At 70.1% G+C, this 115343-nt stretch carries 99 protein-coding genes (2 of these 99 cut by a window edge); 51 read left to right on the top strand and 48 right to left on the bottom strand.

From position 1 onward, the window contains the following. Nucleotides 1-973, bottom strand: the 5' portion of a protein-coding gene (locus ACWIGI_RS08970) for a DUF4185 domain-containing protein (RefSeq protein ID WP_454201787.1). 563 nt of this gene lie to the left of the window's left edge; 973 of the gene's 1536 nt are visible here — the first part of the coding sequence; it begins with the start codon at nt 971-973; the stop codon falls past the left edge of the window. 169 nt (nt 974-1142) lie between these two features. Between ACWIGI_RS08970 and ACWIGI_RS08965 the strand changes: the two genes are divergently transcribed. Further along, complete coding sequence (locus ACWIGI_RS08965; RefSeq protein ID WP_454201786.1) at nt 1143-1814, top strand: DNA alkylation repair protein; 672 nt, start codon at nt 1143-1145, stop codon at nt 1812-1814. A gap of 55 nt (nt 1815-1869) precedes the next feature. On the opposite strand, the gene ACWIGI_RS08960 is transcribed toward ACWIGI_RS08965, so the two are convergent. Beyond that, nucleotides 1870-2586, bottom strand: a complete 717-nt coding sequence (locus ACWIGI_RS08960) for a hypothetical protein (protein ID WP_454201785.1) — start codon at nt 2584-2586, stop codon at nt 1870-1872. A gap of 231 nt (nt 2587-2817) precedes the next feature. Here ACWIGI_RS08960 and ACWIGI_RS08955 point away from each other — a divergent pair, with 231 nt between their 5' ends. Continuing rightward, nucleotides 2818-4002: a 4-hydroxybenzoate 3-monooxygenase gene (locus ACWIGI_RS08955; protein ID WP_454201784.1), complete on the top strand. Its 1185-nt coding sequence runs from the start codon at nt 2818-2820 to the stop codon at nt 4000-4002. Nucleotides 4003-4045: 43 nt separating this feature from the next. After that, entirely contained in the window at nt 4046-5698 is a 1653-nt protein-coding gene (locus tag ACWIGI_RS08950) for a methyltransferase (RefSeq protein WP_454201783.1), read from the top strand. A 141-nt stretch (nt 5699-5839) separates the two neighbouring features. On the opposite strand, the gene ACWIGI_RS08945 is transcribed toward ACWIGI_RS08950, so the two are convergent. After that, nucleotides 5840-6484: a nitroreductase family protein gene (locus ACWIGI_RS08945; protein ID WP_454201782.1), complete on the bottom strand. Its 645-nt coding sequence runs from the start codon at nt 6482-6484 to the stop codon at nt 5840-5842. A 119-nt stretch (nt 6485-6603) separates the two neighbouring features. Here ACWIGI_RS08945 and ACWIGI_RS08940 point away from each other — a divergent pair, with 119 nt between their 5' ends. Next, complete coding sequence (locus ACWIGI_RS08940) at nt 6604-7062, top strand: MarR family winged helix-turn-helix transcriptional regulator (RefSeq protein ID WP_454201781.1); 459 nt, start codon at nt 6604-6606, stop codon at nt 7060-7062. A gap of 50 nt (nt 7063-7112) precedes the next feature. Here ACWIGI_RS08940 and ACWIGI_RS08935 read toward each other — a convergent pair whose 3' ends face one another. Further along, entirely contained in the window at nt 7113-7577 is a 465-nt protein-coding gene (locus ACWIGI_RS08935; protein WP_454201780.1) for a MarR family transcriptional regulator, read from the bottom strand. A gap of 120 nt (nt 7578-7697) precedes the next feature. Between ACWIGI_RS08935 and ACWIGI_RS08930 the strand changes: the two genes are divergently transcribed. Then, on the top strand, nt 7698-8066 hold the full coding sequence (locus tag ACWIGI_RS08930) for a nuclear transport factor 2 family protein (RefSeq protein WP_454201779.1): 369 nt from the start codon (nt 7698-7700) through the stop codon (nt 8064-8066). Nucleotides 8067-8113: 47 nt separating this feature from the next. After that, on the top strand, nt 8114-8764 hold the full coding sequence (locus tag ACWIGI_RS08925) for a class I SAM-dependent methyltransferase (RefSeq protein ID WP_454201778.1): 651 nt from the start codon (nt 8114-8116) through the stop codon (nt 8762-8764). 81 nt (nt 8765-8845) lie between these two features. Here the strand turns inward: ACWIGI_RS08925 and ACWIGI_RS08920 are convergent, their stop codons facing one another. The 3 genes from ACWIGI_RS08920 to ACWIGI_RS08910 form a co-directional block, all read right to left on the bottom strand. Next, nucleotides 8846-9331 carry an FKBP-type peptidyl-prolyl cis-trans isomerase gene (locus ACWIGI_RS08920; RefSeq protein WP_454201777.1) on the bottom strand — a complete coding sequence of 162 codons (486 nt, stop codon included), beginning with the start codon at nt 9329-9331 and terminating at the stop codon, nt 8846-8848. An 82-nt stretch (nt 9332-9413) separates the two neighbouring features. After that, complete coding sequence (locus ACWIGI_RS08915) at nt 9414-10580, bottom strand: NADH:flavin oxidoreductase (protein ID WP_454201776.1); 1167 nt, start codon at nt 10578-10580, stop codon at nt 9414-9416. Further along, nucleotides 10580-11167 (bottom strand): TetR/AcrR family transcriptional regulator, encoded by a 588-nt coding sequence (locus tag ACWIGI_RS08910; protein ID WP_454201775.1) that lies wholly within the window; start codon nt 11165-11167, stop codon nt 10580-10582. Before ACWIGI_RS08910 ends, ACWIGI_RS08915 begins: the two co-directional genes overlap by 1 nt. A 144-nt stretch (nt 11168-11311) precedes the next feature. Here ACWIGI_RS08910 and ACWIGI_RS08905 point away from each other — a divergent pair, with 144 nt between their 5' ends. Further along, on the top strand, nt 11312-12187 hold the full coding sequence (locus ACWIGI_RS08905; protein ID WP_454201774.1) for an alpha/beta fold hydrolase: 876 nt from the start codon (nt 11312-11314) through the stop codon (nt 12185-12187). 10 nt (nt 12188-12197) lie between these two features. Here the strand turns inward: ACWIGI_RS08905 and ACWIGI_RS08900 are convergent, their stop codons facing one another. The 4 genes from ACWIGI_RS08900 to ACWIGI_RS08885 all read right to left on the bottom strand — a co-directional run bounded on the left by ACWIGI_RS08900 (nt 12198) and on the right by ACWIGI_RS08885 (nt 15765). Continuing rightward, nucleotides 12198-12797: a TetR/AcrR family transcriptional regulator gene (locus tag ACWIGI_RS08900; RefSeq protein ID WP_454201773.1), complete on the bottom strand. Its 600-nt coding sequence runs from the start codon at nt 12795-12797 to the stop codon at nt 12198-12200. Then, nucleotides 12784-13650: an alpha/beta fold hydrolase gene (locus ACWIGI_RS08895; protein WP_454201772.1), complete on the bottom strand. Its 867-nt coding sequence runs from the start codon at nt 13648-13650 to the stop codon at nt 12784-12786. Before ACWIGI_RS08895 ends, ACWIGI_RS08900 begins: the two co-directional genes overlap by 14 nt. Nucleotides 13651-13809: 159 nt before the next feature. Continuing rightward, on the bottom strand, nt 13810-14520 hold the full coding sequence (locus ACWIGI_RS08890) for a helix-turn-helix domain-containing protein (RefSeq protein WP_454201771.1): 711 nt from the start codon (nt 14518-14520) through the stop codon (nt 13810-13812). Between the two features lie 300 nt (nt 14521-14820). Further along, complete coding sequence (locus tag ACWIGI_RS08885; RefSeq protein WP_454201770.1) at nt 14821-15765, bottom strand: SMP-30/gluconolactonase/LRE family protein; 945 nt, start codon at nt 15763-15765, stop codon at nt 14821-14823. A gap of 283 nt (nt 15766-16048) precedes the next feature. Between ACWIGI_RS08885 and ACWIGI_RS08880 the strand changes: the two genes are divergently transcribed. Together ACWIGI_RS08880 and ACWIGI_RS08875 are read left to right on the top strand one after the other, a co-directional pair. Beyond that, nucleotides 16049-16795 carry a ParA family protein gene (locus ACWIGI_RS08880; RefSeq protein ID WP_454201769.1) on the top strand — a complete coding sequence of 249 codons (747 nt, stop codon included), beginning with the start codon at nt 16049-16051 and terminating at the stop codon, nt 16793-16795. Next, entirely contained in the window at nt 16795-18027 is a 1233-nt protein-coding gene (locus ACWIGI_RS08875; protein WP_454201768.1) for a hypothetical protein, read from the top strand. Before ACWIGI_RS08880 ends, ACWIGI_RS08875 begins: the two co-directional genes overlap by 1 nt. Nucleotides 18028-18304: 277 nt before the next feature. Here the strand turns inward: ACWIGI_RS08875 and sepX are convergent, their stop codons facing one another. The 4 genes from sepX to ACWIGI_RS08855 form a co-directional block, all read right to left on the bottom strand. Further along, nucleotides 18305-19462, bottom strand: coding sequence for a divisome protein SepX/GlpR (gene sepX, locus ACWIGI_RS08870; RefSeq protein ID WP_454201767.1), 1158 nt, complete (start codon nt 19460-19462; stop codon nt 18305-18307). 184 nt (nt 19463-19646) lie between these two features. Next, entirely contained in the window at nt 19647-20297 is a 651-nt protein-coding gene (locus tag ACWIGI_RS08865; RefSeq protein WP_454201766.1) for a GNAT family N-acetyltransferase, read from the bottom strand. 9 nt (nt 20298-20306) lie between these two features. Next, the gene (gene glp / locus ACWIGI_RS08860) at nt 20307-21566 is read right to left on the bottom strand and encodes a molybdotransferase-like divisome protein Glp (protein WP_454201765.1); all 1260 of its coding nucleotides are present in this window, start codon (nt 21564-21566) and stop codon (nt 20307-20309) included. Between the two features lie 48 nt (nt 21567-21614). Beyond that, nucleotides 21615-22553 carry a UTP--glucose-1-phosphate uridylyltransferase gene (locus ACWIGI_RS08855; RefSeq protein WP_454201764.1) on the bottom strand — a complete coding sequence of 313 codons (939 nt, stop codon included), beginning with the start codon at nt 22551-22553 and terminating at the stop codon, nt 21615-21617. 746 nt (nt 22554-23299) lie between these two features. On the opposite strand from ACWIGI_RS08855, the gene ACWIGI_RS08850 reads away from it, so the two are divergent. The 4 genes from ACWIGI_RS08850 (at nt 23300) to mscL (ending at nt 25733) form a co-directional block, all read left to right on the top strand. After that, nucleotides 23300-23989, top strand: a complete 690-nt coding sequence (locus ACWIGI_RS08850) for a 5-formyltetrahydrofolate cyclo-ligase (RefSeq protein ID WP_454201763.1) — start codon at nt 23300-23302, stop codon at nt 23987-23989. A 70-nt stretch (nt 23990-24059) separates the two neighbouring features. Beyond that, the gene (locus tag ACWIGI_RS08845; protein WP_454201762.1) at nt 24060-24368 is read left to right on the top strand and encodes an FmdB family zinc ribbon protein; all 309 of its coding nucleotides are present in this window, start codon (nt 24060-24062) and stop codon (nt 24366-24368) included. Nucleotides 24369-24511: 143 nt separating this feature from the next. Beyond that, a complete protein-coding gene (locus ACWIGI_RS08840; RefSeq protein WP_454201761.1) occupies nt 24512-25171 on the top strand; it encodes an SAF domain-containing protein in 660 nt (219 codons plus the stop codon). Between the two features lie 151 nt (nt 25172-25322). Further along, the gene (gene mscL / locus ACWIGI_RS08835; protein ID WP_454201760.1) at nt 25323-25733 is read left to right on the top strand and encodes a large conductance mechanosensitive channel protein MscL; all 411 of its coding nucleotides are present in this window, start codon (nt 25323-25325) and stop codon (nt 25731-25733) included. A gap of 101 nt (nt 25734-25834) precedes the next feature. Here the strand turns inward: mscL and ACWIGI_RS08830 are convergent, their stop codons facing one another. The 7 genes from ACWIGI_RS08830 to ACWIGI_RS08800 all read right to left on the bottom strand — a co-directional run bounded on the left by ACWIGI_RS08830 (nt 25835) and on the right by ACWIGI_RS08800 (nt 32946). Then, entirely contained in the window at nt 25835-26506 is a 672-nt protein-coding gene (locus ACWIGI_RS08830) for an MspA family porin (RefSeq protein WP_454201759.1), read from the bottom strand. A gap of 64 nt (nt 26507-26570) precedes the next feature. Beyond that, entirely contained in the window at nt 26571-27251 is a 681-nt protein-coding gene (locus ACWIGI_RS08825; RefSeq protein ID WP_454201758.1) for an MspA family porin, read from the bottom strand. Between the two features lie 778 nt (nt 27252-28029). Next, nucleotides 28030-28245, bottom strand: coding sequence for a hypothetical protein (locus tag ACWIGI_RS08820; RefSeq protein WP_454201757.1), 216 nt, complete (start codon nt 28243-28245; stop codon nt 28030-28032). Beyond that, nucleotides 28242-28784 (bottom strand): MogA/MoaB family molybdenum cofactor biosynthesis protein, encoded by a 543-nt coding sequence (locus tag ACWIGI_RS08815; RefSeq protein ID WP_454201845.1) that lies wholly within the window; start codon nt 28782-28784, stop codon nt 28242-28244. Before ACWIGI_RS08815 ends, ACWIGI_RS08820 begins: the two co-directional genes overlap by 4 nt. A 146-nt stretch (nt 28785-28930) precedes the next feature. Then, nucleotides 28931-30673, bottom strand: coding sequence for a trypsin-like peptidase domain-containing protein (locus tag ACWIGI_RS08810; protein WP_454201756.1), 1743 nt, complete (start codon nt 30671-30673; stop codon nt 28931-28933). Nucleotides 30674-30793: 120 nt separating this feature from the next. After that, nucleotides 30794-32185, bottom strand: a complete 1392-nt coding sequence (locus ACWIGI_RS08805; RefSeq protein ID WP_454201844.1) for an ATP-binding protein — start codon at nt 32183-32185, stop codon at nt 30794-30796. Between the two features lie 74 nt (nt 32186-32259). Next, nucleotides 32260-32946, bottom strand: a complete 687-nt coding sequence (locus ACWIGI_RS08800; protein ID WP_454201755.1) for a response regulator transcription factor — start codon at nt 32944-32946, stop codon at nt 32260-32262. Nucleotides 32947-33276: 330 nt separating this feature from the next. Here ACWIGI_RS08800 and ACWIGI_RS08795 point away from each other — a divergent pair, with 330 nt between their 5' ends. From ACWIGI_RS08795 to ACWIGI_RS08770, 6 genes are all read left to right on the top strand, one after another. After that, entirely contained in the window at nt 33277-36363 is a 3087-nt protein-coding gene (locus ACWIGI_RS08795; RefSeq protein WP_454201754.1) for an ATP-binding protein, read from the top strand. Further along, the gene (locus tag ACWIGI_RS08790) at nt 36360-36767 is read left to right on the top strand and encodes a roadblock/LC7 domain-containing protein (protein WP_454201753.1); all 408 of its coding nucleotides are present in this window, start codon (nt 36360-36362) and stop codon (nt 36765-36767) included. The genes ACWIGI_RS08795 and ACWIGI_RS08790 overlap by 4 nt, the downstream gene beginning before the upstream one ends. Nucleotides 36768-36777: 10 nt before the next feature. Next, nucleotides 36778-37152, top strand: coding sequence for a DUF742 domain-containing protein (locus tag ACWIGI_RS08785; protein ID WP_354985268.1), 375 nt, complete (start codon nt 36778-36780; stop codon nt 37150-37152). After that, the gene (locus ACWIGI_RS08780) at nt 37133-37837 is read left to right on the top strand and encodes a GTP-binding protein (protein ID WP_454201752.1); all 705 of its coding nucleotides are present in this window, start codon (nt 37133-37135) and stop codon (nt 37835-37837) included. Before ACWIGI_RS08785 ends, ACWIGI_RS08780 begins: the two co-directional genes overlap by 20 nt. 39 nt (nt 37838-37876) lie before the next feature. Beyond that, nucleotides 37877-38695, top strand: coding sequence for an MHYT domain-containing protein (locus tag ACWIGI_RS08775; protein WP_454201751.1), 819 nt, complete (start codon nt 37877-37879; stop codon nt 38693-38695). A 126-nt stretch (nt 38696-38821) separates the two neighbouring features. Then, nucleotides 38822-39841 (top strand): DUF1906 domain-containing protein, encoded by a 1020-nt coding sequence (locus tag ACWIGI_RS08770; protein WP_454201750.1) that lies wholly within the window; start codon nt 38822-38824, stop codon nt 39839-39841. A gap of 235 nt (nt 39842-40076) precedes the next feature. Here the strand turns inward: ACWIGI_RS08770 and rpmF are convergent, their stop codons facing one another. From rpmF to mrf, 3 genes are read right to left on the bottom strand one after another with little or no spacing between them, the layout of a single operon-like run. Next, on the bottom strand, nt 40077-40250 hold the full coding sequence (rpmF, locus tag ACWIGI_RS08765; protein ID WP_454201749.1) for a 50S ribosomal protein L32: 174 nt from the start codon (nt 40248-40250) through the stop codon (nt 40077-40079). Between the two features lies 1 nt (nt 40251). Then, nucleotides 40252-40551: a type B 50S ribosomal protein L31 gene (locus tag ACWIGI_RS08760; protein WP_454201748.1), complete on the bottom strand. Its 300-nt coding sequence runs from the start codon at nt 40549-40551 to the stop codon at nt 40252-40254. Nucleotides 40552-40555: 4 nt separating this feature from the next. Continuing rightward, nucleotides 40556-41914: a ribosome hibernation factor-recruiting GTPase MRF gene (gene mrf, locus ACWIGI_RS08755; RefSeq protein WP_454201747.1), complete on the bottom strand. Its 1359-nt coding sequence runs from the start codon at nt 41912-41914 to the stop codon at nt 40556-40558. Between the two features lie 127 nt (nt 41915-42041). On the opposite strand from mrf, the gene rpmB reads away from it, so the two are divergent. Genes rpmB through rpsR form a run of 4 tightly spaced genes read left to right on the top strand, consistent with a single transcriptional unit; the run spans nt 42042 to nt 43052 of the window. Further along, nucleotides 42042-42278 (top strand): 50S ribosomal protein L28, encoded by a 237-nt coding sequence (rpmB, locus tag ACWIGI_RS08750; protein WP_454201746.1) that lies wholly within the window; start codon nt 42042-42044, stop codon nt 42276-42278. 10 nt (nt 42279-42288) lie between these two features. Continuing rightward, nucleotides 42289-42459 carry a 50S ribosomal protein L33 gene (rpmG, locus tag ACWIGI_RS08745; RefSeq protein WP_454201745.1) on the top strand — a complete coding sequence of 57 codons (171 nt, stop codon included), beginning with the start codon at nt 42289-42291 and terminating at the stop codon, nt 42457-42459. A 1-nt stretch (nt 42460) separates the two neighbouring features. After that, a complete protein-coding gene (gene rpsN, locus ACWIGI_RS08740; RefSeq protein ID WP_454201744.1) occupies nt 42461-42766 on the top strand; it encodes a 30S ribosomal protein S14 in 306 nt (101 codons plus the stop codon). Between the two features lie 31 nt (nt 42767-42797). Then, nucleotides 42798-43052 (top strand): 30S ribosomal protein S18, encoded by a 255-nt coding sequence (rpsR, locus tag ACWIGI_RS08735; RefSeq protein WP_454201743.1) that lies wholly within the window; start codon nt 42798-42800, stop codon nt 43050-43052. A gap of 154 nt (nt 43053-43206) precedes the next feature. Here rpsR and ACWIGI_RS08730 read toward each other — a convergent pair whose 3' ends face one another. Next, nucleotides 43207-43764: a LysM peptidoglycan-binding domain-containing protein gene (locus tag ACWIGI_RS08730; RefSeq protein WP_454201742.1), complete on the bottom strand. Its 558-nt coding sequence runs from the start codon at nt 43762-43764 to the stop codon at nt 43207-43209. A 205-nt stretch (nt 43765-43969) separates the two neighbouring features. On the opposite strand from ACWIGI_RS08730, the gene ACWIGI_RS08725 reads away from it, so the two are divergent. Beyond that, nucleotides 43970-44431, top strand: a complete 462-nt coding sequence (locus ACWIGI_RS08725; RefSeq protein ID WP_454201741.1) for a hypothetical protein — start codon at nt 43970-43972, stop codon at nt 44429-44431. Nucleotides 44432-44561: 130 nt separating this feature from the next. Here the strand turns inward: ACWIGI_RS08725 and purH are convergent, their stop codons facing one another. The 6 genes from purH to sucC form a co-directional block, all read right to left on the bottom strand. Beyond that, nucleotides 44562-46145 carry a bifunctional phosphoribosylaminoimidazolecarboxamide formyltransferase/IMP cyclohydrolase gene (purH, locus tag ACWIGI_RS08720; protein ID WP_454201740.1) on the bottom strand — a complete coding sequence of 528 codons (1584 nt, stop codon included), beginning with the start codon at nt 46143-46145 and terminating at the stop codon, nt 44562-44564. After that, nucleotides 46142-46825, bottom strand: a complete 684-nt coding sequence (purN, locus tag ACWIGI_RS08715) for a phosphoribosylglycinamide formyltransferase (protein WP_454201843.1) — start codon at nt 46823-46825, stop codon at nt 46142-46144. Before purN ends, purH begins: the two co-directional genes overlap by 4 nt. Nucleotides 46826-46874: 49 nt before the next feature. Next, nucleotides 46875-48440 carry a cell division protein PerM gene (locus ACWIGI_RS08710; protein WP_454201739.1) on the bottom strand — a complete coding sequence of 522 codons (1566 nt, stop codon included), beginning with the start codon at nt 48438-48440 and terminating at the stop codon, nt 46875-46877. 163 nt (nt 48441-48603) lie between these two features. Continuing rightward, nucleotides 48604-49605 (bottom strand): DUF5336 domain-containing protein, encoded by a 1002-nt coding sequence (locus ACWIGI_RS08705; protein WP_454201738.1) that lies wholly within the window; start codon nt 49603-49605, stop codon nt 48604-48606. Between the two features lie 196 nt (nt 49606-49801). Then, a complete protein-coding gene (sucD, locus tag ACWIGI_RS08700; RefSeq protein WP_454201737.1) occupies nt 49802-50716 on the bottom strand; it encodes a succinate--CoA ligase subunit alpha in 915 nt (304 codons plus the stop codon). Nucleotides 50717-50730: 14 nt separating this feature from the next. Further along, on the bottom strand, nt 50731-51897 hold the full coding sequence (gene sucC, locus ACWIGI_RS08695; protein ID WP_454201736.1) for an ADP-forming succinate--CoA ligase subunit beta: 1167 nt from the start codon (nt 51895-51897) through the stop codon (nt 50731-50733). Between the two features lie 540 nt (nt 51898-52437). On the opposite strand from sucC, the gene ACWIGI_RS08690 reads away from it, so the two are divergent. After that, complete coding sequence (locus tag ACWIGI_RS08690) at nt 52438-53805, top strand: peptidoglycan DD-metalloendopeptidase family protein (protein ID WP_454201735.1); 1368 nt, start codon at nt 52438-52440, stop codon at nt 53803-53805. 301 nt (nt 53806-54106) lie between these two features. On the opposite strand, the gene pcrA is transcribed toward ACWIGI_RS08690, so the two are convergent. Further along, complete coding sequence (pcrA, locus tag ACWIGI_RS08685; RefSeq protein WP_454201734.1) at nt 54107-56533, bottom strand: DNA helicase PcrA; 2427 nt, start codon at nt 56531-56533, stop codon at nt 54107-54109. A 330-nt stretch (nt 56534-56863) separates the two neighbouring features. Here pcrA and ACWIGI_RS08680 point away from each other — a divergent pair, with 330 nt between their 5' ends. Continuing rightward, on the top strand, nt 56864-57214 hold the full coding sequence (locus ACWIGI_RS08680) for a chorismate mutase (protein WP_454201733.1): 351 nt from the start codon (nt 56864-56866) through the stop codon (nt 57212-57214). A 347-nt stretch (nt 57215-57561) separates the two neighbouring features. Here the strand turns inward: ACWIGI_RS08680 and ACWIGI_RS08675 are convergent, their stop codons facing one another. After that, entirely contained in the window at nt 57562-59013 is a 1452-nt protein-coding gene (locus tag ACWIGI_RS08675) for an NAD-dependent succinate-semialdehyde dehydrogenase (protein ID WP_454201732.1), read from the bottom strand. A 183-nt stretch (nt 59014-59196) separates the two neighbouring features. On the opposite strand from ACWIGI_RS08675, the gene pgi reads away from it, so the two are divergent. The 3 genes from pgi (at nt 59197) to ACWIGI_RS08660 (ending at nt 67071) form a co-directional block, all read left to right on the top strand. After that, on the top strand, nt 59197-60840 hold the full coding sequence (pgi, locus tag ACWIGI_RS08670; protein ID WP_454201731.1) for a glucose-6-phosphate isomerase: 1644 nt from the start codon (nt 59197-59199) through the stop codon (nt 60838-60840). 181 nt (nt 60841-61021) lie between these two features. Beyond that, nucleotides 61022-63703 (top strand): AAA family ATPase, encoded by a 2682-nt coding sequence (locus ACWIGI_RS08665; RefSeq protein ID WP_454201730.1) that lies wholly within the window; start codon nt 61022-61024, stop codon nt 63701-63703. 572 nt (nt 63704-64275) lie between these two features. Further along, the gene (locus ACWIGI_RS08660) at nt 64276-67071 is read left to right on the top strand and encodes a LuxR C-terminal-related transcriptional regulator (protein ID WP_454201729.1); all 2796 of its coding nucleotides are present in this window, start codon (nt 64276-64278) and stop codon (nt 67069-67071) included. A gap of 48 nt (nt 67072-67119) precedes the next feature. Here ACWIGI_RS08660 and ACWIGI_RS08655 read toward each other — a convergent pair whose 3' ends face one another. Further along, complete coding sequence (locus ACWIGI_RS08655; RefSeq protein ID WP_454201728.1) at nt 67120-68511, bottom strand: DUF1731 domain-containing protein; 1392 nt, start codon at nt 68509-68511, stop codon at nt 67120-67122. A 79-nt stretch (nt 68512-68590) separates the two neighbouring features. Here ACWIGI_RS08655 and ACWIGI_RS08650 point away from each other — a divergent pair, with 79 nt between their 5' ends. Continuing rightward, the gene (locus tag ACWIGI_RS08650) at nt 68591-68785 is read left to right on the top strand and encodes a hypothetical protein (RefSeq protein WP_454201727.1); all 195 of its coding nucleotides are present in this window, start codon (nt 68591-68593) and stop codon (nt 68783-68785) included. 51 nt (nt 68786-68836) lie between these two features. Here the strand turns inward: ACWIGI_RS08650 and ACWIGI_RS08645 are convergent, their stop codons facing one another. Further along, nucleotides 68837-70459, bottom strand: a complete 1623-nt coding sequence (locus ACWIGI_RS08645) for an acyl-CoA dehydrogenase family protein (protein ID WP_454201726.1) — start codon at nt 70457-70459, stop codon at nt 68837-68839. A gap of 29 nt (nt 70460-70488) precedes the next feature. Then, a complete protein-coding gene (locus ACWIGI_RS08640; protein ID WP_454201725.1) occupies nt 70489-71115 on the bottom strand; it encodes a TetR/AcrR family transcriptional regulator in 627 nt (208 codons plus the stop codon). 65 nt (nt 71116-71180) lie between these two features. Here ACWIGI_RS08640 and ACWIGI_RS08635 point away from each other — a divergent pair, with 65 nt between their 5' ends. Both ACWIGI_RS08635 and ACWIGI_RS08630 read left to right on the top strand, forming a co-directional pair. Further along, a complete protein-coding gene (locus ACWIGI_RS08635) occupies nt 71181-71942 on the top strand; it encodes a crotonase/enoyl-CoA hydratase family protein (protein WP_454201724.1) in 762 nt (253 codons plus the stop codon). A 65-nt stretch (nt 71943-72007) separates the two neighbouring features. Next, the gene (locus tag ACWIGI_RS08630; RefSeq protein ID WP_454201723.1) at nt 72008-73246 is read left to right on the top strand and encodes a hypothetical protein; all 1239 of its coding nucleotides are present in this window, start codon (nt 72008-72010) and stop codon (nt 73244-73246) included. Nucleotides 73247-73257: 11 nt separating this feature from the next. On the opposite strand, the gene ACWIGI_RS08625 is transcribed toward ACWIGI_RS08630, so the two are convergent. Beyond that, nucleotides 73258-73950 (bottom strand): pyridoxamine 5'-phosphate oxidase family protein, encoded by a 693-nt coding sequence (locus ACWIGI_RS08625; protein ID WP_454201722.1) that lies wholly within the window; start codon nt 73948-73950, stop codon nt 73258-73260. A gap of 81 nt (nt 73951-74031) precedes the next feature. Here ACWIGI_RS08625 and ACWIGI_RS08620 point away from each other — a divergent pair, with 81 nt between their 5' ends. Further along, entirely contained in the window at nt 74032-74745 is a 714-nt protein-coding gene (locus ACWIGI_RS08620; RefSeq protein ID WP_454201721.1) for a DUF4184 family protein, read from the top strand. Nucleotides 74746-75166: 421 nt separating this feature from the next. Then, nucleotides 75167-76147: an AraC family transcriptional regulator gene (locus ACWIGI_RS08615; protein ID WP_454201720.1), complete on the top strand. Its 981-nt coding sequence runs from the start codon at nt 75167-75169 to the stop codon at nt 76145-76147. A gap of 30 nt (nt 76148-76177) precedes the next feature. Here ACWIGI_RS08615 and ACWIGI_RS08610 read toward each other — a convergent pair whose 3' ends face one another. After that, on the bottom strand, nt 76178-77425 hold the full coding sequence (locus tag ACWIGI_RS08610) for a PucR family transcriptional regulator (protein WP_454201719.1): 1248 nt from the start codon (nt 77423-77425) through the stop codon (nt 76178-76180). A gap of 991 nt (nt 77426-78416) precedes the next feature. Here ACWIGI_RS08610 and ACWIGI_RS08605 point away from each other — a divergent pair. Beyond that, entirely contained in the window at nt 78417-79283 is an 867-nt protein-coding gene (locus ACWIGI_RS08605; protein ID WP_354985947.1) for an Fpg/Nei family DNA glycosylase, read from the top strand. 90 nt (nt 79284-79373) lie between these two features. Here the strand turns inward: ACWIGI_RS08605 and ACWIGI_RS08600 are convergent, their stop codons facing one another. The 4 genes from ACWIGI_RS08600 to cobF form a co-directional block, all read right to left on the bottom strand. After that, the gene (locus ACWIGI_RS08600) at nt 79374-80879 is read right to left on the bottom strand and encodes a carboxylesterase/lipase family protein (RefSeq protein ID WP_454201718.1); all 1506 of its coding nucleotides are present in this window, start codon (nt 80877-80879) and stop codon (nt 79374-79376) included. A 133-nt stretch (nt 80880-81012) separates the two neighbouring features. Beyond that, nucleotides 81013-81258 (bottom strand): DUF2630 family protein, encoded by a 246-nt coding sequence (locus ACWIGI_RS08595; RefSeq protein WP_454201717.1) that lies wholly within the window; start codon nt 81256-81258, stop codon nt 81013-81015. Between the two features lie 43 nt (nt 81259-81301). After that, entirely contained in the window at nt 81302-82741 is a 1440-nt protein-coding gene (gene pdxR, locus ACWIGI_RS08590; protein ID WP_454201716.1) for a MocR-like pyridoxine biosynthesis transcription factor PdxR, read from the bottom strand. A 34-nt stretch (nt 82742-82775) separates the two neighbouring features. Continuing rightward, nucleotides 82776-83537, bottom strand: a complete 762-nt coding sequence (cobF, locus tag ACWIGI_RS08585) for a precorrin-6A synthase (deacetylating) (RefSeq protein WP_454201715.1) — start codon at nt 83535-83537, stop codon at nt 82776-82778. 20 nt (nt 83538-83557) lie between these two features. Between cobF and ACWIGI_RS08580 the strand changes: the two genes are divergently transcribed. From ACWIGI_RS08580 to ACWIGI_RS08535, 10 genes are all read left to right on the top strand, one after another. After that, nucleotides 83558-84391 carry a thymidylate synthase gene (locus ACWIGI_RS08580; protein WP_454201714.1) on the top strand — a complete coding sequence of 278 codons (834 nt, stop codon included), beginning with the start codon at nt 83558-83560 and terminating at the stop codon, nt 84389-84391. Nucleotides 84392-84396: 5 nt separating this feature from the next. Beyond that, nucleotides 84397-84894, top strand: a complete 498-nt coding sequence (locus tag ACWIGI_RS08575; protein ID WP_454201842.1) for a dihydrofolate reductase — start codon at nt 84397-84399, stop codon at nt 84892-84894. Nucleotides 84895-84998: 104 nt separating this feature from the next. Continuing rightward, on the top strand, nt 84999-85325 hold the full coding sequence (locus ACWIGI_RS08570) for a cupin domain-containing protein (protein ID WP_454201713.1): 327 nt from the start codon (nt 84999-85001) through the stop codon (nt 85323-85325). 57 nt (nt 85326-85382) lie between these two features. Continuing rightward, complete coding sequence (locus ACWIGI_RS08565; protein ID WP_454201712.1) at nt 85383-86423, top strand: Dyp-type peroxidase; 1041 nt, start codon at nt 85383-85385, stop codon at nt 86421-86423. A 3-nt stretch (nt 86424-86426) separates the two neighbouring features. Further along, nucleotides 86427-87224, top strand: coding sequence for a family 1 encapsulin nanocompartment shell protein (locus ACWIGI_RS08560; protein ID WP_454201711.1), 798 nt, complete (start codon nt 86427-86429; stop codon nt 87222-87224). 193 nt (nt 87225-87417) lie between these two features. Beyond that, a complete protein-coding gene (locus tag ACWIGI_RS08555; protein ID WP_454201710.1) occupies nt 87418-88293 on the top strand; it encodes a peptidoglycan recognition protein family protein in 876 nt (291 codons plus the stop codon). 168 nt (nt 88294-88461) lie between these two features. Then, nucleotides 88462-89031, top strand: coding sequence for an IS607 family transposase (locus tag ACWIGI_RS08550; RefSeq protein ID WP_454201709.1), 570 nt, complete (start codon nt 88462-88464; stop codon nt 89029-89031). Continuing rightward, the gene (tnpB, locus tag ACWIGI_RS08545; RefSeq protein WP_454201708.1) at nt 89031-90488 is read left to right on the top strand and encodes an IS607 family element RNA-guided endonuclease TnpB; all 1458 of its coding nucleotides are present in this window, start codon (nt 89031-89033) and stop codon (nt 90486-90488) included. Before ACWIGI_RS08550 ends, tnpB begins: the two co-directional genes overlap by 1 nt. Before the next feature lie 52 nt (nt 90489-90540). Beyond that, a complete protein-coding gene (locus ACWIGI_RS08540) occupies nt 90541-91074 on the top strand; it encodes a hypothetical protein (RefSeq protein WP_454201707.1) in 534 nt (177 codons plus the stop codon). A gap of 31 nt (nt 91075-91105) precedes the next feature. Beyond that, nucleotides 91106-91504: an NUDIX hydrolase gene (locus ACWIGI_RS08535; RefSeq protein WP_454201706.1), complete on the top strand. Its 399-nt coding sequence runs from the start codon at nt 91106-91108 to the stop codon at nt 91502-91504. A gap of 27 nt (nt 91505-91531) precedes the next feature. Here the strand turns inward: ACWIGI_RS08535 and ACWIGI_RS08530 are convergent, their stop codons facing one another. Then, a complete protein-coding gene (locus ACWIGI_RS08530; protein ID WP_454201705.1) occupies nt 91532-93205 on the bottom strand; it encodes an MFS transporter in 1674 nt (557 codons plus the stop codon). Nucleotides 93206-93545: 340 nt separating this feature from the next. Here ACWIGI_RS08530 and ACWIGI_RS08525 point away from each other — a divergent pair, with 340 nt between their 5' ends. Beyond that, on the top strand, nt 93546-94877 hold the full coding sequence (locus tag ACWIGI_RS08525; RefSeq protein WP_454201704.1) for a TerD family protein: 1332 nt from the start codon (nt 93546-93548) through the stop codon (nt 94875-94877). A 10-nt stretch (nt 94878-94887) separates the two neighbouring features. Here ACWIGI_RS08525 and ACWIGI_RS08520 read toward each other — a convergent pair whose 3' ends face one another. Further along, a complete protein-coding gene (locus ACWIGI_RS08520; protein ID WP_454201703.1) occupies nt 94888-95562 on the bottom strand; it encodes a TetR/AcrR family transcriptional regulator in 675 nt (224 codons plus the stop codon). 218 nt (nt 95563-95780) lie between these two features. On the opposite strand from ACWIGI_RS08520, the gene ACWIGI_RS08515 reads away from it, so the two are divergent. The 4 genes from ACWIGI_RS08515 (at nt 95781) to ACWIGI_RS08500 (ending at nt 100849) form a co-directional block, all read left to right on the top strand. Next, a complete protein-coding gene (locus tag ACWIGI_RS08515; RefSeq protein ID WP_454201702.1) occupies nt 95781-97373 on the top strand; it encodes an amino acid permease in 1593 nt (530 codons plus the stop codon). Between the two features lie 85 nt (nt 97374-97458). Beyond that, nucleotides 97459-98211, top strand: a complete 753-nt coding sequence (locus ACWIGI_RS08510; RefSeq protein WP_454201701.1) for a DUF1989 domain-containing protein — start codon at nt 97459-97461, stop codon at nt 98209-98211. Continuing rightward, nucleotides 98208-98825: an urea amidolyase associated protein UAAP2 gene (locus tag ACWIGI_RS08505; protein WP_454201700.1), complete on the top strand. Its 618-nt coding sequence runs from the start codon at nt 98208-98210 to the stop codon at nt 98823-98825. Before ACWIGI_RS08510 ends, ACWIGI_RS08505 begins: the two co-directional genes overlap by 4 nt. 5 nt (nt 98826-98830) lie before the next feature. After that, nucleotides 98831-100849, top strand: coding sequence for a 5-oxoprolinase/urea amidolyase family protein (locus tag ACWIGI_RS08500; RefSeq protein ID WP_454201841.1), 2019 nt, complete (start codon nt 98831-98833; stop codon nt 100847-100849). Nucleotides 100850-100873: 24 nt separating this feature from the next. On the opposite strand, the gene ACWIGI_RS08495 is transcribed toward ACWIGI_RS08500, so the two are convergent. Next, complete coding sequence (locus tag ACWIGI_RS08495; protein WP_454201699.1) at nt 100874-101347, bottom strand: MarR family winged helix-turn-helix transcriptional regulator; 474 nt, start codon at nt 101345-101347, stop codon at nt 100874-100876. A 111-nt stretch (nt 101348-101458) separates the two neighbouring features. Here ACWIGI_RS08495 and ACWIGI_RS08490 point away from each other — a divergent pair, with 111 nt between their 5' ends. Then, entirely contained in the window at nt 101459-102598 is a 1140-nt protein-coding gene (locus ACWIGI_RS08490; RefSeq protein WP_454201698.1) for a GDSL-type esterase/lipase family protein, read from the top strand. A 60-nt stretch (nt 102599-102658) separates the two neighbouring features. On the opposite strand, the gene ACWIGI_RS08485 is transcribed toward ACWIGI_RS08490, so the two are convergent. Both ACWIGI_RS08485 and ACWIGI_RS08480 read right to left on the bottom strand, forming a co-directional pair. After that, on the bottom strand, nt 102659-103258 hold the full coding sequence (locus ACWIGI_RS08485; protein WP_454201840.1) for a Uma2 family endonuclease: 600 nt from the start codon (nt 103256-103258) through the stop codon (nt 102659-102661). Between the two features lie 179 nt (nt 103259-103437). Continuing rightward, nucleotides 103438-115343, bottom strand: partial view of a non-ribosomal peptide synthase/polyketide synthase gene (locus tag ACWIGI_RS08480; RefSeq protein ID WP_454201697.1) — the end only. It continues 32194 nt past the right edge of the window; the window shows 11906 of its 44100 coding nt (coding positions 32195-44100); its start codon lies beyond the right edge, outside the window; its stop codon occupies nt 103438-103440.

Genomic DNA, 115343 nt, shown 5'->3' with positions numbered 1-115343 from the left:
TGGTCCACCACATGCCCGGAATCTTGCTCCAGCGACTGATCGACATGTACGTGAGGTACTGGCGATCGCCGACGGCGAAGCCCGAGGTGGGGATCGTGGTGTGCTCGAAGTTCTTGATCTTGCGACTGTCCAGGATCTCGGTCGCGTGGCAGCGGCTGTCCTGGACGAAATCGTCCAGGATCAGGCCGTTGGACAGGTCCGTATTGCTGCTGTAGCCGATGACGTTGCTGCGCCAGTCCTGCTGGTCGGTGCCCGCACCGGTCGGCTTCCAGCCCTCACCGAAGGTGTCGCCGAACACGACGGCGACCTGGCCGGGCCGGGTCTCCCACATCAGGCCGAGATCGGTGCCGTCCACCGACCAGCGCGTATCGGTGCGGTTGGGCGACCCGTGCCCGGTGACCTGGTTGACCAGCCGCACGGACTCCACCTGCGGCGCGGCCACCGGCGCCGCCGCGGGGGCGGGGGCGTCGGGCTGCCGGTCGGCGACGGGCGGGGCCTGCGGTTCGGGCCCCTCCCCGCCGGGAATCGGAATGGGGATGGGCTCGGGATCGGGCTGAATCTCCACGCGGGGCAGACTCGCCCCACTCCCGCTGCCGGGGTCGACGGCCGGGTTCGCGGGGGCATCGGATCGGACATCCGGACACGGGTCGGCGCACGGATCCGAGGGCAGCGCCACCGAATCGATGCGGGTGGCATCGGGTTTCGGGCCCGGAATCTGGACCGGGACCAGCTGCGGCACCGGGACCGGGATCTTGATGTCCGGCGCCGGCTGCACCGATCCGGGCTCCGGCTGCCGGGCGAGGGGGTCGAATCCGGTTTCGCCGCACTCGTTCACGGGCGGCGGGGCCCACGGCCGGGTCGGAGCGGCCGTCGCGGGCGGCACCAGGACCGCGCCCAGAGTGAGTACGCCGGAGAGCGACAGCGCCGCGATGATTTCAGGACGCGACAGCAATCGGCGGGGCCGGAATCCCATGGGCGCGCTTCTCCTAATCCAGATCAAACCGCATCACTGTATCGAGACGACCGCGAATCGTCAGCGCGGACAGGCCCCCATTCTCGGGGTCCCGGTGGGCGTGGGCCCGGGTCACCGGCGGTGGCTCGTAGGCTGAACCCGTCCGCGCACGACGAACAGGAGGCCCGTGATGCCCGAGGCGACGGTGGACGAGCTCATGGCCGAGTTGCGAGCGCTCGACGAACCCAAGGTCCGGGCGGTCAACGAACGCCACGGTGACGATCACGGCGTGAATCTGACCAAGCTCCGGGCGGTTGCCAAACGCCTGAAGACCCAGCCGGAGCTGGCCCGCGAGCTGTGGGCCACCGGCGACAGCGCGGCGCGGCTGCTGAGCATCCTGATCTCCCGGCCGAAGGCGTTCGACCGCGACGAACTGGACACCATGCTGCGCGCGGCGCGGACGCCCAAGGTCCACGGGTGGCTGGTGAGCTACGTGGTGCAGAAGAGCCCGCACGCGGAGGACCTGCGGGTGGCCTGGCTCGCCGATCCGGACCCGATCGTGGCGAGCGCGGGCTGGGCCCTCACGGTCGAGCGGGTGGCGAAACGGCCCGAGGGACTGGACCTCCCGGGGCTGCTCGACGTCATCGAGGCGGAGATGAAGGACGCGCCGGAGCGCCTGCAGTGGTCCATGAACCACTGCCTGGCGCAGATCGGGATCGAGTGCCCGGAGCTGCGAGCGCGCGCGATCGACATCGGTGAGCGACTCGAAGTGCTGAAGGACTACCCGACCCCGCCGAACTGCACCTCACCGTTCGCGCCCAGCTGGATCGCGGAGATGGTGCGGCGCAAGGACGGACAGTAAACGCGGACACGGCATTCTCGCGGGCCGGGGGTGATCCCCGGCCCGCACGGCACGGTCAGAAGTAGACGCCGGGGAAGCAGTAGCCGGTGACGAGCTGACGGTCGCCGTACCGCACGGCATCCGAATCCCATTGCGCGCCCAGGCTTTCGACCAGCGAGCGCGCCACCTCGAGATCGCCTCGATCCGCGACCAGGATGAGCGTGCCGTCCTCGGTGACGGAACCGCCGCCGAGTCGTTCGCGCGCCACCGGATCGGCGAGCAGCGCGTCGTGGAATCGCGCCGTGTCCACGCCCGGCACCCGGACCAGGAAGCCGTCCGCGCGTTCGTGATCGGCGGGCAGGAACTCGATGCCGAGCACCGCTTCCTGCCGGTAGCGCACCTTCAGGTCGTCGGCGATCCAGCACAGGTTGTCGCGCCCGGTGCACGCCAGCTCGAACCGGCGGGCGGGTTCGTAGGTGATGCCCCGCGATTCCTGCGACCAGAACACGCCGTCGACGGGCTCGGAATGCACTGTGAGGCCGAGTTCCATTGCGGCGGTGAGGTTCACCTCCACCTCGAACTGGGTGAGGGGGTCGTTCATCCGGGGATCGGCGGGGTCGGTGATGGTGTCGGTGTTCCAGGTGCCGAACAGTTCGGCGGTGGGCCGCAGCGGATCTCCCGGCGCGCACGAGGCCGGGCCGTACGCGGCGGCGGTTTCCGAGCCCGCGACGAGCAGACCCGCGGTGAGTGTGACGACGGCCGCGAACGTGGCGGCGAATCCGGTGGTGATCATTTCGGTCGTTACCCCTCTCGAGAGGGTCGAGACATGGCGCATGCCTGAACGAAACGAGAACATTCGAAGTGTATTGCGCCGCTGCCGACGCCGGTCCGGAACAGCCCCGCCGGTCAGCACCACGAACCGTGCGGTCGGGATTCTTCGCAGGTAGGCGGGCGGAATCACGCCGCGACACGCGGCACGACACAGCACGTCTCCACGGCACAAGTTGATCTAGGCTCCGATCCCATGTCTGTGGGGCGGAGCGATCACACGACCGAGGTCCTCATCCTCGGCGCCGGGCCGGCCGGTCTGGTTCTCGGCAATATCCTGCAGGCCGCCGGAGTCACCACCGTGATCCTGGAGCGGGGCAGCCGGACGCACATCGAGCAGCGGGCGCGGGCAGGGTTCCTGGCGCCCGCCAGTGTCGCGGTGCTGGGCGCCCACGGTCTGGACTCCGGCCTCCGGGCGCGCGGGCGCACCCATGAGACCTGCGAATTCCGCAGCCCGACCGACCGTTTCGAGCTGGCCTACGGGCAACTCGGACGACGGGAGGTGCACACGGTGTATCCGCAACAGCATCTTGTCACCGATCTGGTAGCAGAATATCTGCGACGCGGTGGAGAACTGCGTTGCGACACGACCGCCGAGGCGATTCTCGACCACGACGGGGATCGGCCGCGGGTGCGAGCGCGTTCGGCCGCCGACGGCGAACAGCACTTCGCCGCGCGGTATCTCGCGGGCTGCGACGGCGCGCGCGGCCTCGCCCGCGCCACCCTGACCACGCCGCGATCCACCTGCGAGTACGGCATCACCTGGCTCGCCCTGCTGGCCGAGGCGCCGCCCTCTTCGGACACCGTCATCTACGGCGTGCACCCCGACGGCTTCGCCGGCCACATGCCGCGCAGCCCCGAGGTCACCCGCTACTACCTGCAGTGCGCACCGGACGAGGAGCCGAATCAGTGGAGTGAGCAACGCATCTGGGAGTCGCTGTCCACCCGGCTGGGCGCACAGCGCTACGGGGCCCTGCGCGAAGGGCCGATCATCGAGCGGGGGCTGGTCCGGCTGCGCTCGGAGATCCTCGATCCCATCCAGCAGGGGCGACTGTTCCTGGTGGGCGACGCGGCCTCCTCGATCAGCCCGTCCGCCGCCAAGGGCGCCAATCTCGCGATCTTGGGCGCCCGGACTCTGGCGCGCGCCCTGATCTCGGCGTTGCGCGCGGCCGATGATTCGGCGCTGCAACGCTATTCGGACGACTGCGTGCCGCGGATCCGGCGGGCGCACGAGTTCTCGCACTGGATGATCGGACTGCTGCATCCGCCCACCGGGCCCAATCCCGGTTTCGAGCGCGAGCTGCAACGGGCCCGGCTGCACAGCCTGGCCGGCTCGAGAACACATCAGGATTTCTTCGCGGAGAACTACGTCGGCATGTGACACAGGAGGATGTGTGACCCGTTCGCTGGCAGTACCGTCCCGGATGGATTCGACCGACAGCGAACGCTTCGGCGCCGCTGTGCGATTCGTCAGAACCCATGACACCGCCGCGGTACTGGCCGAAATGCTTCCCGAACTCAGCGCGGCCGAACACGCTGCGGTGGCGGGACATTGCAGATTCGCCCATACGGCGGTTCTCGTTTTCCCCGGGGACGCGGCAGAACTCGACGAGCTGTTCGCCGCGCACGGGCTCGTCCCGATCGCGGACGGGCCCAGCACCGTGGTGCGGCGCAGACTAGCCGTGCGGCACGGCGTCCGGGACGCCCGGCTGCCGGTCCGCATCGTGCGGGCCGAGATCACCGCTGCCGACGGACATCCTTGCGAGATCGAGGTTTTCGTGCTCATGGGCGAGCACGATCAGGTGGCGGCGGCCGAGCGGGCCGAGGCCGCCGAATCGCACCTCGCACTGGCGACCGGCCGCATCGACGACATCACGCTCAACGGCCTGCGCGCCCTGCTGACCGGTCGCGGCAAGCTGCGCTCGGACGGCGGCGGTTACAACCCACACGAGGACGCGACCATTCTGTACTTCGCGGGTACGAGCGGGCGCGAACAGTCCTACCGGCGGCTCGAATTACATGTCGAGGGAGCACATCCGGAGGTGCTCGCCACCCACCTCGGCGAGACGGCCGAGTCGGGCCATCGACTGCTGCGCCTGCTGACCGGGGCGTGGACCACGCAGGCACTGGCGGTCACCGCCGAACTCGGCATCGCGGACCGGCTCGCCGCCGCCCCCGGGCTCCCCGTCCCCGAGTTGGCCGCCCTGACCGGCACCGACTCCGACGCGCTCGGCCGCCTCCTGCGATACCTGCGCGATCTCGAGGTCGTCGAGACCGCCGGGCCGGGGTTCGCGCTCACCGATACCGGTGCGCTGCTGGCGAATGAACGGGAACATTCGCTGCACGCGCTGGCGAGGTTGTACGGCGGGGCGTTCTACGAATCGTTCGGGGCGCTCGACTTCGCGGTGCGCACCGGGCGGACCGCGTTCGACGAGCATTTCGGGCTGCACCACTTCGAGTACTTCGCCGCCGACAGCGAGCGGGCGGCGCTGTTCGACGGCGCGATGGCCGCCAGTGCGGCGATCTTCGGCCGGGTCGGGCACCTGATCGACACCGAGGGCGCGCACACGGTGGTCGACGTGGGCGGCGGCAACGGCGAGCTGCTCGCGCGGGTGCTCACCGTGAATCCCGAACTGCGCGCGGTGCTTTTCGAACGCGAGAGCACGCTCGACCGTGCGCGCGTCACCTTCGAGCGGGCGGAGGTCGCCGACCGCTGCGATCTGGTCGCGGGTGATTTCTTCGGCACCGAGGTACCGCCGGGAGGCGACATCTACCTGCTCTCGCGGGTGCTGCACGATTGGGCCGACGCGCAGTGCCACGAGATCCTGCGCCGCTGCGCCGCGGCGATGTCCGCCGACGCGCAGCTGTACATCATCGAAAGGCTGCTGCCCGAGGATGATTCACGGTCGCTGGTGCCGGCCTGGGATCTGCACATGCTCTGCAATGTCGGCGGCCGCGAACGCACCACGACGCAGTTCCGGGAACTGCTGGGCGCGGCCGGATTGGAGATCACCGCCTGCGACGAGTTGCCACTGGGCTTCGCGCTGATGCGCGTAAGGCACACTCGCTCCGCCTGATCACCACGCTGCACCTCGAATTGCCGTGACAGCGATGCTCCCACCGGTTTCCGGTCGGGGGCATTGTTGCTTTCCGAGGCGGTTTCCGGGGACGCCGCAGTGGCGCAACGCGTTCGGCGGATGCCGCGGCGCCGCGGAGTGTCACCAGGTATTCCAGTGCAGGACCTCGGCCCGGGAAACGCGCTGCGCGGGACGGAAATCGGTGCCGACGGTGTAGGCCAGCGGGATGAAGGCCGCGAGCATGATCCGGTCGTGGTCGACGCCGAGCACTCGCGCGAGCTCCCGTTCCAGCGGCGCCTGCGCGGTGGTCCAGACGGTGCCGAGGCCGCGGGCGCGGGCGGCGAGCATGAAGCTCCAGACCGCGGGCAGGATGGATCCCCAGGTCCCGGCCTGCTCGGTCACCGACGCGCGGTCGGTGCGGCCTTCGACCGCGGGGATCACGATGGCGGGCACCCGATGGATGTTCCGATAGAGGTGGTCCACGCCCTCGGCGATCCGGGGCCACGAACCGTGCGCGTTCATGCGTTCCAGGTCGCGAGCGGTCAGCGGCGTTCCTTCGGCGACGCGCACCGCCCTGCGGTAGATGTCGGCCACCGCGGCCCGCTGCTCCCGGTCGGTGACCACCAGAAAGTGCCAGCGCTGGCGATTGCGCCCGGTCGGGGCCTGGGTCGCGATATCGACGCACTCCTCGATCACCGCGCGCGGAACGGGGCGGGTGAGGTCGAGCCGGCGACGCACCGCCCGGGTGGTGGACAGGACCTCATCGGCGGACAGGTGCAACGACATCGCATGCCTCATATTCATCTGCCAACAAATCATCTGCATCAAGACGATATGCACGATACGAGGGCAGATCGTCTGCCGTCAAATGATCTGCGCACAGATCATTCGGCTAGACTGCGACCATGGCCAGGACCGATACCCCCGCGCGCACCCCATACCTGCCCGAACTGGTGACGGAGCGGCCGGATATCGCACTGTGCCGCGCTTCCGCACTGGTCGCGCGGGCCGCCGAAACCGCCGCCGCGGACAACGAACTGGGGGTGGGCGGGCACCTGGTGCTCAAAATGCTCGCCGCCACCGGACCCGCCTCCCAGCAGGCCCTGAGTGCCGAGCTGCGGATAGACCGCAGCGTCATGGTCGGCATCGCCGACAGCCTGGAGCAGTCCGGTTACGTTCGGCGCGAACGCGATCCGTTCGATCGGCGCGCCTACGCCGTGACGATCACCGACCCGGGCCGCCGCGCCCTCGCCGTCGCCGAGCGGTCGGTTCCGGCCTTCCTGGACGAGACCTTCGCCGCGCTCTCCCCCGCCGAGCGCGCGACGCTGACCGGGCTGCTGGCCAAGATCCTGTTCCCCGCCTGAGCAATTCGCGCGGCCGCGCCGGCGACCGGGGTGCCGGCCGCCGGGGCGGATCAGACGGTGCCGCCGGCGTTGCGGATCATGCGGTGCAGGACCTTCAGCGCGGCAACGTAATCGGCGTCGTCGATGCCCTCGTGGATCGCCGCGCGGACGGCCGGGGCGTGGGCGCTGATGTCGGCCCGGGCCCGATCGCCGGACTCGGTTATCCAGAGGCGCCGATCCGCGTCGCGCGTCAGCAGGCCGCGGTCGAGCAGGACCGCTGAGTCGGCCTCGAGGTCGTCTTCGGCGCGGAGGTAGGCGCTCATCGCCCGGCGCAGTTCGGGGACGGTGCGGCCGGCGCCGTCCGGCCAGAGGTCGTGCTTCGAGAGGTTGCGCAGGAGCCAGTACTGGGGCTGGGTGAGGCCGCGTTCGGCCAGCCGGGCGCGGGTGAAGGCGATGAGGGCCTCGTAGGCGATGCCGGTCCAGTAGGCGGCGGGCTGGCCGGCCAGTTCGGCGTCGGTGAGTTGGGGCGTGGTCATGACACTCTCCTTCGGGTTCCGCAGGTGCTGATCACGAACCTAAAACCTGAATATATGTTCAGGTCAAGGCGCGAGTGGGACACTGGGAGGGGAACCGTCGAGTATCGTGAGGATGTCGAAATGAGCGAGCCCTCTTCAACTCTCGAACAGCTGGTGGACGACTACTGCACCGCGTGGAGCGACCCGGACCCGGCGCGGCGGCGCAAGATATTGGAGACGGTGTGGGCCGCGGGCGGCACCTACACCGACCCCCGGGTGCACGTCACCGGCATCGAAGAGCTGCTGGCCCATATCGATTCGATCCTGGCGCACCGGCCGGGCGCGATCGTCATCCGCACGAGCCGGGTCGACGAACACCACGGATTCGCCCGGTTCGCCTGGCGCGTGGTCGAAGCCGACGGCACGCGCCTGCCGAACAGCCTGGATCTCGTCGAGGTGGACGCCGAGGGACGCATCGCGCGGGTGATCGGCTTCTTCGGCCCGCTCTGACCCGCGGGGGTTGACCTCAACCGTGGTTCAGGGGCGATGGTGGAGCCATGACTCGTTCTGCCGAATTCTGGAACTCCGCGTACGACACCGACACCGCGCCGTGGATCATCGGCGAACCGCAGCCCGCGATCGTCGAGCTGGAGCGGACGGGGCTGATCAAGGGCAGGGTGCTCGACCCGGGGACCGGGGCCGGGGAGCACACCATCCTGCTGACCCGGCTCGGATACGACGCGCTCGGCATCGACCTCGCACCGAGCGCGGTGGAATGGGCCCGGCGCAACGCGGCCGAACAGGGCGTGCCCGGGGCGCGTTTCGAGGTCGCCGACGCGTTGCGCCTGGGCGGCGAGGCCGGGGAGGCAGGGGTGTTCGACACCGTCGTCGACAGCGCGCTGTTCCACGTGTTCGGCACCGAGCCCGAGGCGCGGGCGGAATACGTGGCCGCCCTGCACGCCGTGTGCCGACCGGGCGGGCTGGTGCACGTCCTCGCGCTCTCGGACGCCGAACCGGGCTTCGGCCCGCGCATCGGCGCGGCGGTCATCCGCGAATCCTTCGGCGCGGGCTGGGAATTGGAGGACCTCAGTCCCGCGCGTTATCGCGGCCGGGTCACGCCCGGGGTCGCCGAGGCCGCCGCACACCTGGAACAGCGCGACGGCCGGGTGGATCTGTCCGCGTGGCTGGCGCGCGCCCGCCGCCTCTGAGACGCGCCCGCCTTCGAGACGCGGGGCCCGCCGGAGGACGCGTTCGGCATCCCGGCCATCCCGCCGGGCTGCCCGGATCGATCAGTGGTGGTGGTCGTCGTCCCCGTGCGGGTGGCCGTGGGCGAGCTCGTCGGCGCTGGCGTCGCGGATGTCGACCACGCGGACCTGGAAGGTCAGGCGCTGGCCGGCCAGCGGGTGGTTCGCGTCGAGGGTCACCTCGTCACCGGACACCTCGCGCACGGTGAGTATCTCCATCTCCCCGTCCGGCGACTCGGCGGCGAGTTCCATGCCGACCTCGATCTCGTCCACGCCCTCGATGGCGCTACGGTCCACGGTGCTCACCAGCTCGGCCAGGTACTCCCCGTAGCCGTCCTCCGGCTCCACGACGACCTTCACCTCGTCCCCGCTGGCCTTGCCCTCGAGCGCGCGCTCGAGTCCGGGCACGATGTTCTCCGCGCCGTGCAGGTACTCCAGGGGCGCGTCCCCGACGGACGTGTCGATGACCTCGCCCTCGTCATCGGTCAGGGTGTACTCGATGGACACGACCTTGTTGGCGGCGATCGACATGGGAGTGACCCCTTTCGCGTAGGAAACCGGAACGAGCCAATCTATCGCCGTTCCCGATCCCCCGCCCGCCCGGCCGTCGCCATCAGGGCTGGGCCGCCAGAAAACAATGGGTGCCCGAATAGATGGTCGGCATGCATTTGTTGCAGTGGATGCACAGGGACGGGGTTCCCGGCTCGGCGCGCAGGCGGGCGGGGAGATCGGGCTCGCGCAGCAGGGCGCGGGCCATCGCCACGAACGAGAAGCCCTCGGCGAGAGCACTTTCCATCGTCTCGCGGCGCGTGATGCCGCCGAGCAGGATGAGCGGGAGCCGGGTCTCGGCCCGTACGCGGCGGGCGCGGTCCAGCAGGTACGCCTCCCGGAAGGGGTACTCGCGCAGGAACTGCCTGCCCGCCAGACGCAGACCCCAGCTCATCGGCGGCGGGAAGGCGGCCGCGAACTCCCGGCGCGGCGCCTCGCCGGTGAAGATGTACATGGGGTTGAGCAGGGAACTGCCCGCGGTCAGCTCCAGGGCGTCGACGCTGCCGTCCGCCTCGAGCCACTGCGCCACCTGCACGGCGTCGTCGAGGCCGAAGCCGCCGGGCACGCCGTCGTCCATCCCGAGCTTGGCGGTCACCGCGATGCGATCACCGACCGCGTCCCGCACCGCGCGGGCGATATCCAGCGCGAGCCGCGCCCGATTGGCGATGGACCCGCCGTACTCGTCGCGCCGGCGATTCAGGCGCGGACTCAGGAACGAGCTCACCAGGTAGTTGTGCCCGAAATGTATTTCCACCGCGTCGAATCCGGCCTCGATCGCCAGCAGCGCCGCGTCCGCGTGGGCCGCGACCACCCGCCGCAGGTCGGCGGCGTCGGCGCGGCGCATCAGGCGCATCCCGAGCGGACTCGGGATGCGGTGCGGCGCGTAGGCGGGCAGGCGATTCGAGGCGGCATTGGCGACCGGCCCGGCGTGACCGAGCTGCGCCGACACCGCGGCCCCCGCCTCGTGGACGGCGTCGGTCAATTCCCGCAGGCCCGCAACGGCTTCGGGCCGCATCCAGATCTGATGCCGGTCCGTGCGGCCCTCCGGGAGCACCGCGCAGTAGGCGACCGTGGTCATGCCGACGCCGCCGCGCGCGTGCCGGACGTGGAAGTCGATGAGTTCGGGGGTGACCAGCGCGTGCGGGGTGGCGCCCTCGAAGGTCGCGGCCTTGATGATGCGGTTGGGCAGCAGCACCGGGCCCAGCCGGGCGGGTGCGAAGAGCTCTGTCATCAGTGTGTAAGTCCTGCCACTACAAAGGATTTCAAGGTGTCCACGGGAACCTGGCGGGTGCGCGGCGCGACCGAGAGCGGATCGCCGAAGTACTCGAGGACCAGCGTGAAGGCCAGGCCCCAGCGCCCCGCGGCGGCGCGTTCGGAGAGTTCGGGGCGGACGGCGCAGAGCAGGTCGGCCCACGGTTCGAGCGCGAACCATTTGGCGCTCCACGCCTGTTCGCGACCGCCGAGCACCACCCGCGCCAGCAGATGCAGCCGCAGCCGCCCGACCGGATCGGTGGCGAGTTCGGCCAACGGGTCCACCACCACGTCCACCAGTTCCGCGATCGCGGGCATCCAGCCGCGCGCCCGGCGTTCGCTCACCGCGTCGAGCTGCTGCCGCCAGATCGGCGCGAGCCGGTCCTCGAGCAGGGCCGCGACCAGCGCCTCCTTGGAGCCGAAGTGGTAGTGCACCGAGGCCGGATTCATGCCCGCGGCGGCGTTCACCGCCCGCACGGACACCGCGTCGTAGCCGGATTCCAGCAGCAGCCGCTCGGCGACGGCCAGCAGTTTCTGCCGCGTGGACAGATCATCGTTCACTCGCACCACCCGGTTAGTAGAACACGTTTCAATCGACGGTTCAATCACTGATTGAAAGTGGGCGGCGGGCACCCGTGCTCTCGCGGTGCCGACCTCGCATCGGGCAGGATCGGGGCATTCGACACTTCGCAGTGCGGCAGGAGATCGCGTATGAGACCCGAACTCGTGGACTGGATCGAGCGCGGCGCGTATTTCGAGCACGACGGTCACCGGATCTTCTACATCCGGGAGGGCAGCGGTCCCACCCTGCTCCTGGTGCACGGCTACCCGTACAACTCCTACGACTGGCACCGCATCTGGCCGGAGCTGACCGCGCACTACGACGTCATCGCACCGGACATGCTGGGAATGGGTTTCTCGGACAAGCCGATTCGGCACGAGTACAGCGTCCTGGAACACGCCGACATGCACGACGCCCTGCTCGCGCACCTGGGCGTGGACCACACCCTGCTGCTGGCGCACGACCTGGGAGTCAGTGTGGCGCAGGAACTTCTGGCCCGGCGCACCGAGCAGGCCCCGGTACCGGCCCTCGACGCGGTGGTCTTCCTCAACGGCGGACTGTTCGTCGAGGTCTACCGCCCCCGATTGGTGCAGCGACTGCTCACCTCACCACTGGGTTACGTCCTCGGCCCGCTCATGACCGACTCCATCGTCACCGCGGCGACCCGCGAGATGTTCGGCCCGGACACCAAGCCCACCGACGACGACATGCGGACTCTGCTGCAGGTGCTGTACTACAACCGCGGGCGCTTCGTCTCGCACCTGGTCGGCCGATTCATCGCCGAGCGCAAGCGATTCCGCGATCGCTGGGTCTCGGCGCTGCTGGCGACCGAGGCCCCGCTGCGGCTGATCAACGGCCCGCTCGATCCCAATTCGGGGGCGCACATGGCCGCGCGCTACCGCGAGGTGATCCCGAATCCGGACGTGGTGAGTCTCGAGAACATCGGCCATTGGCCACAATTGGAAGCTCCGGCCGCGGTGTTCGACGCCGCGCACGAGTTCCTGAGCAAGCACGCGCGGAGCTGACCCGCCGCGGTCAGGTGCGCAGGATTCCCGCGATCAACAGCATGATCGAGTGCTGGGCCTGCGCCCGCGCGGTGTCCGGGTCGGCCGCGTGGGCGACGATCAGCGACGCCTCGCTCAGCGCGCTGAGCAGCAGTTGCGCCAGCACCTGCACGGGCACGTCGCCGACGAGCCCGGTCTCCCGGGCGCGTTCGAGCTGGGTGGTGATCAGCCCGAGCCCGTGCGCGTTCTCGAACTCGCGCCAGCCCTGCCAGCCGAGCACGGTCGGGGCGTCGATGAGCGCTATCCGCACCATGGCGGGCCGGGTGCAGATCTCCATGAACAGGCCGACGCCGACCGCCATGCCGCCCAGTACGTCCGCGGGATCGCCCGCCGCCATGGCGGTTTCGATCTCGGCCATGGCCTCGGTCTCGATCTGCTCCAGCACCGCCAGGAACAATCCGCGCTTGTCCCCGTAGTGATGGTGCAGCGCACCCCGGGTGACGCCGGCGGCCGCGACCAGATCCGCGCCCGAGGTATGCGCGAAGCCGCGCTCGGTGAAGAGCCGGCGACCGGCCTCCTCGAGCGCGGCCCGGGTGGCGCGCGAGCGATCCTCCTGGCTACGACGTGGCATGCAGCCGAGTGAACTCCAGAATCGACCTGGTGAGCAACTCGGGCTGGTCCTCGGGCAGGAAGGTGTAGGAGTCGTCGATCACCGTGAGGGTGGCATCGGGCAGGTCGCGGACCAGGCGTTCGGCGTCGGCGCGCGGGAAGAGCTTGTCCTCGCGTGCCCAGACCAGCAGCACCGGCAGCTTCACCTCCGCGAAGCGGGACGCCGCGGCCAGGGTGTAGCTCTTGTTCAGCGTTCGCAGCACCCGGCGCAGATCCCGGCGGATGCCCGCGGAACGCCGGCTGGGCAGCAGGTAGGAGTCGGCGATCTCCGGCGGCACGGGCCGTTTGGATACCCAGCCCAGCACCAGCGGCAGCCGATGCAGCGCCCGCCACCGCAGCGCCTCGGTGAGCGGGCGGATCGAGCCGGGCACCCGCGCCAGATACGGCAGCCCCTTGAACGGCTGCGGCGGGAAGTTGGCGTAGGTGTCCACCGCGGCCAGCACGACCCGGCCGATCCGTGAGCGATCACGCGTCAGCAGCACCTGGGTGATGGCGCCGCCGGTGTCGTTGGCCACGATCGTCACGTCGGTGAGGTCGAGCCGTTCGAGGAAGGCGGCGATCAGATCCGCGATCCCGGTGGGCGTGAGATCGGCATCGGGCAGCGGGATCTCGTGCGATCCGAAGGGCAGGTCCGGCGCCAGGCACCGGTGGCCGGCGGCCGCGACGGCGGGCACGACCTTGCGCCACAGATCGGCGTTGACGAGCAGGCCGTGCACGAATACGACCGGCGGCCCGTCGCCGGTGTCGTGGTAGCGGATCCGGCCGCCGGGCAGGTCGATCTCGCGGGCGGGTCCGAGGGATGTACTGGTTGCCATGGTTCGTCTCCAATGCGTCGGTACCCGACAACTTTTACATACATACCGTATGTATGTCTATGGCCGACGCGCGCGACTTGGAGCTCGGGCAGAAAAAATGGAGCGCCGGCCGAAAGGAAGGGGGTATCGGCCGACGCTCCACGAGGGCATACGCGTGATTCAGCGGGTGAGTTCGACCCGCCAGCGTTCGGCCGCGCGGGTGATGTCCAGCCCGACCTTCTCCAGGTACTCCCCCATACCGAGCAGCCTGGATCCGGCCGGCGTCTCCGCGCCCAGCGTCCCCGCCCCGGCCCGCGCGGTCGCGGCGAGCTGCTCGTTGGCCCGCACCGCGGCGAGAGTGGTTCGGTACCAGCCGGATTCGTCGATGACGTAGCGATCGCGACGGGAGCCGGGGTCACGTTCGCGGCGAATGAGTTCGCGGCCTTCGAGATCGCCGACCGCGGCGGAGATCGTCGCGGGGCTCACCCGGAGCCGGCGGACCAGCTCGGCGGCGGTGACGCTGCCCGAGTCCGCCGCGTAGAGGCAGGCCAGCACGGCGGCAGCCATTTTGGGAATTCCCGAGCGGACGAACAGCTCGGCGAAACGATCCCTGAAATCCGCGACCACGTCCGGATCGCGGCCGTATTCGTCGGCGCCGCCCGGCTTGTCGACCGGCTTGGGGCGGATCACGCGGCGGCGGGAACGCACGACGGTGGCGGCGTGCGCCAGATCGGCGCGATAGTGGCCCGGCCCGCCGTTGCGCGTCACCTCCCGGCTGACCGTGGAGGTGGGGCGGCCGAGCCGGCGCGCGATCTCCGCGTAGCCGAGCCCCTGCGTCAAACCCGTTGCGATACGCCGACGGTCGTCCGGGGTGAGTCGTCCTCCGGGCATCGGGACACCTCCTTCATCAGTTGCGGCCGCTGGCGGAGACGCTCGGCACCGCCGTACCGCACCCGGGGGGAGCCCGTCGGGAAAGCTCGTCGAAACCGCCCTTCCTATTGCAACACAAGCGCGGCCTCGTGCGTAGGGGGCTGAACCGGACCGTCACCTTACACTCGTATTACCCTCGTGTTATCCGCTTTTCGTGCGCATTACGCGATTGTCCCGGTTGCGAATGCAAAGTAGCGTTCGATCTCTCCTGAACATACGACGGGGCCGGGACGCGACGGTCCCGGCCCGAGGTCCGCTCCGCTACGGTGTCGCCGTCCGGGCGCCGGGATCGAACCCGCCGGGAATCTCGTAGATCACGCCCGTGAAGGTCGCGCCGAACAGCCGCCCGGCCGAGAACCCTCGGTCGCCACGGCCGTAGCTCACCACGCTGGTCAGCGCACCGCCCGTGCCCAGGACACAGAACTGACCGGGTGCATCGATCCGCACCACCTGACCCGCGGGATTGAGCGGCACCACCGGCCGATCGGCGGCGTCCAGGGTCAAACCGTCCGGCGCCGCGAAGTAGTCGGCTCCACCCAGATCCAGCAGCGACTGCGGGGCCCAGGGCGCCGCGACCGGAATGCGACTGACGCCGGGCGCCGCGAAAGTCCGCGAGACATAGAGGAACTGGTCATCGGCGCTCAGCACCGCGCCGTTGGCGCTGGGCAGCACGGCCCAATCCGGCTGCACCACGCCGTCCGGATAGACCCGGCCCACCAGGGTCGCGAAATCGTTGGTGGCGTACACGATTCCGTCCGCAGAGACGTCCATGCCGTTGGCCGCGCTCAGACCGGAGGCGTACGGGGCCGTGGCGCCGGTATCGGGATCGACCGTCACGATGCCCGCGTGCCGCAGGCTGTCACCGGCCACCACGCGGGCGTCCGCGCCGTAGCCGACGAGCAGCCGCCCGTCCGGGGTCCAGGCCAGCGCACCCGCGCCGCCGCTGGGCACCGTGGCGATCGGCACCGCGGGCGCGCCCGGGGCGTCGATGCGAAACACCCTGCCGGTCACCAGATCGGTGGTGAACGCCCGGCCGCGGGCATCGACCGTGAGCCCTTCGAGCGCACCACCCACGGTCGCCACGGTGAACGTGGGCTGTCCCGCACCCGGGCAGACCGGTGCGGCCTGGGCGGGCGCCGCGGCCACCGAAACACCCGCGCAGGCGAGCGTCGCGACCGCCATCGCCATTGATTGCCAATTGGTCATTTCGCACCTCGGAATCGTTCCGGACGGAGTGAGACAGGGAGTGGAATATCGGCTGACTCGGAACAGTCTGCCATCGCGCGGACACGGTGGGCGGATGCCGCTCTGCGGCCCGGGCCAATTCGTGGAATCGGAACTGTATCCAATTGGACACAGTCGTTTTTCGTGCCAATTCGGCGAACCCCGGGCGCGTCCGCTACTGGTGAAACACCAGCGTGTGAAACTGAAACACGCACGGTGCGACCGCTGTACACACATGCCCTCCCCATGGACCGGAGGATCTTTCATGACCGAATCCATTGTGCGGCCCGCCCTTCCCGAGCCCCTCGTGGTGACCCTGGGAAATCTCAAGGGTGGCGTCGGCAAAACCACCTCGGCCTTCTTTCTGGCCGCCTATTTCGCGACGGTATACGAACTGCGGGTGCTGGTGATCGACGCGGACCCGTTGAGTCAGACCGGATACTCCTGGTACCGGCGGCTGCGTAAGGAGAACATCACCGTTCCCTTCGAACTCATCGCTTTTCCGTCGCGGCACGTCGATGACTGCATTACCGACAACTCCTCGAAATACGACGTCATCATCGTGGACGCCGGCGGGGAATCCGCCGAGATCTTCAAGGCCGCGGTGCCCGAGACCGATGAACTGGTGCTGATCACCAGCGTGAGCCCCTCCGAGGTCAAGCGCGTGCCCAGCACCTACAAGGCCGCCGAGGAGGCGGCCGCAGGCAACGATCGCGCCATTCGGGTCCGGGTGCTCATGACCAAGGTCCCGGTGACCATGAAGAACGGCGTCAACGTCTCCACCGAATACCGCACGCAGCGGGGCAATCTCGAGGGCGCGGGGTACGACGTCTTCGAGTCCTGTGTGAGCGCGTGGAAGTGGTATCGCGAGGCCGCCGACGGTGAGGTCGGCGACGGCGCGGAGAACCCGCTCGCCGATCTCGGCGAGTACCGGCAGGTCGGCGACGAACTGATCGCGCCGTACCTGACCGACGACCTGAACAACCGGACCGCACTGGAGGTTTCCGCCTGATGCCACCCCAGCGACGCAAGAGCACCATCGGCGGCGGGATCGCCGTCCCAGCGCGCAACCCGCTCTCGGACGAGGCCGAGCACACCCCGCCGGTCTCCCCGCTGCGCGACGCGCAGTGGCGCGGGATGAGCGGCGCGACCCGGCCGATGGAACCCATTCCGGCGCGACCGGTGGAACCGGCCGCCGCGCAGCCGGCGAAAACGGTCGCACCGCAGCCGGCGAAAACCGCCGCACCGCACACGGGCAAGGTTGCCGCGGCGCAGCCGGCGAAAACCGCCGCGGCGCGCGGAACGGAACCGGGCGCGGCCGCCAAACCCGCCGCCGCCCGGGCGCATTCGCGACGGCCCGTACTCGAGGACCGGGTCGCCGCGTCGACGATCGCGTCGGACATCGTCGTCGGACCGCGTACCCGGCCGGCGCCGCGACCGGCGACGCCGCCGATCGAGACCCGGGACGCCGCGGCCGCCGAGGCGGCAGCCGACGCCGCGCCGGCCCCGGTTGCCGCACCCACCGGTGCCGCCGCCCGCGAGCCCGCGGACGCGAGCGTGCTCACCATGGAGCTACCCGAGGCCGGCGAGGGGCCGCTCAGCAGTGGCGAGCTCGCGCAGCTCGAGGTCTGCGAAAGCTCCATCGACGCGCTGCGGGTGGCGTTCTGGACAGCGGGACGCGCCCTGCAGATCGTGCGGGACGGGCGGCTCTACCGGGCCGCCCACGCCAACTTCGACGACTACGTGGAGAAGCGCTGGGACATGCAGCGCTCCTACGCGCACAAGCTGATTCGCGCGTGGCCGCTGGCGGCCCGGCTGCACCCGGTGGCGCCGTCCATCAACGAGGGCCAGATCCGCGAGCTGCTCCCGATCGCCGCCGCGCACGGCGAGGACGCGGCGGTCACGGTGTACACCACCCTCGCCGCGGATATGAAGGTCACCGCCAACAAGCTCCGCGAGGCCCTGACCGTGCTGCCCGCCCACTACGACGAGGCCGAGGCCGTCGAGCGCCTGCGGGCCTGGCTGCGCGGCGATCCGATCGGCCTGCCCCCGCGCAACGCGAACGTCTTCAGCACCGCCGAGTCCCGCCTCGCGGTCCTCACCCGCCGCCTGGTCAAGGGTTCGAGCCGGGATCCCCTGGCCGCCCGCGACTTCGCCGCCAAACTCCGCGGCCTGGCCGAGTTGATCGAGCAGCAGATCCCCGCGGCGGAGCGCGATGCCGCGGCCGCCGCGGAACAGAACTAGCGAATTACCCTGAAGCAAGGGCTCGGCTACGGCCGAGCCCTTGCTCATGTCACGGACGAGGTTGAGACGCCTGAATCAGCAGGCCGATGCCCCTATGCTTGGCCTAACTGAAATCTATTGTGCCACAACAGTTTTCATTGCTAACTTCTCAGACTACCTGACAGGTCCGCATACGTATCGACCCCGATCCGAATGCGGCCCGGAGGGTGTCCACACGACCCCCAACACAGCCCGGCCCCGGCTGGCTGGTGCCAACCGGGGCCGGGCCGGAGTTCGGTTACTCGCCTACGGCGGCGTGGCGGACGCGGTTGCCGGAGGCGCGGGCGCGGACCGCGCGGGCGGTGGCGGCGTCGAAGAGCTCGAGGTTCTCGAAGACGGGATCCTCGTCATCGGGTTCGACCAGGACCGCGCGGCGGAGCTGGGTGCGGGTCGTATCGCGGTCGGGGCGGGGGCGTTCGGGTTCGCGGTCGAACTCCTCCTCGTCGTCCTGGTCGCGGGAGCGGTCCAGGCGGGACATGCGGCGCCTGCGGATGTCCTCCTCGATCCGAACCTGGCGGCGCAGGTAGGCCAGGTAGGCCACCAGGACGGCGCCGGACAGACCGGCCAGGCCCCACAGGCTCGAGGAGACGGCCAGGCCGGCCGCCGCGAGCGCCAGGGTGGCGAGCAGCAGACCGAGGACCGCGCGCTGGCGGAAGGTGTAGCGCGCCGCGCGGGCGATCGCGTCGGCCTCGGGGTCGTAGCCGCCGCGCCCGCGCCGGGAGGGCACGAAATCCGGGTCGTCGGAATCGGATTCGTCCCGGTCGGGCTCGGGGTCGGGATCGCGGAGCGCGGGCACCCGGGACCGCGCGGTCTCGGCCCGGGTGCGCATGGTGTCGGCGCGACCACGCGGCCGGGGCTCCACGTCGTCGTACTCGGACTCGTCGCCCGCCTCGGGGGCGCGCTCGTCCGCGTACTCGTCCCGGTCGTCGAATTCGGCGGCCACGTCCTCGGATTCCGCTGTCTCGTGCTCGTTTTCGGCGCGCGGGTGCTCCTGCTCCGCGGCGTCGAGGTCATTGTCTGCCGGATCCTGCTCGGATGCGGGCTTTTCGACGGCATCGCCACTCGGCGCTGTCACCGCTGTCGCCGAGTCACGGTCGGTGTCGAAATCCTCGTCGTCCGATCCAGCTGTGGTGCTGTCGTCCGATCTGGTCATCCGATCCTCCGGATCATCGCTGTGGTGATGCTTCCTGCGAACCGGTACGTAGTCCGGATCGGTCTCGTGTCCGGTGGCCGGACCTTTTCTGGTGCGGGGCTTGGCATCCCCGCGATGCAGCACCCGCGTCGACAGCGCGGCGTCGGTGTGCTGGCGAATGCGCGGATGCCGGGAGGTCAGCATGGGGAAAACGACGAAAATCCAGAGCACGACCAGACCGATCCACAAGATCGAATTCGGCATGCGCTCACCTCCGTCCCCGCCTGGCCCATTGTCCCTTCGACGTGCACCGTGGCACTCATCGACGATGCGAGGGCGCACCACCGACGTCCGTAGGCTAATTCGACACCTCAGGAATGGCCCGCAGGCGCGCCGTCAACACCCGCCACAGTAGTCACACAAGTTAGGGGCCGTACGCAACCGCGAGCTACTGCTGAGCGACCCGCCCCGCGCGAATCAGCCTGTCCACCACGGTGCCCGAGACCTCCTCGACGGTCATCGCCACCAGCAGGTGATCACGCCAGCCGCCGTCCACGTCGAGGTAGCGCGTGAGCAGTCCCTCCTCGCGGAAGCCCACGTTGCGCAATACCGCCTGGCTGGCAAGGTTTTCCGGGCGCACGGTCGCCTCGACCCGATGCAGTCCCACCTCGCTGAAACAGTGATCGAGCCCCAGCGCCAGCGCGGCGGTCGCCACGCCCTGGCCGCTCAGATCCTTGGCGACCCAGTAGCCGATCCAGGCCGAACGCAGCGCGCCGCGCACGATATTGCCGATCGTCAACTGCCCCGCGAAGGTGCCGTTGACCTCGATGACCAGCGGAATCATCGCGCCCCGACGGGCTTCGGCCTTCAGGCTCGACCACAGCGACGGCCAGTTCCCGGCGTGATTGCGCGCCTCCCACGCCCCGCGGCCGGTCGGCTCCCACTGCTCCAGGTACTCGCGGTCACGGGTGCGGATGCGGGACCACGAAGCGGCATCGCGTAACCGGATGGGCCGCAGCGTCACCTGACCCGCGGCCACCCGCACCGGGCCCAGATGCGCGGGCCAGCCCGGATGCTGGGTGGCCCGGAAGACGTTCATGTCCACGCCTCAGCCTCGCTGCGCGAGGAAAGCGACCCGAACCTCGTCACCGGTGCGCACCTCGGTGACATCCGGATCGATCACGATCAGGCTGTTGGCCTCGGCCATGGTGGCCAGCAGATGCGAGGAGGCGCCGTTGGGACCGCCGAGCGGCTGCACCAGGTAGTCACCGGTCTGCTCGTCACGCATCAGCTGCGCGCGCAGATAGCCCCGGCGACCGGGAATGGAGGCGATCGGCAGGATCGTGCGCGCCCGGACCACCCGCCGCATGGGCTGGCGGCGGCCGAGCGCGATGCGGATCAGCGGCCGCACCATGACCTCGAAAACCACAAGCGCGCCAACGGGATTGGACGGCAGCAGGAAGGTGGGCACCTCGTCGCGGCCGAGCAGGCCGAAGCCCTGCACCGACCCCGGGTGCATGGCGACGCGGGTGATCTCCAGCTCGCCCAGGCCCTCCAGCGCCTCGCGCACCTGCTCCGAGGCCCAGCCGCCGACCGCACCCGCGATCACCACGACCTCCGAGCGAACGAGCTGCCCCTCCACCACATCGCGCAAACGCTTGGCGTCACCGCTGACGATGCCGACCCGGTTCACATCCGCGCCCGCGTCCCGCGCGGCGGCGGCCAGCGCGTAGGAGTTCACGTCGTAGACCTGACCCGGCCCCGGCGTGCGATCGATGTCGACCAGTTCGCCGCCGACCGAGAGCACGGACAGCCGCGGGCGCGGATGCACCAGCACCTTGTCGCGGCCGACCGCGGCGAGCAGCCCGACCTGGGCCGGGCCGATGATGGTGCCCGCGCGCACCGCGAGATCACCGGGCTGCACGTCGTCACCGATGCGGCGCACGTAATCACCCGAGCGCACCGGCTCGTACACCTTCACCTTGGCGCGGCCGCCGTCGGTGAAGTCCAGGGGCAGAACGGCATCGGCGAGGGTGGGCAGCGGGGCGCCGGTGTCCACGCGCACGGTCTGGCGCGGCTGCAACCGAATCGGCTGGCGCGAACCGGCGGCGACCTCACCGACCACGGGCAGCACCAGGTCGACGGGCTCGCCGTCCTCGCCGCGAATGTCCGCGCCGGCGGCGGCCACATCCACGCTGCGGACCGCGTAACCGTCGATGGCGGCCTGGTCGAATCCGGGCAGCGGACGCTCGGTGACCACGTCCTCGGCGCACAGCAGGCCCTGGGCCTCCGAGATCGCGACTCGGACGGGCCGGGGGGCGACGGCCGCGGCCGTCACCTTGATCTGCTGATCCTCAACCGAGCGCATGCCGCCCTTCCCTGGTCTCGCGCACTGCCCACACCGTCCCCGCCAATGTCACTCGTACGAGGTGAGCTGCGGATTCCAGCCCGGTCCGAGCCTATGCTCGAGCCACTCCCGCAGCGCCGGACCGTATTCCTCGCGTTCCAAAGCGAAATCGACCGCTGCACGAAGATAACCGCCCGGGTTGCCCAGATCGTGCCGCGACCCACGGTGCACCACGACGTGAACGGGATGGCCCTCCGAGATCAGCAACGCGATGGCATCGGTGAGCTGCAGTTCGCCGCCCGCGCCCGGGGTGATCCGGCGCAGCGCGTCGAAGATGGCCCGATCCAACAGGTATCGACCGGCCGCGGCATAGGTCGAGGGCGCCTCGTCCAGGGCGGGCTTCTCCACCATGCCGTTGACCTTGAGCACGTCGGCGGGCGCGCCGGGCAGCTGCTCCACGTCGAAGACGCCGTACGCGCTGACCTGATCCTTGGGTACGTCGATCGCGCACAGCACCGAGCCGCCGTAGGTCCGGCGCACGCGGGCCATGACCGTGAGCACGCCGCTGGGCAGCACCAGGTCGTCCGGGAGCAGGACCGCGACGGCGTCCTCGTCCGCGTCCAGCGCCGACTCCGCCTGCGCCACCGCGTGACCCAGCCCGAGCGGCTCCTCCTGCACCACCGAGGTCACGTCCAGCAGGCCGGGGGCCTTGCGCACCTTCTCCAGCAGATGGAACTTGCCGCGCTCCTCGAGCGTGCCCTCCAGCACCAGGTCCTCGACGAAATGCGCTACCACGCCGTCTTTTCCGGGCGAGGTCACGATCACCAGCCGGTTGGCGCCGGAATCGGCGGCCTCCGCGGCGACCAATTCGATGCCCGGGGTGTCCACCACGGGAAGCAGCTCCTTGGGCACCGTCTTGGTCGCCGGCAGGAATCGCGTACCGAGCCCCGCCGCGGGCACCACCGCGGTGCGGAAGCACGCCTGTGCCCCGCTGCCAATAGCCGTCATGAACTCACCCTATCCATCCGTCTCACCCATCGGGGCGGCCACGAACCGTCCCGATATCCACGAGAGCCTAAGGGTCCCGGAGCAACCGAGCCCACCGAACGCCTTTGTCATGCGATAACCGCTGGACGATGACACAAACCGTGCAAAATGACACAGTCGAGAAACGAGAAGTGCCTCTGTCGCCCACCGGACGACCGATTCGGCACGGCATCGCGACCCGGCCCGCCACCGCGGCCGAAAACCCCACCGAAACACACGAACACCCCACACGCGGCGCACGGAAAAAGCTCTCTCCCAGCCGATTTCATCCGCGGCCCATCGACAGGGATTCGGCACCATCCGCACCGTGGATGCCCGGCCGCCCGGAGCCGCGTCAAATGACCGAATGCCGAGGATCCCCGCCGCCGATCGGCGCCGGCCGCTACCGAACTCACGCCGACTCACGAACACTCGCCGCCACGACCGGCCCCGATGCCACCTCGGGATCGTGAAGGCGGCCGAGTTCCGAAGCAGTGGCGCAGGTCTCAGCACGTGGTCCGCCGGACACGGTACGACTCCCCTCGTGACATCCCGGAGTGTGAGTGCCCGGACGGTGTCCCCGCGGACACACGTCCGGCGGACCGTGGCGGCCGGCGGTGCGGTGCCGTCGCGCAACGGGAGCGGGGCGACGCCTTGTGCGCGGCCGAACACGCCTTCCGTGGCCGAGTCGTTGAGGACCGCCTCGGACACGCACCTATCGTGGGGGCGTGGATGCGCGGGCGTGGGGAAAGAAGGAGTGGCGGGCGAAGATCCTCGCGGGCCGCGACGAGGTGCCCGGGACGGTGCGCGCTCGGGAGGCGGCCGCGCTGACGGCCGCTGCGCCGGCGGTGCTCGAACTCGCACGGCGCGGACTCGGCGGAGCCGCCGGGCCGGGGGCGGCGGACGAACCGGTCGACGGCGAGCGGATCGGATCGGCCGCGGGCGGGTCCACCGCGGCGGACCTGTGGATCTGCGCCTACGTGCCGGTGGGGAGCGAACCGGGCGCGGTGGGGATGCTGGACGCGTTGCGGGCGGGCGGGGCCCGGGTGTTGTTGCCGGTCACCGGGGAGCCGGGGGCGTTGGAGTGGGCGGAATACACGGGGGAAGAGGCGTTGCGGCGGGGGCGGTTCGGACTGCGGGAGCCGAGCGGGGCGATCGTCGCCGACGGGATCGGGCGGGCGCGGGTGGTGCTCGTGCCCGCGGTGGCGGTGGACCGGCGCGGGGTGCGGCTGGGGCGGGGGGCCGGTTACTACGATCGGAGCCTCGGCGCGTGCCGGGCCGGCGTGCGACTCGTGGCCGTCGTGCGCGACGACGAGGTGGTCGCCGAACTCCCCGAAGAGGCGCACGACCACCGCATGGGCTGGGCGCTCACGCCGTCCGGCGGACTGCGGCGGCTGGGCGACACGAATGGGAATTGACACCCGATTGGCAGTGTTGGCACTGTCGTCTGTAGAGTGCTAGACCGACGGAGACCGTGGAGGATTTGCGATGCCTACTTACTCGTATGCGTGCACCGAGTGCGACAACAAGTTCGACATCGTGCAGTCCTTCTCCGATGACGCGCTGACCACCTGCGATCGCTGCAACGGCAAGCTGCGCAAGCTCTTCAACTCCGTCGGCATCGTCTTCAAGGGCAGCGGCTTCTACCGCACCGACAGCCGCAACGGCACCACCTCGAGCGAGCCGGCCAAGCCCTCGACCTCCGGTGACAGCGGCACGAGCGCGCCGAGCACCCCCAGCGCGCCGGCGAGCACCAGCACCGGCAGCACCACGCCGTCGAGCACCTCCGCGGCCTGATCCACACCACGTTCTCCCGAATCCCCGGCTCCAGACGGCCGGGGATTTCTGGTTCCGGGACAGGGTTTTCCACAGGCCCGCGGTTATCCACAGCGGGCCCTTCGCCGGTCCGCGACGGCGTCGGCCGCTCCTAGGCTCTCCCCATGCATCGATGGCGCGCGGGATGGGCCGACAATCTCTGGCTGCCGCTCTGGGCGGACGGGGTGCTGCTGCGCCGGATCGCCGCCGTGGCCCTGCTCACACTGGCCGCGGCGCTCGCTCTCCGGGCCGATCCCGGCGGGCGGTACACCGAGGTCGTGGTGGCCGCGCGCGAACTCCCGCCCGGTCACGTCCTCGCCGCGACCGACATCCGGCGGGCTCCGCGCGATCCGGGCGGGCTACCGGCGGGCGCGGTGCGCGACCCGGACGCCATCGTGGGATCCGCCCTCGGCGGCGGGGTCACGACGGGCGAGATCCTCACCGACCTCCGGGTGATCGGGCCCCGGCTGGCCGCGGTGGCCGCCCGCTCCCCCGATGCCCGCATCGTTCCGATTCGCCTGGCGGACAACGGTGTTGCCGCGGTGCTGCGCCCCGGCGACCGGGTCGACGTGGTGGCGGCGGAGGAGACCGGCGGCGCCGGGCGGCCCGCCCGGCTGCTGGCCTCGGACGCCGCGGTGGTGCTGGTGGCCGGCGGCGCCACCACCGTCGAATCGGCCCCGCGCGGGCGCGACGAGCCACTGGTGCTGGTGGCCCTGGACGCCCGGCACGCCACCGTCATCGCCGCGGCCTCGCTGCGTACCGCGCTCACCGTCGTCGTGCGCTGACCCGCCTGGTTCGTCGCCTCCGGTGCCCCGGACGCCCCGTGAACTAGCATTCCGATACCGCAATACCCCATCCGTATCACCCGGACCAGCCGTCCGACACTCGCTAACCGGGCCGCCGCAACGCGCCCATCACGCAGAGGAGTTATCGGCAATGCTCAAGGGTTTCAAGGAGTTTCTGCTTCGCGGCAATGTCGTCGACCTGGCGGTAGCGGTGGTGCTCGGCACCGCATTCGTCGCCATCGTCACCGCATTCAGCGAGGGCGTGATCAATCCGCTGCTGGCGGTGTTCGGCGGCACCAACCCGATCGGCCTCGGATTCCAATTGATCGCCGACAAACCGGCGACGTTCGTGGCCATCGGGCCCATCATCACCGCGGCGCTCAACTTCCTCATCATCGCGACGCTGTTGTACTTCGTGCTGGTCGTTCCGGCCACCCGGGCCAAGGCACGCTGGGGCAATACCGAAACCGCGCTCACCGAAATCGAACTGCTGCAGCAGATTCGGGATCTGCTCGCCGAGGATCGCGCGGGCGGACCGGGTCACGGCAAGCACGAAATCTGAGTATCGGCAAGCATTCTCGAATTCCCCCGAGACAGCGAACGGGCCCGGCGCGAATGCGCCGGGCCCGTTCAGCTGAAGAAACTCGGATCAGAGGAGACCGATCAGCCGAGGCTGAAGGGCTGGCCCCACAGGGTGATCCAGGTGACCACGTTCTCGGTCTCGATCTCGACGCTCACGAAGGCACGCGCCTGGGCGTAGCCACCGCAGCCGCTGAGGCCGATGGTCGAGTCGGCCCAGGTGACCGAACCGTTCGAACCGCTGAACTTGTTGCGGACCTTGTGCGACTCGGAACCGAAGTCGTCGGCCTCTTCGATGTCCAGGATGTAGAAGGACTTCGCCTGGCCGGGGCCCAGGGTCAGGTTGCCGCCGGTGTTACCGGCCGCGCTCGGGCTGCCGTCTTCCCAGGTCACACCGGCCGACGCGTCGCCGCTCACACCGCCGCCGGCGATGTTCACCTGGCAACCGACCTGGTAGCCGGGGAAGATCTTTCCGCCGACATCGGTGTTGTTACCGGAGATCTCGACCTGCGCCGACGCCGACACCCAGGCGTTGCGGTGCAGAGGGGTGGCGCCCATCGAACCGGAGATGTTGGCGGACTCGCCGACCAGCTTCACGGTGACGACGGTGCCGTCGGACAGGGTCTTGATGATTTCGCCGCCCGGCAGCGGCACAAAGGTATCGGCGTTGGCGGCGCCGGTGGAGAAAAGGCCCAGGGCGGCGGTCGCGACAGCGCCGGTCGCGGCCATCCGTGCCACGGTCTTACGGAGGTTCATGCTCTTTTTCCCTCAGGGTATGAGTTCGCTTGCGCGAGAAAGTATTTGGCGGGGAGGACCACTATCAGCCGAGGCTGAACGGCTGACCGTAGAGGGTGGTCTTCGAGTAGTGGTCGCCGATGATCTCGACGACGGTGTACGACCGCGCCTGGGCGTAACCCGCGCAACCCTCGATACCGATTTCGGCATCCTGGTACTCGACGGAGTAGGTGCCCGCCTTGAGGATGTCCTTGTAATCGATCTGGACGAACTTGACCTCGCCCGGGCCGAGGTTGATGCCGATGGACCCACCGAGGGAGCCGTCGCTCAGCGAGACGCCGGCGGACACGCCCGCGGAGATGGCGTCCTCGCCGATGCTGACCTGGCAGCCGACGATGTAGCCGGTGCTCAGCTGCGACGCACCGTGGGTGGAAGAGTTGTTCGACCCATTCCCGTTGGCGGGGCCATTGTTCGGGCCGACTTCACCCTCGGGCGTCTCGAGGACTTCGGCGGTCGCATTGCCGCTGACCCACACGACGCGGCCCGCGCCATTGGCGGACAGCGACGGCGAAATGATGGCGCGCTCGCCCGTACGGGTGATGGTGACAGCTCCACTCGGAGCGACCTTCTGACCGTCCGGCAACGGTACGAAGGTATCGGCATTTGCGGCGCCAGTGGAAAAAAGTCCCATGGCCACGGCCGCCGCCGCGCCTGCACCCGCAATACGGGCACCGCGACGAAGACCGTTGGTCCGGTTCTCGCTCATACTTCCCCTCATCAGGTTTCTAGCGTCAGCCTCGACCACCGAGGCTGAATTGGGTCCTCGCGAACCCAGGTAAGTTTGTCGCCACATTGTTGCCGCTGTGTTACTGCTAACAAATTCTTAATGTGATGCGACGCAGGGCACTTTACATCACCGGCGTGTCCTTTGAGGTGTGAGAGAAGAGGATCCGGTGCGACGTGCAGGACTTCCCGCTCATATGTCGAGAAGGCTATGAATAGCAAAAGCGGCCCGGCGCTAAACACGCCGGACCCCTTCGGGTTCCGCTTGCCGGGATGAATCAGCCGAGGCCGGAAGGGCTGTCCCCGGAGGGTGACCGCGGCGATCGCGTCGGTCATCACGGCGCCGACCGGCGCGGCCACGCCGACGCCTGCGCCGCCCCACCGGGCGGACAGCTCAGCCGGACCCTGCCCGGCCGACGTCGGGCAGAGTGTCGCGGAGACAGCGGCTCCGATGCCCGTCGTACGGACCGACCGGGGCCGAAAGGGGTTGCGTCACCCGCACACACGGCGAACCCAGCAAAAACCGAGCAGCCGCATAGGACCTGCTGGACAGGTGACTTTCTCAACCGTCGCGAGACGGTAGCCACAACAGCAACCGAATGGCAACAAGATTCGGACATGCGAATCCGGGAATGAATCACGGACACCGTGATTCGAGCCACCGAGCAGCGAAGACGGAATTACGAACACACTCCGTCGCGAGCGAACTCGATAGCGATGTGCTCTCGAACTCTAATGGCGAGAGTTATGCGAAAAATGAATTACCCGTGATGCGGGGGAACCTGCGCGCGCAGCCAATCGTCGCCGGAGGAACCGGATTCCGGTTCGGGCGTGCGTTCGTCGTTGGTGGTCGCGGGGAGTGCGTCACCGAAAACACGAGCCAGCTTCTCGCGATCGGCCGCCGTCAAACGGCGAGACCCCGCCGGGCGCGCGGCCGGGCGGGGTTCGTCGGTATTGCTGTCGGACGTCGAACTCATTCCGCCAAACCGGAGAGTTCGTCGATGACCCGGCTCGCGAGCGGGCCCAGGGTGGCCATGCCGTCGCGGATCGCGGCCCGCGAACCCGGCAGGTTCACCACCAGCGTGCTGCCCGAGACGCCGGCCAGCCCGCGCGAGAGACCCGCGTCCAGCGAGCCCGAGGCCAGGCCCGAGGCGCGCAGGGCCTCGCTGATACCGGGCAGAACCCGGTCCAGCACCTCCTCGGTGGCCTCGGGGGTCACATCGCGGGGCGACATGCCCGTGCCGCCGACCGAGATCACCAGATCGACGCCGCCGATGACGGCCGTGTTGAGCGCGTTGCGGATTTCGACCTCGTCGGCCTGCACCGAGACCGAGGCGTCGACCAGGAACCCGGCCTCGGTGAGTAGTTCGGTCACCAGCGGACCCAGCGAATCCACCCCGCCGTGTGCGGTTCGGTCGTCGACGACCACGACAAGAGCACGGCCCGCAACAGCGGCATCGATTTCCATGCTGCTCACCGTAGCGCCCCGGGCGGACATCGCCTCGGTCTTGTTCATCTCACCTTCGAGCAGCGCCGCGCCCTCGAAGCCCTCGAGCACCGTCACCCGATCGAGCACTGCGCCATTGGCGGACAACACCTCCCAATTGCCGTCCGGGGTGACCCGGATCGCCGGGGTGGATTTCCTGCCGCCTGTACGTCGCATCATCGGCCGCCCTCCGCAGCTGCTTCGCCGAGGGTGAGCTCGACTGTCTTCTGGTTGTTGCCCTGCTCGTCGGTGTAGGTCACCTCGACCTTGTCGCCGGGCCGGTGCGAGCGCACCGCCGCGATGAGCGCGTTGCCCGAATCGATCACCTGGTCATCGAGTTTGGTGACGATCGCGCCGTTGGGCAGGCCCGCCTTGGCCGCCGGGCCGTCCGGGGTCACTTCGAGCACCCGGGCGCCGTTGACGTCGTCCTGGCCGCGCACCTTCACGCCGATCTGCGCGTAGGTGGCCCGGCCGTTCTTGATCAGCTCGTCGGCCACCCGCCGGGCCTGATCGACCGGAATCGCGAAACCGAGTCCGATGGAACCACTTTGGCCGCCGGCCGACTCCGAGACGCCCAGGGTGGCGATCGCGGTGTTGATGCCGATCAGCTTGCCGTTCATGTCGACCAGCGCGCCGCCCGAGTTGCCGGGGTTGATGGCCGCGTCGGTCTGCACGGCGTTGATGACCGCGCCCTGCGAGCTGGCCTCGCCGCTGGTGGACACCGGGCGATTGAGCGCGGAGACGATACCGGTGGTCACCGTGCCCGCCAGGCCGAGCGGCGAACCGATCGCCACCACGGACTGACCGACCTGCAGGTTCGACGAGGCGCCCAGCTCGATGGGCACCAGGCCCTTCTTGTCGGTGACCTTGATGACCGCCAGATCCGAGACCGGATCCGCGCCGATCAGCGTCGCGGGCGCGGTGCTGCCGTCGCTGAAGGCGACCTCCATACGCGCGTTGGGACCCGCGCCGCTCACGACGTGGTTGTTGGTGAGGATCTTGCCGTCGGTGGAGAGCACGACACCCGAGCCCTCGCCCTCGGCCTGATTGCCCGCGACCCGGATCATGACGACGCTGGGCAGCACCTTCTGCGCGACCGCCTGCACCGAACCGGCCGGGGCGTTGGCCACCTCGTTCACCTGGCGCGGGGCGTCCAGCGCGTTGGTGATCGTGGTGCCGCCGTCGTCCGCACGGGTGGCGAGGGCGCCGACCGCGCCGCCGATGCCGCCGCTGAACAGCGCCAGCGCGACCGCGCCGGCGACCAGGCCGGTGCGCATCGACTTCTTCGGCGCCGGGCCGCCCGGATACCCGCCGGGCTGTCCGGGAGCACCGGGGCCGCCGGGGCCGATCGGGCCGCCGGGACCGCCGAAGAGCTGCTCGGTATGTGATCCGGCCGCGGCGTATCCGGCCCCCGACGCCGCATACGCCGGGCCGTATCCGCCCGCCGGAAGTTGTTCGGTCGCAGGCCCGTTCGCTGCGGCGGCGTAGCCGGCGCCGGTGTACTGCTGCCCGGTGTGCGGGCCGTTCGGAAAGGCCGCGAACGAACCCGTATGTCCCGCAACGGTTCCCGGGCCACCGGGCGCGCCGGGGAAGCCGGGAGCCGCACCGCCGTGGGCGCCGGGGCCGAAACCCGGCTGCGGACGGTCGTATCCGCCCTCGACGGGACGGGCGTAGGGATCGCGCGGCGGGGCGAAGCCACCGGGACCGGGCGCGGGGGCGCCGGGAACCGAGGACGCCTGCTCGCCGGCGCGATCGGCGTGCGACGCGGCGGGCCCGGCGGGATCGTGCGCGGCCGGAGCGCCGGGGTTCGGCACGGCCTGGCCGCCGGGGTTCGGCACAGCCTGGCCGCCGGGGGTGGACACGGCGTCGGCGCCGGGGGTGGGCTCGTTGCCCCGCGGGTCCTTCGAATCCTCGGTCATGTTTCTCGTTTCTCCTCGAGTCTCGTAGCCAAGCCTGGCGGTGACGACTGAGAGCGGACTGAGACCGTGCTTGCTTTTTCCGGAGCTTTCCGCCGGGCGTGACCCGGGCGCGGTGGCGAGCTAGGTTTCGGTACCCACGAACGGTGCGCTTTCTCCGGGTAGGACGATACGGATCAGGGCGCCGCCGCGCTCGGACGTGTCGATCGTGATGGTGCCGCCGTGCTTGGTGACCACCTGTTTCACGATGGCCAGGCCCAGGCCGGAGCCGGGCATCGACCGCGAGGCGGTGGTGCGGTAGAAGCGCTCGAAGACCAGTTCGCGCTCGTTCGGCGGAATGCCGGAGCCGGCGTCGTCGACGGTGAGCTCGAGCAGGCCGCGGCCGTTCTCGCGCATGGCCACCTGCACGCTGCTGCCCGCCGGGCTCCATTTGGCGGCGTTGTCGAGCACGTTGAGGATGGCGCGTTCGAGTCCGGCCTCGTGGCCGTAGACGAACCAGGGCCGCAGCTGGGCGTCGAATTCGATGCCGCTGCGCCGCCGCCGGGCCCGCTCCAGCGCGCGCTCCACCACCTCGCCGATGTCGACCTGTTCGTAGACGGTGTCGGGGGCGTCCTCGCGGGCCAGGTCGACGAGGTCGCCCACCAGGGTGGACAGCTCCTCGATCTGGGCCATCACGTCCGAGCGCAGTTCGGCCATGTCCTCGTCCGGAATGCGCGGTGCGCCCGGGCGGGAGGAGGCGATGAGCAGTTCCATATTGGTGCGCAGCGAGGTGAGCGGGGTCTTGAGCTCGTGGCCCGCGTCGGCCACCAGCCGCCGCTGGCGCTCCCGGGATTCGGCCAGCGCCCGCAGCATGGTGTTGAAACTCTCGGTGAGTCTGGCGAGTTCGTCGTCACCGGTCACCGGAATCGGGGTGAGGTCGTCGGTGCGGGCCACGCGTTCGGTGGCCGCGGTGAGCCGGGCGATGGGGCGCAATCCGGTGCGGCCCACCGCGGTTCCGGCCGCGGCCGCGAGCATGACCCCGCAGCCACCGACCACGAACAGCAGCCACGCCAGCCTGTCGAGCACCTCGCGGGTGGGCTGCAGGCGCTGCGACACGACCAGGGTGGAGCCGGAATGCGTGCGCCGGGCCAGCACCCGCTGATTGTCGACGGTGCGCAGCGAGAACCCGATCTCCCCGCGCGCGACCGCCAATTCCTGGCTGCCCACGGGCGGATTGGTGGTCTGCGGCGGCACGTAGGGCGAGAGGTCCGGGAAGATCAGGGCCACCCCGACGTCGCTGGAGTACAGCCCCGCCAGCACGATCGACTGGAAGCCGAGGCTGTCGAAGTTGTTGTCGATCATCAGCGACGCGCGGGCGCGCAACTGCGAATCCACATCGGCGTACAGCGAACGGGCCACCATCGCGTAGGCGGCGATGGAGGTGAAGGCGACGGCGACGGCCACCACGGACGCGGCCAGCAGCGTGACGCGCCAGCGCAGCGACACCGACCGCGTGAGCGGGGTCGGTGGGCGCATGTCGGCGTCCGGCCGCTGTGCGAGTCCGGCGACCACGGGCCGCCGCGGCACTGATCTAGCCACGGGTCCGGCTCCTACGGCGGGGTCTCGCGCAGCACGTACCCGACGCCGCGCACGGTGTGGATGAGTCGTGGCTCACCCTCGGCTTCGGTCTTGCGGCGCAGATACCCGATGTACACCTCGAGCGCGTTGCCGGAGGTCGGAAAGTCGTAGCCCCACACCTCTTCCAGAATGCGACTGCGGGTGAGCACCCGGCGCGGATTGGCCATCAGCATTTCCAGCAGCGAGAATTCGGTGCGCGTCAGGCTGATCTGCCGATCACCGCGCAACACTTCGCGGGTCACCGGATCCAGGGACAGATCCGCGAAGCTCATCATCTCCGAGGCCTCGGAATTGTCGACCGTGGTGCGGCGCAGCAGCGCGCGCAAACGCGCGAGCAATTCCTCGAGCGCGAACGGCTTGGGCAGATAGTCGTCGGCGCCGGCGTCCAGGCCCGCGACCCGTTCGGAAACCGAATCCCGTGCCGTGAGTACGAGAATCGGCAGATCGTCACCCGTGCTGCGAAGCCGGCGGCACACCTCGAGGCCGTCCATGCGGGGCATCATCACGTCCAGGACCAGAGCGTCGGGTCGCTGGCCGGCGGTCTTCTCGAGGGCGTCGAGACCGTCGACGGCGAGCTCGACGGTGTAGCCGTTGAAGGTCAATGAACGACGTAGCGATTCCCGGACCGCGCGGTCGTCGTCGACTACCAGAATGCGCATGGGGTCCAGTCTGCCCACAGCGACTGAGAGGCGACTGAGAAGGCCGCCTTCGACACGCCGGACGACCCGAGCGGGTGACCAGCGATTTTTAGAAACAGCTTACGCGCGGCCACCCTACCCGCTCATTTCGGAATGCGAAAGACGTTGCGCGCGGCTGCATTCGGAGGCATGTACAGCGAGTTGCTCGAATTGCCGATACCCAGCTCACGCGGTATGTTGCAGGCCGTACAAAAAGACCTCTAGTTGGTTCTGCGCGGGTTCAGGCCCCAACGCCGTACAACCGCATACGACCCGGGGTCAACTCTTGAAAGCGGAGGCGACGGAAGCGGGATGGAAGCGACACCCCGGTCCTGGCAATTCAGCCTGTCCAACTGGCCCGTCACACGCAAGGTCGGCATCGTATTGGTGCTCCCGGTGTTGCTCGCGTCGACCTTCGCGGTCCTGCGCATCAACTCGGAGCTGCAGACGATCAGCAACCTGGCCGCCGGTTCCGAGCAGGCTGCCGTCATGGGACCCACAGTCAAGTTCGAGAGCGCCACACAGGAGCTCGCGATTTCGGCCATCTCCGGTTGGGGTAACCCCGACCGCGACGCGGCACTGGACACCGCGACCGTGCGGTTCGATCAGACCGTCACCGACCTCGAGACGTTGCTGCGCTCCTCCAAGGTCGAGGCCGACGTCATCCAGGGACTCACCGAGTCCATCGCCATCGGCAAGACGATGCGCAACAGCCTGCGCAGCGGCTCGGTCGCCACGATCGCCGAACAGGCGGGCGCGGTCTCGGCCAAGGTGCAGACCGCGCTGACCAATTCGCAGTCGCTCAGCGATCTGCGCGTGCAGCAGCTGTTCCTGCAAATGGGTACGGTCATGACCTCGACCCGCCTGCTCACGCAGGAACGCACGCTGCTCATCGATCCCACCATCGACACCAACCCGGCGATGAAGATCCGGCTGCTCACCGCGATCGGCGCCGAGATCACCATGATCGAGGTGTACAAGGGCATCCTGCCCGCCGAGGCGCAGAACTACGCCACGCTCAAGGACGCCGCCGGCGCGCGCATCGGCATTCTCGCCTCCGGCGCACCGGATCCCGCCAGTCTCCCGCCCATGCAGGCCTCCATCGCCACGAGTATCGCGGCGTACGAGAAGGAGACCGACGCGATCGGCACGGCCCTGACCACCAAGCTCGCCGAGCTGACCACCGAAGCCCGCAACACCGTGTTGCGCGATACCTCGATCGTCATCGGCATGCTGCTCGCGGGTCTGGCCCTCGCCCTCGTGGTCGCGCGCACCCTGGTCGTCCCCGTGCGCCGCCTGCGCCGCGACGCCCTGCAGGTCGCGCACATCGACCTGCCCGCCGAGCTCGACGTGGTGCGCTCGGGCGGCGCGATCCCCGAGATCACCCCGGTCGACGTGCACACCACCGAGGAGATCGGCCAGCTCGCCCGAGCCGTCGACGACATCCACACCCAGGCGCTGCACCTGGCCGCCGAGCAGGCGCGACTGCGCCTGCAGATCGGCAACATGTTCGAAACCCTCTCGCGGCGCAGCCAATCGCTGGTCGAGCAGCAGCTCAGCCTGATCGAGGAACTCGAACGCGACGAGGACGACTCCGAACGGCTGCAGAGCCTGTTCCGCCTCGACCACCTCGCGACGCGCATGCGCCGCAACGGTGACAACCTGCTCGTGCTGGCCGGAACCGCGCTGCGCCGCGGTCATCTCGCGCCGGTTCCGCTCTCGGACATGCTGTGGTCCTCGGTCTCCCAGGTGGAGGACTACCAGCGCGTCGAGATCGGCACCGTGCCCGACGGCATCGTCGCGGGCGAACCCGCGGTCGACATCGAACATCTGCTCGCCGAGCTCATCGACAACGCACTGCGGTATTCGCCGCCGTCCACGCCCGTGGCGGTCTCGGTGGCACGCGCCGTGGACGGGGGCTACCTCATCGAGATCACCGACCGCGGCCTCGGAATGAACGCCGAAGACCTGCAGTCCATCAACGATCGCCTCGCCTCCGGCGGCGAGGTCAACGTCGAGACCGCACGCCGCATGGGCCTGTTCGTGGTGGGCCGCCTGGCCAAGCGCCACAACATCACCGTGAGCCTGCGCCGGACCTCGGCCATGGTGCAGCAGCCGGGCATCACCGCCAGCGTGCACCTGCCGGGCACCCTGGTCTCGCCCGCGCCCGAGCGCAACAACGGCACCGACACCGGGCAGTTCCCGGTGACCGCCGCGCTGCCGGTGGCGCCGCAGCACGGCGCGCCGCTGACCATGGCGCCGGCGGCGCTCACCCCGGTGCCCCCGCTGGCGCCGGCCACGCCGTTCGCGCCGATCTCGGGCCCGCAGCCGGTCATCACGCCGCCGCGGCTCACGCCGGTACCGAATCCGCCCGCCGATCCGCCCGCGCGGTTCGGGGTCACCAGTACCGGTCTGCCGCAACGCCGTACACCCGGCGTCGACACCGGTGAACAGCCGGTCTTCGGCGGCGGCTTCGCCGCCGACCAGTCCCGGGACGGCTTCTCCGACGCCTTCGCGGAACAGCGGCCCGAGCCGGTCGCGCCGCAGGCCCGCGGGGTCGATTTCTGGGGCGAAGCGCCCGCGACGCCCGAGGCGCCGCAGCGGCCCGAGCCCGTCGCGCCGGTCGCGCGGCCCGAACCGGTACCGCCGGTCTCGCGGGACGCCAACGGTTTCGGTGCGCCCGGCAACGGCTTCGGCGGCGGCAGCGGCGGTTTCGGCGGCGGTTCCGCGGCCGGTGACGGCAACTTCTTCACCAGCGACTACAGCGCGTTCGGCAACGCGCCCGAGCCCGCTCCCGCCGGGCCCGGCGGCAACGCCGGTGCAGTCGGCGGCAACGCCGCGGGCGCCAACGGCACGAACGGCAACAGCGGCGCGGGTATCGGCAACGGCGCCGGTACGAACGGCGCCAACGGAAAGAGCAACGGATCCAACGGCAATGGCGCGAACAGCGTCGGAGCAGGTGGCAATGGTGCGAACACGGTCACGAACCCGGGCGCGAGCAACCTCACCGCGGGTAACCCCGTCACGGACCGCAAACCCATCGGCAACGCCGGTGCGGGCAACGGCGGCGGCAGTCCGATCTACCAGCGCATGGTGTCGGAATGGCTGGTCGAGCCCGCGGCGGGTGGGCAGTCACCGGTGAGTACCGACTGGACGTCCAACGCCGACGCGGGCTGGGCCGCGGCCGAGGAAGCGGCCAATCCCACCAGCAGCTCCAAGACCCAGGGTGGTCTGCCGATCCGGCGGCCCGGCGCACAGCTCGTGCCCGGCGCCGCGGCGCAGGAGGACGAGGGCGGCGCGCGTAACCCCGACGAGATCCGCAACAGCCTGACCAGGCATCTCAGCGGCGTCCGCTCCGGGCGAGCCGACTCGCAGTACAACGACGGAGGGCATGCATGACCGACACCCAGCGCACCCAGACCGATGAGAATCTGAACTGGCTGGTCACCCGCTTCACCCGAGAGGTGCCGGGCGTCTCGCACGCCGTCCTGGTCTCGGCCGACGGTCTGCTGCAGGCCACCAGCCCGCATCTGCCCGCCGATCGCGGCGAGCAGCTCGCGGCCGTCACCGCCGGTCTGGCCAGCCTGTCCGCCGGTGCGGCACAGCTGTTCGACGGCGGCAAGGTCATGCAGTCCATCGTGGAGATGCAGCGCGGCTACCTGCTCGTCATGAGCGTCGGCAACGGCTCGCATCTCGCGGTACTGGCGAACAAGCAGCATGACATCGGCCGCATCGGCTACGAGATGGCACTGCTGGTGGACCGGGTCGGATCCGTGGTGCAGGCCACGGCCCGCACTGCGTGATGGGTCGACCATGACAATTTCAAACGGGGGCGGCGGCGCCCGGCCCACCAGCCGGGTCCGCCCGTACGCATTGACCTCCGGCCGCACCGAGCCGGCGGTTGATCTGCCGCTCGAGGCGGTCGTGGAAACACTGTCCTTCACCGCCCATTTCGATTGGCCCGCCGGTGACATCCGGACCGAGATCCTGCGGTTGGGCACGGCCCGGCTCTCGGTCGCCGAGATCGCGGCGCACCTGCAGCGGCCATTGGGCATGATCCGGGTCGTGATCGGCGATCTCGTCGTCGCCGGGACCCTTCGCGTGCATTCGACTCTGAGCGACCAGGCGACCTACGACGAGCGCCGATCTTTGATGGAGAGGACCCTGCATGGACTCCGCGCCCTTTGACGGCGGGAGCTACGGCGGTGCGCCCCAGTACCCCACTGGCGGACCACAGTTCCCGGGAGCGAACCAGGCTGTAGCGCAGCAGTATCCGCCCCGCCCGGGCGAGGAGTTCCGGACCGTCGCCTCGACCAAGATCGTGGTCGCGGGCGGTTTCGGAGCGGGCAAGACCACCTTCGTCGGCGCGGTCTCCGAGATCGTGCCGCTACGCACCGAGGCCATGGTGACCGCCGTGTCCGACGGCGTGGACGATCTCGCCGCCACGCCCGGCAAGGAAACCACCACGGTGGCCATGGATTTCGGGCGCATCATCCTGCCCGGCAACCTGGTGCTCTACCTGTTCGGCACGCCCGGGCAGCGCCGCTTCTGGTTCATGTGGGACGACCTCATCAAGGGCGCCATCGGCGCGGTGGTGCTGGTCGACACCCGCCGGATCGAGGACAGCTTCGCGGCGGTCGACTTCTTCGAGGCCAAATCGCTGCCGTTCCTCATCGCGGTGAACCGCTTCCCCGACGCCCCGCGTTTCCCGGTCGCCGAACTGCGCGAGGCGCTCAGCGTCCGCGAGGGCGTGCCGATCGTCGACATCGATGCCCGCGACCCGGGCGAGGTCCGGCGATCACTGGCCGCCGTCACCGAGTACGCCATCGAACGACTGATGGCGGCGCAACGCGAAACTGCTCGCCGCGGCTAGCGATCAGCGCGCGGAGAGACACGAAAGCAGGGGTTCAGGGTGATCTATTTCTCTATGGGCTACTGGGTGATCGGCCTGACACTGATCGTGTCGGTCGCCGGTGCCGCCTGTGGCCTGGCGTGTATTCGCCAGTCCACCAAATCGGTGACCGCGCGGTTCCGCCTGGTGTGGCTGTTCGTCGCGGCCAGCTCCATCGGCGGCGTCGGTGTGGCGCTGTCGGTCTTCGTCTCCATGCTCGGTTTCGAGGTCAAGGGTGGCCAGATCCGCTACGACACCACCCTGACGACGCTGTTCTCGGCGCTGTCCGGTTTCGTGGTGTTCGCGGCGCTGATCATCGCGGGCAAGACCCTGAGCTGGTGGCGCATCGCGGTCGGCGCGCTGGTCATGGCCGCCGGGCTCGGCACCGTGCACCTGCTGTTGCTGTCGGCGATCCGGATTCGCGGCACCATCGACCGCGGGCTGGTGTCGATCATCGCGGTGTACGTCATCGCGGCGCTGATGTCCGGACTGCTGCTGTGGTTCATGCTGTGGGCGCAGTCGGTGCCGGTGCTGCTGGCCGGATCGCTCGCCTACGCGATCATGGTGACCGGTATGCACTACGCCGGGCTGACCGGATTGACCGCGCATCTGGACGGGTCGGCCGTCATGCCCGACGGCGACGAGCTGTTCAACTTCTTCGTACCGTTCTTCATCATCGGCTCACTGTCACTGGCCATTCCGATCACCGCGATCCTGGTCGCGCCCGATCGGCGTGAGGCCAGGCAGCAGTCCGCTCCGGCGGATCAGGATCTCGCGCACAGCCCGTCGCTGGCGGTGGCCTCGCGCCAGTCGGGACCGCGCAGCGTGCTGCCGCACTGATCGCGTGCCGCACGAGCACTTCCGGGCCGGGTCGCCGACAGCGACCCGGCCCGACCCGTTTCCGGGTCCGGGACGGACTTCGGGATTGCCGTGCCCCGGTGCGACGCTCGAATTACGATGAGTGTCATGCGTTTCGGGCTGGATTACGCCGCGGGTCGGCCCGGGGCGAGCGCGATTCGCGCCGCCGGGTTCGATTTCGTCGTCCGCTATCTCTCCAGCGGCGGAGCCTCGCTGCCGGGCAAACTGCTCACCCCCGCCGAGGCCGAAGATCTACGCGCACACGGTGTCTCGATCGTCTCGAACTGGGAGACCACGGCCGCGCGCATGCTGGACGGCTACGGCGCCGGCGTCACCGACGCGCGGACCGCGCTCGCGCAGGTGCTGCGCTGCGGCGGGCGCACGGATCGGCCCATCTACTTCTCCGCCGATTTCGACGCGACACCGCAGCAGCAGGGGCAGATCAACGCCTACCTCGAGGGCGCGGCGACCGTGCTCGGCAGCACGAATGTCGGTATCTACGGCGGCTATTGGCCCGTGACCAGGGCCCTGGACGCCGGCGTCGCGGACTGGGCGTGGCAGACGGTGGCCTGGTCGGGCAGCAATCGCGAGCCGCGGGCGCAGCTGTTGCAGACCGGCGAGCAGGTCTACGTCAACGGCGTGCAGTGCGATGTGAACGAGACCGACCGAATCGACTTCGGCCAGTGGGACTTCGAACAGGAGGAACAGGACTTGACGCCCGAACAGGACCAAATTCTGCGCGACATCCAGACCCAGTTGCGCGGGCCCGGGCTGGCGGGCTGGCCGCAACTGGGTGACGACGCGCAGGGCAATCACCGCACACTGGTCGACGCGCTGGCCGCCGCGCTCACACTGATCGACGAATTACGCACCGAGATCAGCGAACTGGAAGCCACCACCGCCGACCTCTCCGAGGAGGTCGCGCGGATCTCCGGGCATCACTGGCCGTTCCCGTTCTCCCTGCTGGAGGGACCGGCGACCGCGGTTGCCGAACAGTTGGCCCGGCTCGAGCAATTGCTGCCGGATCTACCGCTGCCCGGATGGGGCGATAGCCCACAAAGCGGACAGAACAGACAAAGTGACGATTCGAAGGATCGAATTGCGGCCGGCCCCGGCCCGATCGACTGAGCGTGTGCCGGATGTCGGTAATTATCAGTCGAATTGGCTGGTTTGCCGGTAATTCTCCGGCGCGCAAGGGGTTCAACTGCCCCGAAAGTGGCGATGAGCGGGTTCTTCTGTCACCAGAAGAACCCGCCCTCGGCCATGAGAATACCGTCGCAACAGCACGGATTCACAACTTTGAGAAGACTTTTTAGATCCTCTCGCACAAAGTCCGGCCCGGGACACCGATACCGGCGCGGTGTCAGAGCTCGCGGGGATCCAGCAGCCCGAGCGTCACCGCTCGCACCAATCGGCGCGGAACCCGGTGCACCACACCGGCAACGGTGACCGGCACCAGATCCGGCGCGGTGGCCTTCCACTGCGAACGCCGGCTGCGGGTATTGGATCGCGACATCCGCCGCTTCGGAACCGCCATGTCAGCTCTCCTTTCCGGCGCCCGCGGCGGCCGGGTTCCCGGCGCCGCCGCCGCGCACCCGCTTACCGAACCGGCGCTCGAACTTCTCGACCCGGCCCGCGGTATCGAGCAGGCGCTGCGCGCCGGTCCAGAACGGATGCGAATCAGCGGTCACGTCGACCACGATCAGCGGGTAGGTCTGCCCGTCCTCCCACTCCACGGTGCGATCGGAGGTGGCGGTGGAACGCGTGATGAAACGCTTTCCGGTGCCCGAGTCCTCGAAGACCACCGGGTGGTAGTCGGGGTGGATTCCTGCTTTCATCACATCACCTTTCGTTCTGGCGGGAACCGCCGTCGCCGGAGACCGGCGTGGATCTGGTTGTGTCGCACGGCTCCTCGTGCTGATCACCGAACGGGTCCGCCCAGGCCGCGACCCGCTCGGGCGCGAAGCGCACCTGACGCAGCTCGTCCTCGTCGACCAGCGCCCAGTGCAAGGCGTGCCGGATCTCCTCGGCGTCCGCGTCGTGCACCAGGATCACCAGCGCGGTGTGCCGGTCGCCGAAGTGCTCGTGCCAGCGCATCGAGGCCATGATGCGGCGCTCCGGATCGACCTGTTCGATCTCCTCGGATGTCATGGCGGCCAGCCACTTTCCCGCGCCGCCGACCCGCAGGCCGCCGCCCGCGGACTCCAGCCAGACCACTTCCTCCGGCTGGGTCGCGAGCCAGACCCGGCCGCGCGCGCTCACCACGCCCTCCAGCAGGACGTCGATGGCCGTGTGCAGCCGTTCGGGGTGGAAGGGGCGGTCGGTGGCGAATTCGAGCAGCTCCACCCCGCAGTCCGGTTCCAGCGGCGGCTCACCGCGCAGCAGCGAGGCGTGCGGGTCGAAGCCGTGGCCGCGGCGCGCGGTGGCCGGAACACGGTCCAGCAGGCCGTAGAGGGCGTCGGCGCGCAGCATGCCCGAGGACGGGCCGGCGTCCAGCGCCGCGGGCTCGGGCAGCCAGCTCACCGGCGCCATCGGGGCCAGGCGGGCCAGTACCGCGGCGGTGCGCAGCCGGTCCACCGGATCCACTCCGCCGTCGAAAGCCAGCAGGGCGTCGGCGAATTCGACCTGACCGACGGCGAGCTGCGCGATGGTGCGATCGTCGTCGGCGGTGGCGTGCCCGCGTTCGGCCAGGGTCTCGTCGCCGGTGGCGTCGGCGAGCCAGTCCGCCGCGTCCAGGCAGGTGAGCACGGACTCGATGCGCACGTTGCGCCCGGCCGGGCCGTCGACCCGGCCCACCACGTCGCTGACCACGACGTGCCGGATGGCCTGGCACACCGCCTCGGCCTCGAAGGCCGGATCCAGCGCGAGCACGATGCGGCGGACCGAATCGCGGGTCGCGAGCTGACACAGGTACGGCAGCAGGTCCATGCGCAGCGTGCACGAGACGCAGCCGTGCGCGAGTTCGAGCACCGAGATGTCCTCGCGGCCGTTCAGGCGGACGATGCGGCGCACGACGCCCTCGTGCAGTTCGCTCAGGTCGTGGCGGACCACGATGGTGCCGGGCTCGGCGCCCAGCGCCCGGGCCGCGCGCTGAACCCCGTCCGCGGCGCGGCCGGGCAGTCCCGCGAGGACGAGCACGGGCGTGCGGCGGTCGCGCTCGGGCTGGGTGTGGTGGCCGCTGATGGCACCGGTGTCTGACACCGCCGTACCCCTTTCGACAACGATTTTCATTTACCGAGGGCTCAGCGTACATTGGAATAGATCCGTTGTCGAAAACGATTGTCATCTGCATGTAGAACCGGGGCAGTATGACGCGAAGGGAGCGACCATGTCGGCCATCTGCCAGGTCACCGGGCGTAAGCCGGGCTTCGGCAAGTCCGTCTCGCACTCACACGTGCGAACCAACCGGCGCTGGGATCCCAACATCCAGCGCAAGACCTACTTCCTGCCCAGCGAAGGCCGGCGCGTCACGCTGACCGTCTCGGCCAAGGGCATCAAGACCATCGACCGCGACGGCATCGAGGCGGTCGTGGCCCGGCTGCGCGCCGCGGGCCAGAAGATCTGAGAGGAACCAGATGGCATCGAAATCGACCGAACTCCGGCCCATCATCAAGCTCAAGTCCACGGCCGGGACCGGGTACACCTACGTCACCCGCAAGAACCGGCGCAACGACCCCGACCGCATGGTGCTGCGCAAGTACGACCCCGTCGTGCGCAGGCACGTCGACTTCCGCGAGGACCGCTGACATGGCCAAGAAGTCGAAGATCATGAAAAACGAAGTGCGCCGGGAGATCGTCGCGCGCTACGCCGAGCGCCGCGCGGAGCTCAAGGAGATCATCCGCAAGCCCTCCTTCTCGCCGGAGGAGAAGGCGGCGGCGCAGTCCGCCCTGGGCCGGCTGCCGCGCGATGCCAGTCCGGTACGCTTGCGCAATCGGGACGCCGCGGACGGACGCCCGCGTGGCCACCTTCGGAAGTTCGGTCTCTCGCGAATTCGAGTGCGAGAGATGGCTCACCGGGGTGAACTGCCCGGTGTACGCAAATCGAGCTGGTAAACCGAAGATCTCGTGAGAAGGAACCGCTGACATGGCAGTGAAGCGAGCACCCTCGAAGAAGGCCCGCGCAGAACAGGGCCGCAAGCCCAAGAAGAATCCCCTCATCGCCGCGGGCGTGGAATACGTCGACTACAAGGACGTGAACCTGCTCCGCACGTTCATCTCCGACCGCGGCAAGATCCGCAGCCGCCGCGTGACGGGGTTGACCCCGCAGCAGCAGCGGCAGGTCGCCATCGCGGTGAAGAACGCACGCGAAATGGCGTTGCTGCCGTTCACGAGCCGATAGGGCTCGTGCCCCTGGTAGGGGGGAAATACCAAGCGCCCCTGATGCATTCGCATCAGGGGCGCTGTGTATGAGGAAGAGGTGGGCCGGGTGCGACCGCACGATGGCCCCGGTGCGAGAGCACCGGGGCCATCGGGATATCCGTGGGGCGTGCGCCTTACGGGATGGTCAGGACCTGGCCGGGGTGGATGAGATCCGGGTTGTCGACGCCGCTGGCGGCGGCGATGTCGCCGTAGCGGTTGCCGTCGCCGTAGTACTGCTCGGCGATGGCCCACAGGGTCTCGCCGGGGGCGACGGTGTGGGTGCGAGCGGCGGGCGGGGCCTCGGCCGGCGGCGGGGCGTCGACCGCGGCGGCCACCGTCTCCTCTTCGACGACGATCGGGTTGTCGGTGTTGGTGCCGGTGGACCAGACGGCGCCCTCGGAGCCGTAGAGCACGACGTTGCGGTCGGGCTGCACCACCAGGCGGTCCACGGACTTGCCGTTGGTCTCGGTGGACCATTCGGCGCCGTCGTCCTTGTAGAGCACGAAGTTGCCGTCGTCCTGCAGCGCCGCGCGCTTGACGCCCTTGCCGTTGGTGCCCGCGGCCCAGACGACGTTGCCGTCCGGCTCGGTCAGCACCAGGTTGCCGTCTTCTTGCAGGGTCAGCGAGTAAGCGCCGCCTTTGAGCGACTGACCGAGACCAAGTTCTTCGCCAACTTTCAATGCGTCGCCCACGGCATGTCCTTTCGGGAGGGGGAGATCATGAGATAAGTCGATGGCGCGTAAGTGCATTCGCACATCTGCCATCGAGGCTACTGCTATCCCGACGAACCGCGCAGAGAATACGCGCCGAGTCATCGGATAATTTGGCTCACTGTCGCTGGATATTCGCCACCCCGTCACATCCGCCCCGACCGGTCGGACCGTTAGGCTGGCGCCCATGTACGGGAATTGGGGACGCCGCCTCCTCGCCTCCGCAGCCGCCGGGCTGCTCTGCCTCGGCGTCGCAGCCTGCGGGAACACCGAAAACGCCGACGACAGCCCACAGTCCGGCATCACGACCAGCGCCGGCCTGGCCACCCCGGCCGAGGCGTCACCGGGCCAGATCGGCCGGCCGTTCACCGCCGATCCGGCCATCGTGAACCCGCACCCCCTGGAGTTCGACAGCTGGACTCGACTGGACGGCAACAAGATCTCGGTGAACTTCCAGACCGGCGCGCCCGAGTGCTACGGCGTGGACGCCACCGTCACCGAAACCGACAAAACAGTCACTGTGGCTTTGCGTTCGGGCACCCGCCCCGACGCCGTCGGCAAGATGTGCACCATGATCATGGTCTTCGGCAGCCTGGAAGTCGAGCTGAAGTCCCCGGTGGGCGATCGAACGGTCCTCAGCGTCAAGTAGTTACACCGCCCGAGCTCGGGAGGGCACCGAAAAACGAAGAGCCGGTTGCGAATTCGTCAGGACGAACCGCAACCGGCCTCGAATGACCCCGGACCGCCACGCATACGCGCGGCCCGGGGCCGGAAACAACTCAGTGCGCGAAGTGCCGTGCACCCGTCAAGTACAGGGTCACGCCCGCCGCCTTGCACAGTTCGACGGTGTCGCTGTCGCGAATCGAACCACCCGGCTGCACGATGGCGCGCACGCCCGCGGCGACCAGGATCTCCGGGCCGTCGGAGAACGGGAAGAACGCGTCGGACGCGGCGACCGAGCCCGCGGCCCGCTCCCCCGCCCGGTCCACCGCCAGCTTGCAGGAGTCCACGCGGTTGACCTGCCCCATGCCCACGCCGACGGCCGCGCCGTCGTTCGCCAGCAGAATGGCGTTGGACTTCACCGATCGGCAAGCGCGCCAGGCGAATTCGAGATCGGCCAGGGTCGCGGCATCGGCGGGAGCGCCGGCCGCCAGGGTCCAGTTGGCCGGATCGTCACCCTCGGCGTCGAGCACGTCGCGCTCCTGCAGCAGCACACCGCCGCTGATCGGACGCAGCTCCGGGCCCTGCCGCTGCGGCGGGGTCGCGACCAGCACGCGCACGTTCTTCTTGCGCTGCAACACTTCCACCGCACCGGGCGCGTACGCCGGGGCGACGATGACCTCGGTGAAGATCTCGGCGACCTGCTCGGCCATCTCCACGCTCACCTCGCGGTTGGCCGCGATCACGCCGCCGTACGCGCTCACCGGGTCGGTGGCGTGCGCCCGGCGGTGCGCCTCGGCGATGTCCGCGCCGACCGCGATACCGCACGGGTTGGCGTGCTTGATGACCGCCACCGCGGGCGCCTCGAAATCGAAGGCGGCGCGCCAGGCGGCATCGGCGTCGGTGTAGTTGTTGAACGACATCTCCTTGCCGTGCAACTGCGTTGCCTGCGCCAGCCCTTCCGGGCCGGCCTCGGCGCTGTACGCCGCGGCGCCCTGATGCGGGTTCTCGCCGTAGCGCAGCACATCGTCACGCGTCCAGGTCGCGCCGATCCACTCCGGGAAGCGCTGCGGCGCTTCGGCTTCGGGATCCTCGGCGGCAGCGGACGGCGCGGCCACGCTGGTCATCCAGCTGGCGACGGCGACGTCGTAGGACGCGGTGTGCTGGAAAGCCTTGGCCGCCAGCGCGGTTCGCTCCGCGAAGGTGAAACCGCCGTCCTGCACCGCCTTCAGCACGTCGTCGTACGCGCCGGTGTCCACCACGACCGCGACCGACGGGTGATTCTTGGCCGCGGCGCGCACCATCGACGGCCCGCCGATATCGATCTGCTCGACGCTCTCGTCGATGCTCGCGCCCGAAGCCACGGTCTGGGTGAACGGGTACAGGTTCACCACGACGAGCTGGAACGCCTCGACACCGAGCTCGGCGAGCTGGTCGACGTGCTCGCTCTTGCGGGTGTCGGCCAGGATGCCCGCGTGCACGCGCGGGTGCAGGGTCTTGACCCGGCCGTCCAGGGTCTCCGGAAAGCCGGTCAGGTCCTCCACCTTGGTGACCGGGATACCGGCCTCGGCGATCCTGCCCGCGGTCGAACCGGTCGAGACCAGCTCCACGCCGGACTGATGCAGGCCGGTGGCCAGCTCGATCAGGCCGGTCTTGTCGTAGACGCTCACGAGAGCCCGCTTGATGGGCTTGCGCTCACTCACCGGAGAACCTCATCTGGGATAACTGCCTTTCGTCCATCGGAGACAATGCCTCGGTTCGCGACGGCGGCGACGACCTCCGCCAGCAGCCGCCGCTCCACGATCTTGATGCGTTCGTGCAGGGAACCCTCGTCGTCCGAGGGCAGCACCGGAACCGGCTCCTGCGCGAGAATCGGGCCGGTGTCGACACCGGCGTCGACCAGGTGCACGGTGGAACCGGTGACCCGGACCCCGTAGGCCAGCGCGTCCCGCACCCCGTGCGCGCCCGGGAACGCCGGCAGCAGCGCGGGGTGGGTGTTGATGACCCGGCCGCCGAAGCGCGCCAGGAACGCCGGGCCCAGGATCCGCATGAATCCGGCGGAGACCACCAGATCCGGCTGGAAGGCGTCCACGATCTCGGTCAGCGCCTGATCCCACTGCGCGCGATTCTCGAAATCGCCCGGCTCCACCATGAACGAGGAGACGTCGAACTCCTCGGCGTGCGCGGCGGCCGCGCATTCGCGATCCACGCCGACGGCGACGATCCGGGCCGGATACCCCGGCTCCCTGGTCGCTTCAAGCAGCGAACGCAATAGCGAGCCGGTGCCGGAGGCGAGCACGACGACGGTCGCGGGCGCGGACGGCGGTAGCAGCTGGGCGGGCGTGGAACTCAGCGCACTACTCCCTGTGTCGGGGGTGGAAATGGAGACGGCGGGGGCGTGACCGCCACCCCAGAGCCTAACGACCGCCCACCTACGACTTGTCCGGCAGGTCTCCCTCTACCACTTCCGCGTCGACGATGTCGGCGTTCTCCTCGGATTCGGCCGGCGATTCGACGTCGAGCGCGAGCGGTTCGTCGACGAGTTCGCCGTCGATCTCGTCGGTGTCGCGCGGGGTCTCGTAGTCGTCGTAGTACTCGTCGTCCGCGTACTCGTCGTCGTACCGATCGTCCTCGTACTCGGAGTCCTCGTAGTAGTCGTCCTCGTACTCGGCGTCGTCGTAGTCGTCGTCCGCGTAGTCGGTGTCCGCGTAGTCGTCGTCCGCGACCGGGTCGTACGCCGCACCGGCGGCCGCGACGCCCGCGGCGCCCGCCGCCGGAATCGCGAACCAGCGCGCGCCGAACAGACCCAGGAAACCGCCGGCCGCGAACCAGAGCGCGACCAGTACCGCCGACACCCCGGTACTCGGCCCGATCCAGCCGAAGGTGCCCAGCTCACCACCGGCGGGCAGGGCGACCAGGGTGAACAGCGCCGCCACCACGCCCGCCGCGGTGAGCGTCGCCCAGGGCGCGCCGGGCCGATCATCGCTGCTGCGAGCACAATCCAGGCCGCACAGCACGGCCACCGCCGCCGGGGCGAGCAACAGCGCGAACCACCAGCCCGCCGCCGGACCCGAAGGCACCGCCGCGGCCAGCGGCACCGCCGGAACCGGCGCGCCCTCGACGCCGAACAGGCTCAGCGAACCCGGGCCGACGCGCAACTCACCGCCGACCAGCACGCTCACCGTGTCGATGACCGCGTTGGGCAGATACGCCAGCGACAGCAGGCTCAAACCCAGTACGCCGACGAAGTTTCCGGCCGTCGCGTAGGTGTCGCCGATCGACGCGAAGTGCACCAGGAACGAAACCAGCACGGCCACACCGGCCACCGCCGCCAGCCGCCAGGCCGCGCGGAATCCCGCGCGGACGCCCGGAACCACCCAGTCCGGCACCGGAATCGGCGCGAGCTCCGCGAAGTCGCGCCAGTGCCGGGCGCCGACCCCGAACAGCACGGCCAGCAGGTGCAGGCCGATCACCCAGCCGAACGCGGACAGCGTGTTCGGCGGTTGCAGCGGCACCACGGCCGCCGCGTCATCGGCCACCGCCAGGCAGATCGCGGTGATCAGCAGCGGCCCGCCGACCGCGGCGCCCGCGATCCAGGCCAGATCGACCGGGGTGCAATGGTTCCCGTCGCGATCCTCCGAATCGGCGTACTGCGCGGCGGCCGCGGCACAGTCGCGCGCGGCCAACCACAGCAGGAATCCGGTCGGCAGCAGCGGCCACAGCCCGATCGCGGTCTTGCCGATCGTCAGCGGAACCTGATGCACCGCAAGCCAGCTCGCCGCGATGGCGCCCGAGGCCCCCGAATAGCCGCTCCCCGCGGCCGCCAGCGTCCCGAACACCAGCCCGAAAACGATCAGCAGCGTCACGCTCGAAGCCCGCGTGGCGACGATCAACAGCACCCTGGCCCGTTCCGGGGTCAGCGAGCCGAACCCGCCCCCGAAACCCCCACCCGGCCGGACCGAACCACGCGGCACAGCCCGCACATCCTCATCGGTCACCCGAGCCAGGGTAGTTCTCGGAGCACTCATGGAAAACCAGCGTGGCAGCTTCGGACACGCTGAAGACTCAGGCGCGCCGAGTGGTTCCGTCGGTCCATCGGCCGAAACGGCAACGGCCCCCGGGTTTCCCCGGGGGCCGTTGGTCGTTCGAATTACTACCGGACTACTTGTCGTCCTGGCCCGGGCGGAACGCGCGGGTGGCATCGGCGGCCGGATCGGCGTTCTGCTCGCCGCCGAACGGCTGCGCCGGACGCGGATTCGCGCCGCCGAAGTGCTGGGTCGCGTCGGCGCTGCCCGCGGGCTGGCCGAACTGCTGGCCCGGCTGGCCGTAGCTCTGCTGACCCGGCTGCTGGCCGTACGACGGCTGCTGGCCGTAGGTCGGCTGGGAGCCGGTGCCGTATCCGGCGGGCTGCTGGGAGTACCCCGGCTGCTGGTACTGCGGGCCGGTGCCGTAGCCCGGCTGCTGACCCTGCTGCTGCGCGGGCTGGCCGAACTGCTGGCCGGGCTGGCCGTAGCTCTGCTGGCCCGGCTGCTGACCCTGCTGCTGGCCGTAACCCTGCTGACCGTAGCCGCCCTGGCCGAAGCCGGGCTGCCCGCCGAAGCCCTGCGGCGCAGCCGGTTTCGGAGCCGGGGGCTTGACCACGCCCAGCTCGAACAGCAGCGCGAGCACGGCGACGACCGCCTGCACCAGGGACAGGAACAGCAGCGCCCAGGCGGCGCCGGCCGGATCCAGGAAGCTCGACAGCGTGAACACCTGGAACAGCAGCGTGATGAAACCGGCCACCGACGCCGCCGCGACGATGCCGGTCTGCTTGGTCTGCTTGGGCAGCAACGAGAAACCGGCGATCAGCGCGGCCAGCAGCAGCAGCGCCACCGGCGCCGAGCCGCCCGCGCTGAGCAGACCGCCGCCGAAGGCGTCGTTCTCACTGGAATCGGCGAGGGCGGACTTGTCCACCTTCGCGAAATCCAGCAGGCCGAGCAGGAAGTTGATGGCGCCGAGGGCGACAACGCCCACGGTCAGAAAGAAAGGCAGGCCCTTGGCCGAAGCCGCCGTCGTACTCGACCCTGCTGCGGGACCGCCCGTGGGCTGCGAGCCGTAGCCTGGTGCGTTGGAAGGCGTCGGCGCGGGCCCGTTGTATCCCGAGCCCCCGGTCGGGTATGACATGTCGTCGCTCCTATCGAGTCGTTCACGAACTCTTACCGACGCTACTGCACTCGACGTCGGGGGTCATCACGTAGTGCCGCGCGGCCCGCCGCGAATATCCCGATTCGGCATACCGATTCGGCGACGCCGCGAGCACGCGCGAACGGCGAAGGCCGCCTTCCCCCCCGGGGAAGGCGGCCTTCGTGCGATCCGGGGATCAGGCGGTGATGGACGCCTTCTCCAGGATTTCGCGCGCCAGGGCGGCGGTCTCGGACGGCGTCTTGCCGACCTTCACGCCGGCGGCCTCGAGGGCCTCCTTCTTGCCCTGCGCGGTGCCCGCGCCGTCGGAGACGATGGCGCCGGCGTGGCCCATGGTCTTGCCCTCGGGGGCGGTGAAGCCCGCGACGTAGCCGACGACCGGCTTGGTGACGTTGGCCTGGATGTAGGCCGCCGCGCGCTCCTCGGCGTCGCCGCCGATCTCGCCGATCATGACGATGAGCTTGGTCTCGGGATCCTTCTCGAACGCCTCGATGGCGTCGATGTGGGTGGTGCCGATGACCGGGTCGCCGCCGATGCCGATGGCGGTGGAGAAACCGAAGTCCCGCAGCTCGTACATCATCTGGTAGGTCAGGGTGCCGGACTTGGAGACCAGGCCGATCGGGCCCTTGCCCGCGATGGTGGCCGGGGTGATACCGACCAGCGCCTCACCCGGGGTGATGATGCCGGGGCAGTTCGGGCCGATGATCCGGGTCTTCTGACCCTTCTCGACGTTGTAGGCCCACGCGTAGGCGGAGTCCTGCACCGGGATGCCCTCGGTGATGACCACGAGCAGCGGGATCTCCGCGTCGATGGCCTCGATGATGGCGTCCTTTGAGAAGGCCGGCGGCACGAACGCGATCGAGGTGTCGGCCCCGGTCTTCTCGATGGCCTCGGCGACGCTCGCGAACACCGGCAGCTCGACGGTGTTGCCGTCGGCGTCGACGTGCGACACGGTGGTGCCGGCCTTACGGGCGTTGACGCCACCGACGACGTTGGTGCCCGCCTTCAGCATCAGCGCGGTGTGCTTGGTGCCCTCGCCGCCGGTGATGCCCTGGACGATGACCTTGTTGTCCTTGTTCAGGAAGATAGACATGTTGGTTCGTGTCCTTACTTGGCCGCAGCCAGCTCGGCGGCCTTGTCGGCGCCTTCGTCCATGGTCTGGGCGAGGGTGACCAGGGGGTGGTTGAAGTCGGCGAGGATCTTGCGGCCCTCTTCGACCTTGTTGCCGTCGAGACGGACGACCAGCGGCTTGTTGGCCTCGGCGCCCAGGGTCTCCAGCGCGCCCACGATGCCGTTCGCGACCGCGTCACAGGCGGTGATGCCGCCGAAGACGTTCACGAACACGGACTTGACCTGGGCGTCGCCCAGGATGACGTCGAGACCGGCGGCCATGACGGCGGCCGAGGCGCCGCCACCGATGTCGAGGAAGTTGGCGGGCTTCACGCCGTTGTGGTTCTCACCGGCGTAGGCGACGACGTCCAGGGTCGACATGACCAGACCGGCGCCGTTGCCGATGATGCCGACCTCACCGTCGAGCTTGACGTAGTTGAGGTCGTTCTCCTTGGCCTTGAGCTCGAGCGGGTCGGTGGCCTCGATGTCGGCGAAGGCCGCGTGGTCCGCGTGGCGGAACTCGGCGTTCGCGTCGAGGGTGACCTTGCCGTCCAGGGCCAGGATCTCGTTGTCGGGGGTGCGCACCAGCGGGTTGACCTCGACCAGGGTGGCGTCTTCACCGATGAAGACCTCCCACAGCTTCTGGATGGTCACGGCCGCGGCGTCGAGCACGTCGGCGGGCAGGTGGCCCTGCTCGGCGATCGAGCGCGCGAAGGCGAGGTCGACGCCCTTGACGGCGTCGACGGGCACCTTGGCCAGGCGCTCGGGGGTGTTCGCGGCGACCTCTTCGATCTCCATGCCGCCCTCGACCGAGCACATGGCCAGGTAGCTGCGGTTGGAACGATCGAGCAGGAAGGAGATGTAGTACTCCTCCGCGATGTCCTTGGCCTCGGCGACCAGGACCTTCTTGGTGACGTGACCCTTGATGTCCAGGCCCAGGATGTTGGTCGCGTGGGTGAACGCGTCGTCGGCGGTGGCGGCGTACTTCACGCCACCGGCCTTGCCGCGGCCGCCGACCTTGACCTGGGACTTGATCATGACCGGCTTGCCGATTTCTTCGGCGATCGCACGCGCTTCCTCGGCCGTGTCCGCGACGCGGCCCTCCGACGAAGGCACTCCGTGCTTCACGAAGAGTTCCTTCGCCTGATATTCGAAGAGATCCATGTACTCACCGTCTCGTCTGCGTTGTGGTGACAACGTCTGTGTTGGCGTCCCGCGGTCGGCCCTTGCGACTGCTTGCAGATCGCTCGAGGCCAGTGGGTCGGGTCGGACTCTAATCAGTCGAACGGAGCCGAAATCAGCCGCATACAGCCTAAGTGGCGCAGGTCACGGTGCTGTCTCCGCTCCCGTAAAACCGCACGAAATTGCTACTCGCCGGTAGCTTGTTGACGGTCCGCCAGGTAAGGCCCGCGAATCCCGGAGACCGGTATCGGCTACTACAAAATGTAGTGGCCGCGGCTCACTGGGTTACCCCGGGCACAGTGAGGAAATTCCGCCACCTAGAGTGATGAATGTCACACCGGTGCGTCGAACCATGTCCATCGCTTGCTGACCCGCAATCGTTTCGTTACCGTCGATGCGGTCGATGTCACAACCCGGTCACGACAGGAGGACGGCAGGCTTGACGCAGCACAGCGCTCCGCAGGTAGAGCTCCGCTCCGCAGGCACTCCGTCAGCATCGCGGCACATCCCGGACCAGCGCCGATGAGCGCGGATTCCTTCACCACGCGCCATCGGGCCAAACACGGCCATCGATACCGCGAGGACGCCGACAACGCTTACGAGGCGCCACAGCCCACCCCCACGCAGGTCTCGCACGGCGATTGGGGGTCCCGGGAGTCCTGGGCCGCCCCCGCCGGAGACTGGAATTCCGGTGCGAACGCCTGGAACTCCGGCGCCGACTCCTGGAACGCCGCCGAGAGTTGGGGTGAGCCCGCCGATCGGCAGCCGCAGCCCACCTGGCAGGCCGCCCAATCGGAGTGGAACGCCCAGCCCCGCTGGGAGAACGCCGCCGCCTGGGACGAACAGTCCGCCTGGAACTCCGGCGCCGCAGACCAATCCGCCTGGGACGAACCGCATTCCGACTGGCAGGGCGCGCCCGCCGACACCTGGAACGCGCCCGACGCGGGCGAATGGGCCCCGCAGCGGCAGTCCGCCTGGGACGACGCCGACCCGGCCCCCTCCGGTGAACACCGCCCGGTCTACAGCTTCCGCACCGCCTCCGGCGCCCGGCTCGAATTCTCCGGCGACGGCGCGCGCGTCGATCAGCAAGAGCCCGAAGACGATTCCGCCGCCGCCCGGCCCACCCGCTCCGGCGGCCGCCGCCGCGCCGCCGGCGCGCATCGACTGCCCGCACCGCCCGCCGCGCTCAAGGGCCGCGCCGCCGTGGTGGCCGTGGCCGCCGGCGCGGTCGTGGCGGCCGGCCAGGCCGGGATGGACTCGGTGTCCTCCCCCGCCGTGGAAACCGTGGATTACCAAGCGGCCGCGCAGGTCCGGGAGATCTCCTCGAACGAGACCCTGGACGGCGGTCTGGTCGAGGCGGCCAGCGGTTCCCCGCAGGTGCTCGCTTCGGGCGCCCCGGCCGGAATCGATCAGTTCAACGACATCCTCGCCAAGGGCGCGCAGTACGCCGCGGATCTGGCCGAGGCCGAGGCCGCGAAACTGCGCCCGATCTTCGCGAAGTTCTTCGCTGCGGGTAACTACACCTCCGGTTTCGGTCAGCGCTGGGGTGTGCAGCACACCGGCGTCGATATCGCCGCGCCGATCGGCACGCCGCTCTACGCGGTGGCGGACGGCACGGTCATCGAGGCCGGTCCCGCGTCGGGTTTCGGCATGTGGGTTCGCCTGCTGCACGACGACGGCACCGTGACCATCTACGGCCACATCGATACCGCCACCGTCTCGCAGGGCCAGCGCGTCATGGCGGGCGATCAGATCGCCACGATCGGCAACCGCGGCTTCTCCACCGGCCCGCACTGCCACTTCGAGGTCTGGCTCAACGGCTCCGACAAGATCGACCCCCTGCCGTGGCTCGCGTCCCGCGGCATCTCCCTGGGTGTCCAAAGAGACTAGCGGTCCCGCCTCTCCGGATATTCAGCGCACGGCTTAGAGCCGTGCGCTGTTCCATTCGCGTGGTGCGGTCAGGTGCACACCCGATTTCGGGCGTCCCCCGGGAGTTACCCCGACCCTCACGAAATCAGTTGTGCTGTCCCGCCTCCCCGAATACTCAGCGCACAGCCGAGAGCCGTGCGCTGTCCAATTCGCGTAGTGCGGTCGGGTGCGCACCCGATTTCGGGCGTACCCCGGGAGTTACCCCGATCCTCGCGAGATCAGTTGTACTGATTCGACTCCCGTGCGGGAGCGGATAACTCATTCAGAGCTTGGTGAGGGTGCGGCTGTACTGGGGGATCAGGCGGACCTTGCCGGAGGTGCCGAAGTCGATCGTCACGGTCGCCAGGGAGCCGAAGCCCTCGGCGGCGACGACCTTGCCCATGCCGTACTTGTCGTCGCTGACGCGGTCGCCGACCGCCAGGACCAGGCCGGTGTTGTTGCGCTTGCCCGCGGGGGTGCTCGACGGCGCGGGGCGGCGGTCGCCGCGGATGCCGGGGCGGGGCTCGTTCCAGCTCTCGCGGCTGGTCCAGTCGCGGTCGAAACCCGAGCTCTCCTCGCGGCGGCGCAGGCCGCGCTGGGACTGGGAGGGGGTGGGTTCGAGGCGCTGCCAGTCCAGCAGGTGCTGCGGAATCTCGTCCAGGAAGCGGGACTGCGGGTTCGATACGGGCTGGCCCCAGCCCGAGCGGATGACCGCGCGGGACAGGTACAGCCGCTGGCGGGCGCGGGTGATGCCGACGTACGCCAGCCGCCGCTCCTCGGCGAGTTCGGTCGGATCGCCCAGCGCGCGCATGTGCGGGAACTGGCCGTCCTCCCAGCCGGTGACGAAGACGACCGGGAACTCGAGCCCCTTGGCGGTGTGCAGGGTCATCATCGTGACCACGCCGGTGCCCTCGTCCGGGATCTGATCGCTGTCGGCGACCAGCGAGACCCGTTCCAGGAACGCGGCCAGTGAACCCGGCTCCGGCTCGCCCTCGGCGGGTTCGAGAATGATGCCCTCGGCGATGGACGCCTCGACGTTGTTGCGCGCCTCGGAGCTGAATTCGCGCGCGACGCTGACCAACTCGTTCAGGTTGTCCAGCCGCGCGCCGTCCTGCGGGTCGTCGGACGCCTCGAGTTCGGCGCGGTACCCCGTGCGGTCGAGCACGGCCTGGACCACGTTGCCGACATCGGGGAAGTCGAGGTTCTCCTGCACGCCCGCGGCGCGGATCTCGTCCAGCAGGTCCAGGAAGCCCGCGATGGCGCGCTGAGCGCGGGTGTTGAGCAGGGCCACCTTGTTGTCGGCGGCGTCGCGCAGGGCCTGGGCGAAACCGATGTTGCGCTGCTCGGCGTGCACGGCCACGCAGGCTTCGGCGCGATCGCCGATGCCGCGGCGGGGCGTGTTGAGCACCCGGCGCAGGCTCACCGCGTCGTCCGGGTTCTCCAGCACGCGCAGGTAGGCCACGATGTCGCGGACCTCCTTGCGCTCGTAGAACCGCACGCCGCCGACCACCTTGTAGGGCAGCCCCATGCGGATGAAGATCTCCTCCAGCGCGCGGGAGTTGTTGTTGGTGCGGTAGAAGACCGCGACGTCGTTGTAGTTGGCGTCACCCGAGTCGACCAGCCGGTCGATCTCGCGCGCCACGAACGAGGCCTCGTCGTGTTCGTTGTCCGCGACGTATCCGACGATCAGATCGCCGTCGCCCTGATCGGTCCACAGCTTCTTCTCGCGGCGGTTCTCGTTGCGCGCGATGACGGCATTGGCAGCGGTCAGGATGTGCTGGGTGGAGCGGTAGTTCTGTTCCAGCAGAATGGTTTCCGCGTCGGGGAAATCGCGCTCGAACTCCTCGATGTTGCGGATGGTCGCGCCGCGGAAGGCGTAGATGGACTGATCCGCGTCACCGACCACGACCAGCTCGCTGGGCGGCACGCGGTCCTCGGAGTCCTTCGGCAGGTGGTACCCGACCAGTTCGCGCACCAGCACGTACTGCGCGTGGTTCGTGTCCTGGTACTCGTCGACCATGATGTGCCGGAAGCGCCGCCGGTAGTACTCGGCCACCTGCGGGTGCCGCTGCAGCAGCGAGACCGTTTCGCCGATGAGGTCGTCGAAGTCCAGGGCGTTGGCCGCGCGCAGCCGGCGCTGGTACTCGCCGTAGACGCGGGCGACGAGTTTGGGGAGCTCGGTGTCGTCGGTCGCGGCGTCGGCCTCGGCCTTGTCCGGATCGATGAGCTCGTTCTTGAGGTTGGAGATGGCGGTGGCGAGCAGGCGCGGGGTGTACTTCTTGGCGTCGATCTCGAAGTCCCGGCTGACCATCGCGAGCAGCCGCCGCGAGTCGTCGGCGTCGTAGATCGAGAAGTTGGAGTTGAGCCCGCCGACCAGCCCGGCCTGGGTGCGCAGGATGCGGACGCAGCTGGAGTGGAAGGTGGACACCCACATCCCGGCCGCGCGCGGGCCGACGAGCCCGGTGACGCGTTCGCGCATCTCGGCGGCGGCCTTGTTGGTGAAGGTGATCGCCAGGATTTCGCCGGGTCGCGCGCCGCCGGCGAGAAGATAGGCGATGCGGCGGGTCAGAACGGCTGTTTTTCCGGATCCGGCGCCCGCCACGATCAGCAACGGGGAGCCGGTGTGGGTCACCGCGGCGCGCTGTTGTGGGTTCAGCCCTTCGAGCAACTGCTCGGTCTTCTGCTCGTCCTGTGCCACCGTCGTCTTCATCGCCCATCCACGCTACCGGCGGGCACCGACAGGTGAACAGTCCGGCGTCCGAGGTGTCCGATAAGTGCCGGTCCGCAGTCTTCGCACGGTGCGGTGGGCGGTCCCACAAACCCCACAAACACTCAGGAGATTCACAAATGAACCTGTTTTGGTTTGTACCTGGCACATGGCAGACTGACCCATGACCGGCGCCCAGGTGACAGCCCGCGACTGAGCCCGCCGCCGGGGGGACAATAGAGGCCCATAAGTCTGATTTTTTGGTTGTAGGACCGATCGGTAACGGGTCGGGGCCGCCCACCGATCGACGTTCTGGACCACGAGGAGTGAAGTATGAGCATCTCGACGACGGGACAATCCGAGCCTGCTACCGGGGCGGAGGCCGCCCTGCCCGCTGAGGCGTTGCCCGAGGACCTCGAGGCGACCGGGACCCTGCCCTCCGAGGCGGAGATCGACAAGCTGCGCAAGGAAATCGACAGACTCGACGCCGAGATCCTGGCCGCCATCAAACGCCGCACCGAAGTGTCGCGGATCATCGGCCGCACCCGCATGGCCAACGGCGGGCCCAAGCTCGTGCACTCGCGCGAGATGAAGGTGCTCGAGCGCTTCAGCGAGCTCGGCCAGGAAGGCCACACGCTGGCGATGCTCCTGCTCCGCCTCGGCCGCGGCCGCCTCGGCCACTGAGTTCTCTGCCTCCGCTCCGCTACGGCGGGTTCGCGGCCCCTTTGGCCCGGTTCTTCCCTCCCTCCGCTCCTCCGCTTCGCTCCCCCGCTCCACTCAGTCCAGAACCGGGCGGGCCGCGAACTGCGGGGCGGGGGCGAACGGACACGTGAAACAACCGTCGGCGACTTTTTTCGATGGGTGGTAACGCGCGGTAGGGCTCGACCCGATACAACGTGCGGTGCCGGACGACGGCCACCACACAGACCACGCGGCGCTCGTGCGAACGGGTAACGCTTTCCAGAGGCCGCCCCGGGTGTCTTACCCCGGGGCGGTTCTTCATTTCCCGGACCGCCCGCGCCTGATGTACGTCAGGGCAGGGCGATGTACTTGGTGTTCAGGTACTCCTCGATGCCCTCGAAACCACCCTCGCGGCCGAAGCCGGATTCCTTGACCCCGCCGAAGGGCGCGGCCGGATCGGAGATGACGCCGCGGTTCACCCCGACCATGCCGGTCTCGAGGCCCTCCGCGATCCGCAGCGCACGGTCCAGATTCTGGGTGAAAACGTATGCCACCAGGCCGAATTCGGTGTTGTTTGCAGCGGCCAGGCCCTCCTCCTCGGTGTCGAAACCGACGATCGGGGCGACCGGGCCGAAGACCTCCTCGCGCAGGATGCGCGCATTCGGGGGTAGGTCGGTGAGCACCGTCGCGGGGTAGAACCAGCCGGGGCCGCCGGGCGCCTTGCCGCCCAATTCGACTCGGGCGCCCGCAGCCACGGCGTCGTCGACCAGTTCGGAGACGGTGTCGAGCTGATCCTCGTTGATGAGCGGGCCGAGGGTGGTGTCCGGGTCGGTGCCGGGCCCGAGCTTGTATTCGGCCATGGCCGCCACCAGCTTTCGGGTGAACTCGGGGCGGACGGAGTTCTGCACGTGGAAGCGGTTGGCGGCGGTGCACGCCTCACCACCGTTGCGCAGTTTGGCCAGGACGGCGTTCTGGACCGCGGCGTCGATGTCGGCGTCGTCGAACACCACGAAGGGCGCGTTGCCGCCGAGTTCCATGGACGTGCGCAGCAGGCCGTGCGCGGACTGCTCAACGAGCTTCTTACCGACCGGGGTGGAGCCGGTGAAGGTGAGCTTGCGCAGGCGCGGATCGTTCAGCAGCGGCGCGGTGACGGCACTGGAACGACTGGTCGTGATGACCGACAGCACGCCGGCGGGCAGCCCGGCCTCGTGGCACAGCCGGGCCAGCAGCAGCATGGTGAGCGGGGTCTCCCCCGCCGGCTTCACGATCATCGTGCAGCCGGCCGCCAGCGCCGGGCCGATCTTGCGGGTGCCCATGGCCAGCGGGAAGTTCCACGGCGTGATGGCCAGGCACGGGCCCACCGGCTGCTTGTGCACGAGAATGCGGCCGGTGCCGCCGGGCGCGGACTGATACCGGCCGTGCACGCGGGTGGCCTCCTCGCTGAACCAGCGGAAGAACTCGGCGCCGTAGCGCACCTCGTTGCGGCTCTCGGGCAGCGCCTTGCCCATTTCCAAGGTCATGAGCAGGGCGAAATCCTCGGCCCGGGCGGTGATGGCCTCGAACACCGCGCGCAGGATCTCCCCGCGGGCGCGCGCCGGGGTGGCGGCCCAGTCGGCCTGCGCCGCGACGGCCGCGTCGAGCGCGCGGACCGCGTCTTCCGGGGTGGCGTCGGCGACCTCGAGCAGGGTCTCGCCGGTGGCCGGATCATGGACCGGGAACGTCGCACCGCCGGTGGCTTCGACCGATCCTCCTATCCAGAGCCCGGTCGGAATGGATTCGAGTAGTTCGCGCGTCGACACCATGCGAACCAGCCTAGGCGCGCCCGTACCGCCGACGGGAGGTCCGAATCGACTTCGCACCCCTCGGCGTGGCTTGTGCCCGGCGTGGTTCCGGGACGCGGCGCGCCCGGCGCGGGGCCGGGCCCGGCCCCGAGTTGGTCCGGGGTTACCTGCGCGTAGCGGTGGCGGGTTGTAATCTCGGCGGACGTGAGCAGCGACATCACCGCATCGGCGGCCTGGCGGAAACTGCACGATCATCATGCGTCCATCGCGGCCCGTCACCTCAGGGATATCTTCGCCGAGGACCCCGAGCGTGGTCGTGAGCTGACCGTGCAGGTCGCGGACCTGCGCATCGACTACTCCAAGCACCGCGTGACCCGCGAGACCCTCGATCTGCTGGTCGAATTGGCCGAGACGGCCGGGGTCGCCGCGCACCGGGACGCCATGTTCGCGGGCGAGCACATCAACGTCTCCGAGGACCGCGCGGTCGGCCACGTCGCGCTGCGCGTACCGGCCGGGCAGGTCATGGAGATCGACGGCGCGGACGCGGGCGCGCAGGTGCACGAAGTCCTCGGGCGCATGGGCGAATTCACCGACGCGGTGCGGTCGGGGCAGTGGCGCGGTGCGACCGGTGAGCGCATCACCACGGTGGTGAACATCGGCATCGGCGGCTCGGATCTGGGTCCGGCCATGGTGTACCTGGCGCTGCGGCACTACGCCGACGCGGGCATCTCGGCGCGCTTCGTCTCCAATGTCGATCCGGCGGACCTGGTTTCGAAGCTGGCGGGGCTGGATCCGGCGACCACGCTGTTCATCGTCGCGTCCAAGACCTTCTCCACCCTGGAGACGCTCACCAACGCCACCGCGGCCCGCCGCTGGCTGGTGGCGGCGCTCGGCGAGCAGGCGGTGGCGAAGCATTTCGTCGCGGTCTCCACCCACGCCCAGCGCGTCGCCGAGTTCGGTATCGATCCCGCGAACATGTTCGGCTTCTGGGACTGGGTCGGCGGCCGCTACTCGGTCGACTCGGCCATCGGGCTGTCGATCATGACGGTGATCGGCCGGGAGCGCTTCGCCGAGTTCCTCGACGGCATGCACCGGGTGGACGAGCATTTCGCGACCGCGCCCCTGGGCGAGAACGCGCCGGTGCTACTCGGCCTGCTCGGGGTCTGGTACACGAACTTCTTCGGCGCGCAGTCCCGCGCGGTGCTGCCCTATTCCAATGACCTGGCGCGCTTTCCGGCCTATCTGCAGCAGTTGACCATGGAGTCCAACGGCAAGTCCGTGCACCTGGACGGCTCACCGGTCACGACCCAGACCGGTGAGATCTTCTGGGGCGAACCGGGAACCAACGGCCAGCACGCGTTCTATCAACTGCTGCACCAGGGTACGCACCTGGTGCCCGCCGATTTCATCGGATTCGCCAGGCCCACCGACGATCTGCCCACCCTCGACGGCACCGGCAGCATGCACGACATTCTGTTCAGCAATCTCATCGCCCAGACCAAGGTGCTGGCGTTCGGCAAGACGGCCGAGGAGATCGCGGCCGAGGGCACGCCGCCGAACCTGGTGCCGCACAAGGTCATGCCCGGCAACCGGCCCTCGACCACGGTGCTGGCGCCCCAGCTCACGCCCTCGGTCCTGGGACAGCTCATCGCGCTGTACGAGCACCAGGTGTTCGTGGAGGGCGCCGTGTGGGGCATCGACAGCTTCGATCAGTGGGGCGTCGAGCTCGGCAAGGCGCAGGCCCTCGCGGTGGAGCCGCTGCTGACGAGCGCGCAAGAGCCCGAGCCGCAATCGGATTCCTCCACCGACGCGCTGATTCGCTGGTACCGCGCCGAACGCGCGAACTGACCCCGGCGCTCCGCCGCCGGCGACACGGGCCCGGCCGATCCCGCGCGATCGGCCGGGCCTGTGATGTTCGACGCCGTCGTCCCGGCAATCCCGAGTTCGGCGCACCGGCTCGCGAATTTTTGCGAATACCAATGTTCGCAAACGATTGCCGAATCTCGCCGCGGTGCATAGGTTGTCGCATGTGCTGTACGGTCGTGCCCCCGAAGTGCGGCAGATACGAACGCTGCTCGATGCCGCCGAGCAGGGTCACAGCGGTGCGCTGGCCATCACCGCCGACGCGGGCGCGGGCAAGTCCGCGCTGCTGGACCACGCCGCGGATCTCGCGGCCGGGCGGCGGGTGCTGCGCTGTTCCGGGGTGGAGAGCGAATCCGAATTGCCCTTCGCGGGTGTGCATCTGCTGCTCGGCTCCGCACTGGATCGCATCGACGGGCTGCCGGGACCGCAGCGCCGGGCGCTGGCGGGCGCCCTCGGGCTGGGCCCGGCCGACGGTGCGGACCGTTTCCTGATCGGCATCGCGACGCTGACGCTGCTGGCCGAGCTCTCGGCCGGGGAGCCGGTGTTGTGCCTGATCGACGACGCCCAGTGGCTGGATCGGCCCTCCGCGGACGTATTGCGTTTCGTGGCACGGCGACTCGGGTCCGAGGGCGTGGTCATGATCTTCGGGGCGCGCGGGGGTTTCGAGATCGGCGGGCTGCCCGAGGTCCGGCTCGGGCCGCTGGACGCGGCGGCGTCCGCCGAACTGCTTGCCGGGCACTGGCCGGGGCTCGCGATCGAACAGCGCGACCGGGTGCTGCGCGAGGCGGCCGGAAATCCGCTGGCGCTCTTGGAATTCCCGGCGATGGACGCGGAGGCCGCCGGGGCCGCGGGACCGCTGCCGCTGCCCGAGCGACTGCGGTCCGGGTATCAGCGGCAGATCGCCGAGCAGTCCGCCGACGCGCGGGCGGCGCTGCTGGTCGTGGCGGCGGAGGAAACCGGGGATCTGGGTGTGGCGCTGCGAGCGTTGGACGCCTTGGGATTCGGCGCGACGGCGCTGGCCGCGGCGGAGCGGTCGGGGATGGTCGCGATATCCGGGCGGTCCGTGTGCTTCCGGCATCCGCTGCGCCGCTCGGCGGCCTACCACGGCGCGAGTTTCACCGACCGGCTCGCCGTGCACGGCGCCCTCGCCGCGGCGCTGGCCGGCGATCCGGCGCGCGGCGCCTGGCACCTGGCCGCCGCGTGCACGGGTCAGGACGAAACCGTGGCCGCCGCACTCGAATTCGCCGCCGAACAGGCGCGGGAGCGGATCGGGCACGCGTCGGCGGCGGCCGCGCTGGAACGCGCCGCGCAGCTGACCCCGGATCCTGAGGTCCGGGCCCGCCGGTTGACGCTCGCGGTGGAGACCGCCGCGGAGGCCGGGTACACCGACCGCGCCCTGCGGCTGGCGCGCGCGGCCGAGCACGCGCCGCTGGATCCGGGGCAGCGGGCGCGGGTGCTCGCGGTCCGGGCGCTGATCGAGTTCGAGTTCGGTTCGCTGCGCCGGGCACACCGGCTGACCCTCGAGGCCGCGGATCAGGTGCTGACGCTCGATCCGCAGCGGGCGGCCTGGCACCTGGTGGAGGCGGGCCGCATCGCGTGGAACGCGGGCGACATCGCGGGCGTCCGCGCCGCGCACGAACTGCTGGCCACCGTTCCGGTCGACGCCGTGCGCATCCCGTACTCGGCGCTGCGCGGCGGTATCGCGCTGCTGGACGGTGAACTCCGCCTCGGCATCGGGCTGATCCGCGCGAACGTCGCGTTCGCGGACTCGGTGCCGCTCGACATGATCTCCCTGCGTATGGCTTTCGCGCTGCAGTCCGCGCTCGTCGGCGACATGGAGATCGCGCACGAGCAGGTGAGCGCGCTGGCCGAACTGGTCCGCGAGCGCGGCATGATCGGCTGGTACCCGGCCGTGGCCTGCACCCTGGCCACGGCCGAGCTGATCATGGGCCGGCTCTGCGACGCCGAAGTGACCGCGACGGCCGCGGTGCGGATCGCCACCGACATCGGTCAGCCGGCCCGGATCGCCGGGGCCGAGGCGGTGCTGGCGGTGCTCGCCGCGCGGCGCGGTGAGACCGAGCGCTGCCGGGAGCTGGCCGAGCGGAATCTGCGCCGGGCCACCGGCGATGTCAACGCGCTCGACGCCACGCACTGCGAATGGGCGCTGGCGCTGCTCGATCTCGGCCTGGGCCGCTACGACGAGTCGCTGGCGCGTTTCGAGGCGCTGTATCACGCGCCCGCGCAGGCTCGCGGGCACTGGATCGATCTGCTGTCCGATCTGATCGAGGCGGCGGTGCGTGCGCGCCGGCCCGAGCGCGCGGCTCGCGCGCTGGCCGAGATCGAGGACTGGGCGGCCGCGCTGGATACCCCGTGGGCCGAGGGCCTGCTGCTGCGGTGCCAGTCACTCGTCGCCGGTGACGGCGCGAGCTTCGATCGCGCCCTGAAGCTGCACGCCGAGGCCGATCGCCGGTACGACCACGCCCGCACCGCGCTGCTCTACGGCGAGTGGCTGCGCCGCGAGCGCCGCACGCAGGAGGCGCGCACGCACCTGGACGCCGCGCTGCGCACGTTCGATCGGCTGGGCGCGGTCCCGTGGGCCGAGCACGCCCGCGCGGAGTTGCGGGCCGCCGGTGCGGGCGCGCCGCCGGAGCCCGGCGACAACCTCGCCGCCCTGCTCACTCCCCAGGAACTGCAGGTGACCCGCCTGGCCGCCGCCGGCGCGACGAACAAGGAGATCGCGGCCCAGCTGCTCCTGAGCCCGAAAACCGTTGGCCACCACCTGTACCGGGCGTTCCCCAAGCTGGGGGTGAGCAACCGCGTGGAGCTCGCCCACCTGTCCCTGGGCTGAGTCCGGATGTGCTTCCACGGCGAGAGAACCGACCTCGCGGGTCGGCTCACGTTCGCCGAATCTCGCAGGCGCGCCGCAGCCGAACTCGGCGAAGGCCACCGCAGCTCCGGTGGGCATATCGAACGACCGGCTCGGACCGCAGCGCACAGGGCGGCGCGACCCCGTCACGACTCGTCCCGACCTCGGACCGCCGGGCCGGGGCCTCATCCCGGGCTGGCCCGAACATCGCAAGGCACAACACGATACGACCGGTGCGAGTACTGCCCTCGTGCACCTGGGCTGCGGCGGAAAACCCGGTGCGAGTACGCACCTCACGTCCCGAAACTCTGCGGTGGAGTTGGCTCACGCGGGGAGGCTGATGCGAATTCGCACGCGCACAGGGACAACGAATGTCCCGACGCGCCTGCCGAACTCACACTGCGCGGGGCGACGAAGGCGGAAGCAGCCAGCGATCCCGGGTGTTCGTCATTCCGAGTGCGGTTTCGCCGTGGGGTCACCACATCGAAACCGACGTCCACACGGGGGATCTCGGCCGGGCGCGAGGTCCCGGTTCACACCCGGAGGGTGAGTTGATGCTGTACGGCCGGAGTGACGCGGAACGGGTGATCGGGGAGTTGCTGGCGGCGGGCGCCGGGGGGCGGAGCGGGGCGGCGGCGGTGATCGCGGGGGCGGGTGAGGGGAAGTCGGCGCTGCTCGGCCAGGCGCGCGGCTGGGTCTCCCCCGGCGCATCGGGGTGGGCCGGAGGACGGGGTGGGGGCGCCGCCGAGACCGGCGTGCCCGCCGGGGAATGGCGAGTATTGCGGATCACCGGACTACAGAGTGGGGGCGAGATCGCGTTCTCCGGATTGCGGGGGCTGTTGCAGCCTGTGCTGGAACACATCTCGGCGCTGCCCGCGCCGCAGCGGGCGGCGCTGGGCGCGGCGCTGAGCTTGGCGGCGGCCGAGCCCCCGGAGCGCTTCCTGGTCGGGCTGGCGGTGCTGTCGCTGCTGGCCGAGACGTCCACGCGGGGGCCGGTGCTGTGCTCGATCGACGACGCGCAGTGGCTCGACCGGCCCTCGGTGGACGCGCTGCTGTTCACCGCGCGGCGGCTCGGAAACGAGGGCGTGGTCATGCTTTTCGCGGGGCGACCGGAGTTCGAGGCGGCGGGTCTGCCGGTGGTGACGCTGCCGCCGCTCGACGCCAACGCCGCGCGCGCTCTGCTCGCGGAGCGGATTCCAGGCCTGGCCATGGAAATTCGTGAACGCGTGGTCGCCGAGTCGGCGGGCAATCCATTGGCCCTGCTGGAATTGCCGGGCATGAACGCGGATTCACCGGTCGCCGGTCCGCTGGCGCTGCCCGAACGCCTGCGGGCGGGCTTCGGCGGACAGATCGCGCGACTGGCGGAGGGCACCCGGTTCGCACTGGTGGTCGCGGCCGCCGAGCACGGCGGCGACCCGGGGGTGATTCTGGGGGCGCTGCGCGAATTGGGTTCGGGCCCGGGCGCGCTGGCGGCGGCCGAGCGCACCGGCATGATCGTGGTGACCGCGCGCGCCGTGCGCTTCCGCCATCCGCTGATCCGGGCGGCGGCGTACCGAACGGCCACCGCCGACGAGCGGGTCGCGGTGCACGGCGCCCTCGCGCGAACCCTGGCCGCGGAGCCGGAGCGGGCGGTATGGCATCGCGCGGCGGCCGCGAGCGGGCCCGACGAAACCGTCGCCGCGGCCCTGGAAGTCACCGCCGAGAGCGCCCGCGGGCGTACCGGACACGGTGCGGCCGCCACCGCGTGGGAGCGGGCCGCGCGCCTGACCCCCGATCCGGTCCAGCGGGCGCGCCGGCTGGTGCACGCGGTCGAGAACGCCGCCGACGCCGGTCAATTCACCCGCGCGTGCGTGCTCGCCCGGCAGGCCCGGGAATCGACGCGCAGTCCGGCGCATCGCGCCCGCCTGGCGGGGGTGCTCGCGCATATCGAGTTCGAGCACGGTTCGCCGGCGACCGCGCACGGGCTGCTGTGCACCGGCGCGCAGGAGGCGGCCGCCGCGGATCCGGCGCTGGCGGCGGCCATGCTCTTCGACGCGGGCCGGATGGCCTGGGTCCTGGGCGATCTCGGCGCGTTCCGCGATTCGCGCGCGGCCCTGGCCGCGCTGCCGCCGAGCCCGGACAGCGAGCGGTTCCTGCTGTCGTACGACGGCATCCTCGCGCTCTACGGCCCCGATCCGGCGGCGGGCATCCGCCTGATCCGTGGCAATGCCACAGCGCCACAGGATATTCGGCACCACTCCCCCCAGGTTCAGTTCGTGCTCGCCACACAGAACCTGATCATCGGCGATCTCGAAACCACCCGCGAGATCCTCGCCGATCTCGCCGAGTCCTGCCGCTCGCGCGGCCTGCTCGGCTGGCTCGCCCTGGCCGAATTGTGGCAGGGCACGGTGGAGTTCCTGCTCGGCCACTTCCGCGAGGCGGAGCTCCTGACCGTAGAAGGCAGACGCCTCGCCGAGCACATAGATCAGCCGATCCGGATAGTGCACGCCGACTCCAACCTGGCCCTGCTGGCCGCGGTACGCGGTGCGGGCGTGGACGACCCGGTGTTCGGGCCGGTCGAAGACCGCCCGGCGGGCAGCGCGAATGTCAACCGACCAGGGCACGGTACAGGCGACGACAACCAGGCGGGACCGAGTCCCTTCCACCGCGCGCACTTCGACTGGGCCCGGGCATTGGCGGACATGGGCGCGGAACGGTACGGGGACGCGCTGGACCGCATGGAAGCGCTCGGCGAGATTCCGACCCGGCGGCACGCGCAGTGGCTGCCGATGCTAGCGGACCGGATCGAAGCCGCCGTGCGCCTGGGCCGGCGCGAACGCGCCGACCGGCCGCTCGCCGAGCTGCGGCTGTGGGCCGACGCCCTCGAAGCGCCGTGGGCGACGGCACTGCTGCTGCGCGCCACGGCACTGCTGGCGGACGATGCCGCCGCCTTCGTCCGCGCGCTGGAACTGCACGCCGCCCAGGGCCGCCATTTCGATCGCGCCCGCACCGGGCTGCTCTACGGCGAGTCGTTGCGCCGGGAACGCCGAACCACCGAGGCCCGGGCCGAATTGCGCGACGCGCTACGGACTTTCGAGCGCCTGGGCGCCGAGGTGTGGGCGCGCCGAGCCCGCGCCGAACTACGGGCGGCCGGGGTCGGCACGCTCCCCGAGCCGCAACCGGGCTTGACCGCCCGCCTCACCCCGCAGGAGCTCCAGGTGGTCCGGCTCGCGGCCACGGGCGCGACCAATCGCGAGATCGGCGCACGCCTGTTCGTGAGCCCGAAGACCGTCGGCCACCACCTGTCCCGCTCGTTCCGCAAGCTGGGCGTGGCCGGCCGCAGGGATCTCGCCCGACTCGAATTGCACTGACAGCACGCGATTTTCACCGCAGGCCACCCAATACCCCGGCCCCGGTCTCTACTTCGACCGAGTCGGCAGCAGATCGCTCAGCGCCTCGTCGAGAGTCGGGAAGTGGAAGCGGAACCCGGCCCGCCGCAACACCTCCGAGGTGGCGTGGCGGCCGGTGAGGCCGAGGGCGGGGTCGGTGCGCAGGAACACCGCGCCCACGGCCAGGACCGGCGCGGGCGTCGGGGGCGACCAGGGGCGGCGTACGTGGCGGCGCAGGGTGGCCATGAGATCGCGGTTGCGGACCGGGAAGTCGTTGGCGGCCACCACTATTCCGTTCGGGAGGGTGACCTCCGGGTCCAGCCCCAGGGCCGCGCGCACGATCGCGAGCCAGTCCCGGCGGTGGATCCAGCTGAACCACTGCCTGCCCGAGCCGACACTGCCGCCCAGGCCGAGGGTGGCCAGCCGGACGAGCATGCGCAGCGCGGGCGCGTCCGGATCCAGCACGATCGAGGTGCGCAGGACCGTCCGGTGCGCGGCGTTGGCGCCGTCGAACGCCCGCTCCCACGGTTCGGCGACGCCGGTCATCTGCGGCAGGCCGGGTACGGGCAGCGGAGTCGTTTCGGTGCACCGGGTTTCGCCCGCGTCGGACCAGATGGCTGTGGTGCTGGCCTGCACCCAGTAGTCGATCGGCCGGTCCAGCGCCGCGGCCGCGGTCACCAGCGCCCGCGTGGAATCGACTCGGCTGTCCCGGAGTTCGGCGATGTTGCGCGGTGTCGGCCGCACGTCGACGAGCTTGCCCGCCAGGTTGACCACGGCGACCGGGCCCGGATTCCGCAGCGCGGCAGTCCATTCGCCGTCGCCGCGCCCGTCCCATTCGTACTGCTCGTACGGCAGCTCCGGCACCCGGCGGCGGGTCAGGATGCGAACCCGCTGCCCCCGGCAGGTGAGGTCGGCGGCCAGCGCGCGGCCCAGCGCGCCGGTGCCGCCCGCGATGACGACGGTGAGCGCGTCAGCGGCGGGTTCGAGACCGGCCAGCAGTGCCAGGCGCGTGAAACCGGTGTGCGCGTCGGTCTGCAGCAGTGTGCCGACCACGGCCCGCGCGAGCGGGGCGGACACCCCGCCGAAGGTGAGCTGCTGGCGCAGTTCGGTGCCCCCGTCCCGCGGGGTCAGCGTCCACCGCATGCGCATGACGCCGGCGGGTTCGGGCTGCTCGATGGTGATTTCGCGCTCCGGAACGAAGGTCGCGAGCGTGAAGGGTTTCGCGAATTTGCCGTGTACGGCCTCGTTCGCCCGCCCGCGCGGCAGGTAGTCACCTGTCGCGCCGACGGCCGGTGCGGCGTGCATTCGCACCGCGGTGACGGCCGGGTTCCATTCGGGCCACCGGCCCGGGTCCCCGAGCACCGCCCAGAGCCGCTGCGGCCGGAGGGCGATCCACTGGCTGTACGTCGTTGTACGAGGCATACCGCAACGCTATTACCGCTGTCCCCGGGTGGGAAGCGTGTCCTGGATCGCACCGGGCGCACCGGGCTAGGCTGCGCTCATGACCGACTCGAATCTGCCGCGGGGCATCGGAAACCCGGCGACCAGGGCCTTCGCCCTGATCGGCTTCACCCGCCTGGAACAGTTCTCCGGCGCCTCCGAGGCCGAGCTGCTGGCCCTGCACGGGGTGGGGCCCAAGGCCATTCGCGTCCTGCGGGAAACCCTGGCCGAGGCCGGCCTGCCGCCCATGGCATGATCCGGCCACAGTGAACCCGCGCCGCTTCCGGGAACCGGCGCGGGTCCGGCGTCAGTCGACGAAGGCGCGCTCGAGAATCGCCGCGGTGTCCACCCCGGCGGGCAGGGTGCCGAACGCGATGCCCCAGTCGCCGCCGAAACGCGTGGCGCAGAAGGCATCCGCGACCGCGGGGTGGCCGTACCGCACCAGCTGCGCGCCCTGCAGCACCAGCGCCATCAACTCGACCACGCGCCGCGCCCGGTACTCGATGTCGGCCAGATCGGTGAGTTCCTTGCCGATCCGGTCGATGGCGTTGTCCAGGTGCGCGTTCGCGCCGCGCGCCTGCGACACCTCGGTGAAGTACGCCTCGACGGTCTCGGGCTGGCGCCCCATGGCGCGCAGCGCGTCCAGGGCCGCCACGTTGCCCGAGCCCTCCCAGATGGACATGAGCGGGGCCTCGCGGTACAGCCGCGGCATGCCGGATTCCTCGACGTATCCGTTGCCGCCCAGGCATTCCAGGGCTTCGGCGGCGTGCACGGGCGCGCGCTTGCACACCCAGTACTTGGTGACCGCCAGGGCGATGCGGCGCAGGTTCGCCTCCGCCGGATCGGTCGCGGCCCGGTCGGTGGCCCCGGCCAGGCGCATCATGACGGTCGTCGCGGCGTCGGATTCGATCACCAGGTCGGCCAGCACGTTGCGCATGGCGGGCTGGTCGATGAGGTTGGCCCCGAACGCCTTTCGATGCCGGGCGTGATGCACCGCGTGCACCAGGCCCGCGCGCATGCCGGTGGCGGAGCCTATGACGCAGTCCAGGCGGGTCATGTTGACCATCTCGATGATGGTCTTCACGCCCGCGCCCTCCGCGCCGACCAGCCAGCCCACCGCGTTCTCGTACTCGATCTCCGAGGAGGCGTTGGACTTGTTGCCCAGTTTGTCCTTGAGCCGTTGCAGGCGAAGGGCATTGAGCGATCCGTCCGGCAGCACGCGGGGCAGCAGGAAGCAGGACAGCCCGCCGGGCGCCTGGGCCAGGGTCAGGAACATGTCCGACATGGGCGCCGAGGTGAACCACTTGTGGCCGACCACCCGGTAGGTGCCGTCGGCCTGCGGCGTGGCGACGGTGGTGTTGGCCCGCACGTCGGAGCCGCCCTGCTTCTCGGTCATCGACATGCCCGCGATGAGACCGGCTTTGGACGCGGGGTCGCGCAGCCCGTAGTCGTACACGCGCGAGGCGAGCAGCGGTTCGAAGGTCGCGGACAGTTCGGGGTTGTGCCGCAGCGCGGGAATCACCGCGTAGGTCATGGAGATCGGGCACATGTGGCCGGCGTCGGCGATGCCCCAGGTGTAGAACTTGGCCGCGCGCGCCACGTGCGCGCCGGGGCGCGGATCCTGCCACGGCGAACCGTGCAGCCCGTGCTCCACCGCGACCCGCATCAGATCGTGCCAGTGCGGGTGGAAGTCGACCTCGTCGATCCGGTTGCCGTAGCGATCGTGGGTCCGCAGCACCGGCGGGTAGTCGTTGGCCAGGCGCCCCCACTCCTGCGCCCGCGCGCCGCCGGCCAGCGCGCCGAGGGTGCGCACCTCGTCCTCGGCCCAGCCGGCGCCCTCGCGGTGCAGGCCCTCCAGCAGCGCGGGATTGCGAGAGTTGTCGAAGGGCACCAGATTCGGGACCTGGTTGAACACTTCATGCGTCTGCATGCGGGACTCCTTGTTCGGTTTCCGTGCGTTCACCGGGCGGGGACACCGAGTGCGCGCAATGCGAAGGCGACGAGTTCGGGCACCACCGACTCGCTCTCGAGTTCTTCGGCCAGCGGCCCGACCAGCACTTCGCCGATCGCCCCGACCAGGGCGGTGGCGCTGGTCCGCGCGTCCTGGGGCGGAAGCTGACCGGTGGCGACGCCGTCGGCGATGGCGGATTCGAAGGTTTCGGCGAACGCCCGCCGGAAGCGCAGGCGTTCGGCGTCGACGGCGGCGTCCACCGGTTCGGCCAGCAGCACGTAGGCCAGCCTGGGGTTCTTGAGGGCGCGACCGGCGAAGGTCTCGACCGCGGCGGTGACCCGGTCACGGGCGAACCCGCCGGCCGCGGTGGGCTCGGCGGGTTCGGTGCCGCCCGCGACGGCGACCGCCGCGACCTCCCGGGTGACGACCTCGCGGAAGACCGCCGTCACCAGTTCGGCCTTGCCGCTGAAGCTCTTGTAGACCGTGCCGGTGGCGACCCCGGCCTCGGCGGCGACGGCCGCGACCGAGAGCCCGGCGTAGCCGTCGCGGGACAGGACGGTCATGGCGGCCCGCACGATCGATCCGGCCTGGGCATCGAGGCGGGCCTGGACTGCGGGTGTTCTGCGGTAGGCCACACAAGAAGTGAACCATTGATTCATTTCTTGACGCAAGGGCGGATTTACGGCGTATGGTCGGCCCGGTGAGCGTACGAGTCGAACGCAATGGCCCCGTGACCACCGTGATCCTGCATCGCCCCGAGGCCCGCAACGCGGTCGACGGTCCCACCGCCGAAGCCCTCGCCGCGGCCTTCCGCGAGTTCGACGCCGACCCGGACGCCGCGGTCGCCGTGCTCTGGGGCGACGGCGGCACCTTCTGCGCGGGCGCCGACCTCAAGGCGCTGGGCACCGAGCGTTCCAACCGGGCCGCCGACGACGGCGACGGCCCCATGGGCCCGACCCGCATGCGGCTGTCCAAACCCGTCATCGCCGCGGTCTCGGGCTACGCGGTGGCCGGCGGGCTCGAACTCGCGATCTGGTGCGATATGCGAATCGCGGAGCAGGACAGCACCTTCGGCGTCTTCTGCCGCCGCTGGGGCGTCCCGCTCATCGACGGCGGCACGGTGCGCCTGCCCCGCATCATCGGCGCCGGGCGCGCCATGGATCTGATCCTCACCGGCCGCGAGGTAGACGCCGCCGAGGCGCTGCAGATCGGGTTGGTCAACCGGATCGTACCGGTCGGCGAATCCCGTTCCGCGGCAGAGGAACTCGCCGCGCAGCTGGCCGCTCTCCCGCAGACCTGCCTGCGCTCGGATCGCATGTCCGCCTTGGAGCAGGAGGGGCTGGAGGAGCCGGCCGCCGTCGCGAACGAGTTCCGGCACGGCATGCGCGCGCTGCTGGACGGCGCGCTGGACGGCGCGGCCCGCTTCGCCGCCGGCGCGGGACGGCACGGACAGCCGAGCTGAATCGCACGGTTCGCGCCGATCCGGCGGCGCGAACGCGTCGGCGTGTCCCGGTACGCTGCGCAGCGATGAATCGGCTGAGCGTGGTGGACGAGATGTTCCTGCGGGCGCACCGGGGTATGGGCACCCCGATCGCCCTGCAGGGCCTGTGGCGTACCGCCGATCCGGTCGACACCGCCCTGCTGGCGCGGGTGCACGAGGCGCTGCGCACCGGCCCGCTCGGGCGGCGGGTGGTCCGCGGCCGCGTCCCGGGCGCGCGCCCGCGCTGGCAGCCGAACGCGCAGGCGCATCCGCTCGCCCTGCACGAGACCGCGATTCCCGCGGCCGCCCTGCTGGATTGGGCCGACACCCAGGGCGCGCACCTGGATCCCGAAGTCGAGCCCGGGTGGCGGCTGTCGAGCGTGAATCTGCTGGACGGCGGCAGCGTCGCCGCGCTGACGTGCTCGCACGCGCTGGCCGATGGGCGGGCGCTGACCCTGGCCATCGATCACGCGCTGACTGGCACGCCCCTGGCCGACCCGGCCGCGACCCACTCCGATTGGGCCGACGCCCGGCGGCAGTGGCGCACGGTCATCGGCGGAACCGCTCGCGCGCTGCGGCGCGGGCTGCCCGCGCGCCCGCCCGCGCCGATCTCACGGCCGGCGCCGCGCGGCTCCGGCCGCACCGTGACACACGCGGCGGCACTGCAGATTCCGGCCCGCGAATGGAATCGGGTCGCGGTGGCGCACGCCGGCACCGCCAACAGCCTGTTCGTGTACGTGGTCGCGAAAATACTGTGGGACAGCGGTTTCGGGTCGGACACCATCGCCGCCAGCCTGCCGGTGGACACCCGCGACGAACCCCGGGTCGACAACGACATGGCCATGACGGAGATCGCCGTCACGCCCGCCGACACCCCGGCCTCGATCCGGCACCGGGCCAGGGCCGCCTACGAACATCGGATGAGCAGTCCCGGCGGCATACCGGAAGAGCTGCTCCAGGTCGTTCCCGACCGCTGGGCGTACCGGCTCGCCAAGGGTGCGGGAGAGCGAGACATCCTGTGCTCCAACATCGGAACGCTGCCCGACTCGCTGCTGTTCCTCGGCCCGCACCCGTGCACCGGGGTGGCGGCCCGCGCCATCCACCCCGGTCTGCGCGCCGACGGCCTGCCGCGCACCCGGCTCTCGGGGTACCTCACCCGGATCGCGGACGGTTACACCCTGTCCCTGGTGAGCCTGGATCCCGATGCGGTGCCGGACAATTCGGCGCTGATCACACTCGCGACCGGGGTGCTGTCCGGCCTCGGACTCGACGCGACCGCCTGGTAACCGCGCCGCGCTCACGCCCCCGCCGGGCTCCGATCCCGCGTCACCCGGGCCAGCACGTGGCCGGGCACATCGACTCCCGGCTCCAGGTCGTCCGCGTCGAGCGGCGCGTCCCAGACCTGGCGCAGCGGCAGTACGCCCGCCCACACCCCGCCGTTCTCGATGTCCGCCGCGTCGTCGCGGGGACCGCCGGTGCGGACCTTCACCGACGCCTCGGTGAGATCCAGGGCCAGCACCATGGTCGCGGCCATCTCCTTCTTGCTGGGCGCGCGCACGCCGTCCCAGGCGCCGGGCGCGGCGTGCTCCACGATCACCCGCAGGGCCGCCATCCGCTCCGCCGGGTCGGTGACCTCGACCGGCCGGGCGTGAATGACCGCCGAGCGGTAGTTCATGGAGAAGTGCATGGCCGAGCGCGCGTAGACGAGCCCGTCCACCAGCGTCACCGAGACCGACACGGGTCCGGTCAGCGCGGCCCGCATGTTCCCGGCTCCGGTCGAGCCGTGCAGGTAGAGCGTGTCGCCCGACCGCCCGTAGATGGTCGGAATCACCACGGGACCGCCGCCGAGCAGCACACCGAGGTGGCAGAGCAGGCCCGCGTCCAGCACGGCGTCCAACTCCGCGCGGTCGGTCCGCCCGCGCTCCTTCGCGCGGGTGAGGCTGCTGCGCGGGGTGGACGACAATGGCGCTCGTGTCACGTGCTCGGTCATGGGACCAGCATCGCGCGAAGAATGGCTCGGCCGAATAGCCAATTCCGCGCCCGATTCGCAGACCACTAGGGGAGGAAACCCGTGCCGTTCACCCTTGCCCATCCTGCGGTGGTGTTGCCGCTGCGCCGTCGGCTGTGGCTGCCCGCCCTCGCCGCGGGCAGCCTCGCACCCGACACGGTGTACTACGCGCCGATCGGGATCGACGGCGGCCTCACGCACGATCCGCGCGGACTGCCGGTGATCCTGGTGCTCGGCGTGCTCCTGCTGGCGCTGGGGCGGGTCCTGGTCCCGCCCCTGCTCGCGCTGCTCGGCCGTGCCGTCACGTTCGGGGACCGGCCCGCGTGGTGGCGGGTGGCCGCGGCGCTGATCGCCGGTGCACTGACACATCTCGCCTGGGACGCCCTGACTCACACCGACGGCGCGGCGGTGCGCCACTGGGACCTGTTCCGCGAGTCGGTCGTCGGCCCGCACCGGGTCTACAACGTGATCGGCTACGTGTCCTCGCTGGCGGGTGTGCTGATCCTCGTGTGGTTCGCCGCGCGCCGGCTCCGGCGTGCGGAGCCGATACCGCCTGTGCCGCAGCGGAATCGGGTGCTGGTCGCGGCGGCGCTCGCCGTGATCGCCGGGGGCGTGCTCGGCGCCCTGGATCCGGCGGCCGCGGCCGGGCCCTACGACCTGGTGCGCTGTGTGCTCATCGGCGGGCTGCGCGGCGGGGGCGCGCTCCTGGTCGGCTACGCCGTGATCGTCACCGTCCGTACGAGATTCGCGAACCGCGGGCCCGTTCCGGCCAGCTAACTTGCGAGGTCGCCGGCAAACTCACGGAAACCCCGGACATTCAGTGTCATTCACCCTGACGTTGAGTCTCAGGCGCGACGAACCGGGCGATCTGACCTGGGCGGCGCGATTAGAGTTCGCGGCAGGCGTTCGACGGCGGATACGGATCGCTACCACCGCGCTCGTGCCCCGGTTACCTACCGGCACGGCGTCTCGAATGCCGGGCGGATTCACCTCCGCCCCGGGCCGTTTCGCCCAAGCGGCCCCGGTCCGGTCCCTTCACCTGCAAGAAGGGGCCGGACCGTCGCGCGCCGCACCCCGCGTGCGCGGTGTGCACGCGCTCATTTGTGACATTCGACAGCGGTGACACCCGAATTTGTCAGTGCCACAGAGACAATGGCGATCGCACTCTTGCGATCGACCGATATGCCAGGATCGCGGCATGCGGGGCGAGGCCGGGCGGAACGATGCCTCGGCACGGCACGTCACCGCGCGGGAATCGGCCGAGCTCTGGGAAACCCGGCTCGCCGCCGAGTTCGCCCCCGTGGCATTCGAACCGCTGCCCGGGACCCGATTCGTCGGATCCGCCGGCACCGTGCTCTCCGGCCCGGAATTGACCATCACCACCGCGACGGTGGGCGGGCAGACCACCTGGCGGACCGCACGGCACGTGGCGCGCGGGGAGTCGGAGATCATCACCGCCGTCATCACCACCGACGGGCAGAAGGTCCTCGAATACGACGGCGGCGCACTGACTCTGACGCCCGGCTCGATGGTGCTGGTGGACTCCGGAGTGCCGCTGCGCAGCATCGTGCGCGACACCACGACCTCGATCGTGGTGAGTGTGCCGCGCGCGGTCCTGCTGGCCCGGACCGGCCTGCCGGAGGACCATTTCCGCCGGGTACTGCGCGCGCCGGTTCCGGTGCACGGCGCTTCGGCGGCGGTCGCGGCGTTCTTCCGGGGGCTGTCGACGCCGGAGGCCGCCCCGCACGAGGTGGCGGCGCTCTCCGCGTACGGCGTGGATCTGCTGGCCGCCGTGCTCACCCTCGAGTCCGACCGCCATCCCCGCGGCGGCCCCGCGGCGACGCACACCCGCGAGCGCGTGCTGGCGTACCTGCGCGCCAACTTCACCGACGCCGCCCTGACCGCGGAGCGCATCGCGCTGTCCTGCAACATCTCCCGCAGCACCCTGTACCGGGTGCTCGAACCGGACGGCGGCGTCGGGGCGGTGCTGCGCCGACTGCGCGTCGCGTACGCGTGCCGCCTGCTGCTCGCCCGGCCGCACGCGGCCGTCGCCGCCATCGCGCTCGACTGCGGCTTCAGCGGCGAGCGCCGGCTCTATCGCGCCTTCCGGACCGAGATGCGCGCCACCCCGGGCGAATATCGTGCGGTGCACCTGGGCCATCGGCGCTGGACGGAGTAGGCCGGGCCGGACTTTCGCGGCGGGGGTCGGTTACCGTCGCCGTTCCACAGCCTCGGTCGCCCGCGGAGTACGGCGGAACGCGCTCGCCAGCATCGCCGAGGCCAGCACCCGCCCGTCGGCGGCGTCGGTGGCGTCCAGCCCGGTCATCTCCGCGATGCGGCGGAGCCGGTAGGAGTACGTGTTCGCGTGCAGGCCCAGCGCTTTCGCCGCCGCCTGCCGATCGAGACCGTAGCGCACGTTGACCCGCAGGGTGTCGAGCAGATGCGGGTGTTCGAGCAGCGGTCCCAGCACCGCCTCGAGTGCGTCGCGCGCGGGCCCGGGCCGGGTGATCTGGTACTCGACCATGAGATCGGACAGCCGGTACAGCCCGGCGGGACGTTCCAGCGCCCGCGCCAATTCGTAGATCTCCCCGGCCAATTCGAAGGCGTCCGGGATGCCCTCGACTTCGGCGGCGGGCGCGAGCGCCGCGGTCACGGGCAGCGCGAAGGCGGCCGCGAGGTCGCGAACCAGGGTGTCCGGCGGCACCGAATCCACCGCGGGCAGCAGCAGTACGCCGCTGTGACCGTCGAAGGCGACCAGCCGATGTTCACCGCCGTGCCGGCGCTCGACCAGATCGTGCGCCTGGCGCACCCGGCGCCGCGCGGACGCCAGTTCCCCGGTGTTGCCGGGCCTGCCCGGCACCCCGCCGACGGTCAGCGTCACCACCGCGTAGGAGCGCACCAGCGCGAATTCGGCCTGGGCGGCGAGGGTTCCGGCGTCCTGGCCCGCGAGCAGCGCCGTGCACAGCGCGTGCCGCGCATCGCGTTCGACGTTGGAGACGGTGGCGTGCACGCGGACGTAGGTGGCGGTGATGGCCACCGTCGTCCGGTGCAGGAACGCGAGCATGTGCGCCACGAAGGACTCGACGTCCTCCCGGTCGCCGGGCTCGGCCGCCGCGATGACGGTCTGCCACACCACCCGTGCTCCGGTCAGGTAGGCATCGAGCATGTCGGGCAGCGGGATTCGCTCCTCCGCGCGCCGTCCGGCCGACGCCGTGATGGCCGCCAGATCCTCCGGGCCCGCCTCCCGGCCCTGTTCGGCCACCGCGAGAAACGTCAGAAGATGGGACAGCGCAGTCGCATTCAGCTCCGGACCCGCCAACTCCGCGGACAGCTGCCGATACACCCCCACCTCGGTCACCGCGCCCCGCACCGCGTCCTGCGCCAGCCCGGCCAACTGCCCGACCACCCGCCGCAGCAGCGGTGAGTCCATCCGTAGCGGCGTCAAAGGCGAAGGCATACAACGAGTATCACCGCGCCGCACACGCGCCGAATCGGTTTCGGCCGCGACACCCGTTACGGGCGGGCAGCCCGCCCGGCACCCGCCGCGAGCACGCGCGGGGTGCTGATCGAGGTGCGAGCGGGCCGGAGACGGCAACTCGAGCGCACCGGGAGAAATTCGGTGTTCGAATAGAGACACTCTGTGCATTGTCAGATCATGTGGAGTGCCGTTTTCGCCGTCGTGTGGACGCGGGTTCATCTCATGGTCCACACCAACCTCTCCGCCGGGCGAGACTCGGAGCACAAGAACCGACAAGGCGGACAAACTGTGCACACGACCCAAATTCACTACCAAAGAGCAGCATTCAGCCGCACATCTTCTCCAGTGTCGATGCACGCACATCCCCAAGTTAACAATCAACAGTCCACTTAGAGGCAACCGAACGAATTCTTCACAGCTCTGACAGTCCACATTGTGTCGCTATGCGAATTGACACAACTTTGCAATCGCGTGATTCGTGGGCATTTCAGATATCATCATTCGGGCCCATTTCGACCCGTTTTGAGGGGTCGAAAACTGGGCACCCCCTCCCCCGAACCCGGGGGCACACCACCGCCCCTCCTGACACCCCGGCACCGGCGCTGATCGGCGAGTGCGCGGACTCCGAGATCCGTTGCACACGAGATCATTACGAGGCAACCGATACGTACGCTGAATTGCCCCTGCCGAATTCGAGCCGCACCGCTCCCGAAGTCCGCTCGAGCGACTCGGCGCACCCATTCCGAAATTCACCCGGCGGCTCGTCTCGGACGCCCCGACGGCACCCGAATTCCCGGCCGTTCGATCGAGCGCGCGCGATGCCCACGATTCTCCACGCGCCCGATTCGGCCGTGCGCCGGGGGCCGGCCCAGCCCTTCCGTCACGTGACCGGAATCCGCGCGAACACCGCGATAACCAGAACCCGGGCGTGTGCGACGCACCTGTCGGTACCGATCGGTAGGCTGCGGGAGTGCCTGAATTGCCGGAGATTGTGGCGCTCGAGCAGTTCTTGAGCGCCCATGCGACGGGAGCGGTGGTCGGGCGGGTGGATGTCGCGGCGCTGAGCGTGCTCAAGACATTCGACCCGCCGATCACCGCGTTGTCGGGGCGCGACGTCACCGGGGCGGGGCATTGGGGCAAGCACGTCGGGCTGGACTGCGACGGGATCTGGCTGATCACGCATCTGTCGCGGGGCGGGTGGCTGCGGTGGATCGACGAACCCAGCCAGACACCGCCCAAGCCCGGCAAGGGGCCGCTGGCCCTGCGCGTGCACCTGTTCACCCCCGAGGGCGCGACGCCCGCGTTCGATCTGACCGAGGCCGGGACCAAGAAGCGGCTGGCCGTGTGGGTGGTGCGCGATCCGCAGGAGGTGGCGGGCATCGCCCGGCTGGGGCCGGACGCCATGGCGGTGACCGAGCCCGAGTTCGCCGAACTGCTGCGGGGCACCTCGCAGCGGATCAAGAACGCGCTGACCGATCAGACCGTGCTGGCCGGGATCGGCAACGCCTACTCCGACGAGATCCTGCACACCGCCAAGCTCTCGCCGTTCGCCACCGCCTCCGGCCTCGACGCCGAGCAGGTGGCCCGGCTGTTCGCGGCCATGCGGGCGATCCTGACCGACGCCATCGCCCGGTCGGTCGGGCAGGACGCGGCCCGGCTCAAGGGCGAGAAGCGATCCGGTATGCAGGTGCACGGGCGAACCGGCCTGCCGTGCCCGGTGTGCGGCGACATCGTGCGCGAAGTGGCGTTCGCGGACAAGTCCTTTCAGTACTGCGCGACCTGCCAGACCGGCGGCAAGATCCTGGCCGACCGCCGGATGTCCCGGCTGCTCAAGTGATCTGCCCGGAACTGCAGACGGGCACCGCCCACGAAGCCGTGCTCCGCGGGCGGGTCTTCGGCCCGGGCCAGTGACCGCCGGAACCGGCGCTCAGGTCAGCGCGGGAACCCTGATACCTTGCCAGGCCAGGCGTTTGGCCCGTTCCGGGTCGAACTCCACCCGCTGCGGCGAGTCGATGATCATGGTCGCCCGCTCGTCCTCGGTGTAGGCGGGCCAGGCCGCCAGCGGAGCTCCGGTGCGCGCGAACGACAGCCAGTTCCGCTGAAACTGTTCGGACACCGAGTTGAACGCCCGCTGCCCGCCCGCCGCGGACAGCGCCCGCCCGAACGGCGTGGCCGTCGCGCCGAAGACGGGGATCAGATCCAGCGCGTGCGTCGCCCCGAAGCCCGCGAGTTGCAGTGCGCGCGGGGCGAAGTCGTAGCGGTAGGCGTAGGTGGGCGCGTACCGGCTGTGCCCGGACATGACCTCCAGCGACGGTCGCCAGAACGTGAAGTCGCCGCCGACGCGCACCGCCACCCTCGGCTTGGGAAAGCCCGGATAGGCGCCGAGCACCCGGGTCTCGGCGTCGCCGCCCACCTGTCGCAGCAGGCGGCGCATGCGCGCGGGCGTGGTGGGCAGGGTGTCGTCGAAGCGGGAGAACAGCGTGCCCTCGTCCCGATTCGTGCCGATGATGAGCGGCACCCGGTGCGCGCTCCCGCCGGCGAAGGCGTCGATGATCGGCAGCGGCAGGAAGTCGCCGTCCACCTGCGGCGCGACCGGGAACAGCCCGGGCTGATCACGCATGACCGCGCTGACGGCGTGATCCACCGCGCTGCGAATCCGGTTCGGGGTCGCGGTGAGCAGCGCCTGCGCGCCGTCGCCCGCGCCGAGCTGCTCGACGCAGCGGCGGGCGAAGAGTGTGGCGTCGGCCTGCGACGGCCCCCAGTCCGCGGGCGGGCTCTGGGAGATGGCGCGGTGGAACAGTCCGGCCGCCGCGGGGGTGGCCATGAGCGCGAGTACCGCGTGCGCACCGGCCGATTCGCCGAAGATGGTGACGTTGCCCGGGTCGCCCCCGAAGGCCGCGATGTTGTCGCGCACCCACTCCAGCGCCGCCACCTGATCGCGCAGGCCCAGGTTGTTGTCGAATCGGTGTGCGGGCGTGGAGTATTCGCTGAAGTCCACGTAGCCGAACGCACCGAGCCGGTAGTTGACCGACACCACGATCACGTCGCCGCGCAAGGCCAGCCGGCTGCCGGAGTAGAGCCGCAGCGCCGAGGTGCCCAGCAGGTACCCGCCGCCGTGGATGAACACCATCACCGGGCGCGGGGTGGCGGCGGGCGTGTTCGGGGCGGTGACGTTCAGGGTCAGGCAGTCCTCGCCGGTCGGCTGCTGCTGCCGCGGCCCGATCTGCGCGCCGCGCCGATGCTGCATGGCCGCGAACCCGAAGTGGGTCGCGTCGCGCACCCCGGTCCAGGGCTGCACCGGCTGTGGCGCGCGGAACCGCAGCTCGCCGACGGGCGGCGCGGCGAAGGGAATGGACCGCCAGCGTGAAACCCGCCGGCCCCGCAGGCCGCGGACGCCGCCGTCGGCGGTCGTGATGTCTGTCGTTGCCACCATGTGCCTACCCACTCGCTCCGCCGGCACCGCGTCGTGCCGGTCGCGACGGCTCGGCCGCGCGTGCGCGCACGGCCGCCGCCGTCCATCGATGGTAGCCACGCGCTCGGCCGGGCCGGCAGAGCGGAACGGCCATCTACTGCAGGTAGCCCTCGACCTGTCGCGCCGAGTTCGCCTGCGCCTCGTCGGGGTTGCGGCCCTGGTCGATGCGGGCGCGGCGCTGGCGCAGCAGATCCCAGCACTGGTCCAGCATGACCTCGAGTTCGGCGAGCTGACGGCGTTCGGTCTCCGGGTCGATCTCGCCCTGCCCGCTGGCGGCGCGCAGCTCGTGTTCCCTGTCGACGAGGCCCTTGATCCGCGCGAGGATGTCCTGTTCGCTCATGCTCTCGTACCCACTTCGGTAGTCGTAGGGTGGTCCGCCTGGCTTACCCGGACCACTGTACGACTTCGGCCAGCGCGGCCCCGGCCAGGCGGACCGCCACCGGCAGTTCCGCCCCGGACAGCGCCGCATAACCGAGCGCGATGCCGAAGGTGTGTCGCGGCCCGAGGTGGTGGCGGCCGAGTCCGTCGAGGTAGACCCCGCGCGCCCGGGCGGCTTCCAGCGCCCGGTCCTCCTGTTCCTGTGTGTCGAGCGGCACCACGAGATGGGACCCGGCGTCGTCGCCGCGCGCCGCCAGCCCGAAGGCCCGCAGTTCCTCGATGACCAGGGCCCGGCGCACCGGCATGTCCCGGCGCAGGCGGCGCAGGTGCCGGGCCAGATCGCCGTTGCGCGCCAGTTCGGCCACGACCTGCTGCCCGGCGGGCGCGGGACCGGTGCCGGTGGCCTCGCGGTGCGCCAGCACGGCCTCGGCCACGGCGGGCGCGGCGACCAGCCAGCCGATGCCCAGGGTCGGTGTCAGGATCTTGCTGGTGGTGCCCAGGTGCACGACCACGTCGGGGGCGAGCGTGGCCAGCAGTGGCAACGGCGTTGTGTCGTAACGGAGTTCGCCGTCGTAGTCGTCCTCGAGGACCAGTGCGCCCCGGCGGCGAGCGAAGTCGACGAGTTCGACGCGGCGCGCGGCGGGCATGCGCGCGCCGAGCGGAAACTGGTGCGCGGGTGTGCAATACACCGCCTTGGCGTCGTCCGGCAGCAGATCGACCCGCAGCCCCCGCTCGTCCACGGGCACCGGCACCGGCCGCATGCCCGCGGCCCGCAGGGCGCCGACGGCCCGCACGTAGCCGGGATCCTCGATCGCGACCACATCGCCCGGGCGCAGCCGGGCGGCGGCGATTTCCTGTACGGCGGAACTGGTTCCGGCGGTGGACAGCACCACCGAACCGCTGCCCGCGCCGAGTCCGCGATGGCGCAGCAGATGTTCGGCGACGGCCGCCCGGTACTCGGGCTCGCCCGCTCGATCGCGCCGGATCAGCGGTGTCCGGTCCGAGGCCGCGCGCCAGGCCCGCCGCCACGCGGCCCGGTCCAGGGTCTCGATGCTGGGCGCGCCCGCGCCCAGATCCAGCAGTCCCGCCAGCGGATTCGCCCGTTCGCCCGGCTCGGAGCGCTCCCCCACCGGTGCGGGCGCGGCGGTCAGATAGGTCCCGGACCCGTGCCGTCCGCCGATCCAGCCCTCGGCGTGCAGTTGGTCGTAGGCGGCGGTGACCACGGTCCGGCTCACGCCCAGGCGCGCCGCCAGCTCCCGCGACGAGGGCAGCCGGTCCCCGTCGCGCAGCGCGCCCGCCGCGGCGGCCCCGCGCAGCCCGTCGGCCACCTGCACCGCCAGCGGCGCGGCCGCCGCGCGATCGACGGTGAACGGCAGATCGTCCACCACCGCCCGCCCGCGCCGGCCCCGCGTGGTGCGCGCCGGCGGCTGTGCCCGCTCGCTCATGAAGTGGCCTCCGCGCAATCGGGAATTCGGACCGCTACTGGTAGCGCAGCAGGTAGGTGTCCATGATCCAGCCCTTGGCCTCGCGCAGGGCGGCCCGGCGGCGCACGATCCGCTGTTCCACGATGCGCAGCGGGCCCTCGATGATCACCTCGTCGGGCATGCCGAGGTACGCGCCCCACCAGATGTAGATGTCCTCGCCCGGAATCTGCGTGAACGAGCAGTCCGCGTCCAGCATGACCAGCGTGGACTGCCCGGCGGGCATCCCTTCTTCGCGCAGGCGGCGGCCGGTGGTCACGTGCATCGGCTCGCCGATCTCGTGCAGCACGATGCGATGCGCCGCGGCCAGGGCCTGCACGCTGGTGATGCCGGGAATGACCTCGAAGTCGAAATGCACGACCTCGCGCTCCAGCACGCGTTCCACGATGCGCAGGGTGCTGTCGTAGAGCGCGGGATCACCCCACACCAGGATGGCCCCGATCCCGTCCGCGTCGGCGAACGCGGCCTCGAGACGCTCCGCGCGCGCCTCGTGCCAGTCGGTGACCGCGCCCCGGTAGGCGTCGTCGGCGTGCGCCGCGGGCACGCTGCGATCGCGCGGCGGATCGGCGATCTCCACCACCCGATGCGGCTGTTCGGCGTATTCGGCGAGAATGCCGGCGCGCACGTCGACCAGTTCCTGTTTCTCCGCGCCCTTGCCGATGACGAAGAACGTGGTGGCCTGGCGTATGGCCTTGACGGCCTGCACCGTCACCTGGTCGGGATTACCGGCGCCGATTCCGATCACAAAGAGCTTCCGCACGGTGCGTAAGCTTGCCAGGCGTGAACAGTGCCTCTCGAGACCCCCGGAGCACGGCCGCCGGTGACACCCAGTACGAGGATCTGCTCAGGCTCGTTCTCGAGTCGGGCACTCCCAAGTCGGACCGGACCGGTACCGGCACCCGCAGTATTTTCGGGCACCAGCTGCGCTATGACCTGTCGCGCGGTTTCCCGCTGATCACCACCAAAAAGGTGCATCTGAAATCCATTGTCTACGAATTGCTCTGGTTCCTGCGCGGCGATTCGAACGTCACCTGGCTGCGGGAGCACGGGGTCAGCATCTGGGACGAGTGGGCCGACGCGAACGGCGACCTGGGCCCGGTCTACGGCGTGCAGTGGCGATCCTGGCCCACCCCGGACGGCGCCCACATCGACCAGATCAGCCAGGTGCTGCGGACCCTGCGCGAGGATCCGGATTCGCGGCGCATGATCGTCTCGGCCTGGAACGTGTCCGAACTCGATCGCATGGCGCTGGCCCCGTGCCACGCCTTCTTCCAGTTCTACGTCGCCGACGGCAAGCTCTCCTGCCAGCTGTACCAGCGCAGCGCGGACCTGTTCCTGGGCGTGCCGTTCAACATCGCGAGCTACGCGCTGCTGACCCACATGGTGGCGCAGCAGTGCGAGCTCGAGGTCGGCGATTTCGTGTGGACCGGCGGCGACGTGCACATCTACGACAATCACGTGGATCAGGTGCGCGAGCAGCTGACCCGGGAGCCGTACCCGTTCCCGCGCCTGGCCCTGCGGCGGGCGGCGTCGCTGTTCGACTACGCGTACGAGGACGTCGAAATCCTGGATTACCAGCATCATCCGGCGATCAAGGCGCCGGTGGCGGTGTGAGCACGGTGCGCACGCGGACCGTCGGGCTGATCTGGGCGCAGACCCCGGACGGGGTCATCGGCCTGGACAACGCCATTCCATGGCGGCTGCCCGAGGACATGGCGCACTTCAAGGAGGTCACCTGGGGGCACCCGGTCGTGATGGGCCGGCGCACCTGGGATTCGCTGCCCGAGCGGTTCCGCCCCCTGGCGGGCCGCCGCAACATCGTCGTGACGCGGCAGGCCGACTGGTCGGCCGCGGGCGCGGAACGGGCGGGCTCGGTGGAGCAGGCGCTCGAGCTGGCCGGCGACGACCCGGTGTGGGTGATGGGCGGCGGCGAGATCTACCGCGCGGCAATGCCTTTCGCGACAGAACTGGTGATCACCGAGGTCGACGCCGACATCGACGGCGACTGCTGGGCCCCCGCCATCGACCCGCACTGGCACGCCGATGACGACGTGTGGCGCGAGTCCGCGGCGGGTCTGCGCTATCGCATCCGCCGTTATGGGCGGGCCCTCGTATAACGCGGGTATCCCGCATGCACCAATTCCCGCAACGAACCCCCGAAACCGCCGATCGGCCGACACGTGTCCGGCATACTCACGGATACTCCGGCGAAAGGCAGTCCATGGACAAGAAATCGCTGACCGCGGTCGCCCGTCAGCAGCTCAAGCTGGCGGCGACGGCATCCAGCGGGCGCAGCTCGCAGACCATCTACGGGGGCCACGCCCACAGTCTGCGCCAGACCGTGATCGCCATGGCGGCGGGCCAGACCCTGGCCGAGCACGAGAACCCGGGCGAGGCCACGATGGTCGTCCTGAGCGGGGTGCTGGCGCTGATCAGCGGCACCAACGAATGGAAGGGGTCGGCCGGGGACCTGCTGGTCATCCCCGACGCGCGGCACAGCGTGAAGGCCGTGGAGGACGTGGCCTTCCTGCTCACGGTCGCGAAATAGCGGCCACACCGCTACCGGTTGGTAGCGGTGCTCCGTCCGGCCTCTAGGCTGGAGCGCATGGGTGAGCCGCAGCCGATCCTGAACCCGCTGTCGCCCGCCGCCATCTTTCTCGTCGTCACCATCGACGAGGGCGGCGAGGCGGTCGTGCGGGACCTGCTCGCAGATCTCCCCGGTCTGCGCCGATCCGTGGGATTCCGCATCCCCGGGGCCGACCTGGCCTGTATCACCAGCATCGGCTCGGCGGCCTGGGACCGCCTGTTCGCCGGGCCCAAACCCGCTGAACTACACGAATTCCCGGGATACGCGGGGGGCAAGCATTCGGCCCCGGCCACGCCCGGCGATCTGCTGTTCCACATCAAGGCCGAAACCCAGTACGCCTGTTTCGAATTGGCGATGGCGCTGGGCGATCGCCTGGCCGGCGCGGGCACCATCGTCGATCAGACCGTCGGCTTCCGCTACTTCGAGCAGCGGGACCTGCTCGGTTTCGTGGACGGCACCGAGAATCCCGAGGGGCAGCTGGCCGTCTCGGCCGCCCTCATCGGCGACGACGACCCCGAATTCGCCGGTGGCAGTTACGTGATCGTGCAGAAGTATCTGCACACCATGGGCGAGTGGAACGCGCTGAGCGTCGATGAGCAGGAGAAGGTCATCGGCCGGCACAAGATGTCGGACTTCGAGCTCTCCGACGACGAGAAGCCCGCCGATTCCCATGTGGCGGTGAACGATCAGGACGACGTCGGCACCATCGTGCGCGCGAACATGCCGTTCGGCAGCGTCAAGGACGGCGAGTTCGGGACGTACTACATCGCCTACGCGGCCTCCCCGAGCGTGACCGAGGAGATGCTGACCCGCATGTTCCTGGGGACCGAGGACGCGGCGTACGACCGCATCCTCGATTTCTCCGAGGCCGTGACCGGCACGAACTTCTTCACCCCGCCCGCGGGGTTCTTCGACGCCCTGCCGGACGCTCCCGGGTCCATGGAAGCGGGACGAGTGGGTAGTACAACCGTTGAGGAGATCCGGGAATCCTCGGCAACCGATGGTGTTGTTCCTTCGGGAAACGGATCCCTGGGCATCGGCACGTTGAAAAGGAGCTAAGGCATGAACAACCTCCACCGCGAACTCGCTCCGATCACCTCCGCCGCCTGGGCGGCGATCGAAGAGGAGGCGAGCCGAACCTTCAAGCGGCACATCGCCGGTCGGCGCGTGGTCGATCTGTCGGGACCGCACGGGGACGACTACTCCGCGGTCACGGTCGGGCGCACCGCCCCGATCGAGTCCCCCGGGGAGGGCATTCAGGCCCGGCAGCGCGTGGTGCTCCCGCTGGTGGAACTGCGGGTGCCGTTCGTGCTGAACCGCTCCGAGCTCGACAACGTCGAACGCGGCGCGAAGGACACCGACCTGGACGCGGTCAAGGAGGCGGCGAAGAAGATCGCCTTCGCCGAGGATCGCGCCATCTTCGAGGGCTTTCCGGCCGCGGGCATCACCGGCGTGCGGTCCTCGAGCGTCTGCGAACCGGTCAAGCTGCCGGTCGATGAGCGCCTGACCCCCGAGGCCGTCGCCCAGGCGCTGTCCAAGCTGCGGCTGGCCGGTGTGGACGGCCCGTACTCGGTGCTGCTGTCGGCCGATCTGTACACCGCGGTCAGTGAGACCTCGGACCACGGGCATCCGATTCGCACCCATATCGAACGCCTCATCGACGGCGACATCATCTGGGCCCCGGCCATCGACGGCGCGTTCGTGCTGTCCACCCGCGGCGGCGACTTCGATCTGCAGATCGGGCAGGACCTGTCCATCGGCTACCTGTCGCACGACGCCGACACGGTCCAGCTGTACTTCCAGGAGAGCCTGACGTTCCTGGTCTACACCGCGGAAGCGGCCGTGGCGCTGGAGTCCTGAGCCCCGGACCGCGCGGTGCGAGGCCGCCGACGCGCCCGGTCCGCACCCAGTCTGGGTGCGGACCGATCCGCGCCCGGCGGCGTGAACGAACTCCTGTCGATCGATACTCACCGCGATTCGCGGCCTCATCCGAGACCGCACCGGCTGTCCTGCCGCTGATTCCGCGCTGAGTCCGGACGAGCGGGGGGACATCATGGCGTGGAGCGGCGATCCGATCTGGCTTGCCGATGTATTGCGGGCCGCGGGCCTGCGCGTCCTGGAACACGACGGCTGGAAAGAGCGCGGGCACGGCGACTTCCGTGACATCCGCGGTGTCCTGTGCCATCACACGGCCGGCGGCGGCGCCAACGATTGGCGCATCGTGCAGGACGGCCGCCCCGATCTCCCGGGTCCGCTCGCCCAATTGGTGCTGGAGCGCGACGGGCTGTACCGGGTGATCGCGGCCGGTGTCTGCTGGCATGCCGGGCGCGGCCGGTGGCCGGGGTGGCCCACCGACAACGCCAACTGGCACACGATCGGCATCGAGGCCGTCTCCCGGGGCGACGGATCGGATTGGACGCCGGTGCAATTGGACGCCTACCGCCGCGGCTGCGCGGCGATCGTGCGCAGGCTCGGCGGGGGCGATGTGGTCGGGCACAAGGAGTACAGCAGCGAAGGCAAGATCGATCCGGCCGGCATCGACATGGACGTGTTCCGCCGGGAGGTTCGGACCATCATCGACGGAGGGGGCGGGGACATGTCCGATCGGCAGCTCAGCGAGATCCACAACCAGGTGGGTGTGCCGCACGCGGTGCGCACCGCGTTCCAGAAGGTCTTCTACAACGTCAAGGACGGTCAGTTCTGGACCAGGGCCGGCCTGGCCGACATCTGGAACGAGACGGTCTGGGACGGGTACGTGAATCCCGTCGACCTGCTCGACGGCAAGGACGATCCGGATCAGAAACCGGACTCGCCCAACCGGGCCCGGCGCGGAGCGCTGATCTCCTACGTCCTGGCCACCTACCGCGAGGCCACGCTGGCGCGGCGCAACACCGAGAAGATTCTGGAGTTGCTACGGCAGCAGAAGTGACAGCCCGCCCGCTCCGGGCTCACGACGCGGGGTGCGTTCGCTGGAGCGCGGTGGCTCGGCCGGGTACGGTGACGACCGATCGGTCGCGAAGGGCGAGCATGTCGAGGACTGGGAGCCAGTTCGACGATTTGTGAGTGAATGTGATCGAACATGTGTTTGCATGGGTGGGTGAATTTGGCTGAGTGTGCGCGTGCGAACGGTGTGCACCCGCAGACCGCGTACCGGTGGTTCCGGGAGGATCGGATGCCGGTGCCTGCTCGACGGCTGGAGTCGGGCACGCTCTGGGTGGATACCGTAGTGGTGGGCAAGGTCGGTCGGAGTGTGGTGTACGCGCGGATGTCTTCGCACGATCAGCGGGCCGATTTGGATCGGCAGGTGGCGCGGGTGACCGCGTGGGCGACCGGTAATGGGCATGTCGTCGGCGAGGTCGGGTCCGGGCTGAACGGGACGCGGCCGAAGTTGCGGCGGATCTTGTCGGATCTGTCCGTGTCGGTGGCGGTCGTGGAGCATCGAGACCGCTTGGCCCGCTTCGAGGTCGAACACCTCGAAGCGGCGCTTCGTGCGTCCGGTAGGCGGATCGTGGTCGCCGATCCGGGTGAGACGACCGATGATCTGGTACGAGACATGATCGAAGTCCTGCCCTCGATGTGTGATCGCCTGTATGGCCGTCGGGGCGTGCGTAACCGTGCGATGCGCGCGGTCACCGCCACGAAAGGCGAACCGGGCCAGGTGATCTGATGGCGCGGTTCGAGGTTCCGCCGGGGTGGGTGGTGCAGGCGTACCGGTTCGCGCTCGATCCGACTCCGGCGCAGGAGCGCGTGTTCCGTTCCCACGCCGGGGGTGCCCGCAAGGCCCACAATACGATGCTGGCTCTGGTGAAAGCGGTCATGGACCAGCGCACGGCCGAACGGTCCTACGACATCGGCGAAGCCGAGTTGACACCGTCGTTGAACTGGACGCTGCCCGGGCTGCGTAAGGAATGGAATGTCCGTAAGGGTGTGGTCGCGCCGTGGTGGGGTGAGAACTCGAAGGAGGTATACAACTCCGGCCTCGACGCCCTCGCGCGCGCCCTGGACGCGTGGAACAAGTCCCGCACCGGTAGGCGGGCTGGGAAACAGGTCGGGTTTCCCAAGTTCAAGAACGCGCGGTCCCGCCGGTCGGTGCGGTTCACCACCGGCACCATCGGGGTCGACGCCGACCGCCATCACGTGAGATTGCCGCGGGTCGGGCGGATCAAGACACACGAGTCGACCCGAAAGCTGCGCCGGCGCATCGAAACCGGAACCGCGCGAGTGCTGTCTGCCACCCTCGCTCAGGACGCGTCCGGTCGCTGGCACGTCGCGTTCCAGACTCTCGTCGCCCGCGCTGTCGAGGTTCCCGGTCGCGGCGGTTCGGGTGTGCCTGTGGTGGGTGTCGATGTCGGGGTGAAGGCCGACTCCCTGCTGGTCGTCGGCGCACCCGATGGCCGCGAGGTCGCTCGCGTTCGGGCCCCGAAATCCCTGACGAGTGCCCAGAACCGGCTGCGGGCCCTGCAACGCCGCGCGGCCCGCCGGATCGGGCCCTACGACCCGCACACCCAGGTCCGAAGGCGGCCGTCGAACCGCTGGCGGCGGACCCAGTCGCGGATCGGGCGCACGCACACCCATGCGGCGGCCGTGCGTCGTGATGTGCTGAACAAGGCGACCACCGACCTCGCTCGGCGTCACCGGGTCATCGTGGTGGAGACCTTGAACGCCTCGGGGATGCGCGTAGGCGGCGGTGCCCGTAAACGGGGGCTCAACCGGCCCCTCGCCGACGCCGCGTTGGCCGAGGTTCGGCGGATGCTCACCTACAAGACTCGTTGGTACGGTTCGGTTCTCCTCGAAGCCGATCGGTTCTTTCCTTCGTCCAAGACGTGTTCCGGCTGTGGCAGGCGAAAGCCAAACCTGACCCTGGCCGATCGGATATACGAGTGTGGACACTGCGGTGTGGTGATCGATCGTGATCTCAATGCCGCGATCAATCTTGCCCGCCTCGGCGGGACCGGTACCGGGAGTAGCCCGGCCGCCCACGCTTCGGTGGGAAACGGACGTGGAGCCAGGCGGGAGTCCGCGACCACGACAGTGGTCAACGCAGCAGGCGAAGAAACGTCAACCCGGCACAACCACATGGTTGATCAGACCGGGACTGCCACACCGCAAGGTGCGGCTGTCTGATGATACCGAGCATGCTTATATTTGCTCACCAGACGACAACGGTTGGGGCGCAATGACGACGATGGTGCGGGCGGGCGTCGTGCCCGGGCGGCGGGCCGCGGCCTACGGTGGCGCGGCGCTGGCGGTGACCATCGCCGTCACCCTGACCACGGTGGGCGTCTTCGGCTGGAATCGGGTGTTCACCGGGCTGCTGCTCGGGGTGGCCGCGGGACTCACGGTGCTGTTCCTGCTCTTCGGCCGGGACGGGCTGGTGCTCAGCGACGAGGCGATCGTGCAGCGCACCCCGTGGGGTGCGCTCGGCATCGAGTGGGACCGCGTGGTGGCGGGCCGGTTCGCCCTGGACGAGAAGGGCCGCTGGTCGCTGGCGCTGGATCTCAACGGCGGTTCCGAGCAGCACGGCGAACTGGTGCTGCTGTCGATTCCGCCGGTGGTGGGACCGGTCGCCAACGCCTACGACATGCGCAAGCGCGAGCAGGTCAACGAGATTCGGGAGCTGCTGCGGAACAAGCGGATTCCGGTGACGCTGCTGCCGGAGATCGCGGCGGCGCTGCAGCAGCACTGGCGGATCGCACCGCCGACCCGCTGACCCCGCGCGGCCGGTGGCTAGGGTGGACGCCGTGATTCGCACAGCGGCACTGGCGTATATCCGGGACCGTCGGCTGTTGCAGGCCAGGTCCACGGGCAAAGAAGTCTTCTACATGGCGGGCGGCAAGATCGACCCGGGCGAGACGCCCGAGTCGGCGCTGCACCGTGAGGTCCGCGAGGAGCTCGGGGTCGAGACCGTGTCGGTCCGTGAGCTCGGCGTCTTCGAAGCCGAGGCGTACGGGCACACGCCGGGCACCCGGCTGCACATGACGTGCTATCTCGGTGAGCTGAGCGCGGATCCGCGGGCGTCGGGCGAGATCGCCGAGCTGCGCTATTTCACGCTCGGCGAGTACGCCGCCATGGACCACGTGGCGCCGGGTTCGCTGCTGGTCTTCCAGCGCCTGCGCGGGCTGGACCTCATCGATCCCTGACCGAGCCGACGCCGCTCCCGTCCGCGGTCAGTCGGATTCGCCCGGCGCCGTGCGCTTTTCGAGGGCCGCCGGGGTAGCCGTCTCGGCGGCGGTCGCGCGGTGCGGGATCTTGGTCGCCGCGGCCAGGCCGAGCGCGAGGAAGATGGCCGCGGCCAGCAGGGTGGTGCGGGTGGCGTCGGCGAAGCCCTGTTCCAGCGCGTCCAGCACCGCGGGCGCGCCGCCGTGTTCGCGCACGCCGTCGATGGCGCCGCCGCCGGATTCGCGGGTGGCGGTCGCGACCGTGCCCGCGGCCGCGGCGGGCAGATCGGGCACCTCGTCCAGGCGGCGCGGCAGGTCGTGGCCCAGGGCCGCCGAGAGCAGCGCGCCCAGCACGGCGACGCCGAAGGCCGAGCCGAGTTGGCGCACCGTGCTCTGGGTCGCCGACCCCTGGCCCGAGTACTCCGGCGGCACGTCGCCCAGCACGGTCCCGGTGAGCTGCGCCGAGGCCATGCCGAGTCCGAGTCCGTAGCCGACCAGGATGACCGCCAGCCAGACCGGGGAGATGTGCGGCGTCACGCAGAGCGCGGCCACGGCGATGGACACCGCCTCGAGTGCCAGGCCGATCTGCACCACCCGCACCGCGCCGACCTTGCGGACCAGTCCCTCGGCGACGCCGGCCGACAGGAACGCGCCGACCGCCATCGCGGCGAGCACGTAACCCGCACCGAGCGTGGACAATCCGAGCACGTTCACCATGAACAGCGGCAGCACGAACAGCAGGCCGAATTCGCCGAGCGCGACCGCGAAGGCGGTGATGTTGCCCCAGCGGAAGCTGGGAATGCGGAACAGATGCGGGTCCAGCAGCGCCGAGCGCCCGATGAGATTGCGGTGCAGCTCCCATTTGATGAACAGGAACAGGGCCAGCGCGCCGAGCACGAACAGGATGGGCACCGGTGAGATGGGCGCGGTGGCCGACCAGGTGAACCCGGCGAGCGGGAATTCGCGCAGCGGCTTCCACCAGCCGTAGGTCTGCCCCTCGATGAGGGCGAAGACGATCAGGGCGAAACCGGCCGCGCTGAGAAGGAATCCGTCCACGTCCAGACCGGGAGCGCTGGTTTTCATCTTGGTCTCGGGCACGAACAGCACGAGGCCGACCAGCACGACCACGCCGAGCGGGATGTTGACCAGGAAGATCCAGGGCCAGGTGTAGTTGGTGGTCAGCCAGCCGCCGGCGAGCGGGCCGATGGCCGCGACGCCCGCGATAACCGCGCCCCAGACGGCGAAGGCGATGACCCGGTCGCGGCCCCGGAAGAGCGCGTTCATGGTGGCCAGGGTGCCGGGCATGACCGCCGCCGCGCCGATGCCCTGCACGATGCGGCCCAGGATGAGCGGCCAGGCCGCGGTCGCCGAGGCGGCGAGCACGCTGCCGGCGAGGAAGATCAGCACGCCGACGGCGAAGACCAGGCGGCGGCCGAAGCGGTCGCCGAGGCGGCCCGCGGTGATGAGCAGCGCGGCCAGCACGACCGCGTAGATGCTGGTGATCCATTGCGCCTGAGTGAAACTCAGATTCAGATCGGCGATGATGACCGGCAGCGAGACCGTGACGATGGTGCCGTCGAGCACCACCATGGACAGGCCCAGCGCCAGTACCGCGAGGGTGATCCATTTCCTGCCGGAGTTCGCCTCGAGCTCGTCGAGGTCGTCGCGCCGTGCTTCCGTCATCTGTCGCTCCCGCCGCGCAGTGTGGCCGCCGTCGAAGGGCCGATGTCCTGGGTAGCTATCGATATGCCGTATGACTGTCGCTCAGTGTAGTTGCCAGCGGCTGGACAATAGCCCAAGGTCACGGCAGCACAACGAGTTGCGCGCGATTCGGCTGTTCCGGCCCGATATCGATCTTGAACGAGATGTCGGACACAACCCCGAAGCAGCGGCCGAGGGGTTCGCAGCCGAGGGTTTGCCAGTCCGCGCATCCCCGCCGAAAAGCGGTCGTGACCCGGGCGATGGCGGCGCGTGCCGGCGGCTCCGCGCGGGGCGAAGCGGCCTGTAACGAGGGGGACAGCGAGTGTCCGAATCGGATACGTTGGTGCGCGTGTCGATGATGAAGGGTTCCAACGTGCCGGTCGGCGCGGCCGCGGTCCGAGTCGAACTGGGGTGGCAGGGGGGTCCCGGCGTTCCGGACGCCGACGCGTCGGCGCTGTTGCTGGCCGGGGGCCGGGTGCGCTCCGATGCCGACTTCGTGTTCTACAACCAGCCCGCGCACGCCTCGGGCGCGGTGCGCTACGAGGGCAAACAGCAGGGCCCGCAGATCACCGACGTGCTGTCGGTGAATCTGGCGCAGGTCGAACCGCAGATCGAGACCATCGTCATCGCCGCCTCCTCCGACGGGGGCACTTTCGCCCAATTGCGCGGTCTGCACGTGCGACTGGTCGACGCGAGCAGCGGCGCGGAACTGGCGCGCTTCGATTCCACCGACGCCTCCGCCGAGACCGCCTTCGTCCTGGGCGAGCTGTACCGCCGCCAGGGCGCGTGGAAGTTCCGTGCCGTCGGACAGGGCTACACGGCCGGATTGGCTGGACTGGCAACGGATTTCGGTATCACCGTCGACGAGCCGAGCCCGCAGCCCGCCCCGGTGCAGTCGGCGCACAGCGCCCCGACGCAGCCGGACTACGCTCCGCCGCAACCGCATCAGGCGCCGTCCGCACCGAATTTCCCGCCGCCGCAGCCGAATCAGCAGCCGCCCGCGCCCGCCGCGCCGGTGAATCTCGGCAAGATCTCGCTGACCAAGGAAGCCCCGGCCATCTCGCTGACCAAGTCGGGCGCGACCGGCGGCATCATGCGGGTCAACCTGAACTGGTCGGTGCCCGGCGCGAGCAGCGGGCTGTTCGGGCGCAAGCGCGGCGGCAACGGCGGGCTCGATCTGGATCTGTGCTGCTTCTGGGAGCTGACCGACGGGACCAAGGGCTGCATCAGCCCGCTGGACACCATGGGCAATCTGCACCGGGCCCCGTTCATCGAACTGGATCAGGACGATCGCAGCGGCGCGAGTGCGGGCGGGGAGAACCTGTCCATCAATCTCGATCACACGGCGCGGTTCCGCCGCATCCTGGTCTTCGCCTCGCTGTACGAGGGCGCGGAGGACTTCCGGGGCGTGCACGCGACCGCCACGCTCTACCCGCGCGATGCCCCGCCGATCGAGATGGAGGTCAGCGGCTGCGTCGACGACTCCCGCGAGATGGTGCTGGCGATCATCGAGAACGTGAACGGTGAACTGGTGGTGCGCCGCGAGGGTGTGTTCGTGCGCCCGCCGGACGGTCACCGCTTCTGGGGCAAGCTCGCGGTCGATCAGGCCTACCGCTGGGAGCTCAAGTGGGGCACCTCCAAGGGCAAGTCCTGAACAGCCTGCCCTAGGCGAGCAATTCGGCTGCGGCGGAACCGATCTCGGTCAGTTCCCCGCGCCACCCCAGCAGGCGCAGCACGGCATCGGGGATGAGCTTTTCGGCGTACTCGGGCGATTCCCCTTCGTCCGAGCGGATATTGATGACCGATTCGACGAGCCGGAAGGGCAGCAGCTCCGCGCCGGGCACGGCGGTGTTCCCGGCCACGGTGATGACCTCGGCGGCGAGGGTCTCGTAGTGGCGGCGCAGTTCGTCGCGGCGTTCGCGGAACGCGGCGAAGCGTTCGCTGCGCAGTTCCGGGAGCAGGTAGAGCGCACCGAGATTCCAGCGGGCGGAACACAATTGGCGGACATCGAACGCCGCCAGCGCGTAGAGCCGCACGGCGGCGGGCGCGAGTGCCGCATGCTCCGGGTCCGCTCCCCCGGCCAGGCGTTCGGCCAGTTCCAAAGGCCCGGCGATGGTTTCGGCCAGCAACGCGTCCAGGATGTCGTCCTTGGCGCCGAAGTGGTGGTACAGCGACGCCTGGCGGATGCCGACCGCGTCGGCGATGCCGCGGGTCGAGGTGCTGCCGTATCCGTTGGCGGTGAACAGTTCGGCGGCGGCGTCCAGGATCTCGGCGCGCGGCGTCTGTCCCGCGCGGCGGCGAGGTTCGAGACGGGGGCGTCCGGGTCCGACTTGGGTCACGCCCCCATTCTGTCCTACCCCGCGTCGCGGCCCGCCCGGCGCATACCCGCCTCGCGCCGCGTCCGGGCCCGTCGTGAGGTTCCTGTCACTCGATAGAAATACCGGCAATGCAGAAGTTACGGCGGGAGACCTGACGGATACATCGGCGTCATCGGATCAGCGATCGCGATAGGAAAACTTTCACTCGATAGATATTCATCGCTGCGAAAGATCCGCCCATGGTTGCCTCCGCCGAGTCCCGCACGCCCGACCACCCGCCGAGCACCCTGCCCGCATCGAGTACCGCCGGCGCCGACAGCGCCGATCTCGCAGGCTTCGGCTACGAACCCGTCCTGCACCGCAAACTCGGCCGCTTCGCCTCGTTCGCGGCCGGCTTCTCGTTCGTCTCCATCCTGACCACGATCTTCCAATTCTTCGGCCTCGGTTACTCGTTCGGCGGCGCCGCGTTCTTCTGGACCTGGCCGCTGGTGTTCCTGGGCCAACTGCTGGTCGCGCTGAACTTCGCCGAACTGGCGGCGCGGTACCCCATCTCGGGCGCGATCTACCAGTGGGCCCGGCGCCTGGGCGGGGAACTCGTCGGCTGGTTCGCGGGCTGGATGATGATCATCGCCCAGATCGTCACCGCCGCCGCGGCCGCCATCGCGCTGCAGGTGGTGCTGCCCTCGATCTGGGACGGCTTCCAGATCATCGGCACCGAGACGGCGCTGACCTCCTCGGACGGCGCGATGAACGCGGTGCTGCTGGGCAGCGTGCTGCTGGCCTTCACCACCACCATCAACGTCATCGGCATCGACCTCATGTCGAAGATCAATTCGATCGGCGTGACCATCGAGATCGTCGGTGTGGCCGCGGTGATCGCGCTGTTCTTCACCCACGCCGAACGCGGTCCGGCCGTGGTGCTGCAGACCGATACCGCCGCGCCGGGGCCGTACTGGGCCGCGTTCCTGGTCTCGGGCCTGATGGCCGCCTACGTGATGGTCGGATTCAATTCCGCCGGTGAGCTTTCCGAGGAGACCAAGAACCCGCGTCAGGTCGCCCCGCGCACCATCATCAGCGCGCTCACCGCCTCCGCCCTGGGCGGCGGCCTGATCCTGCTCGGCGCGCTCATGGCCGCGCCCAGCCTGACCGACGGCGCCCTGGGCTCGCAGGGACTCGGCTACGTCATCACCGCCAAGCTCGGCACCCCGGCGGGCAAGGTCGTGCTCGGCTGTGTCGCGGTGGCGGTCATCGTGTGCACCCTGGCGATTCAGACGGCCGGATCGCGGCTGCTGTTCTCCATGGCCCGCGACGGCAAGCTGCCCTTCGCCGCCAAGCTGGCCGCGGTGCATCCGCGCTACGGCACCCCGGTCCTGCCGGCGGTGGTGGTCGGCGTGCTCGGGATCGTGCTGCTGGTGATCAACCTCGGCAACCCGGCCATCTTCGCGACCCTGGCCAGCGTCTGCATCGTCATGATCTACCTGGCCTACGCGCTGGTGACCGTGCCGCTGCTGATCCGCCGGCTCCGGGGCACGCACGGGTTCGAACGCACCGACGCCGACGGCACCCCGCTGTTCAGCCTGGGGCGCTGGGGAATTCCGGTCAATATCGCGGCCGTCGCCTGGGGCCTGGCCATGGCGGTGAACCTGGCCTGGCCGCGACCGGAGATCTACACCCCGCAGGGCGGCGCCTGGTGGATGCTCTGGGCCGCACCGCTGTTCGTGCTGCTCTCGATCGCCGTCGGCGCGCTGGTGTACCGCACGGTGACGCCCCGGACGGCCGAATCCGCCGAAACCCTCTCCCCCACCGCGGAACCCGCCGTCGAACCGGCCTGATCCGGCGGCCCGAACCGCCGAGCACGACATCGCGCAGCACATCCACCCGCCGCTCGCCGACGAGCGGCGCACGGAAGGAGTTCTCATGACGACGACCACCGCGGATACCACGAGCGCCCGGGCGCACGCCCGGGCGCAGGCAGCGGCCGCGACCCGCAACGGCCCGGTCCTGCCCGAGGGCATCGAGCCGGCGAGAGTCACCTTCGCCCAGCGGATTCCGCCGGGCGGCTACGCGAATGTCGTGCTCGGCCGGGGCACTCGGCTCCGGCTGTCGGATCCGGCGGGCTCGGCGTGCGCGCACCTGCTGCTCCTGCGCGCCGAATCTCCCTGGGAGCGGCTCAATGTCGCCGATACCGTGAAAGTACCGTGGCAGGCGTATCTGGGGGCCGGACATCCCCTGCTGTCCGATCAGGGCCGGGTACTGGCCACCGTGCTGACCGACACCTCGGGTCACCACGACACCCTGTGCGGCCCCTCGGACGCCGCCCGGGCGCGCTTGCGGATGGCCGGGGTCAAGCAGGGCCTGGAACCCCGCGACATCGGCCCGACGGTGTCGTTCTTCCGGGGCGTGCGGGTCGAGGCGGACGGCTCGCTCGTCTCGACCGGCGGCGCGGGCGCGGGCGGCGCGGTCGAACTGCTGATCCACCTGCCGGTGACCCTGCTGCTCGCCAACGCCGAACACCCCCTCGATCCGGTCCCGCCGACCGACCTCGACGCGGTGGCCTGGTCCGCCCCCGCCGATCTGGCCCTGACCCCCAACACCGATCCGGAATACCTGCGCGCGGTGGAGAACACCGAACAGGATTGGCACGCCCGCACCCTGGAGGCCCTCGCATGATCACCGCAGCCCGCACCGTCGTCCTGGACGAGACCGTCCCCGCCAGCGCGCCCTGGTCCACCGTGGTCCGCGCCGGGGAGCAGCTGGAGATCATCGATCTGCACGGCAATCAGGCCGTGGACTGCCTGCTGTACTCGGCCGCCGACCACACCGAGCGCTACAGCGCCCAGGCCACGATCACCGCGCAGCGCAACATCTTCCTGAGCACGGGCAGCGTGCTGCGCACCGACTCCGGGACCGCGCTCATGACCGTTATCGCCGACGAGGTCGGCAATCACGACACCGTGGCCGGGGCCTGCTCGCAGGAGTCCAACACCCTGCGCTACGGCCACCACACCCGGCACCAGCACGCCTGCGTGGAGAACTTCCTGGCCGAGGCCATGAAATGGGGCCTGGGCAAACGGGATCTGGTCTCGAACATCAACTGGTTCATGAACGTGCCGGTGGAGGCCGACGGCACGCTCGGCATCGTGGACGGGCTGTCCGCGCCGGGCAAGACGATCACGCTGCGCGCGGAGATCGACACCCTGGTCCTGGTCTCGAACTGCCCGCAGATCAACAACCCCTGCAACGGTTTCGACCCGACGCCGGTGCGCATGGTGGTGACCCGATGACGACCATGCTGAGCACCCCCGCCGACGCCGCCGCGCCCGCGCCCGAACCCGTGCGCACCATGCACGTGGTTCGCCCCGGCGCGCAGACCACCGTGCAGGACTGGCCCGGCCGGGTCGGCTACTGGCACGTGGGCGTACCGCCGTCCGGGCCGATGGACGACCTGTCCTTCCGGCTCGGCAATCAGGCCCTGGGCAACGCCGCGAGCGCGGCCGGACTCGAATGTGTGCTCGGCGGACCGGCATTGCGCTTCGACGAGCCCACCTGGGTGTGCGTCACCGGCGCCTCGGTGCCCGTCACGGTGAACAGGCAGCCGGTGCGGCAGTGGCGCAGCACGCTGGTGCCCGCCGGCGGGGTGCTCGACGTCGGCACGGTGCGCGGGCCGGGCATGCGGTCCTACATCCTGGTGGCCGGCGGTATCGAGGTGCCCGAATACCTCGGCAGCCGTTCGACTTTCACCCTCGGCAAGTTCGGCGGCGGGAGCGGGCGGGCGCTGCTGGCGGCGGACGAGTTCGCCCTCGGGACGCCCGGCAGGGTCACCGCGGGGGTCACCGGCGACGATCAGCCGGTGCTGACCCGGCGCTGGGAACTGGCCGTCACCGAGGGGCCGCACGGCGCGCCGGAGTTCTTCACCCGCAACGACTTCGACACCATCATCGGCACCGACTACGAGGTGCACTTCAACTCCGATCGGACCGGTGTCCGGCTCATCGGGCCCAAGCCGCAGTGGGCGCGCCCGGACGGCGGCGAGGCGGGTATGCACCCGTCGAACATTCACGACACCGCGTATTCCATCGGCGCACTGGATTTCACCGGTGACACCCCGATCCTGCTCGGGCCGGACGGGCCGAGCCTGGGCGGTTTCGTCTGCCCGGTCACGGTGGTGGCGGCCGAGCGGTGGAAGCTGGGTCAGCTCTGTCCCGGTGACACGGTGCGTTTCGTGCCGGTGCGTGCCGATCGCGCGGCCTCGTTGCGCGAACTGGGCGCCGCACGACGCGCGTCCTGGCCGATCGTGCTGTCCTCGGGCGGCGACGGCGACGACGGGGTGCTGGCGCGGCGCGAGGGCTCGGACAGCGCCGAACCCGCCGTGACCTATCGCCGGGCCGGCAACGACGGCCTGCTCGTCGAATACGGTGACATGACACTGGATCTGGAGCTGCGCGCCCGCGTGCACGCCCTGCACCAGGCGATGCTGGCGCGACGTGAGCCGGGCGTCACCGAACTCACCCCGGGCATCCGGTCGCTGCAGGTGCGGACCGATCCGGACCGGTTGCCGACGGGCAAGCTGCTCGATCTGCTGGCGGAGGTGGAGTCCGAACTGCCCGCCGCGGACGAGCTGGTGGTGCCCAGCCGGACGGTGCGACTGCCGCTGTCCTGGGACGATCCCTCCACCCGCGAGGCCATCACCCGCTACATGCACGGGGTGCGCGCCGATGCGCCGTGGTGCCCGTGGAACATCGAATTCATCCGCCGCGCCAATGGATTGGCCACCGTGGACGAGGTCTTCGACACCGTGTTCGCGGCCGAGTACCTGGTGCTGGGGCTGGGCGATGTGTACCTGGGCGCTCCGGTCGCGACCCCGACCGATCCGCGTCATCGCCTGGTCACCACCAAGTACAACCCGGCCCGCACGTGGACCCCGGAGAACGCGGTCGGCATCGGCGGCGCGTACCTGTGCATCTACGGCATGGAGGGTCCCGGCGGGTACCAGTTCGTCGGGCGCACCACCCAGGTGTGGAATCACCGCTCCACCGGTGTCGGCGAAGATCCTTGGCTGCTGCGCTATTTCGACCGGATCAGCTGGTACCCGGTGAGCGCGGAGGAGCTGCTGGACCTGCGCGCGGACGTGGCGGCCGGGCGCGGTGAGCTGCTCGCGACGGACGGCGAGTTCCGGCTGGCCGACTACCGTCGTTTCCTGGCCGAGAACGCCGATTCCATCGCCGATTTCCGTGCAGGTCAGTCGAAAGCGTTCACCGCCGAGCGCAATTCGTGGCGCGAGGCGGGCGAGCTGACCGAAACGCCCTGACGAGCGGGCTTTTCCGGCGACGCGTCAGCCGGTGATCCGGGTGGCGTCGGGGTTGGCGGTGTCGCGGATGACGCGCAGCGCGGCGGTGACGGTCTCCAGCTGGGCGGGGTCGAGCAGGCCGGTGAACCACTGCTCGACCCCGGCCAGGTAGGCGGGCAGGACCTCGGCCACGCGGTCCGCGCCGGCGTCGGTGAGGACGGCGTAGGCGCTGCGGCGGTCGTGCGGATCCGGTTCGCGGTGGACGAAGCCGTTGCGTTCGAGCCGGTCCACCAGGCGGGTGACGCCGCTGGTGGACAGCCGCGTCTGCACGGCGAGATCGGTCATGCGGAGCCGGCGACCGGGAGAACGGGTCAGGCGCAGCAGCGCGTTGAGGTCCAGGCCCGAGAGCCCGGCCCGGCGGTAGGTGTCCTCCAGCCGGGCGACGAAACCGTCGTGCGCCTCGAACAGCAGACCGGCCATGGTCAGCCGGGGGTCGTCGAAGAGTTGCTCGATATCCACGGTGACCAGCGTAGACCATAAAATTGCTCTGCGGATAGTTGACATGAGGAACATTTCCCGTATGTTGTTGCTCAAGCAATATTCCGCACAGCAACTAAATGAGGTTTCGCAATGACTGCACAGGACTGGGTCGCCGCCTTCCGTACTCCGCTGGTGAATCCGGCCGAGGAGATTCGACTGGCGGAAGCGCGCGGGTTCGCCGGCGAGACGCTGCGGCAGGTGGTTCGGTTGGCCGGAGGCGGCACGCGACTGCGGGTGCGGCTCGGCAATCGGTATGCCGCACAGGATGTGGTGATCGGCGCGGCGCGCGTCGCGCCGCGGATCGGGGGTCACGAGGTGGACGGCACCGCGGGTCGGGTGGTGCGCTTCGCGGGTTCGGCCACGGCGCGGATCCCCGCGGGCGGTGAAATCGTCAGCGACCCCATCGATCTGGCGGTGACCGCCGGTATGGACATCGCGCTGAGCCTGTACTTCCCGGAGCCGACCGGCCTCGCCGCGTTCTCCCAGCTGCCCGGTGAATCGGGCTGGATCGCCCCCGGCGACCACACGGCCGCGCCCGCCCTGCCCGACGCCGAGGAGACCACCGGCCGCTACTTCCTCACGGGCGTGGACGTTTTCACCGACGCCGCCACCCCGGTCCTGGTCGCGTTCGGCGATTCCTGGTTCGAGGGCGTCGGTTCCACCCCCGGCGCGAATCGCCGCTCGGTGGACGTCCTCAATGCGCTACTGCCGCACGGGTGGACGGTGAACCAGGGCATCTCCGGCAACCGCCTGCTCAGTGATCAGATCGGCGAGAGCGGCCTGACCAGGTTCGATCGCGACGTCCTGGCCGTCCCCGGGGTGGCCGCCGTCTGGCTCAACTTCGGCATCAACGATCTGATCCTGGCCGGCGCCGCCGCACCGGAGGACCTGATCGCCGGCTTCACCGCCCTGGCCGAACGGGCCCGCGCCGCCGGTCTCCCCGTGTACGCCAACACCATCGGCCCGTTCGCCGGCGCGATCTACCCCGGCCTGACGGTCGCCGAGGGCGTCCCCGTGCGCCGGACGGTCAACGCCTGGCTCCGCACGACGCCGGTGTTCGACGCCGTCTTCGACGTGGCCGCCGCCGTCGAGGACCCGGCCCGCCCCGACCACATCCACCCCGACTACGACAGCGGCGACGGCATGCACCTGAACGACGCCGGCGCCCGCGTCATGGCCGAGACCGCAGATCTCTCCGCTCTGTCTCCCCGCCGTCCGGCCTCCGTCTGACGGTCGCGGTCACACCACCGCCCGACCGGTGTTCCTCACCGGCCGGGCGGTTTCGCATTGTCAGGGCAGCAGCGTCGCTGGGTCCAGGGTGAACTCGAAAGGGCTACTGAGGGTTTGCCCGCGTCCACCTGAAATGCGATGCGCTAGAACATATTCGTCGCCGTCTCCGAGCACATAGGCGAAAAGCACCGGCAGCACCTCCCCCGGCAACTGCCCTTTGAACCGATTGACTTCGAAGCGCCAATAGTTCGGGATGCCGGCCTCCGCGTAGATCACCGGCTTGGCCAAACGATCCTGCAGGGTGGTGGACGGCGAAACCACTTCGACGACCAATCTGACCTGATCGGCGGGTAGGCCGCGATCCGTCCAGGGAATGGGTTCCACACCGACGACGAGATCCGGAATCGGTTCGCCATCTCCCGCTAGCACTCCGACGCCGGGCAGCGCGAAGTATCCCTTCGGCAACGCGGGCTTGAGCGCATCGCGCAACTCACTGATCAGCCACTGATGAAGCGGCTTCGGGGCGGCGTTCACAACGAGCAATCCATTCAGGACCTCGTACCTGAGTCCGTTCTCGGGCAAATGATCGAGGTCGGCCGCGGTCCAGCGATCGGAATCGGGAACGTGCATACCCGAATTGTCGGCCTCATAGACCGGCATAGCCACCGCAACCACCTCCGACCTCGGACCGGCGGGGGCAAATCCGCCCCCTGAGCTGCCCCGAGCGTAACGAGATACGTTTCGCGACTCGCCGAAAACGCAGATTATCTGCGGATAGAACCGGCGGTGCGCCGCAGCGGGCGCGGTGGCGACCGGTCGACGGTCGCCACCGGCTCCGATCACGGGGTGTCGATCGTCCGGATCTCCTCGCCCGCTTCCGCCACCGGATCGCCGGGGCGGGTGAACCAGTGGGTCACCTCGCCCTCTTCCAGATCGGCGGCGAGGTCGCCGGTCGGCAGGACCGAGAGCGCGCCCGCGGTCGAGACGGCGAGGAACTCGGCTATCGCGGCGGGGCCCGCGGTCGCGGTCGTGTACGTCGTCGACTCGTAGTCGATGTCGTGCTCGGCGCGCAGGGTCGCCGCGCGGTCGAGGGACTCGGCCTGGGTGAGGGTGGCCCAGGTGTTGTCGGCGGCCCGGTGGACGAACGCCGGGTCGGACTCGCTCAGCGGGCGGATCCGGTCGGTGTAGGTGACCGGGTGGGCGGGGCGGGCCGCCAGATCCGACTGCACCTTGGGATCGGCGGGGACCAGCCAGCGGATGGAGCTGGCGGCCGGATCCTGGGCGATGCCGAAGCTGGCTCCGGCGGCGAGGATGTCGCCGAAGGACAGTCCGTCGGCGAACAGCGTTGCCGCACCGGCCTTCTGGATGGCCCAGACCGCGACCACGGCGTCGACCGAACGCGGCAGGGCGACCGCGACGATGTCGCCGGGACCCGCGCCGCGGTCGATGAGCAACCGCGCGAGCTGCGACGAACGCCGGTCCAGCACGTGGTAGGCCAGCTCCTGACCACCCGCGAGCAGCGCGGGCGCCTGCGGATCCTCCTCGACCACCTCGGCCAGCACGTTGGCCACCGTGCGCGCGCCCACGCGCGCCGGCTCCACGGCCGAATCGCCCGTGGTGACCGCGCTGTCGGCCAGGATCCGCGCCCGCTCGCCGGCATCGAGGATGTCGATGCCGCCGACCAGGGCGGTGGGATCGCCCAGCAGCGCGTCCAGCACCCGGTTCAGGCGCGCGGCGAGGATCGCGACCTCGTCGGCGCTGAATCGCGAATCCAGATAGCGCATCACGATCTCGATGGACTCGCCCGCCATGACGGCCAGGGTCATCGGGTAGTGGGTGTCGTCGTTCATGCCGACACCGGCCACCGTCATGCCGTCGATGGAGCTGGCCGCGGCGATGGCGTCCTTGTCCACCGGGTAGGACTCGAACACCACGAGGGTGTCGAACTCCGCTCCGGCCCCGGCCAGCCGCTGGATGTCGGTGAGGCCGATGTGGTGGTGTTCGAGCAGGTCGGCCTGTTCGCGCTGCACCCGCTCGAGCAGGCCCTCGATGGAGAGCCGGTCGTCGACGCGGATGCGCACGGGCACCGTGTTGATGAACAGACCGACGATGGACTCCACGCCCGGCAGCTCGGCGGGGCGGCCCGACACGGTGGCGCCGAACACGACGTCGCCGCGGCCGGTGAGCCTGCCCACCAGGATGGCCCACGCGGTCTGCACCAGCGTGTTCACCGTGACGCTGAGTTCACCGGCGCGCTTGGCGAGCTGACGCGTGCGTTCGGCGTCGATGTCGAGCACGTGCCGCCCGATCTCGTACTGCTCGTCGGCCTTGCCCGCGGGCGCGAGCTGGGTGGGCTCGGAGACCCCCGCCAGCGCACGGGTCCACGCCCGCAACGATTCCTGCCGATCCCGCCCGGCCAGCCAGGCCAGGTAGTTCCGGTAGGACACCACGCGCGGCAGCGCCGAGATGTCGCCGCGCACCGCGTACAGCATGAGCAGATCGCGCATGAGCAACGGCATGGACCAGCCGTCCACCAGGATGTGGTGGGTGGTGATGGCCAGGTGCCACGCCTCGGTTCCGGTGCGGTACAGCGTGAATCGCATGAGCGGCGGTGCGGACAGGTCGAAGTGGTTCGCCCGGTCCGCCGCCATCAGTTCCTTGACCCGCGGAATGCGTTCGGCCTCGGGCAGATCGGTGAGATCGACCTCGAACCACGGTGCGACCGCGCGTTCCAGCGCGACCTGATGCGCCTGACCGTCGGCGTCGGTGACGAACGCGGTCCGCAGGCTCGGGTACCGATCGACGATGCCCTGCGCGGCCGCGCGCAGCCGCTCGGTGTCGACGGCGCCGTTCAGATCGAGCATGGCCTGCATGGTGTAGACGTCCAGCACGCCGCGGCTCTGCGCGAGCATGGCCTGGAACAGCAGACCCGACTGCAGCGGCGAGAGCGGCCACACGTCGTTCAGCGCGGGGTAGGTACGCTCCCAGCCGGCGATATCGCCCTGGGTAACCCGGACCAGCGCCATGTCCGACGGCGTGTATCCGCCCGCGTCCGGCGATTTCACGTGTTCGGCCAGCGCGGTCAGCGCCGCCACGAACAGCTCGGCGAACTCCTCGACCCGTTCGCGGCTCAGCAGCCCGGTCGGGAAGGAGAAGGCCGCGCCCAGCTGCGGTCCGTCCTCGCCGTCGGTGACGATCGCGTTGATGTCGAGGGTGGCGTTGGCGGGCATGTCGAGATCCATGTCCGCGTCCAGCTGCCCGAGATCCCCGGACGGCGCCCAGCCCAGCTGCGCGAGCTGTTCGGGCACTTCACCACTGGACACACGGCCCAGGTAGTTGAAGCTGATCTGCCCGACGCTGCGCAGCCGCGGCGCGGTCTCGGCGTTCAGGTAGCGCAGCAGGCCGAAGCCGACGCCCTTGTCCGGCACCGCGAGCAACTGCTCCTTGACCGACTTGACGATGTCGCCCAGGGCTCGCCCGCCGGCGAAGGCGTCGTCGAGATCCGCACCGGCCAGATCCAGGCGCACAGGGTAGGCGCTGGTGAACCAGCCGACCGTGCGCGAGAGATCCGAGCCCGGAACGACCTCTTCCTCACGCCCGTGACCCTCGAGCTTGATCAGCGCCGCGGCCGTGCCGTCCGCCCGCCAGCGCGCGACCGCCATGGCCAGCGCCGAGAGCAGACCGTCGTTCACGCCGCCGCGGAAGCGACCCGGGATCGAGGTGAGCACCGCGTCGGTGACCGCCGCGGGCACGGTGACCTCGACGCGGTCGACCGTGGCGAAGGTGTCCACCGCCGGATCGAAGGCGCGCGCGCCCAGCGGCGGGTCGACGGTCTCGACCACGCCCTGCCAGAACGGCAGTTCCGCAACGCGTTCCGGCGCGACGGCCGCGTCGAGCAGCGCGTGCGCCCAGCGGCGCATGGAGGTGCCGTTGGCCGGGAGCGCGATCGGCTGCCCGAAGGCCAGCTGCGACCACGCCACCGCGAAGTCCGGAATCAGGATGCGCCAGGAGACGCCGTCCACCACGAAGTGGTGCGCGGCGATCAGCAGCACATCGGCCCGGCCGCCGCCGAAGGCGAACCACACGAACCGCATCATCGAGGCGTTCGCGGGGTCGAGCCGGCCCAGCGCGCCGTCGAGTTCGGCGCTCGCGACCCGCGACAGCTCCTCGTCGGAGATGTCGGCGGCGAGTTCGACGCGATGCACCAGGGCGTCCACGTTCACGCCGCCGCGCTCGAGCGCCTCGAATTCCCAGCCGTCCACCGCGTTTCCACGCAGGCGCGAGCGCAGCATGTCGTGGTGGTCGAAGACCGCGGCCAGGGTGCCGACCAGGGTCGCCCGGTCGATGCCGTCCGGCAGCCGCAGCGCCATGGACTGCGAGAAGCGCTGGTACGCAGAGCCACTCGACAGAATCGCGGTCATGATCGGCGTCAGCGGGACGTCGCCGACCCCGCCGCCGGGCAGTTCCGCCAGGCGTTCGGTCTTGCCGTCGCCGCCGAGTACGGCGATCTCGGCCAGTCCGGCGACGCTGCGCTTCTCGAAGACCTCGCGCGGGCTGAACAGGATCCCGCGCGCCTTGGCCCGCGAGACCAGCTGGATGGACAGGATCGAGTCGCCGCCGAGCGCGAAGAACGAATCGTCCACGCCGACCTGGTCCACGCCCAGCACCTCGGCGAAGACCTCGGCGATCACGGACTCGACATCGCTGACGGGAGCGCGGAATTCGCGCGGCGCCAGCACCGGCGCCGGGAGCGCGCGCCGGTCCAGCTTGCCCGCCGGGGTGAGCGGGATCCGATCCAGCACTGTGATCGCGGTCGGCACCATGTACTCGGGCAGTCGCGCCGCGGCGTGCTCGGTGAGCGCCGCGATGTCGATGACGGCGCCGGCGACCGGCAGCACGTAGGCCGCCAGGATCGTGGTGCCCACCTCGGTCTTGTGGCCGACGGTGACCGCGAAGTCCACGTTCTCGTGCGCGGCCAGCGCCGCGTCGATCTCGCCCAGCTCGATGCGGAAGCCGCGCACCTTGACCTGGAAGTCGTTGCGGCCCACGTACTCCACGACGAGGTCGCCCGCGGCGTCGCGCTGCCAGCGCACCACGTCACCGGTGCGGTAGAGCCGCTCGCCGGGTTCGCCGTACGGGTCGGCCACGAAACGCTCGGCGGTCAGTCCCGGACGGGCGTGATAGCCGCGCGCCAATTGCGGTCCGGCGACGTACAACTCGCCGGAGACGCCCTCGGGCACCGGGTGCAGGCGCGAGTCCAGCACCATGACCCGCATACCGCGCACCGGTCCGCCGATGACGACGGTGTCGCCGGGCGCGAGCGCACCGGAGATGTTGGTGGCGATCGTGGCCTCGGTGGGGCCGTACGCGTTGTGGAAGCGGCGGGGGCCCGCAGGGTTCACCGACCACTTGGCCACCAGATCCGCGGACACCGCCTCACCACCGGCGATGATGACCTCCATGCTCGCCAGCTGCGCCGGCTCGAGGGAGGCCAGCACGGACGGCGTGATGAGGCCGACGGTCACCCGCTCGCCGGAGATCAGCTCGCCCAGTTCGTCACCGCCGTAGGTGCCCGGGGGCACCACGACCAGCGTGCCGCCCGCACCGAGCGCCAGCAGCAGCTCGAGAATCGAGGCGTCGAACGACGGCGAGGCGAAATGCAGTGCGCGCGAGGAGCTGTCGAGGCGGTAGCGCTCGACCTGCTCGCGGCTGAAGTTCGCCAGACCCGCGTGGGTGACGACGACGCCCTTGGGCAGGCCGGTCGACCCCGAGGTGTAGATGACGTACGCCGCGGTCGCCGGGCGGATGGCGGACCACCGTTCGGCGTCCGATACCGCGGCGGGCGAATGCGATTCGATCTCGGCGATGGTCAGCGCGTCGTCGAGCGCGATCCAGCCGGCCAGGCTCGCGACCGGCGGCAGCGCGTCGATCTCGGCGTTGACGGTCAGGCCCAGCACCGCGCCGGAGTCCGAGACCATGTGCGCGATGCGGTCGGCCGGGTAGGCGGGGTCGACCGGCACGAAGGCCGCGCCGGACTTGGCCACGGCCCAGACCGCGAGCACCGATTCGAACGAGCGCGGAATGGCAACGGCCACGCGCACATCCGGTCCGGCGCCGCGCTCGATGAGCATGCGAGCAAGTCGCGAGGACGCCGCGTCCAGCTCGGAGTAGCCCAGCACCATGCCGTCGAAGACCACGGCCTCGCCGACCGGATTGGCCGCCACGGCGGCGGCCATGATCTCCGGCAGGGTCGCCGGCGCGAGCGCGGGCGCGCCGGTGCGGGTGAGCAGTTCGGTCCGCTCGGCGGCGGCCAGCAGACCCAGATCCCCGACCGGGGTCTGCGACTGCGCGGTGATCTGCTCGAGCAGCCTGGTGAAGCGCTGCGCGAACTTCTCGACCGTGCTCTCGTCGAACAGGTCACGGGCGTACGCGAATTCGGCGTACATGCCCGTGTCCGGCCCGGCCTCGGCGATGGTCAGCGACAGATCGAATTTCGCGGTGTCGTTCTCGAAATCGACGGCGGCGACCCGCAGTCCGGGCAGCTCGAAGGTGCTGTCGGGCAGGTTCTCGAACGAGAGCACCACCTGGAACAGCGGGTGCCGCGCGGTCGAGCGCTCCGGGTTGATGATCTCCACGAGACGTTCGAACGGAATGTCCGCGTGCGCGAAGGCGGCCAGGTCGGCGTCCTTGGCGCGCGACACGAGCTGACCGAAGGTCAGGTCCGCGTCCACCGCGGTGCGCAGCACCAGGGTGTTGACGAACATGCCGATCACATCGTCGAGTTCGGCCTCGCCGCGGCCCGCGATCGGGGTGCCGATGGCGATGTCCTCGGTCCCGGACAACCGGGCCAGGAACACCGCGAGCGCGGTGTGCACCACCATGAACATGGTCGCGTTCTGCTCGCGGGCGATGCGCTGCAGCCCGCGGTGCAGGGCGGTGCCGATCGGGAACCGCACCTTGCCGCCGTGGAAGGACTGCGCGGTGGGGCGCGGCCGATCCGACGGCAGGTTCAGCTCGTCGGGGAGTCCGGCCAGCGCGGTCCGCCAGTACTCGGCCTGGGCCGAGATGAGGCTGTCCGCGTCCTGTTCCGAGCCGAGCACCTGGCGCTGCCACAGCGAGTAGTCGGCGTACTGCACCGGCAGCGGCGCCCAGCCCGGCGTGACACCGGCCGCGCGCGCCGCGTAGGCGATCATCACGTCGCGGGTCAGCGGGCCCATGGACCAGCCGTCCGCGCTGATGTGATGCGCCACGATGACGAGCACGTGCTCGACCGGGGGCCGCTCGGGCACCCGGCTGCGCGCGCCCAGCACCGCCGCGGCGGCCTGTTCGCCGACCGCGCGCAGGGTCGCCATCTCGAAGGCGTCGGCCGCGTCCAGCACGGCCGCCTCATGGCCGCGCGGTTCCTCGACCGGCGCGGACGGGGTCTCGACGCGGAACAGCCGGGCGCGCACGGGCGCGGCGACGGTCACGTCGAAACCGGTGGAGATGATCTCGGCGATGCGATCGCGCACCTCGGCGGGATCCACCACGACCGGCGTCAGATCCGGGATCACCTGGGCGGCAGGCACGATCACCTGCGTGGCCGCGCCGTCGACCTGCGGGTACACCGTGCGCAGGGTCTCGTGGCGGGCGATCACGTCGGCGACGGCCTGCTGCAGCGCGTCCACGTCGAGCTCGCCGGTGAGGCGCACCGCGACGGGGATGTTGTAGGCCGCCGACGCGGTGTCGAACTGGTTCAGGAACCACATGCGCTGCTGCGCGAGCGAGAGCGGCACGGCGGCCGGGCGCGGCTGCGCGGTCAGCGCCTGCCGGTTGCCCGCCCCGGCGTACAGCTCGACCTTGGCGGCCAGCCCGGACACGGTCGAGGCCTCGAACAGGGTGCGCACCGGCACCCGCGTGTCCAGGGCCGCGCCGAGGCGGGCCGCGACCTGCGTCGCCAGCAGCGAGTTACCGCCGAGGGCGAAGAAGTCGTCGTCCGCGCCGACGTGCTCGGTGCCGAGTACCTCGGTGAACACCCCGGCCACGATCTCCTCGATCGGGGTGGCGGGCGCCCGGAAGGCGGTGGTCTCGAACTCGGGCTCGGGCAGGGCCTTGCGGTCCAGCTTGCCGTTCACGTTGAGCGGCAGGGCAGGAAGGACCACGAAGGCCGAGGGCACCATGTACGACGGCAGCGCGGCCGCGAGCACCGACTTCACCCGTGCGACATCGGTTCCCGCGTCCCGATCGGCGGGCACGAGGTAGGCGACCAGGCGGTCGCCGGTGCGCTGATCGGACTTGGCCAGCACCGCGACCTGCGCGATCTCCGGCAGGTCCAGCAGCGCGGACTCGATCTCGCCGAGCTCGATGCGGAAACCGCGGATCTTCACCTGGAAGTCGGTGCGGCCCCGGTATTCCAGCTCGCCGTTGCCCGCCCAGGCGACCAGGTCGCCGGTGCGGTACATGCGCTCGCCGTCCCCGAAGGGGTTGGCCACGAAGCGATCCGAGGTCAGATCGGGTCGCCCGAAGTACCCGCGCGCCAGCTGCGCGCCGGCCAGGTACAGCTCGCCCTCGACCCCGGCCGGAACCGGGCGCAGGCGCGCGTCCAGGACGTAGACCTCGCTGTTCCACTCCGGCAGGCCGATGGAGACCGAGCCGCGATCGGCGTCGGTGACCAGGTGGCTGGTGATGGACACCGCCGCCTCGGTCGGGCCGTAGAGGTTGAACAGCTGGGCCGCCGGGTTGGCGGCGCGGAACCGTTGCGCCACCGAGGCGGGCAGGGCTTCACCGATCGCCAGCACGCGGCGCAGCGAATTCGTCAGCGCGCCACCGTTGTCGGCGGCGGTGATCAGCGCGTCGAGCATGGACGGCACCACGTGCAGGGTGGTGATCTGCTCGCGGTCCATGAGCTCGGCCAGGTACACCGGGTCGCGGTGACCATCGGGCGCCGCGATGACGAGCCGACCGCCCGAGACCGCCGCGGACCAGAATTCCCAGACCGAGAGGTCGAAGGTGGCGGCGGTCTTGAGCAGCACCGCGTCGTCGGCGCCCAGGCCGAATTCCGCGGTCTTCCAGTGCAACTGGTTGACGATCGCGGCGTGCGGCAGCGCCACGCCCTTGGGGCGGCCGGTCGAGCCGGACGTGAAGATCACGTACGCGGTGTTGGCCGGGCTCAGCGGTGTGATCCGCTCGTGGTCGCCGATCGCCGCGCCCGCGAAGGGATCCAGCGACAGCTGATCCAGGCGCACCAGCGGTGCGGCCTCGGTGGTGAAACGCGCCTCGGCGTTGGTGAGCACGCACACCGGCGCCGCGGTCTCGAGGATGTAGTCGGTGCGCTCGGCGGGCTGGTCGGGATCGACCGGCACGTAGGCGCCGCCCGCGGCCGAGACCGCGTACATGGCCACGACCAGATCGACCGAACGCCGCAGCGCCAGCGCGACCCGGGCCTCCGGGCCCACGCCCATCGAGATCAGGTGCCGGGCAAGGCGATTGACCCGGCGGCCGAGTTCGGCGTAGGTGAGCACCGCGCCGTCGGGCCCTATCAGGGCGACGGCGGTGGGGATGGCGGCCACGGTGGCGTCGAGCATCGAGGCCAGCGTCGCGGAGCGGTCGGTGCGGTGCGCGGTGGCGTTGCGGCCGCCGAGCAGTTCGGCGCGCTCGTCCGCGGCGAGGAGTTCGATGTCGCCGACCGGGATGCGCGGTGCGGCGATGATCTCGCCGATGAGCCGGGTGAACCGGTCCACGAAGCCCTGCACGGTCTCGCGATCGAACAGATCGGTGGCGTAGGTGAAGAAGCCGGTGATCCCCGCCGCCGCGCCGCCGTCCGCGTACCGGTCGGTGGCGATGAGGTGCAGGTCGAACTGCGAGATGTCGGTGTCGATATCGAGCCCGGACACGGTCAGGCCGGGCAGTTCCAGGCTGGACTGGGCCAGGTTCTGGAAGGACAGGCCGACCTGGAACAGCGGGTGCCTGGCGGTGGAGCGCACCGGGTTGAGCACCTCGACCAGGCGCTCGAACGGCACGTCGGCGTTCGCGAACGCCTGGATGTCGGTCTCGCGCTGGCGGGCGAGCAGTCCGGCGAAGGGTTCGCCGGCGTCGACCCGGGTGCGGAACACCAGGGTGTTGACGAACATGCCGATCATGTCGTCCAGCGCGGCCTCGCCGCGACCGGCCATCGGGGTGCCGATGGCGATGTCGTCGGTGCCGGACAGGCGGGCCAGCAGCACCGCGAGCGCGGTGTGCACGACCATGAACAGCGTCGCGCCCTCGGCGCGCGCCAGATCGATGAGCGCGCGGTGGGTTTCGGCGTCGATGCTCCAGCCGACGCGGCCGCCGGTGAAGGACTGCACGGCCGGTCGCGGGCGATCGGCGGGCAGATCCAGCTGGTCCGGCAGCTCGGCCAGCGCGTTGCGCCAGTAGCTGACCTGCTTGGTGGCCAGCGATTCCGGATCGCTCTCGTCACCGAGCAGTTCGCGCTGCCAGATGGAGTAGTCGGCGTACTGCACCGCGAGCGGCGACCAGCCCGGCGTCTCACCCATGGCGCGGGTGGCGTAGGCGGTCATCAGGTCGCGGGTCAGCGGGCCGACCGAGGAGCCGTCACCGGAGATGTGGTGAATCACCAGCGCGAGTACGTATTCCGGAACCTGGGTCCCGGCGGTGTCCTCGATCCGGAACAGCGCGACCTTCAGCGGCACCTCGGTGGTGACGTCGAAGATGGTCGAGGTCAGCGCCAGCACCGCGGCGGGCGCGTCGGCGCCGGTCACGGTGCGCACCTCGAGTTCGGGCACGGCCTGTGCCGCGGGCAGGATGACCTGCACCGGCCCGTTCTCGGTCTGCGGGTACACCGTGCGCAGGATCTCGTGGCGGGCAACGACATCGGCGATGGCCGCGCGCAGCGCGTCCACGTTCAGGTCACCGGTCAGGCGCACCGCGACCGGCACGTTGTAGGCCGCGGACTGGTTGTCGAAGCGGTTGAGGAACCACATGCGCTGCTGCGCGAGCGAGAGCGGGATGTGGTCCGGACGCGGTCCGGCGGCCAGGGCCTTGCGGCCACCGGCCCCGGCGTCGTGTTCCACCCGGGCCGCGAGCGCGGCCACGGTGGACGCCTCGAACATCAGGCGCACCGGCACCCGGGTGTTCAGCGCCTCGCCGAGGCGGGCGGCGACCTGGGTGGCGAGCAGCGAGTTGCCGCCCCACGCGAAGAAGTCGTCGTCCAGGCCCAGGCGGCCGTTCTCCAGGTGCAGCACGTCGGTGAACACGCCGGCCACGATCTGCTCGATCGGGGTGACCGGGGCCCGGAAGACCGCCTTCTCGAAGGTGGGCTCCGGCAAAGCCTTGCGGTCGAGCTTGCCGTTGGCGTTGAGCGGCAACGCCTCCAGCGGCATGAAGACCGCCGGCACCATGTACGACGGCAGTTCGGCCAGCAGCGCCGACTGCAGCGCCTGCTTGTCGATCGTGCCCGTAGCACCGACCACGTAGGCGACCAGGCGGTCGCCGAGCACCGGATCCTGGTGTGCGACAACGGCGGCCGAGACGACCTGCTCCTGCCGCAGCAGCGCGGACTCGATATCGCCGAGCTCGATGCGGAAACCACGGATCTTCACCTGGAAGTCCGTGCGGCCCCGGTAATCCAGCTCACCGTTCGCGTTCCACGCCACCAGATCACCGGTGCGGTACATCCGCTGTCCGGGCTCGAACGGGTTGGCCACGAAGCGATCCGAGGTCAGATCCGCCCGCCCGAAGTACCCGCGCGCCAACTGCGCACCCGACAGGTACAACTCACCCGACACACCCACCGGCACCGGGCGCAGACGCGCGTCCAGCACGTATACCCGGCTGTTCGCCTCGGGCGCGCCGATGGAGACCGACACCGCGTCCGCGGCGCTCACCCGGTGGTTCGTGATCGAGACCGCGGCCTCGGTCGGACCATAGAGGTTGAACAGCTCGGTGCGCGGGCTCTCGCGCAGCACGCGCTGCGCCAGCGGCCCGGGCAGTGCCTCGCCGATGGCCAGGATGCGCCACAGCGAATCCGGCAGGCCGTCGGTGACCAGGGCGTCGAGCATGGACGGCACCACGTGCAGGGTGGTGACCCATTCGCGCGCCATGAGCTCGTTGAGGTACGCCGGATCCTTGTGCCCGTCGGGCAGCGCGATGACCAGGCGGCCGCCGCAGGCCACCGCCGACCAGAACTCCCAGACCGAGAGGTCGAAGGTGGCGGCGGTCTTGAGCAGCACCGCGTCGGCCGCGTCGAGCCCGAATTCCGAACTCTTCCACAGCAACTGGTTCACCACGGCGCCGTGCGGCAGGGCCACGCCCTTGGGGCGGCCGGTGGAACCGGAGGTGAAGATGACGTAGGCGGTGTTCGCCGCGGTCAGCTCGCGCACCCGTTCGGCGGCGGTGATCGGGGAGTCCGAGTGCTCGGACAGGTCGAGCTCGTCGATCCGCAGCACCGCGAGGCCGGCGAGGGATTCCGCACCCTCACCGGTGATCTCGTACGCGTCCCGGCCGGTGGTCAGGACACAGGCGGGCGCGGCGGTTTCGAGGATGTAGTTGGTTCGCTCGGCGGGCTGATCGGGATCGATCGGCACGTACGCCGCACCGGCCTTGGCCACCGCGTACATCGCCGTGACCAGATCGGCCGAGCGCCGGATGGCAAGGGCCACCCGGTCTTCCGCGCCGATGCCGCGCGCGATGAGCTCGCGGGCCAGGCGGTTCACCCGGGCGTCGAGCTCGGCGTAGGTGATGTTCTCCGCCACGCCCTCGGCCGTGT

Source organism: Nocardia sp. NPDC055321 (assembly GCF_053645575.1).
This window is presented reverse-complemented; position numbering and strand designations above follow the sequence as displayed.

Excerpts from the sequence above, each read along its gene's own strand:
- ACWIGI_RS08965 (WP_454201786.1), top strand. The coding sequence starts at position 1,143 with ATGCCCGAGGCGACGGTGGACGAGCTCATGGCCGAGTTGCGAGCGCTC.
- ACWIGI_RS08960 (WP_454201785.1), bottom strand. The coding sequence starts at position 2,586 with ATGATCACCACCGGATTCGCCGCCACGTTCGCGGCCGTCGTCACACTC.
- ACWIGI_RS08955 (WP_454201784.1), top strand. The coding sequence starts at position 2,818 with ATGTCTGTGGGGCGGAGCGATCACACGACCGAGGTCCTCATCCTCGGC.
- ACWIGI_RS08950 (WP_454201783.1), top strand. The coding sequence starts at position 4,046 with ATGGATTCGACCGACAGCGAACGCTTCGGCGCCGCTGTGCGATTCGTC.
- ACWIGI_RS08945 (WP_454201782.1), bottom strand. The coding sequence starts at position 6,484 with ATGTCGTTGCACCTGTCCGCCGATGAGGTCCTGTCCACCACCCGGGCG.
- ACWIGI_RS08940 (WP_454201781.1), top strand. The coding sequence starts at position 6,604 with ATGGCCAGGACCGATACCCCCGCGCGCACCCCATACCTGCCCGAACTG.
- ACWIGI_RS08935 (WP_454201780.1), bottom strand. The coding sequence starts at position 7,577 with ATGACCACGCCCCAACTCACCGACGCCGAACTGGCCGGCCAGCCCGCC.
- ACWIGI_RS08930 (WP_454201779.1), top strand. The coding sequence starts at position 7,698 with ATGAGCGAGCCCTCTTCAACTCTCGAACAGCTGGTGGACGACTACTGC.
- ACWIGI_RS08925 (WP_454201778.1), top strand. The coding sequence starts at position 8,114 with ATGACTCGTTCTGCCGAATTCTGGAACTCCGCGTACGACACCGACACC.
- ACWIGI_RS08920 (WP_454201777.1), bottom strand. The coding sequence starts at position 9,331 with ATGTCGATCGCCGCCAACAAGGTCGTGTCCATCGAGTACACCCTGACC.
- ACWIGI_RS08915 (WP_454201776.1), bottom strand. The coding sequence starts at position 10,580 with ATGACAGAGCTCTTCGCACCCGCCCGGCTGGGCCCGGTGCTGCTGCCC.
- ACWIGI_RS08905 (WP_454201774.1), top strand. The coding sequence starts at position 11,312 with ATGAGACCCGAACTCGTGGACTGGATCGAGCGCGGCGCGTATTTCGAG.
- ACWIGI_RS08900 (WP_454201773.1), bottom strand. The coding sequence starts at position 12,797 with ATGCCACGTCGTAGCCAGGAGGATCGCTCGCGCGCCACCCGGGCCGCG.
- ACWIGI_RS08895 (WP_454201772.1), bottom strand. The coding sequence starts at position 13,650 with ATGGCAACCAGTACATCCCTCGGACCCGCCCGCGAGATCGACCTGCCC.
- ACWIGI_RS08890 (WP_454201771.1), bottom strand. The coding sequence starts at position 14,520 with ATGCCCGGAGGACGACTCACCCCGGACGACCGTCGGCGTATCGCAACG.
- ACWIGI_RS08885 (WP_454201770.1), bottom strand. The coding sequence starts at position 15,765 with ATGACCAATTGGCAATCAATGGCGATGGCGGTCGCGACGCTCGCCTGC.
- ACWIGI_RS08880 (WP_454201769.1), top strand. The coding sequence starts at position 16,049 with ATGACCGAATCCATTGTGCGGCCCGCCCTTCCCGAGCCCCTCGTGGTG.
- ACWIGI_RS08875 (WP_454201768.1), top strand. The coding sequence starts at position 16,795 with ATGCCACCCCAGCGACGCAAGAGCACCATCGGCGGCGGGATCGCCGTC.
- sepX (WP_454201767.1), bottom strand. The coding sequence starts at position 19,462 with ATGCCGAATTCGATCTTGTGGATCGGTCTGGTCGTGCTCTGGATTTTC.
- ACWIGI_RS08865 (WP_454201766.1), bottom strand. The coding sequence starts at position 20,297 with ATGAACGTCTTCCGGGCCACCCAGCATCCGGGCTGGCCCGCGCATCTG.
- glp (WP_454201765.1), bottom strand. The coding sequence starts at position 21,566 with ATGCGCTCGGTTGAGGATCAGCAGATCAAGGTGACGGCCGCGGCCGTC.
- ACWIGI_RS08855 (WP_454201764.1), bottom strand. The coding sequence starts at position 22,553 with ATGACGGCTATTGGCAGCGGGGCACAGGCGTGCTTCCGCACCGCGGTG.
- ACWIGI_RS08845 (WP_454201762.1), top strand. The coding sequence starts at position 24,060 with ATGCCTACTTACTCGTATGCGTGCACCGAGTGCGACAACAAGTTCGAC.
- ACWIGI_RS08840 (WP_454201761.1), top strand. The coding sequence starts at position 24,512 with ATGCATCGATGGCGCGCGGGATGGGCCGACAATCTCTGGCTGCCGCTC.
- mscL (WP_454201760.1), top strand. The coding sequence starts at position 25,323 with ATGCTCAAGGGTTTCAAGGAGTTTCTGCTTCGCGGCAATGTCGTCGAC.
- ACWIGI_RS08830 (WP_454201759.1), bottom strand. The coding sequence starts at position 26,506 with ATGAACCTCCGTAAGACCGTGGCACGGATGGCCGCGACCGGCGCTGTC.
- ACWIGI_RS08825 (WP_454201758.1), bottom strand. The coding sequence starts at position 27,251 with ATGAGCGAGAACCGGACCAACGGTCTTCGTCGCGGTGCCCGTATTGCG.
- ACWIGI_RS08820 (WP_454201757.1), bottom strand. The coding sequence starts at position 28,245 with ATGAGTTCGACGTCCGACAGCAATACCGACGAACCCCGCCCGGCCGCG.
- ACWIGI_RS08815 (WP_454201845.1), bottom strand. The coding sequence starts at position 28,784 with ATGAACAAGACCGAGGCGATGTCCGCCCGGGGCGCTACGGTGAGCAGC.
- ACWIGI_RS08810 (WP_454201756.1), bottom strand. The coding sequence starts at position 30,673 with ATGACCGAGGATTCGAAGGACCCGCGGGGCAACGAGCCCACCCCCGGC.
- ACWIGI_RS08805 (WP_454201844.1), bottom strand. The coding sequence starts at position 32,185 with ATGCGCCCACCGACCCCGCTCACGCGGTCGGTGTCGCTGCGCTGGCGC.
- ACWIGI_RS08800 (WP_454201755.1), bottom strand. The coding sequence starts at position 32,946 with ATGCGCATTCTGGTAGTCGACGACGACCGCGCGGTCCGGGAATCGCTA.
- ACWIGI_RS08795 (WP_454201754.1), top strand. The coding sequence starts at position 33,277 with ATGGAAGCGACACCCCGGTCCTGGCAATTCAGCCTGTCCAACTGGCCC.
- ACWIGI_RS08790 (WP_454201753.1), top strand. The coding sequence starts at position 36,360 with ATGACCGACACCCAGCGCACCCAGACCGATGAGAATCTGAACTGGCTG.
- ACWIGI_RS08785 (WP_354985268.1), top strand. The coding sequence starts at position 36,778 with ATGACAATTTCAAACGGGGGCGGCGGCGCCCGGCCCACCAGCCGGGTC.
- ACWIGI_RS08780 (WP_454201752.1), top strand. The coding sequence starts at position 37,133 with ATGGACTCCGCGCCCTTTGACGGCGGGAGCTACGGCGGTGCGCCCCAG.
- ACWIGI_RS08770 (WP_454201750.1), top strand. The coding sequence starts at position 38,822 with ATGCGTTTCGGGCTGGATTACGCCGCGGGTCGGCCCGGGGCGAGCGCG.
- rpmF (WP_454201749.1), bottom strand. The coding sequence starts at position 40,250 with ATGGCGGTTCCGAAGCGGCGGATGTCGCGATCCAATACCCGCAGCCGG.
- ACWIGI_RS08760 (WP_454201748.1), bottom strand. The coding sequence starts at position 40,551 with ATGAAAGCAGGAATCCACCCCGACTACCACCCGGTGGTCTTCGAGGAC.
- rpmB (WP_454201746.1), top strand. The coding sequence starts at position 42,042 with ATGTCGGCCATCTGCCAGGTCACCGGGCGTAAGCCGGGCTTCGGCAAG.
- rpmG (WP_454201745.1), top strand. The coding sequence starts at position 42,289 with ATGGCATCGAAATCGACCGAACTCCGGCCCATCATCAAGCTCAAGTCC.
- rpsN (WP_454201744.1), top strand. The coding sequence starts at position 42,461 with ATGGCCAAGAAGTCGAAGATCATGAAAAACGAAGTGCGCCGGGAGATC.
- rpsR (WP_454201743.1), top strand. The coding sequence starts at position 42,798 with ATGGCAGTGAAGCGAGCACCCTCGAAGAAGGCCCGCGCAGAACAGGGC.
- ACWIGI_RS08725 (WP_454201741.1), top strand. The coding sequence starts at position 43,970 with ATGTACGGGAATTGGGGACGCCGCCTCCTCGCCTCCGCAGCCGCCGGG.
- ACWIGI_RS08705 (WP_454201738.1), bottom strand. The coding sequence starts at position 49,605 with ATGTCATACCCGACCGGGGGCTCGGGATACAACGGGCCCGCGCCGACG.
- sucD (WP_454201737.1), bottom strand. The coding sequence starts at position 50,716 with ATGTCTATCTTCCTGAACAAGGACAACAAGGTCATCGTCCAGGGCATC.
- sucC (WP_454201736.1), bottom strand. The coding sequence starts at position 51,897 with ATGGATCTCTTCGAATATCAGGCGAAGGAACTCTTCGTGAAGCACGGA.
- ACWIGI_RS08690 (WP_454201735.1), top strand. The coding sequence starts at position 52,438 with ATGAGCGCGGATTCCTTCACCACGCGCCATCGGGCCAAACACGGCCAT.
- pcrA (WP_454201734.1), bottom strand. The coding sequence starts at position 56,533 with ATGAAGACGACGGTGGCACAGGACGAGCAGAAGACCGAGCAGTTGCTC.
- ACWIGI_RS08680 (WP_454201733.1), top strand. The coding sequence starts at position 56,864 with ATGAGCATCTCGACGACGGGACAATCCGAGCCTGCTACCGGGGCGGAG.
- ACWIGI_RS08675 (WP_454201732.1), bottom strand. The coding sequence starts at position 59,013 with ATGGTGTCGACGCGCGAACTACTCGAATCCATTCCGACCGGGCTCTGG.
- ACWIGI_RS08660 (WP_454201729.1), top strand. The coding sequence starts at position 64,276 with ATGCTGTACGGCCGGAGTGACGCGGAACGGGTGATCGGGGAGTTGCTG.
- ACWIGI_RS08655 (WP_454201728.1), bottom strand. The coding sequence starts at position 68,511 with ATGCCTCGTACAACGACGTACAGCCAGTGGATCGCCCTCCGGCCGCAG.
- ACWIGI_RS08650 (WP_454201727.1), top strand. The coding sequence starts at position 68,591 with ATGACCGACTCGAATCTGCCGCGGGGCATCGGAAACCCGGCGACCAGG.
- ACWIGI_RS08645 (WP_454201726.1), bottom strand. The coding sequence starts at position 70,459 with ATGCAGACGCATGAAGTGTTCAACCAGGTCCCGAATCTGGTGCCCTTC.
- ACWIGI_RS08630 (WP_454201723.1), top strand. The coding sequence starts at position 72,008 with ATGAATCGGCTGAGCGTGGTGGACGAGATGTTCCTGCGGGCGCACCGG.
- ACWIGI_RS08625 (WP_454201722.1), bottom strand. The coding sequence starts at position 73,950 with ATGACCGAGCACGTGACACGAGCGCCATTGTCGTCCACCCCGCGCAGC.
- ACWIGI_RS08615 (WP_454201720.1), top strand. The coding sequence starts at position 75,167 with ATGCGGGGCGAGGCCGGGCGGAACGATGCCTCGGCACGGCACGTCACC.
- ACWIGI_RS08610 (WP_454201719.1), bottom strand. The coding sequence starts at position 77,425 with ATGCCTTCGCCTTTGACGCCGCTACGGATGGACTCACCGCTGCTGCGG.
- ACWIGI_RS08600 (WP_454201718.1), bottom strand. The coding sequence starts at position 80,879 with ATGGTGGCAACGACAGACATCACGACCGCCGACGGCGGCGTCCGCGGC.
- ACWIGI_RS08595 (WP_454201717.1), bottom strand. The coding sequence starts at position 81,258 with ATGAGCGAACAGGACATCCTCGCGCGGATCAAGGGCCTCGTCGACAGG.
- pdxR (WP_454201716.1), bottom strand. The coding sequence starts at position 82,741 with ATGAGCGAGCGGGCACAGCCGCCGGCGCGCACCACGCGGGGCCGGCGC.
- ACWIGI_RS08570 (WP_454201713.1), top strand. The coding sequence starts at position 84,999 with ATGGACAAGAAATCGCTGACCGCGGTCGCCCGTCAGCAGCTCAAGCTG.
- ACWIGI_RS08565 (WP_454201712.1), top strand. The coding sequence starts at position 85,383 with ATGGGTGAGCCGCAGCCGATCCTGAACCCGCTGTCGCCCGCCGCCATC.
- ACWIGI_RS08560 (WP_454201711.1), top strand. The coding sequence starts at position 86,427 with ATGAACAACCTCCACCGCGAACTCGCTCCGATCACCTCCGCCGCCTGG.
- ACWIGI_RS08555 (WP_454201710.1), top strand. The coding sequence starts at position 87,418 with ATGGCGTGGAGCGGCGATCCGATCTGGCTTGCCGATGTATTGCGGGCC.
- tnpB (WP_454201708.1), top strand. The coding sequence starts at position 89,031 with ATGGCGCGGTTCGAGGTTCCGCCGGGGTGGGTGGTGCAGGCGTACCGG.
- ACWIGI_RS08540 (WP_454201707.1), top strand. The coding sequence starts at position 90,541 with ATGACGACGATGGTGCGGGCGGGCGTCGTGCCCGGGCGGCGGGCCGCG.
- ACWIGI_RS08530 (WP_454201705.1), bottom strand. The coding sequence starts at position 93,205 with ATGACGGAAGCACGGCGCGACGACCTCGACGAGCTCGAGGCGAACTCC.
- ACWIGI_RS08515 (WP_454201702.1), top strand. The coding sequence starts at position 95,781 with ATGGTTGCCTCCGCCGAGTCCCGCACGCCCGACCACCCGCCGAGCACC.
- ACWIGI_RS08510 (WP_454201701.1), top strand. The coding sequence starts at position 97,459 with ATGACGACGACCACCGCGGATACCACGAGCGCCCGGGCGCACGCCCGG.
- ACWIGI_RS08505 (WP_454201700.1), top strand. The coding sequence starts at position 98,208 with ATGATCACCGCAGCCCGCACCGTCGTCCTGGACGAGACCGTCCCCGCC.
- ACWIGI_RS08500 (WP_454201841.1), top strand. The coding sequence starts at position 98,831 with ATGCTGAGCACCCCCGCCGACGCCGCCGCGCCCGCGCCCGAACCCGTG.
- ACWIGI_RS08490 (WP_454201698.1), top strand. The coding sequence starts at position 101,459 with ATGACTGCACAGGACTGGGTCGCCGCCTTCCGTACTCCGCTGGTGAAT.
- ACWIGI_RS08485 (WP_454201840.1), bottom strand. The coding sequence starts at position 103,258 with ATGCCGGTCTATGAGGCCGACAATTCGGGTATGCACGTTCCCGATTCC.